Raw genomic sequence first — 110,781 nt, forward strand, 5'->3', positions numbered from 1 at the left:
AGCGAGCTTGCTCGCGATGCGGTGGGTCTGCGGGCATTGATGTTGGACGTATCGCCGTCATCGCGAGCAGGCTCGCTCCCACAGGGTTTTTGTGCCTGGCACAGAGCTTCGGTGCACCGCAGTTCCAGGGTGGGAGCGAGCTTGCTCGCGATGCGGTGGGTCTGCGGGCATTGATGTTGGACGTATCGCCGTCATCACGAGCAAGCTCGCTCCCACAAGGAGGGTTGGCGGCTATGAAAGAGGGCTCAGCGCTGGCTATGCCACGCTGCCAACAACCCCGGCAGTTCGGTCAGGCTACGGATCTCTGCGTCGGGGGCGTGATCGGCGTCCCAGGTCTTGCCCGTCGGGTTGAACCACACTGCGCGCAGGCCGGCCTGTTGGGCGCCGGCGATATCATCGCCCGGGTGATCACCGATATGAACAGCGGTTTGCGCCGTTGCACCACCGCGCTGCAAGGCTTCGTGGAACAGCCGGGCGTCCGGCTTGGCGATGCCGATGTCTTCGGCGCACAAGGCAAACTTGAAATAGTCGGCCAGCCCGAGGCGACGCACGTCGGCGTTGCCGTTGGTGACGACGCCAAGGGCGAACTGGTTGGCGAGGATTTCCAGGGTCGGCTCGACGTCGGGAAAGACCTCCAGTTGATGCCGGGCATGCAGGAATGCCTCGAATCCCTGGTCTGCCAACTCCGAGGCTCGCCACTGGTCATAACCGGCGTCTTGCAGCGCCCGGAACAGCACGCGTCGGCGCAGTGCACTGATGCGGTGCTTGAGGTTGGGTTCTTCGCTGAGCACTTGCGCGCGAATCGCCCACAGGCGCTCCACCGGGAAATCGCCCAGGTCGGGCGCGTTGTCGGTCAGCCATTGGCGTAATACGGCTTCGGCGCTGGCGATCACCGGCGCGGTGTCCCAGAGCGTGTCGTCCAGGTCGAAAGTGATGAGCTCGATGGTCATGATTCGTCGCCCTTGATGCGTTTGGCCCTTGGGTGGGCACTGTCATAGACCGTCGCCAGGTGCTGGAAATCCAGGTGGGTATAGATCTGGGTGGTCTTGATGTCCGAGTGGCCGAGCAGTTCCTGGACGGCGCGCAGGTCTTGGGAAGACTCCAGTAGATGGCTCGCGAAGGAATGCCTGAGCATGTGCGGGTGCAGGTTTTGCCCCAGCTCACGTTCGCCGGCGGCCTTGACCCGCAGTTGAATGGTCCGCGGGCCAAGGCGTCGGCCCTGCTGGCTGATGAACACCGCATCATCGACCGGATTGGCCAGCGCTCGCAGCGGCAACCACAACTCCAGGGCTTCGCGTGCCTTGCGGCCGATGGGTAGCAGCCGGGTCTTGCTGCCCTTGCCGAGCACCTGGACCATGCCATCGGCCAAGTCCAGTTGATCCAGGTTCAGCCCCGTCAGCTCGGAAAGCCGCAAGCCGGAAGAGTAGAAGAGCTCGAGGATCGCCTGGTCCCGTCGCGCCATGAAGTCATCCTCGACGGCGCCGTCGAGCAATTGCAGGGCGCGGTCGGTGTCGAGGGTCTTTGGCAGGCGGCGTTCGCCTTTGGGCGGTGCCAGGCCAGTGGCCGGGTCGTGATCGCACAGGCCTTCGCGGTTCAGGTATTGGTACAGGCCTCGCACCGCCGACAACAGTCGCGCCAGGCTGCGGGAGGATTGTCCCTGTTGATGCAGCCGTGCGACGAGGCTGCGCAGGCGCTGGATGTCGAGGCTCGACCAGGTGTCGATGTTCTGCTTCTGGCACCAGCCGCGCACCTTTTCGAGATCACGGCGGTAGGCCGACAAGGTGTGAGGCGACACCTGGCGCTCACTGCGCAGGTGTTCGCAGTAGGCGTCCAGCTGCCGTTCCATCATCAGCGTACCGAGCGCAGCGAACCGGCGACCCGTGGCAATACCCGACCGGTGACTTCGGCGATGTAGCTCAGGAACAACGTGCCCACCGAACTTTTGTAATGCTGTGGATCGCGGCTGGCGATGGCCAGCACACCGTGGACGCCCTGGTGGGCGATGGCGACAACAGCGGTGGAACCGATCTGCTTGCGCTGTTCTTCACCAAACAGGAAGTCCAGCTCATGCTCGCGCAGGCTGCCGCTGACGCTTTTGTTTTCCGTGAGCAGGCCGCCGATGGCCGTTTGCGCGTCGGCGTGGGTGACCCAGCGGCCCACCGGCATGGCGTTGTCGCCAAACAGGATCAGGCTGACGAAGGGCACCTGGAAATCCTGGCGCAGGCTGTCCTCGACGCTCATCACCACGTCTTCCAAGGTGCTCGCGTCCATCAGGGCAAGAATCAGCCGACGGGTCTTGTCGAAGAGCCGGTCGTTGTCTCGGGCGACATCCATCAGGTGGGAGAGGCGGTGGCGCATCTCGATGTTGCGCTCACGCAGGATCTTCATCTGGTGCTCGACCAACGACACGGTATCGCCGCGCCGGTGAGGGATCCGCATCGTGGCAAGCAGGTCTTCATGCTCGACGAAGAAGTCCGGATGCGCCTCCAGATACGCGGTCACCGCCGCTGCGTCCGGAAGGCTCGGGGTTTCGTCGGGCTGCGGGGCTGGAACCTTTGGCTTGTCGGTCATGGGTTTGGCTCACTCAAAGACGAACTTGTCCTTCGTATACGCGTACGGCCGGGCCGGTCATCATCACCGGTTCGCCAGGGCCTGCCCACTCGATGGACAGGCGCCCGCCGGGCAGGTCGATCAGCAAGGGCGAATCCATCCACCCCTGGCTGATCGCAGCGACGGCCGCGGCGCAGGCGCCGGTACCGCAGGCCTGGGTTTCCCCGGCGCCGCGTTCCCAGACGCGCAGTTGGGCGCGATGGCGGTCGATGACTTGCAGGAAGCCAACGTTCACCCGTGCCGGAAAGCGCGGATGGTTTTCGATCTTCGGTCCCAGCACGTGTACCGGTGCACTGTTGATGTCGTCCACGCGCAGCACCGCGTGGGGATTGCCCATGGACACCGCCGCCAGTTCCACCGCAGTCCCGTCGACCTCAACGGTATAGCTCAGGGCCTGGCTCGGAGCCTGGAACGGGATGTCCGCCGGCACCAGGCGCGGAGCGCCCATGTTGACGCCGATCTGGCCGTCGCTGCGTACATCCAGTTCGATGATGCCGCTCTTGGTCTCGACGCGAATCTGCCGCTTGGCGGTGAGGCGCTTGTCCAGTACGAACCGGGCAAAGCAGCGCGCACCATTGCCGCACTGTTCCACTTCCGAACCGTCGGCGTTGAAGATCCGGTAGCGGAAGTCCACGTCCGGGTTGTTGGGCGCCTCGACGATCAGCAACTGGTCGAAACCGATACCGGTGTGCCGATCGCCCCATTGCTTGGCGTGCTTGGGCAGGATATGCGCGTGCTGGCTGACCAGGTCGAGGACCATGAAATCATTGCCCAGGCCGTGCATCTTGGTAAAACGCAGCAGCATGGTATTACTCCGGCAGCAGGCTTTCGCCGGCAAACAGCTCGGCTACCGTCTCGCGGCGGCGTACTTCGAATGCCTGATCACCGTCCACCAGCACCTCGGCGCAGCGGCCGCGGGTGTTGTAGTTGGAACTCATGACAAACCCGTAGGCGCCCGCCGAATGCACGGCCAGCAGATCGCCTTCTTCCAGCGCCAGCTCACGACCTTTTGCCAGGAAATCACCGGTCTCACAGATCGGCCCGACGATGTCGTAGCTGCGAGCTTCGCTGTCACGTGGGCGCACGGCGGTGACGTCCATCCAGGCTTGGTACAGCGCCGGGCGGATCAGGTCGTTCATGGCCGCATCGACGATCGCGAAGTCCTTGTGCTCGGTGTGCTTGAGGTACTCGACCTGGGTCAGCAGCACGCCGGCGTTGGCGACGATGTAGCGGCCCGGCTCGAACATCAGCGCCAGATCGCGGCCGTCGAGGCGTTCGCGCACGGTCTTGATGTAGTCGGCCACCAACGGCGGCTCTTCATCGCGATAGCGCACGCCGACACCGCCACCCAGGTCGATGTGACGCAGGTAGATGCCGCAGTCGCCGAGGCGATCGACCAGTGCCAGCAGGCGGTCGAGGGCATCGATGAACGGTTCGAGGGTGGTCAGTTGCGAGCCGATGTGGCAGTCGACGCCCAGCACTTCCAGGTTTGGCAGTTGGGCGGCGCGCACGTATACGTCCTCGGCGTCGGCAATGGCGATGCCGAACTTGTTTTCCTTCAGGCCGGTGGAAATGTACGGGTGGGTGCCGGCGTCGACATCCGGGTTCACGCGCAGGGAAACCGGCGCGCGAACGCCCAGTTCGGCGGCGACGACTTGCAAGCGTTCCAGCTCATCGGTGGACTCGATGTTGAAGCAGTGCACACCGACTTCCAGGGCACGACGCATGTCTTCGCGGGTCTTGCCGACGCCGGAAAAAACAATCTTGTCAGCGCTGCCTCCAGCGGCCAGCACACGCTCCAGCTCGCCACCGGACACGATGTCGAAGCCAGCGCCCAGGCGCGCCAGGACGTTGAGCACGCCCAGGTTCGAGTTGGCTTTTACAGCGAAGCACACCAGGTGCGGCATGCCTTCGAGGGCATCGGCGAAGGTCCGGTACTGGGCTTCGATGTGGGCACGGGAATAGACGTAGGTCGGCGTGCCGAAACGTTCGGCGATCGCAGACAGGGCAACCCCTTCCGCGAACAGCTCCCCGCCACGGTAGTTAAAAGCGTCCATGGCGTTCCCTTAGTAAGTGGAGTGGGTGTCGTGCGCGTGGGATTTGGATTGCGACGACTTGGCCTGCTCTTCAGGGGACTTGCTGTCATCAGGCAGGTACAGCGGACCTTTTTGACCACAGGCTGTCACAAGGCAGGCAACCGCGACGAGCGCAGCAAGGGAAGAGATCAGGCGCTTCATGGCGAAATCCTTGAAAATGCGTTAATTGCGCCGGAGTATACCGGCCACCCGACAGCTTGCCTATGCAACGGGGCGCCCGTCTGGCGGGCCTTGGGCTCCAAGGTAGTCACGACGGCGAACAATATTCAGCGCCAGCGGGCCCTTGGTCGTTATCCTTTGCATTCAGTCAGGCGCGTCCGTATCTTGCGGCGCTTGAGCCCGATAGACATTTTTGAGGTTGCCGCAATGAGTTTGTCCGAAGCCCGTTTCCACGATCTGGTCGATGCGACCCAGCAAACGCTGGAGGATATCTTCGAAGAAAGCGAACTGGACATCGACCTGGAAATGTCCGCCGGCGTGCTGACCGTCAAGTTCGAAAACGGTACCCAGCTGATTTTCAGTCGCCAGGAACCGTTGCGACAGTTGTGGCTGGCGGCGGTGTCCGGCGGCTTCCACTTCGACTACGACGAGGAAAGCGAGCGCTGGATGTGCGACAAGAGCGAAGAGCAACTGGGCGAGATGCTTGAACGCATCGTCAAGCAGCAGGCCGGTGTCGAATTCGATTTCGAAGGGCTGTGATTCCTTGAGCCAGACCGTCCCGGCGCGGCCGCCCAAGCCGCTCTACAGCAATGTCAGCCCGGCCGTGCCGTCGCCATGCACCAGTGTGTGCAAGCTCGATGAGCGCAAGGTCTGCCTGGGGTGTTTCCGGCACGTGGAGGACATCCGCGAATGGCGCTCGGCTGACGATGAGCGTCGGCGGGTTATTTGCGCCGAGGCGGCCAGGCGCAGATGCGCGAAGTAGGCACTCACCGGATGGTCCGGCGCCTTGTGGCGAGGGAGCTTGCTCCCGCTCGGCTGCGCAGCAGTCGCAGTTTTTTGGGGTCGCTTCGCCCGAGGCGTCGGACCGTCCCAGCGGGAGCAAGGGTTCTGTGTTGCCCATGGGCAAGGCGAACCGTCCTCGGGTTGTATATTTTTTGAGCTGTGTTAGTGTCCGACAACGCCTCAACTCGTCGAGGCGCGTGAAAACCCCGTCTTTATGTGGCGGGGTTTTGCTTTTTTCGTGCAGAAGAAAGGAGTCTGCCTGGACCATGACCGCACCTTCCATCACCCTGACTCGCCTGGACGTACAGCGTCTGGAACGCTTGATCGACAGCCTGGATGAAACGCTGCCAGGCGTGGTCGCTTTGCAAACCGAACTGGATCGCGCCGAAACCCTGGTGGGTCACGATGAAGTGCCTGCCGATGTCGTGACCATGAATTCGCGGGTGCACTGCCGCGAAGAAAGCAGCGGCAAGGATTATCACCTGACGTTGGTGTATCCACAGGACGCCAATGCGGATGAGGGCAGGATTTCGATCCTCGCGCCGGTGGGCAGCGCCTTGCTGGGCTTGAAGGTCGGGCAGCACATCGACTGGCCGGCCCCGGGCGGCAAGACCCTGAAACTGACCTTGCTGGAAGTCGAGTCGCAGCCGGTCAATGGCGGCGACTGCGCGTTCTGAACCCGTCTCAGACCTGGTTCAGCGCCTCGTTCAGCGCGCGTTCCAGGTCCGCCTTGTAGCGCAGGAACAAATTGCTTGAGCAAGCGCTGTCACCCACCAGGCCCGAGAGATCCAGGTCGGTGATGTAGCAGCGATAGCGCTCGGCCTCGCGGCGCTGGCCGACAATCTCCCTGGCGACCACGCGGAACAATTGGTCGCCGTGTTCCAGCTCCGAAAATTCCCGTTGATCGCAATAAAGCGTGACGTGCACCTGGCCGTGCGCGGCTTTGCCGATGATCGCCTGTACGTCATAGAACGACTTGTTGACCGGCGTTTGCGGAGACTGCCGTGATTCGACCCGCCGGGCCCGTCCGCTGCCAGAAGGCAAGAGTTGGTAATAGAGAATTTCAAGGGGTAGGGGCTGGGCCCCGTCCATCGGCAACAAGGCATCGCGGCGGTAAAGCACCGATTGCAGGAATCGCTGCAGCGGCACCAGCAGGCTTTGTTCATCGTGGAACGGCACGCGCTGCTGCCACAGCGCATTGAACTCATCGAGCACGTACAGCTCGGCTTCTTCTTCATAGACCCGGTAGAAAACCTGGATGCACTCGGGCTGGCCCATGGGCAGGATCAGCGCCACGTCGTGATCTTCCAGCGCCATCGAATCCAAGTGCAGCGGGCTGTAGGCCGTCAGTTCTTCGCCCAGATAATCCATCAGCGCCGACAGGCTGCCCAGCGCCACGTGGTTGACCTGGCCCGGCACTAATTCCAGCACGTGGTAGTGCTGTTGGACCTGAAGCAGGTAACGGTAGTTGAGTTTGCTTAGCAGCAGGGTCTGGGCCGTCTCGATGACTTCCTCGACCCGTCGCGCAATGAATTGCGCGCGGTTGTGACAGAAACAGCGGACCTGCAAACGAGGCTGGTGCCGTGTGGCCGGCAGATCGTTGAGGTAATCGCGCAAGCAATCGAGCAAGGCATGCTCGCCGTCGAAGCGGGTGACCAGCACTTCGTTCCAGCTATTGAGCGTGACCTGGTCGAGGGTCAGCACCAGGTTCTCCCGCACCCCGGCATAGCTCAGGGAATCGGTGCGCTCGGTGGTCATCAGGATGTTCAGGTCGCGGTGATGCTTGAGCGGGTCGACGCCGACGTTCACCAGGATCAGCACTTCGCTGGGGACGCTGGCATGCAGCAATTGTTCTTCGTCGACTGTGGCCAGGGGTAGGGCGATGGCCTGTTGCAGGCTGCCCAGCAGGTTGAACAGTTCAAACTCGCTCAGGTCGCTTTCGCCGGGGTGCAGCGCCAGGCGCGTGCTGCTGTCGATCACGCCGTTGCGATGGCACCAGGTGAGCAATTCGAGCAATTCACGGCTGCGCTTGATGGGGGCGAAGTTTTCCCATTCCAGAGCGTTCAGGCTGCCGTTGTACAAGCCCCACTGGTTCTGCCCCGGTTCTTTCTTGTTCGGTGACTGGACCAGTGTCAGGGTGTCTTCCGCCAGGTCCGGGGCGATTCCGGGGTTGATGAATTCGACTTTATCAGCCTTGCGCTCGAAGGCCGCGTACAGGCGTCGGCCGAGGACATTCAGGTCGCGCTTGTTGATCAGGCTGACGGTTTTTTCGGTGCGAGCGAACTGGGTCAGGAAGCGATAGCTGTAGGTCAGCTCGCCGACCAGCGCGCGCCGCTCATTGCTGACCTGGCGCACCTTCCATTGGCTGCGGCTGTCCAGCAGGGCGAGTTGACGTTGATCCCAGCCCCACTCACGGGCCAGGCGCTCCAGCAGGTTGCGCTGCCAGCCGCTGCTGCGAACCGAGCCGGTGAGCTTACGGTTGACCTTCAGGTACAGCGCGCGCCGGATCAACTCAAGGCGCTCGGGTTCGCCACGGACGTTGAGGTATTCCTCGATCCGGCGATAAACCACCATGTACGGGTCCAGTTCGTCCAGGTCCAGGCGGTTGGCAAATACGGCCTGCTTGAAGCGCAGGCTCAGGCAGCGCACCGTTGGGTGTTCGCTGGCGTAGACCTCGGTGAGCAGCAGCTTGAGCACGGACTTGTAGGGCGACTCGATGCCCTTGAACAACTGCCAGAGCCCGGCGCCGATGAACTCTCCCGGCGGGATGTAGGCCAGGTGTCCCAAGTCCAGGGTTTCATCGGCACGAATGAAACGCTTGGATATCAGCGTATGAGTGTACTGCTCATAGTTTTCTTCTTCGTAGACCGGCACCAGCCACCAGATCGGCGTACGCCCGGCCAGCCAGATCGCGGTGCGGTAGAACTCGTCCAACAACAAATAATGTTGTGTGGTGCCGCAGTCATCGGAACTGAGCTGATTGTCCCGTTCGCCCCGGACGAATCGCGCCGGGTCGATGAGGAAAAAGTGCGCTTCAGCGCCCTGGGTCGCAGCCCAGATTTCCAGCAACTGGCATTTCTTGCGCAGCTCGGCCAGTTCATCGTCGCTCAGGTCCGGCCCGTGGCACACCCACACGTCCATATCGCTCTGGTCGGCCTGGGCCAGGGTGCCGAGGCTGCCCATCAGGAACAGGCCAAGGATCGGCCGTGGTGGGTTGCTGCCATGGCGCGGCTTGTAGGAAAACGACCGGGTCAACCGCTGGGCTTCGGCAAGGACGTTGGCGTCGGGTTCGTAATTCGACAACCCGGCGGGCGTGCTCCCCGAGACGTAGCCGGGCAACAGCGGATGGTTGACGTGAAAAAACAGTGGAAGCAGCGTCAAAACGCCTTGCTGGCGGGTCGACAGACCTTCCAGGGCACGCTCCATGCGTACGGCGTTGAGCTTGAGAAAACGCGCGCGCAACTGGCTCAGGACCTTGCGGTCGATTCCCTCGTCCAGATCGGGGCGTATTTCGTGATTGCGGGTCATGTCAGCTCAAACCGGCTCGCGGCGTCGAACGTGGGAACAACACAGGTGATGGCAGGTTAGCGCCCGTCTCCTGGAATTCTTGAGCTGGAAAGTGACGTTGACCTCAGAATTCGACGTGTACGCCTGCGGAAATCCCGATGCAGAGGGATCTCCGTGGGCGAGGAGGAGAATCAGGCAGCTTCTTGGACGCTGAGTATCGTCAGGACGGTCTGCACATTCTGTGCGGCGTCACGGCCCAGGCTGGTCAAGTAACCGCCATCGGGTTGGGTGATGAGTTCTTTTTCGTACAGGCGTTGGGCAGCGGCGATGGCTTTGGGGGCAGCGGTCTGATGAATTTTCAGGCCTTCCTGGGAACTGTCCAGGTTGAAGAGTGCAAGGATTTCCAGTTCGGCAACCAGCTCAGGGGTAAGCGACATAAGGACTCCAGACTTTCTAGGAATTTGGACGACAGCGTCACTAAGGTGAGCGCACTTGGCCGAGCTGTCCAGTGTCAGTGTCATGCTTTTTCGTTTGGAGCGCTTCTCCGTGGCGAGGGAGCTTGCTCCCGCTGGACCGCGAAGCGGTCCCGAAATTTCACGACTGCTGCGCAGCCGAGCGGGAGCAAGCTCCCTCGCCACAGAAGCAACTATGCTCGTCGCTTCAGTTCTTTTGCGGCGGCAACTCGGGCAGGGCGCGCAACGCAGCTTCGTACCACTCGGTATCGAACGGGCGGTCTTCTTCCAGGATCGCGTCGATTTCCACCGCCAGCACGTGGGCCATCAAGTTGAGGATCTCCTCACGCTCATAACCCACCAGGGTCAGCTTGTTGAACGTGGCCTTGGCCGCTGGCGGGTTGTCGCTTTCGATCTGGTTCTCGATGGCCTGGATCAGCGTGTTCTCGACGAATTCTTCTTCGTCGTTGTCGATGTCTGTCGGCTCGCTCATGGCAGGCTCCTTTGGGAAAGGGCGCCAGTTTACCTGCATTCACCGGTGTGATGCGCCTGGCGCGAAACGCGCCGGCGGGCTATAACCCAAGGCTGCCAACCCCGTACGGCCTGGAGGCTATGGAATGCTTAAGCTTTATGGTTTTTGTGTCAGCAATTATTACAACATGGTCAAGCTGGCGCTGCTGGAGAAGGGCCTGCCCTTCGAAGAGGTCCCGTTTGTGGGTGCCCAGACCCCCGAAGCGCTGGCCATCAGCCCTCGCGGCAAAGTGCCGGTGCTGAAGACCGAACAAGGGTTCATCAACGAAACCAGCGTGATCCTCGAATACATCGAGCAAACCCAACCGGGAAAGGCCCTGCTGCCGGCCGACCCGTTCGAGCGCGCCCAGGTATTGGCGTTGTGCCGCGAGATCGAGCTGTACATCGAGCTACCTGGACGAGCCTGCTACGCCGAGGCTTTTTTCGGCATGTCGGTGCCGGATGCGGTCAAGGAGAAGGCCAAGGGTGAATTGCTGCTGGGGTTCGCTTCGCTCGGTCGGCACGGAAAATTCTCGCCATACGTGGCAGGTGAGACCCTGAGCGTTGCCGACTTGTACTTTTACTACAGCCTGTCGCTGGTTTTGCAGGTGGGCAAGAAGGTGTTCGATATCGACCTGCTGGCCGATATGCCGAAGGCGAAGGCCTTGATGGAGCTGATGGGGCAGAACCCGCACGTGCAGCGAATAGCGGCGGACAGGGAGGCAGAGATGCCGGCGTTCCTGGCTAGGATCTCCGCCAAGAAGTGAGCTTTCTGGTGGCTTGAAGGACGCCTTCGCGAGCAGGCTCGCTCCCACAGTAGATCTTGGCTGAACTCACGGTAGTGTGAACATGAAGATCCAGTGTAGGAGCGAGCCTGCTCGCGAAGCTTTTTAGCTTTAGCGGCTGGCGAGCAATGCCTGGCCTCGCACCACGGCTGCCTTGACCTGCGCCGGCGCCGTTCCGCCAATGTGGTCGCGGGCATTGACCGAGCCTTCCAGGGTCAGCACGGCAAACACGTCCTGCTCGATCTGGTCGCTGAACTTGCGCAGTTCGTCCAGGCTCATTTCCGCCAGGTCCTTGCCGGTGTCCACGCCGTACTTCACCGCATGGCCGACGATTTCGTGGCAATCACGGAACGGCAAGCCACGGCGCACGAGGTAGTCGGCGAGGTCGGTGGCGGTGGAGAAACCGCGCAGGGCCGCTTCGCGCATGACTGCATGCTTGGGCTTGATGGCCGGGATCATGTCGGCGAAAGCCCGCAGCGAATCGCGCAAGGTGTCGGCCGCGTCGAACAGCGGTTCCTTGTCTTCCTGGTTGTCCTTGTTGTAGGCCAGCGGCTGGCCCTTCATCAGGGTCAACAGGCCCATCAGCGCGCCGAATACCCGGCCGCTCTTGCCCCGTACCAGTTCCGGTACGTCAGGGTTTTTCTTTTGCGGCATGATCGAACTGCCGGTGCAGAAGCGGTCGGGCAGATCGATGAATTGGAATTGCGCACTGGTCCACAGCACCAGCTCTTCGGAGAAACGCGACAGGTGCATCATGGCAATGCTCGCGGCGGCACAGAATTCAATGGCGAAATCGCGGTCCGAGACGTTGTCCAGCGAGTTCCCGCCGACGGCATCGAAGCCCAGCAGTTGTGCGGTGTACTCACGGTCGATCGGGTAAGTGGTGCCGGCCAGCGCGGCGCTGCCCAGGGGCATGCGGTTGGTGCGCTTGCGGCAATCCACCAGGCGCTCGTAGTCGCGGCTGAGCATTTCGAACCAGGCGAGCATGTGATGCCCAAACGTTACAGGTTGCGCGGTTTGCAGGTGTGTGAAGCCGGGCATGATGCTTTCGGCCTCGCGCTCGGCTTGTTCCAGCAGGCCTTTCTGCAGGCGAGTGATCTCGGCCAGGATCAGGTCGATTTCATCGCGCAGCCACAAGCGGATGTCAGTGGCGACCTGGTCGTTGCGGCTGCGGCCGGTGTGCAGCTTCTTGCCGGTTACGCCGATGCGGTCGGTCAGGCGCGCCTCGATGTTCATGTGCACGTCTTCCAGATCGACACGCCAGTCGAACTGGCCGGCCTCGATTTCGCCCTGGATGGTCTTCAGGCCATCGATGATGCTGTCGCGTTCGGCATCGGTCAGCACGCCAACCTTGGCCAGCATGGTGGCGTGGGCGATCGAGCCCATGATGTCGTGGCGATACAGGCGCTGGTCGAAGTTGACGGAGGCGGTGAAGCGGGCGACGAAGGCGTCGACGGGTTCACTGAAGCGGCCGCCCCAGGACTGATTGGTCTTGTCAGTGCTCATGAATTCGCTCGTGATCGGCTGGAAAAAAGTAGCGGTTGAAGGCTGTGGCGGATGATAGCAGGGTTGCCGGGGCTGGCGCTGGCAGTGGTCGCCAGGTTTTTCGCAGCGAACGCCAACGGATCCAAAGGGTTTTTCGCACAACGATATTTTTCGATTGAGCAATATCGTCGCGGCAACCGTCTACAGTGGACGGTAAGGCTTTGCTTTTTCACCTGGACGCATCGGATGCACCAAGCAAGGGGGTGTGCATATTGGTCAAATCGATTGTTAACAAACCCTGTGGCGACGCTGTGCGACAACAGGCCTCGAGCATCGGTCGGCAAGCGCTGGTAAAGATAGGCAACCGCCTCGCGGCACTTTTTGGCCCTCGGACGAGTCTTAGCGTGGATCGCGGTGACGGATGTCACTTCCCCTGTCTACGCTATCCTTGTGCGAGACTCACGCAGGAATCCAGCGCAATATGAATGTCCTGATCGTTGACGACGAACCACTGGCCCGCGAGCGCCTGAGCCGATTGCTCGGTGAACTCGAGGGTTACAGTGTCCTGGAGCCGAGCGCCACCAATGGCGAAGAGGCATTGGCCCTTATTGACAGCCACAAGCCGGATATCGTGCTGCTCGACATTCGCATGCCTGGCCTGGACGGCTTGCAGGTCGCGGCGAAACTGTGCGAGCGCGAGTCCCCGCCCGCGGTGGTGTTTTGCACCACACGGGACGACTTCCCCCCCGAGGTGTTGCAGGCAGGCGCCGTGGGCTACTTGATCAAGCCTGTTTCCGTCGAGGCGCTGGAAGAGGCGCTGCGCAAGGCAGAGCGGCCGAACCGCACGCAACTGGCGGCGCTGACCCGTCCGGCCGCCGAAAGTGGCAGTGGTCCTCGCAGCCATATCAGTGCGCGGACGCGCAAAGGGATCGAACTGATCCCGTTGAACCAAGTGGTCTATTTCATTGCCGATCATAAATACGTGACGTTGCGCCACGAAAGCGGCGAAGTGCTGCTGGACGAGCCACTCAAGGCCCTCGAGGACGAGTTCGGCGAGCGGTTCGTGCGCATTCATCGCAACGCGCTGGTGGCGCGTGAACGCATCGAGCGGTTGCAGCGCACGCCCCATGGGCATTTCCAGTTGTATCTCAAAGGGCTTAACGGCGATGCGCTGATTGTCAGCCGGCGGCATGTCGCGGGTGTGCGCAAGATGATGCAGCAGCTTTAGCGCGACGCCTCGATGGGTTCTGTTTCCAGGATTGGCGGCCAGGGAGGCCTCGGGGTCGTGATTCAAATCAAAGCGGATTTGGCTGAGCTGTTATTATCTGCCGTATCTTTTAAGTACGGATTGATCCATGTCCCCTCGCGAGATCCGCATCGCCACCCGTAAAAGCGCCTTGGCCCTCTGGCAGGCCGAATACGTCAAAGCCCGCCTGGAAGCGGCCCATCCCGGTCTGATCGTAACGCTGGTGCCGATGGTCAGCCGTGGGGACAAGCTGCTTGATTCGCCACTGTCGAAGATCGGGGGCAAGGGCCTTTTCGTCAAGGAACTGGAAACTGCCTTGCTGGACAACGAAGCCGATATCGCCGTGCATTCGATGAAAGACGTGCCCATGGATTTCCCCCTGGGCCTGGGTCTTTTCTGTATCTGCGAGCGGGAAGACCCGCGCGATGCTTTCGTTTCCAATACCTGGCCGAGCCTTGATGCATTGCCCGCCGGGAGTGTGGTGGGTACTTCCAGCCTGCGTCGCCAGGCACAGCTGCTGACCCGTCGTCCCGATCTGCAGATCCGTTTCCTGCGCGGCAACGTCAACACTCGCCTGGCGAAGCTCGATGCCGGCGAGTACGACGCGATCATCCTCGCCGCCGCCGGTTTGATCCGCTTGGGTTTCGAAGACCGCATCACCTCGGCCATCAGTGTCGACGACAGCTTGCCGGCTGGCGGGCAGGGTGCGGTAGGGATCGAGTGCCGAAGCGCCGACGACGAAATCCATGCCTTGCTGGCGCCTTTGCACCACGAAGACACCGCCATCCGTGTGTTCGCCGAACGTGCCCTCAATAAACATCTGAATGGCGGCTGCCAGGTGCCGATTGCCTGCTACGCCGTGCTCGAGGGCGAGCAAGTCTGGTTGCGTGGCCTTGTCGGTGATCCGAACGGCGGCACGCTGCTCAGCGCTGAAGCCCGGGCGCCGCGCCACGATGCCGAGGCGTTGGGTGTACGGGTCGCCGAAGACCTGCTGAGCCAAGGCGCAGACGACATCCTCAAGAAAGTCTACGGCGAGGCAGGCCCCGCGTGACAGGTTGGCGCCTGCTGCTTACCCGTCCGGCGGACGAGTCGCGCGCGCTGGCGGCCGTTCTGGCGGATGCCCGGGTCTACAGCAGCAGCCTGCCGTTGCTGGATATCGAGCCGATTCCCCTTGCAGCGTCCGGGCAGGCAACCCTCCAGTCCCTGGATCAATATTGTGCCGTGATCGTGGTGAGCAAACCCGCTGCACGGTTGTGCGTGGAACTGTTGCGCCAATATTGGCCGCAACCCCCGGACCAACAATGGTTCAGCGTCGGGGCTGCGACCGGCCAGATTCTTGCCGACGCCGGTCTTGGCGTGTCTTATCCCGATAACGGCGACGACAGCGAGGCCTTGCTTGAGCTCGCGGCGTTGCGCCAGGCTATCGATCGACCCGACCCGCGCGTCTTGATCGTGCGCGGTGAAGGCGGGCGCGGTTTGCTGGCAGAGCGTTTGCGCGAGCAAGGTGCTAGTGTCGATTACCTGGAGCTGTACCGGCGCGGCCTGCCGCAATATGGCCAGGACGCGTTGCCGGCGAAGGTCGAAGCGGAACGCTTGAACGCCCTGGTGGTCAGCAGTGGGCAGAGCTTCGAGCATCTGCACCGGTTGGCCGGTGAAGCGTGGCCCGCCCTGGCGCAGCTACCGTTGTTCGTACCAAGCCCCAGGGTCGCCGAGATGGCGCGTGCCGCCGGGGCTCGGATAGTTGTGGATTGCCGTGGCGCCAGTGCCGCGGCTTTGCTGGCGGCGTTACGGGAACATTCCGTGCCGTTTTCTAATGCAAAGGATGGACACGTGAGCGAAACAGCCTTGCCAAAAGATCAAGATCAGCCAGCGATCGATGCCCCGCTTGACGCCAAGGCGCCGATAGCGCCGCGTCGCGGCAACGGACTGGCGATTGTCGCGCTGTTGTTGGGGGCCGCCGGCGTGGCCGTGGGTGGCTGGGGCGTGTGGCAAGTGCGCCACTTGCAAGCCAACACCCAGCAGCAATCCGCCCAGGTCCAGACGCTCAATGACCAGGCCCAGAGCCTCAAGCTCAATGAGCAACGCCTGAGTGAGCGCCTGGAGCAGTTGCCCCCGGCTGAAGAGCTGGAAGAGCGGCGCCGCCAGGTCGCGCAGTTGCAGGGCGATCAGCAGCGCTTGAACCAGCGCCTGGAAACCGTGCTCGGTGCCAGCCGCAAGGATTGGCGCCTGGCCGAAGCCGAACACTTGTTGCGCCTCGCCAGCCTGCGTCTTTCCGCCCTCCAGGACATCAGCAGCGCCCAGGCCTTGGTGCAGGGCGCGGATGAAATCCTGCGCGAGCAAAACGATCCGGGATCGTTCGCCGCACGCGAGCAACTGGCCAAGACCCTCGCCGCGCTGCGCAGCACCGAACAACCGGATCGCACCGGCCTGTTCCTCCAGTTGGGTGCCTTGCGCGACCAGGTGCTGCAGCTTTCGGAAGTGGCTCCGGAGTATAAGGATCGTGGTGAATCCCTGCTGGGCCTGACCGCCGATGGCGATGGTGCCAGCCGTTGGGCGCAGTGGTGGGATCAGATCTCCCGCTACATCCGCATCGATTTCAATGCCGATGAAAACGTTCGCCCACTCCTGGCCGGGCAAAGCCTGATGCAGGTGCGCCTGGCCCTGGGCCTGGCGCTGGAGCAGGCGCAATGGGCCGCGCTCAACGGCCAGGCGCCGGTCTATATCCAGGCGCTGACCGAAGCGCGGGATGTGCTCAAGAACAACTTCAACCAGGACAACCCGCAAAGCAGGATCATGCTCGAACGCGTCGTCGAGCTGAGCAAGCTGCCGGTGACCGTGGTCACGCCGGACCTGACCGGCACGTTGAGCGCGGTCCAGGCCTACCTCGAACGTCGCAACGTGAATGCCGAAGAATCCGTCAAGCCGATGCCCACGGCCGGCGAGCAGGAGACCACGCCATGAAGCGCCTCTACGTAATTCTGTTCGTGGTCATCGCTGTCGCCGCCGTGCTGGGCGTGGCGATTGCCGAGCATTCGGGTTACGTGCTCGTGGCGTACAAGAACTTCCGTTACGAAGCCGGTCTCTGGGTCACCCTCGCATTGCTGGCTGTGCTCTGGCTGGTATGGCGAGGCGTGAGCGCCTTGATCGGGCTGGTCACCACGTCCACCGGCGTGGTCAATCCGTGGTCGCGACGCAACCGCAGTCGTCGCGTGCAAGTCGCTATCGAACACGGCCAGTTGGACCTGGCTGAAGGTCGCTGGGCCAGCGCCCAGCGGCACCTGTATCGTGCGGCCGAAGCCGAGCGCCAGCCCTTGTTGTATTACCTCGGTGCCGCTCGCGCGGCCAATGAGCAAGGTCTTTATGAGCAAAGCGACAGTTTGCTGGAGCGCGCCCTGGAGCGTCAGCCCCAGGCGGAACTGGCCATCGCGCTGACGCACGCTCAGTTGCAGACCGACCGGGGCGACACCGACGGTGCCTTGGATACGCTGCAAGCCATGCATGAACGCCATCCGCATAATGTGCAGGTCTTGCGCCAGTTGCAGCGCTTGCACCAACAGCGCGGTGACTGGTCGGCAGTGATCCGGCTGTTGCCTGAGTTACGCAAGGACAAAGTACTGCCCCCCGCTGAACTGGCCGAGCTGGAGCGTCGTGCCTGGGGCGAAAACCTCACCCTGGCGGCACACCGCGAAGCTGATGGCAGCGTCGGCTTGCAGTCGCTCAACCGCGCCTGGCAACAACTGAGTTCCGCACAGCGCCAGGAGCCGGCATTGGTGTTGGCCTACGCCGAACAGCTCCGGCAACTGGGCGCTCAAGTGGAAGCGGAAGACGTGTTGCGCACCGCCCTCAAGCGCCAGTACGACAGCCACCTGGCGCGCCTGTATGGCCTGGTGCGCGGTGCGGATCCAACCCGTCAGCTGCAAGTCGCCGAGGGCTGGCTCAAGGACCATCCGACGGATCCAAGCCTGTTGCTGACGTTGGGGCGCCTGTGCCTGCAAAACAGTTTGTGGGGCAAGGCCCGGGATTATCTGGAAAGCAGCTTGCGGGCCCAGCGTAACCCCGAGGCCTGCGCCGAGCTTGCGCGGTTGTTGGCGCAGCTGGGGGATGCGGAGCGTAGCAACCAGCTCTTCCAGGAGGGGTTGGGGTTGTTGGACGAGCGTTTGCTTGCAGCACCCCTGCCGGTTCCGGCTCAGGCCATTTGAGCGGTCAATGAATCGTTGTAGCGCGAGCGTTTGAAACGCTTTCGGTAAAGTCCTACAGCGAACTGCGCGAAGTCTCGTTGTGTCTGTCGGGAATTCCCTACACCTTTGGTGAAGTGTCCGCACGGGCCTGCCTTGAAAGGCCCGACGGCTTTCCTCTACCGTAACAGCTTGTCTCTTCTGTTACGGAACCGCCATGTCTTTGGCCAGCTCACGCTTCTTGTTTCTCATGGCTTCCATCGCCGCAGCCCTGGCTCTGGGCATCGCCAGTTATCTGGAATACGCGGTCGGCCTGACCCCGTGCAGCTTGTGCATTTTGCAGCGGTTATGCCTGATGATCTTCCTGGTGAATTGCCTCGGGGCGTGCGTGCACGGTCCTGGCCGAAAGGGCAGCGTTGTCTATGCCACCGCAGCGGTGGTGTTTGCATCCGCAGGGTTGATGCTGGCGTGGCGTCAGGTCTTGGTGCAGAGCGCTTCGGTTGAGTATTTGCCTGACTGCGTTACCCGGTTGAAGGAAGCGGATTCGTGGTGGCGTGCCGTGAGCCATGTGCTTGAGGGTGCTATCGACTGCACAAGGGTCACCTGGACGTTATTCGATCTGAGTATGCCCGAGTGGAGCCTGCTGTTTTTTCTTGCCCTGGCCATTTCGATGAGCTATCTGCTGTTGCGCCTGGCCTGGGATGCCCTGGTCCGCCCTTTCAGCGACCAGAGGTCGCAGTTGGTCAGGGTGTTGGATTAAACACTTGTATGAACTTTATCTCCTGCGTACCTTGAAGCGGTTGTCGTGCGGGCATAATCTGGCCCGCACGTATCATTGGAATTGTGCCACTCGATCATGTTGTACCTGGCGTGTTCCTGGTCATCCAGGTGTGTTCCAGGCTGCGAGGGGCATGACTCAGAAGGGAAGAAATCACCATGCTCGAAAGTTGTCAGAATGCTCAGGAACGCTGGGGTGGGGTGCATCTGCTGATCGACCGCTGGTTGCAGGAGCGTCACGAACTGGTTCGGGCCTATGATGCTCTTGGCGGCAAGCCCGAAGCGTTGAGTGAAAGCCGCAAACCCCTGCAGGAGTTCTGTGGCGTGCTGGTGGACTATGTCTCCGCCGGCCATTTCGAGATATATGAACAACTGACGAGCGAGGCCAAGGCCTTCAACGACAAGCGTGGCCTGGAATTGGCCGACACGATTTATCCGCGCATCGACGTCATCACCGAAAAATTGCTGGCCTTCAATGATCTCTGCGACGAAGGCAAGTGCGTGGCGGAAAAATTCAAGGAGTTGGGTGGCTTGCTCCACGAGCGTTTCGAACTGGAAGACTGCCTGATCGAAGTGTTGCACAACGCCCATAAGGAAGAGGCTGCGGTCCAGGCTTGAGGACTTCGCGGTCAATAAAAAACGGTGCGCATTGCGCACCGTTTTTTTTTGCGCCTCAGGTCGTCGCGCCGAGCAATTCGATTTCAAACACCAGTGGCGTGAAAGGCGGAATCACATCCCCTGCACCTTCGGCACCGTAGGCCAGCGCCGACGGAATCACCAACCGCCATTTCGCACCCACCGGCATCTGCGGCAGCGCACTGCGCCAGCCATCGATCACGCTATCCAGGTTGAACCACTGCGCCTGATGATTGGAATCGAACACCGTGCCGTCCGGCAGCCGCCCGACGTACAACACCTGGACCTTGCCGTGGGGGCCGGCTTTGCTGCCGCTGCCGGGTTTGAGTTCGGTCAGCAGGATCCCGTCCGGCAGTTGCTGCACGCCCGGCCGGCTTTTCTCATCGTTAAGAAATTTCTGCTCGGTCTTCAAGGCCACTTGGGTCTCGGGTGATGCCGTTTGCGCGGTCAGTTGCGCCTGGTGTTCGGCCAGGATCTGCTCGATGCGTTCGTCCTTCAGGGCCAGCGGCTTACCGAGATAGGCCTGTTGCAGGCCTTCGACCAAGGCTTGTATCTGCAAGTCGGGCACGTCCTGGCGCAAGCGTTCGCCAAGGCTCGCGCCGAGGCTGTAGGCCAGGTCGTGGGCATCGTTTGCGTTGGTTTTCTCAGCGGCCTGCGCCATGGGGAATACCAAGCAAAAGAATAGAAAAAGGTGACGCGACATGTGTGCTTACTCCGGCCTCGATTCGAGGGATTATGCCAGTGCCGATATCTGTGCAAGCGCATGGTCGTGGCAATGCTGCAGAAGATTTTTTGCGACTTGCAACGCAACGCCATGTGTAGTGTCAACATGCCCTAGCGGCGGTTGCAGCAGAGGTCTAGTATGAGCCGCACTCACGTCAGTCAGGAGGTAAACCATGTCGGCCACCAAGAAGCCTGTAAACACTCCGTTGCACTTGCTCCAACAACTGTCGGGCAGCTTGCTCGAGCATCTGGAAAATGCCTGCTCCCAAGCCCTGGCTGATGCTGAAAAATTGCTCGCCAAGCTGGAAAAACAACGCGGCAAGGCGCAGGAAAAACTGCACAAGTCGCGCACCAAACTGCAAGACGCCGCAACCGCTGGCAAGGCCAAGGCACAAGCCAAGGCAAAAGACGCCGTGAAAGAACTCGAAGACCTGCTCGACTCCTTGAAAGATCGTCAGTCCGAAACCCGCGCCTACATCCTGCAGCTCAAGCGTGATGCACAGGAAAGCCTGAAACTGGCCCAAGGTGTCGGTCGTGTCCAGGAAGCCGTTGGCAAGGCACTGAGCCTTCGTGCTGCGAAGCCTGCCGCTGTATCGGCCAAGAAACCGGTGGCTAAACCTGCCGCTGCAAAAACCCCAGCCAAGGCGCCCGTCAAGCCAGCCGCCAAGGCTGTGGCAAAAGCTGCCAGCAAGCCAGCTGCCAAACCTGCCGCCAAGAAACCGGTTGCTGCCAGTGCAGTAAAACCAGCGGCGAGCAAGCCAGTCGTCAAGGCGGCTGCCAAGCCTGCTGCGAAAGCCACGTCTGCCAAACCTGCTGTCGCCAAACCCGCTGCAAAAGTCGCCGCCAAGCCAGCCGCCAAGACTGCTGCTGCCAAGCCTGCCGCGACGAAAACCGCCGCCAAACCTGCCACTAAAGCAGTTGCCAAACCTGCCGCTGCGAAGCCGGCTGTCAAGCCTGCAGCAGCCAAGCCAGCTGCGGCAAAAACCGCTGCGGCCAAACCAGCGACCAAGCCTGCAGCAAAATCGGCAGCCAAGCCAGCGGCAGCCAAAGCGCCCGCCAAGGTTGCGGCTAAACCCGCGGCCAAACCCGCTGCCGCCAAACCAGCAGCCGCGAAACCAGCAGCCGCGAAACCAGCGGCGGCCAAACCCGCGACGGCCAAGCCGACCGCTGCCAAACCTGCTGCCAAGCCCACCACCAAACCAGCGGCGACCAAGCCCGCCGTGAAAAAGCCAGCCGCTGCAAAACCAGCGACTGCTCCGGTTGCCAAGCCTGCCGCGCCAGCGCCAGCTCCTACGGCGACACCCGCGCCAACGGCCAGCACGCCGGCACCGGCTGTGAATCCGAGCGTTACCGCGACATCGGGCAGCACTCCACCGAGCGCTTCCTAAGCCTCGGACACCGCGACGCGCAGCTGATGCAGCGCGTCGCGGTGAAGCTGGCCGTCTTTCCCCGCCACGCTTTGCAACCATCGTCCCGCGCCTGCATATCGTTCCTTCGGCCAACCCTTGGCCACTGTCTCCAATTGCTCGAGTAGTTGCCGCTCGGCCTCCAGCTCCAGTCGCTTGATCTGCTCGCGCAGGCCATTGAGCCTTGCGTCCTTCAGGGCAGCCTCCTTCCATTGAATGCGCAGCGCACGCAATGGCTGTACGACGTGTTGATCCCACGGTTCGGCCAGGTTTCGAAGCTGCTCCAGCCGCTGTTCATCGAACGTCACGCCACGCTGCTCCAGCCATAGCCCGCAAAGCACCAGGCAGACATTCGTGCCGGCTGCCTGTAGCGCCAGGCACGCCGGTTCCACGCCGGGCTTGGCGTAGAGGTCGAGGGAAAAGCTCCACAGATCAGAGGACATCGTGCTACTCGCGCCAGTTGCGAGCGAAGCTGGTAGACTCCGCCGCCATTATGATTCGACTTCAGAACCTGACTTTACAGCGTGGCCCGCAACGTCTGCTAGAAGACGCCGAGCTGACCCTGCACGCCGGCCACAAAGCCGGCCTCATCGGTGCCAACGGCGCCGGCAAATCGAGCCTGTTCGCTTTGTTGCGCGGCGAGTTGCACCCGGACTCCGGCGATTGCTACCTGCCGGCCGATTGGCGCATCGCCCACATGCGCCAGGAAGTCGATACGCTCGAACGCCTGGCGGTGGATTACGTGCTCGACGGTGACGTGCGCCTGCGTCAGGTCCAGCGTGACCTTGCCGCAGCCGAAGCCGCCCATGATGGCGCCGCCCAAGCCCGCCTGCACGCCGAACTCGACAGCGCCGATGGTTACACCGCTGACGCCCGCGCCCGTAAATTGCTGGCCGGCCTGGGCTTCACCAACGAACAGATGGACCGTCAGGTCGGGGATTTCTCCGGCGGCTGGCGGATGCGCCTGAACCTGGCGCAAGCCCTGATGTGCCCTTCGGACTTGCTGTTGCTCGACGAACCGACCAACCACTTGGATCTCGACGCCATCATCTGGCTCGAAGACTGGCTCAAGGGTTATCCCGGCACGCTGCTGCTGATCTCCCACGATCGGGATTTCCTCGACGCCGTGGTCGATCACGTCGCTCATGTCGACCAGCGCAAGCTCACCTTGTATCGCGGCGGCTACAGCGCCTTCGAGCGGGCTCGGGCCGAGCGCCTGGCGCAGCAGCAACAAGCCTACGAGAAGCAGCAGGCGCAGCGCGCGCACATGGAAAGCTACATCGCTCGCTTCAAGGCCCAGGCCACCAAAGCCCGCCAGGCGCAGAGCCGGATCAAGGCGCTGGAGCGGATGGAAGAGCTGTCGGCGGCCCATGTCGATTCGCCATTCGATTTTGTCTTCCGCGAGTCGTCGAAGATTTCCAGCCCACTGATCGACTTGTCCGATGCGCGACTGGGCTATGGCGACAAAACCGTGCTGGAGAAGGTCAAGTTGCAACTGACGCCCGGCGCGCGGATCGGCCTGCTGGGGCCTAACGGTGCCGGTAAGTCGACCTTGATCAAGAATCTGTCCGGCGAGCTTGAGCCCTTGGCCGGACGCCTGACACGCGGTGAAAACACCGTGGTCGGATATTTCGCCCAGCATCAGTTGGATTCCCTCGACGCCAAGGCCAGCCCATTGCTACACCTGCAGCGGCTGGCCCCGACCGAGCGCGAGCAGACGCTGAAGGATTTCCTCGGCGGTTTTGATTTCCGCGGGGCGCGTATCGACGAGCCGGTGCTGAACTTCTCCGGTGGTGAGAAGGCCCGCCTGGCGCTGGCGTTGATCGCCTGGGGCCGGCCGAACCTGTTGTTGCTCGACGAACCGACCAACCACCTGGACCTGGAAATGCGCCTGGCCCTGACCATGGCGTTGCAAGAGTTCAGCGGTGCGGTACTGGTAGTGTCCCACGACCGACATTTGCTCAAGAGCACCACCGACAACTTCTTCCTGGTCGCGGACGGTAAAGTCGAAGAGTTCGACGGTGACCTTGAAGACTATGCGCGCTGGCTGGTGGACTATCGCCAGCGCAACGCACCGGTCAGCACCACGCCGGTCAATCCGGACAAGACCGACAAGAAAGCCCAGCGCCAAGCCGCCGCGGCGTTGCGTCAGCAGCTGGCGCCACACAAGCGCGAAGCCGACAAGCTCGAGGCCGAGCTGGGCAAGCTCCATGAAAAACTGCAAAAAATCGAAACCAGCCTGGGTGACAGTGGTCTCTACGAGGCAGCGCGCAAAGATGAGCTGCGTGATTTGCTGGCCGAGCAGGCCAAGCTGAAGGTTCGGGAAGCGGAGCTTGAGGAGGCGTGGATGCAGGCCCTGGAGTTGCTTGAAAACTTGCAAGCGGAGCTGGAGGCGCTGTCCTGATGGAAGCGTTGTCCCTGCCCATACCCGTCATGTGGATCGAGCCGATCTGGCTCGGTGTGCAAGTCCTGCTGATCCTGCTGGTGGGTTACGTGGCCCAGCGTTTCGTGGCGCGTGCGCTCACTGGCCTGGGTGAGCGCTACCCGTTGCCGCCCCAGTTGGTCATCATCCTGCGCGGTGTGCTGCGCTGGTTGATCATGGGCAGCGCCGTGCTCGTGGCATTGGAGCGCCTGGGCGTTTCGGCGACGGTACTGTGGACCGCGCTGTCGGGGTTCGTTGCCGTGGCGGCGGTGGCCTTCTTCGCCATCTGGAGCGTATTGTCGAACCTGCTGTGCGCCATCCTGATCTACACCGTCGGGCCGTTCCGCCTCGGTGACGTGGTCGAGTTGGTCGAGGCCACCGACAAGCCAGGCATCAAGGGTCGTGTGGTGGCGATCAATCTGCTCTACACCACGTTGATCGAACCCGAGGAGCTCGGGACCGGAAGCTCCATGGTGCAAGTGCCCAACACGCTGTTCTTCCAGCGTTCGGTCCGCCGCTGGCGCGGAAGCGAAGCGTTCCCGGTTGGCGGGTTCGTCGAATAGCCTTATTTGCTGGCGCATGAAGAAATCGGTGGTTATCCCCATGGCGGCGCATTAGCTTATTCGTTTCGACGGATCCGAGCTGAGGTGTGCAATGTTGCTAGAAACGTGGCTGGCGTTCTTCGCCGCTTGTTGGGTTATCAGTCTTTCACCGGGCGCCGGTGCGATTGCCTCGATGTCCAGTGGCCTGCAATACGGCTTCTGGCGTGGCTACTGGAATGCCTTGGGCCTGCAATTGGGCCTGGCGTTGCAAATCGCGATCGTCGCGGCAGGCGTCGGCGCGATCCTTACCGCTTCGGCCACCGCGTTTTACGCCATCAAATGGTTTGGCGTGGCCTATCTGGTCTACCTGGGTATCAAGCAATGGCGGGCGATCCCCGGTGATCTCAGCGACGACGCGGCCGTTCGGCCCATCGGCAAGCCGCTGGCACTGGTGTTCCGCGGTTTCCTGGTGAACATCAGCAACCCCAAGGCCCTGGTGTTCATGCTCGCCGTTCTGCCGCAATTCATCGACCCCCACGCGCCGTTGATCAAGCAATACCTGATCCTGGGCGTGACGATGATTGGCGTCGATCTGATTGTCATGGCCGGGTACACCGGGCTGGCGTCCAAGGTACTGCGCCTGTTGCGTACCCCAGAACAGCAACGGCGGATGAACCGGACCTTTGCCGGTTTGTTCATTGGCGCGGCGGGTTTGCTGGCGACGATTCGCAAGGCTGCGGTGTAGTCCCGGTGGGAAGAAGAGCTTTCGTGGCGAGGGAGCTTGCTCCCGCTCGGTTGCGTAGCGACCGCAAAATCTTGGGGCTGCTACGCAGGCCCAGCGGGAGCAAGCTCCCTCGCCACAAAAGCTGTATGCCTGCAATGAAGATCAGCGCAGGATCACCGGCGCGGTATCCCGCGGCAGGTTGTTGCGCTGCACCGGTTCGCCGGCTTGTTCACGGATCGGGCCGCCGAGCTGTTCGCTCAACTGCTGCGCCACGTCTTCCCCCAACGCCTTGGACACTTCACGTACGACCCGTGGGCGATTGAGGCTGATGTGCACGTCCCGGTGGTTCAACAGCTTGGTGTCCTGGCCTTCGCCCATCGCGGTAAAGGCCGAGGTGATTTCAAAGGTCTTGGTATTGATCAGGCTGAAATCCGCCACCAGCGTCAGGGCAAGCACCGCCGAGTAGCTGTCGGCAGTACCCAGCTCGTTGATGTCGCGGGTGAAGTCGATGTCCGACACGGTGCCGAACAGCACGTAGTCGGCGCCCTTGAAATTCCCCGCCTTGATCCGCTTGATCACGTCGTAGACGTCGCCCTTGGACGATGCGGTATACGGCGTGCCCTGCACCAACTGGAACATCCCGCTGCGCAGGATCTCGCCCTTGATATCGCCGGTGAACTTGCGCAGCTCGCCCTGCTCGATGTAGCTGCTGGTGGCCTCCATTTCGTCGTAGCTCGACGATGCGCTGGCGGCGTATCCGTTCGCCTGGAAATTGTTCTGCGCCGAGACCGTGTGGATGTATTCCTCCACACGCTCCTGATAGGCGAGGTCAGTCACCGCTACTCTTGGGGCCGCTTGCGCAGTGAATGCGCAAGCCAGGGCCATCATGCCGATCCATGTGCGCATGGCTTATCGCTCCGTGGTCTTGCGGATTTCTTTTTCGTCCATCCATTCGGCCAGGCCGCTTTCGACGTCGATCAGTTGCAGGCTGAATTTGTAGAAGACGTCCTTGTAGTCTTCGCTGCGCTTGACGATGGAGCTGATGGAACCCTCGATGCGGTATTTGGCCGCGATCATGTTGCCGGTCTTGGCCACGGTGCTCTTTTTGTATAAGCCGCTCTGGTTCTGCAACTTGAGTTGGTCGACCTGGCTGTCCATGGCGTTGTTGTCGCTGGCAAAACGCGCCGCGCCGGTCTTCATCAGCTGGGTCTTGATGCTGGTGGTGATTTCACGGGTATCGATGTACTCGCTGGTCTTGTTCTTCACGTCATAGACCTGAACCACTGGACGACCCTGCAGGACGCCGGATTGGGCGAGGGAGCGGGTCATCGATTCGGCGATCATTTGCAGGTCGGTGGAGCCGAACTCGTTGGTGACGGTTTCCACGGCCTTGGTGTCGCCATAGCTGATGTTCTTGTTGCCCAGTACCGGCGAGTTGTTGGCACAGCCGCTGACCAGCAGGACGGTGAGGGCGAGGGAGGAGATGCGTAGGAACATTGGGTGCTCTCGAAAAAACAAATGAAAGTGGATTCAGCGCCATGCAGATCAGTGACGAACGTTCCCGTGGCGAGGGAGCTTGCTCCCGCTCGGTTGCGCAGCGACCGCAAGATTTTGGGGCCGCTTCGCCCGAGGCGTCGGACCGTCCCAGCGGGAGCAAGCTCCCTCGCCACAGGAATGTGTCTGTCTCACGGGGTATTGATTTCCAAGCGGAAATCCACGGCCTTGGGCGTTGGGGCGATGGCTGGCAGGAAACTGGTCTGTTCGCCGTACATCGTCAGGCTTTTCCAGGTTTCTTCTTCAGCGATCGGAAAACCTTCCGGCCCCAGCCAGGCAAAGCGGTAGTACATCGTCTTGTTGTTGAAGCTGGTATTGCTCAACTGCACGTTGACGGTCATGTAGCCGTTTTCCCGGGCGACGCGCATGGCGCCGACCACGATGTTCTTGGTCTTGCCCATCGCCACGACTTTGCTGGCGGCGCTGCCCGGCTCCGGTGGCGGTGGGGTGGCGCAACCGGCCAGCAAGGCCAGGGCGCCGACGGCGATCAGTTTTAAACGCATGTGAACAAGACTCCGTTCTTAGGGTTGCTTGAGGGCGATGGCGGTGGGATTGGCGCTCGGGATGACCTGGGCCGCCAGGCCGCCAGCGAAAACCTGGTTGCCCACCGCCCGCAGGGTGATGACCTGGTAACGCTGATCAACCTTGACCTTCACCACCGAGCCGCCTACTGCGCTTGGCAAGGTGACCTGGTGCTCACCCTTCTTCAGGCGCAGCCGCACCACTTGGGTGTAGTCCGGCAGGGTGCGCCAGGTCCGGGTGTCGGCACCTTCGAGCACGGCCGAGGTAATGCCCACGGCCAGGCCAGCCAAGGGGTTGGTTTCGTTGATCTGTTTCTGCGCCACGCCACGGGTCACCGCCCGAACGGTTGTGCGCAGGATGATCCCTGGCATGTCATCACGCAGGGCGCGACGGGACATGGCAGTGGTGCTGTTGAGTTGGGTCAGGTCCAGTTGACGGCCGTCGACGCCGATCTGGGCGAAAGTCGCGGTGGAGGTGTCCGGCTTGATCAGCGGGAACGACAGCGGCGTGATCACCACGTTGCCACTGATGGGCAAGGGCAGCGGGATGCGGATCGAATCCCGGGAGGGTGCCAGGCCGCTCTGTACCACGATCAGGATATCGCTGTCGTCGCCCTTGGCGGCAGGCTTGTCCAGATTGAGCAGGGCCTGCTCCAGCAGCGGGGTGTTGGGGCGCAGCTCGGCGGCTTTGCGATAACCCGGCGCAGCCAGGTCTTTTTCGCCCAAGGCTTCATAGACGAAACCTGCCAGGTAGTGGCTGAACGCGCTCTGGTAGCTGTTTTTCAGGCTGACCACTTCCGGTGCGTCCAGGCTGGCGACCGGATAGCCCTTGAGATCCTTGTATTCGGTCTTGACCCCTTGCTTCTCGGCGTCTTCCTCGCGCTTGAGGTATTCCTTGTCGCGCAGGTCGGCAATCACCGCTTCACGCTCGTGGGTCTTCTTGATTTGCATCCGCGCGCCATCGAAGTCATTCACGGCCAGCAGGTTCAGGGCCATCTGCGTGGTGAGCATGACCTTCTCATAGTCATAGCCCTCGTAACGCCGGACCTTGTCGTTGACCAGGAAGCTGCCGAATTGCGCGAGGTACTTGGCGGTGTCGAGCTTGACCGCGTCTTCCCATTGTCCGACCTGTTGGTCGGCGCTGGTCCAGGCCGTCTGGCTGCCGGACAGATCACCCTTGGCCCGCAGCAGCTCACCCTTTTCGAAGAAATAGAGCAGGTCTTTGTCCTGGCTGGTGTTGTTCTTTTCCAACAGGGTCAATGCGGCGTCGACGTTGCCGGAGGCCAATTGCTGATTGGTCTGGGCCAACTCACTGTCGTAGTTGCGGAAGGCCGAACAGCCGGACAGCAAGGTGATCGCACCAAGGGCGACCGAAAAAACGGCACGGGATGCCATGAACATTTCTTCCCTGAATAGCAGCCTGGGTGTGCGGGTCGGGCTGAGGCGATCCACGGACAGGCCCGGGGGCGCCGTCGGTTCCTCGGGGCGAGGAGCGCTTATGCCGTCTGTTGATAAGAAGGCGGCGCATTATAAACAGCGCTTCGGTCGGAGTAGTGGCTTTTTAATTCCTAAATGATGTTTTTGTGATGTCACCTCCAAAGCGTGAATATCTGATGAAAAAGCAGCGCTTGAAGATATCGGCACTTGAGCGAAGCGCATTGGAAGTGAACAATGTGTTACTTCTTATTTCCAATCGAGAGTCATTCATGACTGCCCCGTTTCGTTTCCTGGCCTGGCTAACGCTGCCGTTGTTGGCGCTGTGCAGCGCCGACTTGCTGGCCGACACCGTCGAAGGCGCTCCCAAGGCGCTGCATCTTCTGGATTACATCGGGGCGGATTACCCGGCGACTGTCGAGGCGGGGAAAGTCATCGACGATCCCGAATACCGCGAGCAACTGGAGTTCACCGGAGTATTGGAAGGCTTGATCGCCGAATTGCCTGCCAAGCCGGAAAAAGCTGAGTTGGCTCAAGGCATTGATGCCTTGCGCAAGGCGATCACCGACCGCCAGGAGGGCGGCGACGTGGCTCGCATGGCGCGGCAATTGGGCGCAAGGCTCGCGGTCGCGTACGAAGTCAGCCAGGCGCCGATCATTACCCCAGACCCGACACGCGGCGCGCCGTTGTATGCGCAGAATTGCTCGGTTTGTCATGGGGACAGCGGCGCCGGTGATGGTCCGGCCGGCGTCGGCCTGGAGCCGCCACCCGCGAACCTGCGTGACGGCCAGCGTCTTGATCGGCTGAGTCTCTATGCCATCTACAACACCCTGGGCATGGGTATCGAGGGCACGGACATGCCAGCGTTCGCTGATCAACTCGATGATCGGCAACGCTGGGACCTGGCGACCTACATCGCCAGCTTCAGCGCTGACCCGGCCGCGGCCAAAAGCGACGTGACGTACAACCTCGCCGATCTCGCCCGGCAGACCCCGGCTGAAGTCCTGGCTGCCCAGGGCCCTGCCGCGGCTGCGACGTTCCGTGCCCAACGCGCCCAACCGCCACAGGTACAGCGTGGGCCGGGGCAGTTGCTGGACTACACCGCCGCCACATTGGATAAAAGCATCGCGGCGTATCGTGCTGGCGACCATGACCAAGCCTATGACTTGTCGGTAGCGGCCTATCTGGAAGGTTTTGAGCTAGTGGAGAGCTCGCTCGATAACGTCGACCCCACTGTGCGCAAGGACACCGAGAAGGCCCTGATGGCTTTCCGTCAGTCGTTGCAGGACGGCTTGCCGGTGGCGCAGGCCGAACAACGCCTGGACGCGGCCAAGGCGAAATTGAAGGAGTCCGCCGGCCTGTTGGGTGGCGATGGCTTGAGCTGGTCGCTGAGCTATATCTCCGGCTTGCTGATTCTGCTGCGCGAAGGACTGGAAGCGATTCTGGTCCTGGCGGCGATCCTGGCGTTCTTGCGCAATACCGGCCAGCAATCGGCGGTTCGCAGTGTCAACATCGGTTGGGGATTGGCTTTGCTCGCCGGCTTGGCGACGTGGGGAGTGGCCGCGTATGTGATTGATGTCAGCGGCGCGCAGCGGGAATTGCTCGAAGGCGCGACGGCGCTGTTTGCCAGCGTGATGGTGCTGTGGCTGGGTGTGTGGATGCACGACCGACGTCACGCAGCGGCCTGGCAGGATTACATCAAGAGCAGCCTGGTGGGCGGTGGCGGCCGTTTCGGTTTTGCGATCCTGGCGTTTTTCTCGGTCTACCGTGAACTGTTCGAAGTGATCCTGTTCTACGAGACCCTGTGGCTGCAGGCCGGTCCCGCCGGGCACAACGCGGTGCTGGCCGGCGGCGCGTCGGCGCTGGTGTTGCTGGTGGGGTTGGCTTGGGTGATCTTGCGCGGCTCGGCGAAACTGCCGCTGGCGCTGTTCTTCAGCATCAACGCCGCGTTGCTGTGTGCGCTGTCGGTGGTGTTTGCCGGCCATGGTGTGAAGGCATTGCAGGAAGCCGGCATCTTCGGCACGCGCCCCGTGGCATTTTTCGACTTCGATTGGCTGGGCATTCACGCCGACGCATATTCGCTGGCGGCCCAGGCGGTGGCGATCACTGCGATCGTTGTGCTGTACGGGCGCAGCTGGATGGTAGAGAAACGTCGGGTCCAGGTTTCCTGAAGCCCTTTCGCGAGCAGGCTCGCTCCCACAGGAGGTAGGCTGTCCATGTGGGAGCGAGCCTGCTCGCGAAGCTTTCAAAGAGGAACAACCCTGATGCGCGTATGGATCGATGCAGACGCCTGCCCCAAGGCGGCGAAGGAATTGGTGGTCAAGTTCGCCTTGAAGCGCCAGTTCGAAGTGGTGCTGGTGGCCGGGCAACCGCAGATCAAGCCGGGCCTGGCCCTGGTAAAGCTGATCGTGGTGCCGAGCGGTCCTGATGCGGCGGATGATTACCTGGTGGAGCATGCCGTGCCCGGTGAGTTGGTCATCTGCAGCGACGTACCACTGGCCGATCGCCTGGTGAAGAAGGGCGTCTCCGCCCTTGACCCCAGGGGCAAGGAGTTCGACGCGCAAAACATGGGCGATCGACTGGCGGTGCGCAACCTGTTCGCCGATCTGCGTGAGCAGGGACAAGTCGGCGGCGGGCCGGCGGCGTACAGCGAGCGGGACAAGCAAGGATTTGCCAATGCGCTGGATCGGATCTTGACGCGGTTGACTCGTTTGTCCTGAATCATGCAAACCCTGTGGGAGCGAGCTTGCTCGCGATTGCGGTGTATCAGCCAATACCTAGACAACTGAACCGACGCTATCGCGAGCAAGCTCGCTCCCACAGGAAAGGGGGTAGCTGGGGTCAGGCGTCGTTCTCGTGCGTCAACTCCAACACCCGGTCCACCAGCTTGTTGATGCCTGACGCCGCCTCGCTGATGTTCTGCGCCAGCATATAGGCGGGTGTACTCACCAACTTGCGGGCGGTGTCTTCGACGATGTCAGTGACCAGGCATTCTTCATGGGTACCGCCCATCTTGGTCACGGCAGCGGCTGTGTCGGCATCTGTGCCGATGGTGCAGTTCACTCCCGGGCCGTAGATTTTCGCCGCCAGGGCGGGGGAGATGCACATCAGTCCCACCGGTTTCCCGGCTTCGGCAAAGGCTTCGGTCAACGCTAAAACTTCCGGCTGGACGCTGCAGCCGGCACCCTCGATAGCGAAGTTGGATAGGTTTTTCGCCGAGCCAAAACCGCCGGGTACGATGAGCGCGTCGAAATCTTCTGCCCTGGCTTCGCGCAGGTCTTTCACGTTGCCCCGGGCGATGCGCGCCGATTCCACCAGCACGTTGCGGCTCTCGGGCATTTCTTCGCCGGTCAGGTGGTTGATGACATGCAGCTGGGCAATGTTCGGCGCAAAGCATTGAACCTGCGCGCCGCGCTGGTCGAGACGCAACAGGGTGATCACGCTTTCGTGGATCTCTGCGCCGTCATATACGCCACAGCCGGAAAGGATCACTGCAACTTTTTTGCTCATGGGCTTTTCTCCAGATTCATGGCGTTAAATGTCTACTAATTTGTCACTCGTTGCCATAGGGGGATCTGGCGGCTACACCTAATCTGCCGACTTCTCCCCGCTTTGCCTGTCCGGGTCGCGTCATGAATTTCATCCTGTATGCCGTGCCGTTTTTCTTCGTGCTGATTGCCGTCGAGTTGCTCGCCGATCACTGGCGTGGCGTGAGCCACTATCGCTTGGCGGATGCGATCAACAGCTTGAGTACCGGGGTACTGTCGACTACCACGGGGCTGCTGACCAAAGGTGTTGGACTGGTGACCTACGACTTTGCGTTGGAACACTTGGCAATTATCGAGCTGCCTGCCGATAAAGCCTGGACCTGGGTGTTCGCCTTCGTGGCATACGACTTCTGTTATTACTGGCTGCACCGCATGGGGCACGAGCGCAACATTCTCTGGGCGGCTCATTCGGTGCACCATCAGAGCGAGGACTACAACCTCTCCACCGCGCTGCGCCAGACCAGCACCGGCTTCTTGCTGAGCTGGATTTTCTATCTGCCGCTGGCGGTTCTGGGCGTGCCGCTGGTGGTGTTCATCAGCGTCGCGGCGCTGAATCTGCTTTACCAGTTTTGGGTCCACACCCAGCACATCCCCAAGCTCGGCTGGCTGGAGTGGTGTTTCGTCACGCCATCCAATCATCGTGCCCACCATGCGCAAAACCCTCTCTACATGGATCGCAACTACGGCGGGGTGTTCATTATTTGGGACCGTCTGTTTGGCACCTTTCAAGAAGAGGATGAGCGAGAACCGGTGATTTTTGGCGTGACCACGCCGTTGGCGAGCTGGAATCCGTTGTGGGCGAACCTGCAGTTTTATGTGCAATTGTGGGCCGATGCGCGGCGGGCCGGGCGCTGGCGGGACAAGCTGCGGATCTGGTTCATGCCCACCGGTTGGCGTCCGGCGGACGTCGCGGCCAGGTACCCGCTGAACAAACCGGACCTGCGCCAGTTCCGCAAATTCGAGGTGCTGCTGGGACCCCGCCAGCAAGGATATGTGGCGCTGCAATTTTGCGTCTACATTGCCTTGGGCAGCTATTTGATGAATTTTGAAGACAGCCTGCCGGTCGTTGCCCTGATGCTGGGTTGGGGCGCGGTGGCGCTCGGTCTGTTCGTGTTGGGCGGGGCCCTGGAGAATCGCCCTTGGGCGCTGAAGCTGGAATTGCTGCGGCTGGCTTCGAGCCTGTCGCTGGTCTGGCTGGCGCCGATGACTGGGCTATGGCCGGCCAGTCCGGTGGCCTGGGCAGGGCTGTTTTGTTATTGCCTGCTCAGCGGTATCGGGCTGTATTGCTGCCGCAGCCGGTTTACTCGTTGGGCGTCGTAGGTGCGCCGGACCTGGCCTGCTCCTGACGCTCGGCTTCGAGGACTTTCCTGGCCAGCCGCGCATTCTTGATGCGTCGACGCAGCCACAAGCCCAAGCCCAGCAACAACAGGGCGCCGAGTACCCACAGCTCGTATTTCTTGATGCTGCCCAGCATGCCTTCGAGCACCGCGCCGAAGTGGTACGCGGCGGCGGCCAGCGCCGTGGCCCAGATTGCCGCGCCAATGCCGTTGAGCAGCAGGTAACGGCCCGGAGGATAGCCCGACAGCCCGATGGCCACCGGCATCACTGTGCGCAGGCCGTAGACGAAACGAAAGCTCAAGACCCAGATGTCCGGATGCTTGCGGATATGTTCCAGCGCCCGATCGCCCATCAATTGCCAGCGCGGCTTGCGCGCCAACAGCTTGCGTCCGTGCTTGCGTCCCAGGAAATACCACAGCTGATCGCCCGCGTAGCTGCCGCAAAACGCCACGACCACCACCAGGTTGATGTCCATGTAACCACGGAACGCCAGGAAACCTGCGAGCACGAGGATGGTTTCGCCTTCGAAGAACGTCCCGATAAAGAGGGCAAAGTAGCCGAAGTCATGCAGAAATTGTTGGAGCATCGTCTGGGTGCTGGCGAAATGAACGCGCAGCCTAACCCTTCAGACACATTCAGGAAAGTATCGAAATGTGTCTCGACGTTAACATTTCCTACAGAAGACAATGACTGCGACTACCGGTCACGCCTACGCACAACTGTCATACGTTCGTCATAATGGCCGCTTATAACTGTCACGCTCGCCCGTCTGCGGGCTCAGGAGTCTGCCGTGAGCTTTACCCCTGCCAATCGTCTGTTTCCCGCCACCCGTCTGCGTCGCAACCGTCGCGATGAATTCTCTCGTCGGCTGGTGCGTGAAAACGTCCTGACGACCAACGACCTGATCCTGCCGGTGTTCGTGCTGGACGGGGAAAATCGTCGTGAAGCGGTGGCTTCGATGCCTGGCGTGGAACGCTTGACCATCGACCTGCTGCTCGAAGCGGCGGCCGAGTGGGTCGAGCTGGGAATTCCGGCGTTGGCGCTGTTTCCGGTCACACCCGCTGAACTCAAGTCCCTGGACGCCGCCGAAGCCTGGAATCCGGAGGGCATCGCCCAACGTGCGACCCGTGCCCTGCGCGAGCGTTTCCCTGAGCTGGGCGTCATCACCGACGTGGCGCTGGACCCGTTCACGACCCACGGCCAGGACGGCATTCTTGATGAAGATGGCTACGTGCAGAACGACATCACCGTCGATGCGCTGGTCAGGCAAGCGCTGTCCCACGCCGAGGCCGGTGCCCAGGTGGTGGCGCCGTCCGACATGATGGACGGCCGCATCCAGGCTATCCGCGAGGCCTTGGAAGTGGCCGGGCATGTCAATGTGCGCATCATGGCCTACTCGGCCAAGTACGCCAGTGCCTATTACGGCCCATTTCGCGACGCGGTCGGCTCGGCCCTGAACCTGGGCAAGGCCAACAAGGCTTCCTATCAGATGGACCCGGCCAACAGCCATGAAGCCCTGCACGAAGTGGCTGCTGACTTGTCAGAAGGGGCAGACATGGTCATGGTCAAGCCGGGGATGCCTTATCTGGACATTCTTTATCGGGTCAAGGATGAGTTCAAAGTGCCGACCTTTGTGTATCAGGTCAGCGGCGAGTACGCGATGCACATGGCCGCCATACAGAACGGCTGGTTGAACGAAGGGGTGATTCTCGAGTCCCTGACCGCTTTCAAACGCGCGGGCGCTGATGGCATCCTGACTTACTTTGCCGTGCGCGCCGCCCAATTGCTTCGAGAGCAGAAATAGCCTCCCAGGAACTTGCGATGAATACCGAAGGACTCACAGAAGTTGCCGTAAAAGACGCTCAGCCCGTGGTCGAGCAGGTCGCCGAAACGCCGCCAGAGCTGGAGCCGGCTCCACCGGCCGTGCCTGAGGCGGCCCCAGCGCCAGCGATTGCGATCCCGAACCTGGATGACAGCAGCCTGTACATCCACCGCGAGCTGTCGCAACTGCAATTCAACATCCGCGTGCTGGAGCAGGCGCTGGACGAGTCCTATCCGTTGCTGGAGCGGCTGAAATTCCTGCTGATTTTCTCCAGCAACCTGGACGAGTTCTTCGAAATTCGCGTCGCCGGCCTGAAAAAGCAGATCACCTTCGCCCGCGAGCAGGCCGGTGCCGACGGCTTGCAACCGCACCAGGCGCTGGCGCGCATCAGCGAGCTGGTCCACGGCCATGTGGATCGCCAATACGCGATTCTCAACGATATCCTGTTGCCGGAGCTGGAAAAGCACCAGGTCCGCTTTATCCGTCGCCGCTACTGGACCACCAAGCTCAAGACCTGGGTGCGCCGCTATTTCCGCGACGAGATCGCGCCGATCATCACCCCGATCGGCCTCGACCCGACGCACCCGTTCCCGCTGCTGGTGAACAAGAGCCTGAACTTCATCGTCGAACTGGAAGGCATCGACGCCTTCGGTCGCGATTCCGGCCTGGCGATCATTCCGGCGCCACGCCTGTTGCCGCGAATCATCCGCGTGCCGGAAGACGTCGGCGGTCCGGGCGACAACTATGTGTTCCTGTCGTCGATGATCCACGCCCACGCCGATGACCTGTTCCAGGGCATGAAAGTGAAGGGCTGCTACCAGTTCCGCCTGACGCGTAACGCCGACCTTTCGGTGGACACCGAGGACGTCGAAGACCTGGCCCGCGCCTTGCGCGGCGAATTGTTCTCTCGTCGTTATGGCGATGCGGTGCGCCTGGAAGTGGCCGACACCTGCCCGAAACACCTATCTGACTACCTGCTCAAGCAATTCAACCTGCACGAGACCGAGTTGTACCAGGTCAATGGCCCGGTGAACCTGACGCGTCTGTTCAGCATCACTGGCCTGGACAGCCATCCGGAACTGCAATACACGCCGTTCACCCCGCAGATCCCGAAATTGCTGCAGAACAGCGAGAACATTTTCAGCGTGGTCAGCAAGCAGGACATCTTGCTGCTGCACCCCTTCGAGTCGTTTACGCCTGTAGTCGACTTGCTGCGCCAGGCCGCCAAGGACCCCCATGTATTGGCGGTGCGCCAGACCCTTTACCGCAGCGGCGCCAACTCGGAAATCGTCGATGCGCTGGTGGACGCGGCGCGCAACGGCAAGGAAGTCACGGCGGTGATCGAGCTGCGGGCGCGCTTCGATGAGGAATCCAACCTGCAACTGGCCAGCCGCCTGCAAGCGGCCGGCGCGGTGGTGATCTACGGCGTGGTCGGCTTCAAGACCCACGCCAAGATGATGCTGATCCTGCGCCGTGAGGCCGGTGAGATCGTGCGTTACGCCCACTTGGGCACCGGCAACTATCACGCTGCCAACGCCCGTCTCTACACCGACTACAGCCTGCTCACTTCAGACGACGCCCTGTGTGAAGACGTCGGCAAGCTGTTCAGCCAGTTGATCGGCATGGGCAAGACGTTGCGCATGAAAAAGCTGCTGCATGCGCCGTTCACCCTGAAAAAGGGCATGCTCGACATGATCACCCGGGAAACGCAATTCGCCTTGGACGGCAAGCCTGCGCACATCATCGCCAAGTTCAACTCGCTGACCGATCCGAAGATCATCCGGGCGTTGTACAAGGCCAGCCAGTCAGGCGTGCGCATCGACCTGGTGGTGCGCGGCATGTGCTGCCTGCGGCCGGGCATCCCAGGGGTGTCCCACAACATCCATGTTCGCTCGATCATCGGGCGGTTTCTCGAGCACACGCGGGTGTTCTACTTCCTCAACGGCGGCGAGGAGCAGATGTTCCTGTCCAGTGCCGACTGGATGGAGCGCAACCTCGACAAGCGCGTCGAGACCTGCTTCCCGGTGGAAGGCAAGAAGCTGATCTTGCGGGTCAAGAAGGAGTTGGAGAGCTACCTCACCGACAACACCCACAGTTGGAGTTTGCAGTCGGATGGCCGCTACATCCGCAACACGCCGACCGGCAACCAGAACCCGCGCAGCGCCCAGGCGACCTTGCTGGAGCGCTTGAGCAGCCCGGTGCTGGCGGTGCGATAAACCTTCGGAGCTTCGGAGACGAGTTTGGCTTTTGTGGCGAGGGAGCTTGCTGTGGCGAGGGGATTTATCCCCGCTGGGCTGCGCAGCAGCCCTTGGAAAAATTGGACCCAATGAAGCTGACGCACCGCGGTGTCAGGCTTTGGGGCTGCTGCGCAGCCCAACGGGGATAAATCCCCTCGCCACAAGAGATCTGTGTTGTTGCTGGACTCAGTGAATGTTCAGCACAATCCCCACCCGAGTCAGCCATTCCGCTTCCTGGGCAAAGTCGGCCTGGGTCAGTTGGTTCTCTTCCAACCAACCGTCAGGGAACACCACATCCAATTGAGCGCCGTCGGCATGCAGGGCCACCTGGGGCATTTCCTGGGTGCCGCGGATGTGGTGGAACAGGATCGCAAAGCGCAGCAGCACGCACAGGCGAATCAGCTTGATGCCGTCGTCGCCGAACTCGGCGAATTTATCCTTGGGAATATTGCGTCGATGGCCGCGCACCAATAGCGCGAGCATTTGCTGGTCTTCCCGAGAGAAACCCGCCAGGTCCGAGTGCTCGATCAGGTAGGCGCCGTGCTTGTGATAGTGATAGTGAGCGATGTCCAGGCCCACCTCATGCACCTTGGCGGCCCAGCCCAGCAGTTCACGCCAGACCCCGTCGTTCAGGTCCCAATCGTCGGCTACCTGGTCGAAGGCATGCAGCGCCTTGCGCTCGACCCGTACGGCTTGTTCCTGGTCGACGTGATAACGCTCCATGAGCGAGCCCAGGGTGCGCTCGCGGACGTCTTCGTGATGATGACGACCCAGCAGGTCATACAGCACACCTTCGCGCAGGGCGCCTTCGCAGTGATCCATGCGCTGCAGTTCGAGTGCGTCGAAAATCGCCTCGAGGATCGCCAGGCCCGCCGGAAAAATCGCCCGGCGGTCAGGCTTGATGCCGTCGAAATCGATCTTGTCCGATTCACCCAGCTTGAACACCTTGCGCTTGAGCCAGGCCAGGCCTTCGGCGTTGACTTCACCGGTGCCATGGCCGCCAGCCTTGAGTGCCAGGCCAATGGCGCGGATGGTTCCCGAGGAGCCGATGGCTTCGTCCCAGGTCAGGCGATGCAGGGCGTGTTCGATGCTCATGATTTCCAGGCGCGCCGCCGTGTACGCCTGGGCATAGCGGGCCGGGGTGATCTTGCCGTCGCGGAAATAACGTTGGGTGTAGCTCACGCAGCCCATTTGCAGGCTTTCGCGCAGCAGCGGTTCGAAGCGCTGGCCGATGATGAATTCGGTACTGCCGCCACCGATGTCGGCCACCAGGCGTTTGCCGGGGGTGTCGGCCAGGGTGTGGGAAACGCCGAGGTAGATCAGGCGCGCTTCTTCACGGCCGGAGATGACTTCCACCGGATGGCCGAGGATCTCTTCGGCACGGTGGATAAACTCGCCTCGGTTGCGCGCCTCGCGCAGGGCGTTGGTGCCCACTATTCGCACGGCGCCCAAGGGCATGCCGTTGATCAGTTGGGCAAAGCGCTTCAGGCAATCGAGCCCGCGCTGCATCGATTCTTCGCTGAGTTTGCGCTCTTCATCGATGCCGGCGGCCAACTGGACCTTCTCGCCGAGTCGCTCAAGAATGCGGATTTCCCCGTTCTGGGCCTTGGCGACGACCATGTGGAAGCTGTTGGAGCCCAGGTCAATGGCGGCGATCAGGGACAGATTCTTGGCTTGGGATAGCGGCATGGTCAAAGGTCTCGGTCGATAACCTTGCCATCCTGCCACGATCGACCGCTTACGCCAACGCACCTGAACCAAACCCTTGAGCCACGGCAGTCTGGCGGGCGCTTTTGTGGCGAGGGAGCTTGCTCCCGCAGGATCCGTAGGAGCTGACGAGCGAAGCGAGGCTGCGATCTTTTCGCTGCCAATCGAGTCTGGAGTGAAAGACCAAAAGACCAAAAGACCAGAAGATCAATAGATCGCAGGCTTCGCCAGCTCCTACAGAGAGTCGAGCGGGAGCAAGCTCCCTTGCCACAAGAGCGTTCACCGACCGTCAGGCCGGCTCGACCGTCCCGATAAAATTCGCCAGTTCCGCTGTCTGCGGATCAGCGAACAACACCTTGGGATCGCCCACCTCATGCACCTTGCCCTGGTGCATGAATACCAGCTTGTCGCCGACTTCTCGGGCAAAGCGCATTTCATGGGTGACCATGATCAACGTCATGCCTTCCTTGGCCAATTGCCGCACGACGCTGAGTACTTCATTCACCAGTTCGGGATCCAGCGCCGAGGTGATTTCATCGCACAGCAGCACTTTCGGCGACATCGCCAGGGCGCGAGCGATCGCCACCCGTTGCTGCTGGCCACCGGACAAACGGTCCGGAAAGGCGTCGAATTTCTCGCCAAGGCCAACCCGCTCCAGCATCTGTCGCGCCAGGTCGGCCGCCTTGGCCTTGGGCATTTTCTGTACAACTTGCGGCGCGAGCATGACGTTCTCGCCGACGGTCAGGTGTGGAAACAGGTTGAACTGCTGGAACACCATCCCGACTTTCTGGCGCAGGCTGCGCAAATCGGCGCGGGCGGCATCGAGGTATTCGCCGTCGACTTCGATCACGCCATCGTTGATCGATTCCAGCCCGTTGAGGGTGCGCAGCAAGGTGGACTTGCCCGAGCCGCTGCGGCCGATGATCGCCACCACCTGGCCTTCCTCGACGCTCAGGTCGATGCCTTTGAGCACGTGATGATCGCCGTAGTATTTATGCAGGGCGGTAATTCTAAGCAGAGGCATGCAGTCTCCTTTCCAGGTAGCGCGCACTGAGGGACAAGGGGTAGCAGAGCAGGAAATAACCGAGGGCAACCAAGCCATACACCATGAACGGCTCGAACGTGGCGTTGGCGAGCATGCCGCCGGTCTTGGTCAGTTCGGTAAAGCCGATGATCGAAGTGACGGCCGTGCCTTTGACCACTTGCACAGAGAAGCCAACCGTCGGCGCCACGGCAATGCGCAGGGCCTGGGGCAGGATCACGTAGCGCAACTGCTCCAGCGGGTTGAGGGCCAGGCTCGCCGAGGCTTCCCATTGGCCGTTGGCAATCGAATCGACGCAGCCGCGCCAGATCTCTGCCAGATAGGCGCTGGTAAACAGGGTCAGGGCAATCGCCGCTGCCATCCAGGGTGAAATCTCCACCCCGGCCAGGGCCACGCCGAAGAACACCAGGAACAACTGCATCAACAGCGGCGTGCCTTGGAACAGCTCAATATAGGTGCGAGCGATATTGCGGGGCAGGGCGCGTTTGGAAATGCGCAGGACCATCACCAACAAGCCGATCACACCGCCGCCGATAAAAGCCACCAACGACAGCGCCAAGGTCCATTGCAGGCCGGTGAGCAGGTTGCGCACCACATCCCAGAAGGTGAAATCGCTCATTGGCTGCTCCTGGCAATGTAGCGACGCCCGACCCAGTTCAGGAACTGGCGGATCAACAGCGCCATGCATAAGTAAATGAGCGTGGTCAGTGCGTAGGTTTCGAAAGCACGGAAATTGCGCGACTGGATGAAATTGGCGGCGAAGCTCAGCTCCTCCGTGGCGATCTGCGAACAGACCGCCGAACCGAGCATCACGATGATGATCTGGCTGCTCAGCGCCGGCCAGACCTTGCCCAGTGCCGGCAGCAGCACCACGTGGCGGAACGCCTCGAAGCGGCTCATCGCCAACGCCGCGGCCGCTTCCAGTTGCCCCCGCGGGATGGCCTGGATGCCGGCGCGGATGATCTCGGTGGAATACGCACCGAGGTTGATCACCATCGCCAGCACCGCCGCCTGCCATTCGGAAATCTGCAAGCCCAGGGACGGCAGGCCGAAGAAGATGAAAAACAACTGCACCAGGAACGGCGTGTTGCGGATCAACTCCACATACACGCCAAAGATCGCCGCGAACGGACGGATATTCCAGGCCCGCACCACCGCGCCGACGATGCCCAGGCCAACCCCGAGCAACGCGCCAATGGCCGTCAACTCGAGGGTGAACAGCGCGCCGCGCAACAGCAGCTCGGTGTTTTGCACCACCGGCAGGAAATCGAACTGATAAGCCATGCTCAGCCTCTCAAGCGACGGTCAGAGATCGGCCGGCAGCGGCTGCTTGAGCCAGGTCTGCGAATTCTTTTCCAGGCTGCCATCGGTCTTGGCGGTGGCGAGGATCTGGTTGACCTTGTCCAACAACGCCGGCTCGTTCTTGTTCACGCCGACGTAGACCGGCGAGTCCTTGAGTTTCACTTTCAACGCCGGGACGCGCTTGGGGTTGCGTTCGCTGATGGCGACCATCACCACGTTGCCGCTGGCGATCAGGTCCACCTGGCCGGCCAGGTAAGCGGCAATCGTCGAATTGTTGTCTTCGAAACGCTTGATGGTGACGCCTTCGGGGGCGACCTTGGTCAGCTCGATGTCTTCGATGGCGCCACGGGTAACGCTGATAGTCTTGCCCTTGAGGTCGTCCAGGCTGTTGATGGCGGCATCAGGCGGACCGAACACGGCCAGGTAGAACGGCGCGTAGGCGCTGGAAAAGTCGATGACCTTTTCGCGCTCGGGGTTCTTGCCCAGGCTGGAAATCACCAGGTCGACCTTGCCGGTGGTGAGGAAGGGGATGCGATTGGTGCTGTTGACCGGTGTCAGTTCCAGCTTGACCTTGAGCTGGTCAGCCAGCAGTTTCGCGGTGTCGATATCCAGGCCGCGGGGCTTCATGTCCGGGCCGACCGAACCGAACGGCGGGAAATCCTGGGGTACCGCAACCTTGAGCGTGCCGCGCTTGACCACATCCTCCAGGCCATCGGCGTGGGCGGGCACCTGGCAAAGCATCAGGCTGGCAAACAGGGCAGTGAGCAGGACGCTGCAACGCTGGATCATGGTGAATCTCCGCAGTCGATGGTGTGGTTTCTGCGATCGGACAGAGCACAGGCCATGCCAAGGCAGGTTTTATAGGGCGAAAGCCACGGTTTTGCTGGTGGGGTGCGGTCTTACTGGTCTGAACAGTTGGGCCGCGTTTCGCACCTTTATCGGGCGTTGGCATTTGCCACCGAACCCTGCTGGGGCACGACTTGCCGGGCACGGCGAATAGCATTACAACTAGCCGCTCACTGGCCCGGTTTGTCTGAAAAATCATGAATTCCATCGCTCGTGCCGTTCCTGAAGTGGCATTGCAAGCCATCCGTAAACTGATCGCCGACGAGGGCTTCGGCCCGGGGGATGCGCTGCCCTCGCAGCGCGATCTGGCGGTTCAACTGGGCGTGAGCCGGGCGTCCCTGCGTGAGGCGCTTTCATCGCTGAGTGCCCTCGGGATGATCACTGTGCAGCCGGGCCGGGGCGTATTCGTGCAGTCACCCGCGCAGGAGCCGCGCAGCGAATCGGCACCGGGGTGGCCCTTCGCGGCCCAGGCCTCGCCTGTGGATATCTTTCAATTACGCTATGCCCTCGAAGGTTTCGCGGCGGGATTGGCGGCCGTGACGTTGAGCGGTGACGAACTCGATGCGTTGGACGACAACGTCGAGGCCATGCGTCGGGAACTGAAGGCCGGGGATTTCGATGCGGCGGCCCAGCTGGATTTCGAATTTCATCGACGCATCCTGCTGGCCAGCGGCAACCAGGCCATGCTGAGCATCCTCACCGCCAGCGCCGAAATCTTCCTGGAGAGCCAGAAGCTACCGTTCATCAGGGCGGAGCGGGCGATGGAGACCTGGCAGGAACACCGCAAGATCCTTCGCGCGTTGGCCCGCCGAGCCTCGGTCGCCGCGCAAAAAGCCATGCAGGAACATGTACGTAACGCTGCGCTGCGTACCGGTATTTCTTTTGTCGCGCCCGCTGCCCCATGACCTCGGCGATACCCAAAGCCATCGATCGTCATAGCGAGACTCAATCAACTGCGGCTTCCTGAACCTGGGAAGGGCAGCTATGATGGGCCACGTTTTTTTGCTGATTACCCCGGAGATTTCCATGAGCAGCGATCTGATCAAACACGTAAGTGACGCTAGCTTCGAAGCTGACGTACTCAAGGCCGAAGGCGCAGTACTGGTCGACTATTGGGCTGAGTGGTGCGGTCCTTGCAAAATGATCGCTCCGGTCCTGGACGATATTGCTACCGAATACGAAGGCAAGCTGACCATCGCCAAGCTGAACATTGACGAAAACCAGGAAACCCCGCCCAAGTATGGCGTGCGTGGTATCCCGACCCTGATGCTGTTCAAGGGCGGCAACGTCGAGGCCACCAAGGTCGGCGCGCTGTCGAAGTCGCAACTGAAGGCTTTCATCGACGCGAGTATCTAGGCGCCGAATGCCACTGGAAAAGCCCCGCAAATCGCGGGGCTTTTTCGTTACTCGGGGCTAGACGCTCACAAATCCAGGTGTTACATTCGGCCCCGCACTGGTTTCTCCATTGCCCCCTGCAAGCCGTCGCCGACGCTCTCCTTTCGAACAAGTACGCGATCCTGTCGCCTTCTCCGCGGCGCGGCCTCATTAAGCCAAAAGCTTAATTTCCCCCCTCCATAAATGATTACGTCATTCCTATATGAATCTGACTGAACTCAAGCAAAAGCCGATTACCGAACTGCTCGAATTGGCCGAACAGATGGGCATAGAAAATATGGCCCGTTCGCGCAAGCAGGACGTGATTTTCTCCCTGCTCAAGAAGCACGCGAAAAGCGGCGAGGAAATCTCCGGTGATGGCGTGCTGGAGATTCTCCAGGACGGCTTCGGCTTCCTTCGCTCCGCAGACGCTTCCTATCTCGCCGGCCCAGACGATATCTACGTCTCGCCGAGCCAGATCCGTCGCTTCAACTTGCGCACCGGTGACACCATCGTTGGCAAGATCCGCCCTCCGAAGGAAGGCGAGCGTTACTTCGCGCTGCTCAAGGTCGACACGATCAACTTCGACCGTCCGGAAAACGCGAAGAACAAGATTCTCTTCGAGAACCTGACCCCGCTGTTCCCGACCGTGCGCATGAAGATGGAAGCCGGCAACGGTTCCACCGAAGACCTCACCGGTCGTGTCATCGACCTGTGCGCACCCATCGGCAAAGGCCAACGCGGCTTGATCGTGGCACCGCCGAAAGCGGGCAAGACGATCATGCTGCAGAACATCGCGGCTAACATCGCCCGTAACAACCCTGAAGTTCACCTGATCGTGCTGCTGATCGACGAACGTCCGGAAGAAGTGACCGAGATGCAGCGCACCGTGCGCGGCGAAGTGGTCGCCTCGACGTTCGACGAGCCGCCGACCCGTCACGTGCAGGTTGCCGAAATGGTGATCGAGAAGGCCAAGCGCCTGGTCGAGCACAAGAAAGACGTGGTGATCCTGCTGGACTCCATCACTCGTCTGGCCCGTGCCTACAACACCGTGATCCCGAGCTCCGGCAAGGTGCTGACCGGTGGTGTCGATGCCCATGCCCTGGAGAAGCCAAAGCGTTTCTTCGGCGCCGCACGGAACATCGAAGAAGGCGGCTCGCTGACCATCATCGCCACCGCGCTGGTTGAAACCGGCTCGAAGATGGACGAAGTGATCTACGAAGAGTTCAAGGGTACCGGCAACATGGAACTGCCCCTGGACCGTCGCATCGCCGAGAAGCGTGTATTCCCGGCCATCAACATCAACCGTTCCGGCACCCGTCGCGAAGAGCTGCTGACTGCCGACGACGAGTTGCAGCGCATGTGGATCCTGCGCAAGCTGCTGCATCCGATGGATGAAGTCGCTGCTATCGAGTTCCTGGTCGACAAGCTGAAGACGACCAAGACCAACGATGAGTTCTTCCTGTCGATGAAGCGCAAGTAACACGAAGCTACGCATAAAAAGGGCGCCCCGCACAGGGCGCCCTTTTTTTGGGCTGAATGTATCAAAATGGACAACTTTCCCAGACCAGCAGTGTCCTTGCTGTTGACGTCTGTATTTCAAACGACAAGGAGCGTTATGCACACGTTTGGCAATCGCCGTGACATCGATGGCTTGAGGGCGCTGGCCGTTATTCCGGTGGTACTGTTTCACTTCGGCTTCAGCACGTTCAGTGGAGGCTTTGTCGGGGTCGATGTCTTCTTCGTCATCTCCGGATTCTTGATAACCGGCATCCTGTTTCGCGAGATCAGTGCGCAGCGCTTCAGCTTCGTCGATTTCTGGGCTCGACGTGCGCGCCGCATCCTCCCCGCCTTGAGCCTGGTGCTGTTGGTGACGTTGGCCTTGGGCTGGTTGTTGCTGACAGCCAAGGATTTTTCGGAGCTTGGCCGAACGGTTCGTTACCAGGCGTTGTTCATTTCGAACATCTTGTTCATGCGTGAGGACGGTTACTTCGAGCCTGCGTCGGACCTGAAACCGTTGCTTCATACCTGGTCCTTGGCCGTCGAAGAGCAGTACTACATTTTCTTTCCGTTGCTGATGGCGTTGTTGATGCGCCATGTTCGTCATTGGCGCTGGATGCTGTTTGCCGTATTGCTGATTTCCTTCGGGCTGAACGTTACGTACATCGACCGCAAGCCTGATGTCGCTTTCTTCTCGTTGCCGACGCGCGCTTGGGAGCTGTTGTGCGGTGCGATGCTTGCGGTATCGCCAACGCCGAGACACATCATGAAACCGTGGGTGTATCACTTGACGGGCGTGGCCGGGTTGGCAGCGGTGCTGGTGGCGGTGTTCACTTTTGACAGGGCCACGACGTTTCCAGGTTGGGCTGCTTTACTGCCGGTCCTCGGCGCCACTGCGCTGATCTGGTCCGGGACACAGGGTTCGAGTTGGGTCGCTCAACTGCTCGGCGCCAGGGTGTTCGTCTGGATTGGCTTGATTTCCTATTCCCTCTACCTGTGGCATTGGCCGGTCTACGTCTTTGCCAATGCTGTTTCCATCGACGGTATCGAGCATTGGGAAGCAATGGGCTGGATCCTGCTGGCGTTGAGTCTTGCCTGGTTGAGCTGGCGCTTCGTAGAGCTTCCGTTTCGTGAGAAGCGCGTGTTGCCTGGGCGCAAGCCGGTGTTGGTGGGAGGTTTGTTGGCCATGGTCGCCCTGGCGGTGACGGGGTCGGCGGTGCGGTCGGCGGATGGCTTTCCTCAGCGCCTTACCGGCAAGGCGCTGGAGTATGCCCAAGCGCGGGATTGGAAGGCTGGGCAGATGGAATGCATGCTCGTGACTTCTGACAAGAACCTGGACAAGGCCTGCCTGGTTGGCGAACGCAAAGAGGCGCCGGCGACCCAACTGTTTTGGGGCGATAGCCACGCCGCTGCGTTGTTGCCGGCGATTGAAGACAATGCCACGCGTGAGGGGCGTCCGGTTTGGCTCTACAGCATGAGCGCCTGTCCGCCAGTCGTCAGCGATGACCTGCGCCAGCGTTGCCGGGACTTCAACGAAAGGACCATGGAACAGGTTCGTCACCTGCAGATCAAGGATGTGGTGCTGGCTTCCAACTGGAGTCTGTACGTCTACGGCCGGGAGGACGGCGACAAGAAGGTATTGCTCAACGCCTCCGACAATACGACCGAAGCCGAGGCGCGTATGGCTACGGCGCTCAAGGCCCGGGTGGCGATGTTAAGGGCGGCGGGCGTACAGGTGTGGTTGTTCAAGGAAGTGCCGCTGCAGCGCAAGGGCGCTATCAGCAGATTGACGAGCCTGGCCCGGGCTGGGCGTTCAGCTGAAGGGTTGGGTCGTCCACTTGAGGAGCACTTGTCCCGTCAACGTTTCCTCAGTGCGTTGTTTGACTCAGTGAGCAGCGCCGATCCAGGTGTGCATGTCATTGACCCGACCCCGTTGATGTGCGCGGGACAGGTCTGCAGCATTGAGGTCAACGGTTACTCGCAGTACAAGGACGAGGACCATCTGTCTGATCTCGGTAGTGCCCGGCTGAGCCCGCTGTTTGCCCCGGTGTTGCTGGGGTCAACCGGCAATTGATCGCCGCCGCGCACGCACGGGCTGCTGTTTGGGCGTTAGAGCAGGTAGGATGTACGCCTATTTTCGGGGTGGCATCTCAATGAAATTCAAGGACCTTCGGGATTTCGTGCAGCAGCTTGAACAGCGCGGCGAGTTAAAACGCATTCAGGTTCCTGTCTCTCCAGTGCTGGAGATGACGGAAATCTGCGACCGCACGCTTCGGGCCAAAGGCCCGGCGTTGCTGTTTGAAAACCCGACAGGTTATGACATTCCGGTGCTGGGCAATCTGTTTGGCACGCCGGAGCGCGTGGCCTTGGGCATGGGCGCGGAAGCCGTCAGCGAGCTGCGCGAGATCGGCAAGCTGCTGGCATTCCTCAAGGAACCCGAGCCGCCGAAGGGCCTGAAGGATGCTTGGTCCAAGCTGCCGATTTTTCGCAAGATCATTTCCATGGCGCCGAAGGTCGTCAAGGACGCGATCTGCCAGGAAGTGGTGATCGAGGGCGACGATGTCGACCTGGCCATGCTGCCCGTGCAGACCTGCTGGCCAGGCGACGTAGGGCCGCTGATCACTTGGGGGCTGACGGTCACCAAAGGTCCGAACAAGGACCGCCAGAACCTGGGCATCTATCGCCAGCAGGTGATCGGCCGCAACAAAGTCATCATGCGCTGGCTGAGTCATCGGGGCGGTGCGCTGGATTACCGTGAGTGGTGTGAAAAACACCCTGGCCAGCCATTCCCGGTCTCAGTCGCCTTGGGCGCGGATCCCGCCACGATCCTCGGCGCGGTCACGCCGGTGCCTGATAGCCTTTCCGAATATGCGTTTGCCGGCCTGCTGCGCGGCAACCGTACCGAGCTGGTGAAGTGCCGTGGCAATGATCTGCAAGTGCCGGCCACCGCCGAGATCATTCTTGAAGGTGTGATCCACCCCGGCGAAATGGCCGATGAAGGTCCCTATGGCGACCACACCGGTTATTACAACGAGGTGGACAGCTTCCCGGTGTTCACCGTCGAGCGCATCACCCATCGCATCAAGCCGATCTACCACAGCACCTACACCGGTCGTCCGCCTGATGAGCCGGCGATTCTCGGTGTGGCGCTGAACGAAGTGTTCGTGCCGATCCTGCAAAAGCAGTTTCCGGAAATCACCGATTTCTATCTGCCGCCTGAAGGCTGTTCCTATCGCATGGCCGTGGTGACGATGAAGAAGTCGTATCCGGGGCACGCCAAGCGAGTCATGTTGGGCGTCTGGTCGTTTTTACGACAATTCATGTACACCAAGTTCGTTATTGTCACTGACGACGATATCAACGCGCGGGACTGGAATGACGTGATCTGGGCCATCACCACGCGCATGGACCCCAAGCGCGACACGGTGATGATCGAGAACACGCCGATCGACTACCTCGACTTCGCCTCGCCGGTGTCTGGCCTGGGGTCGAAAATGGGGCTCGATGCCACGCATAAATGGCCCGGTGAAACCACCCGTGAGTGGGGCCGGGTTATCGTCAAGGATGAAGCCGTTACCCAACGGATCGATGCCATCTGGAATCAGTTAGGAATAGATTGATGCGTGTAACCTTGCAGCCTTCCGGTGCGGTGCTGGAGATAGAACCGGCCGAGCGGATACTCGATGGCGCACGACGCCTGGGCTACGAATGCCCGCAGAGCTGCCGCAACGGCAACTGCCACGTTTGTGGCGCGTTGCTGGTGGAGGGCCGTGTGGAGCAGGCCGGTGAAGTACGTGACCACGGTGAGGTCTTTACCTGCATCGCCGAACCCTTGGAGGACTGCGTGCTGCTGTGGGATGGCGTACTGTCGCCGGGTGAGCTGCCGGTGCGCCATCTCGCGTGCCAGGTGATCGAGTGCGCCGACGTGGGTGGCGATGTCTGGCGGGTGCGCTTGCGTGCGCCGGCGGGTAAACCTCCGCGCTATCACGCCGGGCAATATCTGATGATTGAGCGGGAGAACGGTGAGAAGTCAGCGTTCTCCCTGGCCTCGGCGCCGCACTCGGGGCGCGACCTGCAATTGCATGTGCTGGTGCGCGAAAAGAGTGCGCAAACGCTTTTGGAGCAACTTCAGCGCAACCCCAATGTGCGCATCGAGATGCCATTTGGCGACACCCATTTGTCCGAACTCCCGGATGGCCCGCTGGTGCTGATCGCCGCTGGAACCGGCATGGCGCAGATGCACAGCCTGATCGAGCACTGCCGCGCCCAAGGATTCAAGCACCCGGTGCATCTGTATTGGGGCGTGCGGCGGCCGGAAGATTTCTATGAAATCGAACACTGGGACGAGTGGAAGAAGTTGCCGAACCTGTATCTGCACAAGGTCGTCAGCGACTTGTGTGGTTGGGAAGGGCGCTGCGGCATGCTCCACGAGGCGGTGTGCGAGGACATCAGCGATCTTTCCGGCGTCTACGTCTACGCCAGCGGCTCGCCGGCCATGATCTACGCGACACTCGATGCGCTGGTGGAAGCCGGCATGGACGCCCATCAGATGCGTGCCGATGTGTTCGCGTATGCGCCGCGAGCTTGAACCAACCTGGTCTTGAGCTGTGCTGTTGTGGCGAGGGAGCTTGCTCCCGCTCGGTTGCGCAGCGACCGCCTCTTTTGGGACTGCTTCGCAGTCCAGCGGGAGCAAGCTCCCTCGCCACAGAAGCCCATTTCCACCCGATATAACTTCCTATATTGCGTTCGGGTATTTAGGCGGTGGGCCAGATACCGATAACGTATATAGGTCTGGAGTGGCATTTAACTTGCCTTGATCCTCACAAACGTCAACGTCATGACGCTCTATTTGCCCGCGAGGAGCCAACCGCTAACGGCCATGACCGCTATCGAATCCGCCATAACCTGCGCCCTGTATCCGCCCCGGCTTGAGTTGGGTGCGCAGCTGACCCGCGAACAGTTGCTCGCCTCGATGCAATCGACCATGAGCCTTCACCAGGGCGGCCCGGTCTGGCTGTTCGCCTACGGATCATTGATCTGGCGCCCGGAATGCACGGCGGTGGAACGGGTGCGTGGCCGGGTCCATGGTTATCATCGCGGCTTGTATCTATGGTCCCACGAGCACCGGGGTACCCCGGAGTTGCCAGGGTTGGTGTTTGGGCTCGATCGCGGCGGTTCATGCAGTGGTTTCGCCTACCGCTTGCCGGAAGAGGATCTCGAGGATTCGCTGTTCGCGCTGTGGCAGCGCGAGATGCCGGTCCCTTCTTATCGTCCGCACTGGCTGACCTGCCGTCTCGAGGATGGCAATCGGGTACAAGCCTTGGGCTTCGTGTTGGAGCGACACCTGCCCAGCTATGCCGGCAACCTGCCGGACCATGTGCTGAGCCAGGTATTCGAAAGCGCTTGCGGGCGTTATGGCACGACTCGCGATTATGTCGAGCAGACCATCAACGCCCTGCGCAGCCACGCCATGCCCGATCGGAATCTGGAGGCGCGGCTCAAGCGCTGTAAATCAATGTGGGATCAGACGACCGCTTCGCGGCTCTGACTGGCGATCTGCTTGTGCGACAGTGTTGGCGCGAGGAACGCCATCGCCAGCACGCAGGCGCCCACCAGCAGTACGAAGCCCCCATCCCAGCCGAAATGGTCCACGGTGTAGCCCATGGCGGCGCTGGCCGCGACCGAACCACCCAGGTACCCGAACAGACCGGTGAAGCCCGCGGCGGTGCCGGCGGCTTTTTTCGGCGCCAGTTCCAACGCCTGCAGGCCCACCAGCATCACTGGGCCATAGATCAGGAAGCCGATCGCGAACAGCGAGATCATATCGATTAGCGGGTTGCCCGGCGGGTTCAGCCAGTAAACGATCGTCGCGACGGTCACCAATGCCATGAACACCATGCCCGTCAGGCCACGGTTGCCCCGGAAGATCTTGTCCGACATCCAGCCACACAGCAGCGTGCCGGGAATGCCTGCCCACTCGTAAAGGAAATATGCCCAGGACGTCTTGTCGAAGTCGAAGTGCTTGACTTCTTTAAGGTAGGTCGGCGCCCAGTCCAGGATGCCGTAGCGCAACAAGTAGACGAAGACGTTGGCCAGTGCGATGAACCAGAGCATTTTGTTGCGCAGCACGTAGGTGACGAAAATATCCCTGGCGCTGAATTCTTCTTCATGGCTGGCGTTGTAGCCTTCCGGATAATCGTTCTTGTACTTCTCGATGGGCGGCAAGCCCGTCGATTGCGGTGTATCGCGCATCACTATGAAGGCGAAGACAGCGACCAGCAACGCCACCGCTGCCGGTACATAGAACTTGCTGTGCCAGTCGTTGAACCAGCCCATGCCGAGTATTGCCAGCGGGCCTATGAGTCCCCCGCCAACGTTATGCGCGGTGTTCCAGACTGAAACCACGCCGCCGCGTTCCTTCTGTGACCACCAATGCACCATGGTGCGCCCGCTCGGCGGCCAGCCCATGCCTTGCGCCCAACCATTAATGAACAACAGGATGAACATCATGGTCACGCTGGAGGTTGCCCATGGTGCGAAACCGAAAACGAACATCACCCCGGCGGATACGATCAGTCCAAAGGGCAAGAAGTAACGAGGGTTGGAGCGGTCGGATACGATGCCCATCAAGAACTTGGAAAGGCCGTAGGCAATCGCGATCGCTGACATCGCCACGCCCAACTGGCCTTTCGTATAGCCTTGGGCGATCAGATCCGGAAACGCCAGGGCGAAATTCTTGCGCAGCAGGTAATAACCGGCATAGCCGAAGAAAATCCCGGCGAAGATCTGCCAGCGCAGGCGTCGGTAGGTGCTGTCTATTTTTTCTTCAGGCAGGACTGCCTTGTGTGCGGCCGGTCGAAAGAAAGCAAACATTCAAGAGCTCCAGGTTCTTATTGTGATGGTGGATGCGAATGTTACAGTTTCGTTACCGAAAATAGCATCGCTCGTTGTCGCATAAATAGTGGAGATTTCGATTGGCGATGTTCTTAAGTGAACATGTCGCGTGCGCATAAGCTGACGGCGCTGTAGGAATCGTCGCGGTGGGCGTTTTCCCGGCAGCTTTCATGACAAGAATCTGGGAAACGTCCTTCAATCGAATGGGAAGCGTCGCCATTCAATCCACGAGACACCACCCTTACCCTTTACGTTTGTCGGTTCAGGCATTCAAACAAGGGGTTGGGTATGAGGTGGTGCGCTGTGATGTTGTGGCTGTGTCTGGCTGGTGTGAGTTGGGCGGGGGAAAGGGTGCTGGTGCCGGAGAACAATCCCAGGCCGGAGTATCCGACCGCTCTGAACCGGGCTGGGGTCATGGGCGCGGTCAAGGCCAGTTTCACGGTACACACCGATGGTCGTGTGGATGAGATAACGATCCTGCACAGCGACCATCCGGAGTTCACCGAAGCCGTTCGAGGGGCGCTGGCTGAATGGCGTTTCCAGCCGTGGACAGCGGATGACGAACATTCCACCAAAGTACGGATCGTGGCGCCGTTCGAATTTCGCCTGGATGACACGCCGATCGATGCCAATAAATGGATCAAGACCTGGCGTTGCTCGGACATCAACGCCTATGCCAGCGACCGATTGCAGGTGCGGGATCTGCTCCCGTTCCATTACACGCGCAGCTACCTGTCCAATGTCTTCTTCGTCAGACAGCTACCGGAAGCCGAGCGCCTGGCGCTGATCGCCCGGTTCAACCGGCTGCTGCCCTCGATCGTACAGCGCTGCGGAACGTTTCCCGCAACGCGGTATATGAGGATGTTGCCGGAGGAGATTCGGGTGTTGCTTTAGCCATAAAAGTAGGGGCATCGCCGTTGGCGATGCCCCTACTTTTTTATTCTGACTTGAAACCGGGTTTTCCGTTTTCTGCTCGCCAGATTTTAATTTCATTCAGGATGCCTTCCGGACTGTCTTCTCGACCTTGTTTCGGGTAGAAAATAAGTGCGGATTTTTCTGGGTGCTCAGTAACTTTCTCAAAATGTTTTGCAAGTTTGCTGGTGTATTCGCCGAGCTCATCTCCGGTAAGCTCGTTATTATCTTCGAAGAATTCTCTAAGAAAGGATAGGAACTCTGCTTCGGTATAGTCCTCTATTTTTTCTTTGAAGATCATGGCTTTGTTCCTTTTTTGTGAAGCTCAATGTGTTCTTTAGGGGTCATGATGCTTAAATTGTCCAAATCGTAAACTGCACCACCGTCGGAAATCAACTGTATATGATGAATTTCAAATTTGTTCCTTTCGCCTACGTGGCCGTCTGGAGCTGTGAATGGGGCAGCGCCATTACGCATCAGTTTCAGGTTGGATCTACTAAACTGTGCTGATAGTTGTTCATCATTGGCTACCCGGCTCCAAAATTTTTCTCGGAAGGCATCAAAGTCTCTGAAGTCATGCCCCCGAAGTAGATTTGCTATCTCGCGAGGAATGGGGGCACCAACGCCCTGCTCGGTACTTCCTAGCCAATTTCCCCTAATCTCCTGACCTGTTCCAGTCGCTATCCCCGGCTCGTATCGCGGCCCGGTGCGACTCGCCATGATATAGACTGGATTGATCCCTGACTCCACGGGAAATACCAGCACATAATCGTCAATGTCAGCGTCATCGCAGGTTGGATGCTCGTCTACTCTCCCCTCTATCTGGGTAATTCTGGCCCCGGGAAGGATCCTGATTTCCGGCTGTGCCGCAGGTAACTCGGTTGATCCAAGAAAGTTATCCCCTGGCGGGTTGTTCGGTGTCCAAGTCAGCGTCCTTGGAAGAATCCCTTCGGTCGTGAAAGTGAAAAGATTGGTGTGTTGATCAAGCGCTATATATCTGATCCGAACCTCGCTGGATAAACTTCCACCAGTCGGTGAAAGATAAAACTGGGTATGCTCTCCGCGAACCGATGACACGACGCGAAGCGGTAAACGGCCAGTTTCAGTGTTTGGGGTTAGTTTAAAATGTTCATCCAATTGGAACAGCGGGATGCTAATCACCACTGGATTACGCTGAAGCTCGCTATTGCCTATTGTCGGAGAATAAGACACTGCCACGCCAAATGCCGCCAATGGTCCTCCCGCCAAGGCGGCTCTCGCTTTTTTCAACAGATTAATGGTGCTTTGGAAAGAAAAAGAGGCGCCTTCGTATCCGGCGATCAGGCCGCCGGGAGTAGTGATTAGCGGTCGCGCCGAGGCCATCGCACCATTGACGGTCGATAGCGGAATATTTTCGATGTGGTATTTCGACTGGTAGATCGCATCGATACCTGCTTGTGCCTTGCTCAGCGAGGTCTCGCGAGAGCCATTTTTCATGGGGCCGGAAAGGTCTCCTGCCGCAAGCTCTGCCCTGGATGCGTCTCGATGCGCGGCGGCCAGTTCCAGATGTTTACGCCGCATCCAGGCCAATTGTTGATCAATGTCTTCAGATTGGGCGTGGTTGAACTGACGGAGCAGTTCGTTAAAGTGGCCTGCTAGTGTCGACGCGAGTTTCTGTTTTCGTTCTTGTTCGGCTCGTTGCGCCGTAGCTTGCGCTTGCTTTCGTGCTTGTTCTTTCTGCTCGGCTGCAACACGGAGCTGCTCTTTTAAGCGTTCGGCTGATTCCGCTCGCTCGATTAGTCCGATAAAAGTGTTCGTTGTCCTTGTGAGATATCGAACGGATTCTGAGTGAAGAAGAGATACATGGTAGTCCTGCCATCGCTTTCCTAGGTTTGTTTTTGCCTGTAAAGCCACTAGATTGTTAAGTGCTTCGAATTCAGGTTTGCTCAATGGCGGCTTGATGTTTGGATTGGCCCTCGTGTAAGCGCCGATAGCTGCTCGCTCGGCCGTGATGATTTTAGTTATGGTTGTCTTGTGGTTTATTAACAATTTGGAAAGGGCTAGGCCAGCTGTTGGGTCTAGCATCGATAAGGCTTTTTTTAGCAGGAAGCCAGGGAGAAGTTGGAGACGAATGTTTTTTTCTTTGTTGATAAGGCTGAGTTTTTCATCAATGGAAGATATTGAATTATTTTTTTCAGGCTGAGTTGTGGCGGCAAGCCGTGCAGCTTTCTTAGATGACTGCTCCAGTTTTTCAGCAAGAACATCTTTTTGCAGGGATAGCCGCTTCAACTCCAATGCCGACCGGTACGCATGATTTATGGCTGCGTAAGCAATCATGATATTAGGTGGAGAGGTTTGTAGGCTGTCCATTATTCTTCTGAAGGGCAGCTCTTTCATAAGAAAAAATGGGTTCTGACCATAAAGCGAGTATGCATCTTTGGTATGCGCCTGGTATTCGGACTCTTTGGATTGAATGGCCTTTATCGTTGTTTCTTGTTCGATCTCCGCTTTTTCAAAGGACGAAAGGATGAGTGTGCCTGCCGCCGTATTATTTGCTTTCTCAAGTTCCTTGAGGGTTGATTCGGTAAGTTTACTAAAGACGCCGGAATACTCGGCGTCGATGTCTTCGCTGTTATACCTTTGCTCCCTCATGAAATCGTCCCATATGAAAGGAATGGACGCGTTGTGTCTTTTTGAGCTTCTAGTGATCCCTCTAGGCGGCCCCTCGTTCAACCCCCACGCTATAAATCCTCCTGTATTGAAATCCGGTAATCTTTGAGCTGTTATTGGAAAGGGAGGTATTTCGTACGAGCCTGGGCCTAGTTTTATATGAGGTCCTAAGTATGTATGTGCGTTATCCATATGACTTATCCATGTCGATTGGTTTGCTAACAGAGTTAGCCCGCTATTGCAGATGTTTCATGGGCAAGCTAGGGTTGCGTATTTTTTTCGTGGGAGTGCGGTAAATATCTACCGCCAAATCGGCTTGAATTTGTGCTTGGCAGGAATCACGGCGGGGTCATCAGAAAGGAAAAGGCCAGAACCATCAATCAATGGTTCTGGCCTTTTTTGACCGGTACGGTTTCAACGAACTTGCACAACTACCTTGCCCACAGCCTTGCGCTGCCCCAGGTCGTTGATCGCTTGCGCTGCGTTGTCCAGCGGATAAACCTGCGACACCAAAGGCTTGAGTTTGCCTTCGGCGAACCAGCCGAACAGTTGCTGGAAGTTGGCGGCGTTATCCTGGGGTTGGCGCTGGGCGAAGGAACCCCAGAATACGCCAACCACCGAGGCGCCCTTGAGCAGGGCCAGGTTTACCGGTAGCTCGGGGATTCGTCCGCTGGCGAATCCGACCACCAGCAGCCGGCCATTCCAGGCGATGGCGCGGACCGCCTGGTCGAACAGGTCGCCGCCCACCGGGTCGTAGATCACGTCGGCGCCCTGGCCGTCGGTGAGGCGCTTGATTTCGTCCTTGAGGCTGGTTTCGGTGTAGTTGATCAGCTCGTCAGCGCCGGCGGCCTTGGCCACGGCAAGTTTTTCCGCACTGCTGGCGGCGGCAATCACGCGCGCGCCCATGGCCTTGCCGATCTCCACCGCCGCCAGACCGACGCCGCCGGAAGCGCCAAGCACCAATAAGGTTTCACCGGGCTGGAGGTTGGCCCGCTGCTTGAGGGCGTGCATCGACGTGCCATAGGTCATGCTGAAAGCGGCAGCCGTGTTGAAATCCATGGACGAAGGAATCGGCAATACGTTGTAGCCCGCAACCGCCACCTGTTCGGCGAAGCTGCCCCAGCCAGTCAGTGCCATGACGCGGTCACCTGTTTTCAGGTGGCTGACCTTTTCGCCTACTTCGCGAACCACGCCCGCCGCTTCGCCACCCGGGGAAAACGGGAAGGGCGGCTTGAACTGGTATTTGCCCTCGATGATCAGCGTGTCAGGAAAATTCACCCCGGCGGCGTGCACGTCCAGCAGCACTTCGTTCTTTTTCACGACGGGGCTGGCGACGTCTTCCAGCACCAGCGATTCGGCGGGACCGAATTCTTTGCACAGCACGGCTTTCATCAGGGCTATTCCTTTGGGAGTGATGGCCGATAAGTGTAGGTGTGAGAGTCAATGGGTCAACGAGCATGTCCCGCCCTGATAGCCGGCCATAAGCTTGTGCTTGGACGGCGGGTCGGTATGCTGGGCCGCAAACCGGATGAGGAGTCGAATGTGAAAGCGTGGATCATGTTGATGCTGGCCCTGTCGTTGCCTGTGGCAGTGATGGCCGAAGAGGGCAAGGAAGCCAAAGAGGGCGAGGCACCTAAAGTCAGCTACATCACCCTGAGCCCTCCATTCGTGGGGAATTATGGGCTGGACGGTACAGCCAAGCTGAAGGTGTACAAGGCCGACGTCGCCCTGCGTGTAACCGGTGACGCCGCTGCTGCGGCGGTGAAGGCTAACGAGCCGTTGATTCGCAACCAGTTGGTGGCGCTGTTTGCCCAGCAGACGACCGAGACCATGAACAACCTTGAAGCCAAGGAAAAGCTGCGTCAGGAAGCGTTGAAGCAGACTCAGCAAGTCATGAATGACGAGACCGGCAAGCCGATGGTTGAGGATCTGTTGTTCAACAACCTGATCATTCAATAAGCATTGTGGTGTCCGCGCGGCCCCATCGCGAGCAAGCTCGCTCCCACAGGATTGTGTGCACGGCGCAAGTCCCCTGTGGGAGCGAGCTTGCTCGCGATAGCGGCCTGTCAGGCCGCAAATCATTCAAGGCTTCAACGCAATAACCGCCGCCCACTGCTCCGCCGTCACCGGCATGACCGACAGCCGCGAGCCTTTCTGCACCAGCCGCATTTCAGCCAGGGCGGTCTGTTGCTTGAGGTAGTCGAGCTTGAGTACGCGGGGGAACGTCTCGACATGGGCGACATCGATGGCCGTCCAAGGATTTTTTTCCTGGCTGGCCTTGGCGTCGAAGTAGTGGCTACCAGGCTCCAGGGCCGTGGGATCGGGATAGGCCGCCTTGATGATTTTTCCGATGCCCGCGATGCCGGGCTCGGGACAACTGGAATGGTAGAAAAAGAACGTATCGCCCACCGCCATGGCCCGCAGGAAGTTACGCGCCTGGTAGTTGCGAACGCCGTCCCAGCGCGCTTGGCCGAGCTTTTCCAAGCCCTGGATGGACAATTCGTCGGGCTCGGATTTCATCAGCCAATGGGCCATGATTTCTACTCCTGGGGGCTGTGGAGAAAAATAGTTCAGCGATTTTATGACAAACCGACAGTCGGTTGACGCCAGAGTTTGCGTGTGGGTCCGGGTTGCCGCAAAATGCCGGCCTTCCAAGCTTGACGCTGCTGCACGGCCAATAAGAAAACCGCTGCTGTCATCGTGTGTGATATGCCTTGAGGGGGGCAATCGATGAAACGCAAACCGGATTTGTTGTGGATACTGGTCATTCTGTTTGGCCTGGGTGTCGTGACCACGGGTTACGCCCAGAGCCTTTGGGCCAACAAGACCGATGCGCCGGTGGAAATCACCCAGCCCGCACAATCGCTCAAGCGCTGAGCCCGCTTTCCAGGCGCCGCTGATCACCGCGGCGTCTATCCCGCGATATACCATCGCCTGTCGCTGACCGTTCCTTGCAGCGGCACGTCCCAGCTTGCCTGTGCCAATCGTTCGACTTTCTGGCATTCGTGGGCCAGCCCCAACAGCGTCGGCTTGCGCCACTGTCTACGTCGTGCCAGGTACGCCAGGCTGCGGTCATAAAAGCCGCCGCCCATGCCCAGCCGGCCTCCGGCGTCGTCAAATCCCACCAACGGCAACAACACCAGGTCCAGCGTCCAGACCTTGCGCTGCCGGGCGATGTTCTTGCGTGGCTCGGGGATACGAAAACGGTTGGGCTGCATCTTTTCGCCGGCGTGAATGCGCTGGAACACCATCTTGGTCTGCGGCCAGGGGCTCAGTACCGGCAGGTAAGTCGACTTTCCTCGACGTTGGGCGGCGCGCAGCAGCAGGCGCGGGTCGATCTCTCCGTCGTTGGGCAGGTACAGCGCAATGTGCTTCGCACGGCGAAACAGTGGATGCTGGGCCAGTTGTCTGTAGAGCCCGCGGGCGGCTTCCCGCTGCTGGGCCGGCGTCAGGGCGCGACGGGCCTGGCGCAGCAGGCGACGAAGTTGCGGGCGAGGCAGCAACGCAGGTTCGGTCATATCGAGGCTTCACGAGGTGGTGTAATCGCCACAGCGTAACCGCAAACGATCGGACCAGAAATGCCAAACGCCAGAAACGACAATGCCAGTCATGATGACTGGCATTGTGTCGAGAATCAGGCTCCCCGGATGAACCGCTGTCGGCTTAGCCCTTGAACCCGAAAGTTCAAGGTGGAAGTTGCAGGAGGCGTTAAGGCTTTCCGTCAAGCGGACATGCACACCGGCCCCAACGTGCAACCCCCGTGGTTGTGCGTATCGGCTCAGGGACATCACCAACTGGCAAGCACCCCAGGGAGTGACGCAAGTATACCCCAGGCAGCCTCGCGAATCAGCCCTTGCTGACGTCCGGATCGGTAGCGAGCACCAGATCCACCCGATCCAGCAGGTCGCGCACCTGTTCACGGGTCGAGCCGCTGACCTGCACATCAGGCGTATCCTGGCGGTGCAGCAGGTCGTGGGTGATGTTCAAGGCGGCCATCACGGCGATGCGGTCGGCGCCGATGACTTTGCCGCTGCTGCGGATCTCGCGCATCTTGCCGTCCAGGTAACGGGCGGCGCTCACCAGGTTGCTGCGCTCTTCCTGGGGGCAGATGATCGAATATTCTTTATCGAGGATCTGCACGGTGACGCTATTGCTTGAACTCATGAGTCTTGCTCCAGGGCCTTGAGGCGCGAAATCATCGATTCGACCTTACGCCGGGCGATTTCGTTTTTTTCAATGAGGTGCGCGCGTTCCTCGCGCCAGGTTTTTTCCTGAGCTAATAGGAGTCCGTTTTGGCTCTTAAGTTGCTCGACCCGTTCAATTAGCAGCTCGAGTCTGGCCATCAGCGCTTGCAGGTCGGTGTCTTCCATTGTGTCCACTGAGGATTGAGTCTGATGGGGAATAAGGGTCGCACAGCCTTTAATGGTCTTGGCGAGTCTGTCGATGTAGGATACAAGGCCTCCATTCTAGACATAGCGCCGTCTGGCGCCTAGCTGCCCATGCCCATTCAGAATTCCCCGTATCAAGCATTCGCCACCCTGCTGAGCACCAGCGGCCATCCTGTCTCGCCTGCCGAACTGCATGGCTTGCTGCTCGGTCGCAGCTGCGCCGGTGCCGGTTTCGACGCCGATGGCTGGCTGGCCGACGCCGCCGAGTTGCTCGAAGGCGAGCCTGCCGACAACGTGCGCAACGCGCTCATCGGCCTGCAGGAAATGGTCAAGGGCGAGCTGACCAGCGATGACATGACTGTCGTCCTGCTTCTGCCGACCGATGATGCGCCGTTGAGCGAGCGCGCCGCCGCGCTGGGCCAGTGGTGCCAAGGCTTCCTCGCCGGCTTCGGCCTGACCCGCCGCGAATATGCGCTGAGCGATGAAGCCAAGGAAGTGTTGCAAGACCTGGCGGCCATCTCGCAGGTCCAGGATGCCTTGGAAGAATCCGACGACGGCGAAAGCGACTACATGGAAGTGATGGAGTACCTGCGGGTCGCGCCACTGCTATTGTTCACCGAGACCAAGAAAACCGCAGAGCCGGCCACCAAGCCGTCCCTGCACTGATCGCTTGAAAGGGAACACCGTCTGCCCATGATTCATATCCCGAAATCGGAATACAGCCGTCGCCGCAAGGCCCTGATGGCGCAGATGGAACCCAACAGCATCGCAATCCTGCCCGCCGCCGCCGTTGCGATCCGCAACCGCGACGTCGAGCATGTCTATCGCCAGGACAGCGACTTCCAGTACCTCAGCGGCTTCCCCGAGCCGCAGGCGGTCATCGTGCTGATGCCCGGCCGGGCCCATGGCGAGTACATCCTCTTCTGCCGCGAGCGCAATCCCGAGCGTGAGCTTTGGGACGGCCTGCGCGCCGGCCAGGAAGGAGCGATCCGTGAGTATGGCGCTGACGACGCATTTCCCATCACCGACATCGACGACATCCTGCCGGGCCTGATCGAAGGCCGCGACCGGGTCTACTCGGCCATGGGCAGCAACCCCGAATTCGACCGGCACCTGATGGAGTGGATCAATGTGATCCGCTCCAAGGCCAACCTTGGCGCCCAGCCGCCGAACGAATTCGTTGCGCTGGATCATCTGCTTCACGACATGCGCCTGTATAAATCGGCGGCGGAAGTGAAGGTGATGCGCGAAGCGGCCCGGATCTCGACCCAGGCGCATATCCGGGCGATGCAGGCGGCCCGGCCCGGGCTGTATGAGTTCAGCCTGGAAGCCGAGCTCGATTACGAATTCCGCAAGGGCGGCGCAAAAATGCCGGCCTACGGTTCCATCGTCGCGGCGGGGCGCAACAGCTGCATCCTGCACTACCAGCAGAACGACGCGCTGCTCAAGGACGGCGACCTGGTGTTGATCGATGCCGGTTGTGAAATCGATTGCTACGCCAGCGACATCACCCGTACCTGGCCGGTCAGCGGCAAGTTTTCGCCCGAGCAGAAGGCGATCTACGAAGTGGTGCTGGCCGCCCAGGAAGCGGCGTTCGCTGAAATCGCGCCGGATAAACACTGGAACCAGGCCCATGAAGCGACGGTCCGGGTCATTACCGAAGGGTTGGTGCGCCTGGGCTTGCTTGAGGGCGACGTGGATGAGTTGATTGCCAGCGAGGCCTACCGGGCGTTCTATATGCATCGCGCCGGCCATTGGCTGGGCATGGATGTGCATGACGTGGGCGAATACCGCGTCGGTGGCGAATGGCGGGTATTGGAAGCAGGCATGACGTTGACGGTGGAGCCGGGCATCTATATTTCGCCGGACAACCGCAGCGTAGCGAAAAAATGGCGCGGCATTGGCGTGCGCATCGAGGATGACGTGGTAGTGACCAAGACCGGTTGTGAAGTCCTGACCCGTGGCTTGCCCAGGACGGTCGCCGACATCGAGGCCCTGATGGCCGCTGCACGGACCCAGGCGGCATGAGCCGGGTCAATGTGGCAATCGTCGGCGGCGGCCTGGTCGGCGCGAGCCTCGCGCTGGCGTTGCAGGCCGGTGCCAAGGCGCGGGGCTGGAAAATCATGCTGATCGAGCCCTTTGCGCCTGGCGACACCTGGCAGCCGAGCTATGACGCGCGGTCCTCGGCGCTTTCATTCGGCGCCCGGCAGATCTATCAACGGTTGGGCCTGTGGCAGGAGATTTCCCGCCGCGCCGAGCCGATCAAGCAGATTCACGTGTCTGATCGCGGGCGGTTTTCCACGGCGCGGCTGTCTGCCATGGAAGAGGGCGTGCCGGCTCTCGGCTATGTGGTGGAAAACGCCTGGCTCGGCCAGTGCCTGTGGCAGGGCTTGGATCCGGAGGTCGTCAGTTGGCGCTGTCCGGCGCAAGTCACCCGGATGGAGCCGCAAGTGGCTGGCTATCGCCTGACCCTTGACGACGAAACCGTCATCGAATGTGATCTGGCAGTGCTCGCGGACGGTGGTCGTTCCGGCCTGCGGGAGCAGTTGGGTATCGGTGTACGCAACCGACCTTATGACCAGAGTGCGTTGATCGCCAATATCACGCCGGGCGAAGCCCATAACGGCATGGCGTTCGAACGGTTTACCGATGACGGTCCGATGGCCCTGTTGCCGCTCCCGGAGAATCGCTGTGCGTTGGTCTGGACCCGGCAGGGGATGGATGCGCAACGTCTGGCGGCATTGGACGAGCGCAGCTTCCTCAGTGAACTGCAGGAAGTGTTTGGCTATCGGTTGGGCGCGCTCAAGCAGGTCGGCGCGCGGCATCTTTACCCCTTGGCGCTGGTGGAGGCTGAAGAGCAGGTCCGTCCGCACCTGGTGATCCTGGGCAATGCCGCCCATAGCCTGCATCCGATCGCCGGACAGGGGTTCAACCTGTCCCTGCGCGATGCGCAAGCCCTGGCCGATGCCTTGCTGGAAAGCGACAGCACGCCTGGCGATTTCGCCGTGCTGCAGGCCTATCGTGAGCGCCAGCGGATGGACCAGGCCCTGACCGTGGGATTCTCGGACCAGGTGACACGCTTGTTCGCCAGCGATCTGCCGTTGGTGTCCGTGGGTCGCAATCTGGGCCTGTTGGGCCTTGATCTGTTGCCGCCGGCCAAACGCTGGTTCGCTCGCCAGGCCATGGGCCTGGGAACCCGTCCCGATGCGTGAGCCGGGGTATTTTTTTCACGGGCGGCTCATGTCGCCAGCTACACAGGCTTAAAGCATGGAATTGCGTGCAGATCTGCTGATTGTCGGCGCCGGTATGGTCGGCAGCGCCCTGGCGCTGGCGTTGCAGGGCAGTGGCCTGCAAGTGCTGTTGCTCGACGGCAGCCCGATGAGCGTCAAGCCCTTTGATCCACAGGCGGCGTTCGAGCCGAGGGTCAGCGCCTTGTCGGCGGCCAGCCAGCGGATTCTCGAACGCCTTGGCGTCTGGGACGGCATCACCGGACGGCGCGCCAGCCTGTATACCGACATGCACGTCTGGGATGGCAGCGGCACCGGGCAGATTCATTTTTCTGCCGCCAGCCTGCATGCCGAAGTGCTGGGGCATATCGTCGAAAACCGTGTCGTACAGGATGCCTTGCTGGACCGGCTGCATGACTGCGACCTGGGTTTGCTGGCCAATGCGCGTCTGGAGCAGATGCGCCGCTCCGGTGATGACTGGCTGCTGACCCTCGCTGACGGTCGAACCTTGCGGGCACCGCTGGTGATTGCCGCCGACGGCGCGAATTCTGCCGTGCGCCGCCTGACCGGTGTCGCCACGCGTGAATGGGATTATCTGCACCACGCCATCGTGACCAGCGTGCGCACCGCCAAGCCGCATCGATTGACGGCCTGGCAACGTTTTACCGACAACGGTCCGCTGGCGTTCCTGCCGCTTGCGCGCGACGGCCAACAGGATTGGTGTTCGATTGTCTGGTCCACGACCCCTGGCGAGGCACAGCGCTTGATGGCGCTCGATGACGTTGCGTTCCGTGACGAACTGGAACGCGCCTTCGAAGGTCAGCTCGGCACGGTGCTCGCTGCCGACCCGCGCCTGTGCGTGCCGCTGCGCCAACGCCACGTCAAGCGCTACGTGGCCGAAGGACTGGCACTGATTGGCGACGCGGCCCATACGATCCATCCGTTGGCAGGCCAGGGGGTAAACCTGGGCTTCCTCGACGCCGCCGTGCTGGCCGAAGTGCTGTTGCAGGCGGCAGGCCGCGGCGAGCGGTTGGCGGACGTGAAAGTCTTGAGTCGCTACGAGCGCAGGCGCATGCCTCACAACCTGGCATTGATGGCGGCGATGGAGGGCTTCGAGCGGTTGTTCCAGGCAGATCCGCTGCCGGCGCGCTGGTTGCGCAATACCGGATTGAAACTGGTAGACAGCATGCCTGAGGCCAAGGCTTTGTTCGTGCGCGAGGCGCTGGGGCTGATCGGGGATTTGCCGGAGTTGGCCAAGGCTTGAGAGGTGGGTTGGGGCTTATGGCGCTATCGCGAGCAGGCTCGCTCCCACATTGACCTGCTGAACCTGTGGGAGCGAGCTTGCCCGCGATGAGGCCGGGACAGTCACCTTGATAGCCCACCTGTGCAACATTTGGAAATGTGTCCGGCAACTGTTCGATTGAGCTGCCAAATGTGAGTCCTTATCATTTGCGCTCGTTCACCAACCAGAGACCACTCCCATGTCGGCAACCAAACGCCTGCTGTCCGCCCTCGCCTTGGCCTTGATCGGCGCTACCGCCGCCCAAGCCGCCGATGAGGTGGTGGTCTATTCCTCGCGCATCGATGAGTTGATCAAACCGGTTTTCGACGCGTACACCAAAAAGACCGGCGTGGCGGTGAAGTTCATCACCGACAAGGAAGCGCCGCTGATGCAGCGGATCAAGGCCGAAGGCGAAAACGCCACCGCCGACCTGCTGCTCACCGTGGATGCCGGCAACCTGTGGCAAGCCGAGCAGATGGGCATTCTCCAGCCCTTCACCTCGCCGGTCATCGACGCCAACATCCCGCCTCAATACCGCGCTTCGTCCCATGCCTGGACTGGGCTGAGCCTGCGGGCGCGGACCATTGCCTATTCCACTGACCGGGTTAAACCGGGCGAGTTGACCACTTATGAGGCCCTGGCGGGCAAGGAATGGGAAGGCCGCTTGTGCCTGCGGACGTCGAAGAAGGTTTACAACCAGTCCCTGACCGCGACCCTGATCGAAACCCACGGGGCGGAAAAAACCGAGGAAATCCTCAAGGGCTGGGTGAGGAATCTGTCCACCGACGTGTTCTCCGATGACACCGCGTTGCTGGAGGCGATCAACGCGGGTCAATGCGACGTCGGCATCGTCAATACCTATTACTACGGTCGCCTGCACCAGCAGAAACCCGATTTGAAAGTGAAGCTGTTCTGGCCGAACCAGGCCGATCGCGGCGTACACATCAACCTGTCGGGCATTGGCTTGACCAAGCACGCTCCGCATGCAGACGCCGCGAAGAAGCTCGTGGAATGGATGACCACGCCAGAAGCACAAAGCATATTCGCCGACATCAACCAGGAATTCCCGGCGAACCCGAAAGTGGCCCCCTCCAAGGAAGTCGCCGCCTGGGGCACGTTCAAAGCCGACACCTTGCCGGTGGAAGTGGCAGGTAAGCGCCAGGCCGAAGCCATCCGGATGATGGACCGCGCTGGTTGGAATTGAGACCAGTCCCTGTTCAGTCCATTGAAAACATGTGGCGAGGGAGCTTGCTCCCGCTGGAGGGCGAAGCCCTCCCAGAGTATCTGCGGGCCATGGCCCGGAACTTTGGGGCTACTTCGTAGCCCAGCGGGAGCAAGCTCCCTCGCCACGTTACTGTTTGTCTAACGAGAACCTTCCTTGGCCCACCCCGCCCAACGCCGCTGGTATCCCCTGGTCTTCGCCGTCGCTGCGTTGGTCCTGCTGCCCTTGAGCGTGCTGCTGCTGTCTTGGCAGAGCGTAGATCGGCAGATCTGGTCCCATCTGTGGGAAACCCAGATGCCGCGCCTGCTAGGCAATACCTTGACGCTGATCCTTGGTGTGGGCGTCGGCGTAACGCTGTTGGGCGTCAGCCTGGCCTGGCTCACCAGTCTTTGCGAGTTTCCTGGCCGGCGCTGGCTCGACTGGGCGTTGATGCTGCCGTTCGCGATTCCTGCTTATGTCCTGGCATTTGTCTTTGTCGGCCTGCTGGATTTTGCCGGCCCCGTGCAGACGCTGATGCGAGAATGGTTCGGCAGCGGCCTGCGCCTGCCCCGGGTACGCTCCACTGGCGGCGTGATCCTGGTCCTGGTCCTGGTGTTCTACCCCTATGTCTATCTGCTCGCCCGAAGTGCTTTCCTGGCCCAGGGCAAAGGACTGATGGAAGCGGCCCGGGCGCTGGGACAGTCGCCATGGCAAGCGTTCTGGCGCGTGGCGTTGCCGATGGCGCGGCCGGCAATCGGCGCGGGCGTGGCGCTGGCCTTGATGGAAACCCTGGCGGACTTCGGCGCGGTGTCGGTGTTCAATTTCGATACGTTTACCACGGCGATCTACAAGACCTGGTACGGCTTTTTCAGCCTTTCCAGTGCGGCCCAACTTGCCAGTCTCTTGCTGTTGGCGGTAATGGTGGTGCTCTACGGTGAACGCCGCGCCCGGGGTGCCCATCGGGCCAGTAACGAGCGACCTCGGGTCAAGGCACTCTACCCGCTGAAAGGGCTCAAGGCGATGGCAGCCAGTGCCTGGTGCTTCCTGGTGTTTGCCTGTGCTTTTGTCATTCCGGTGCTGCAACTGGTGGTGTGGTTCTGGCAACGTGGTCGTTTCGACCTGGACGAGCGTTATGCCGGGCTGATCGTCCACACCCTCTACCTGGGCGGCTTGGCCGCGTTGATTACCGTATGCGTCGCCTTGTTGCTGGCCTTCGCCCGGCGACTATCGCCGACTCGTCCCATCAGGGCCGGTGTCGCCCTGGCGAACCTGGGCTATGCCTTGCCGGGCTCGGTGTTGGCGGTCTCGATCATGCTCGCGTTCAGCTATCTGGACCGTGAACTGGTCATTCCGCTGTCGAGCCTGCTGGGCGGTGCGGGCAAACCGTTGCTGCTGGGCAGTCTTTCGGCGCTGTTGTTGGCGTATCTGGTGCGTTTCCTGGCTGTGGCCTACGGTCCATTGGAAAGCAGCCTGGCCCGAATTCGTCCGTCTTTGCCCGAGGCCGCCCGAAGCCTCGGAGTCAGTGGGCCACGATTGTTTTTCAAGGTGTACCTGCCTTTGCTGTTGCCCGGCACCCTGAGCGCGGCGCTGCTGGTGTTCGTCGATGTGCTCAAGGAAATGCCCGCGACCTTGCTGATGCGCCCGTTTGGTTGGGACACCCTGGCGGTGCGGATCTTTGAAATGACCAGTGAAGGGGAGTGGGCCAGGGCAGCATTGCCGGCGTTGACGCTGGTGCTGGTGGGGTTGTTACCGGTCATCGGATTGATACGACGTTCGGCCCATCGAAACACCTAGCAGGCGATCTCAATTATTGAGCGTCCTCCTAGGTGCCAGTCCTACATCATGCGGATACAATGCGCGGCATTCGGTGCGGTCCGTCTGTCGGACCGGGTAGCTGGGAGCGTCAGAAAACTCTGATTTTCAGATGCTCGTGCTGTGCAGTGCCCGTCCGCACCTTCGCCAAGCCCGGAAGGAGAAACCCATGGGACAGCGTACGCCTCTGTATGACCTTCATCTCGCCCTCGGCGCGAAGATGGTCGATTTTGGCGGTTGGGATATGCCTTTGCACTACGGCTCGCAAGTCGAAGAACACCATCAGGTGCGTCGCGATTGCGGAGTGTTTGATGTATCCCACATGACCGTGATCGACGTTGCCGGTCCCCAAGCCAAAGCCTGGTTGCAGCGCTTGCTGGCCAACGATGTCGATCGCTTGCAGGACGCAGGCCGTGCGCTGTACAGCGCCATGCTCAATGAGCATGGCGGCATTGTCGATGACATGATTATCTACCGGGTCGAGGACGGCTATCGGTTGGTGTTCAACGCTTCGACCCGCGATCAGGACCTGGCCTGGATGCAGGCGCAGCTCGGCGATTACGACGTGCAACTGCATGAGCGTCCCGAACTGGCGATGCTGGCGATCCAGGGTCCTCACGCCCGACACAAGATCGCTGAACTGGTTACGCAATCTCGCGGCCAGTTGCTCCAGCAACTCAAGCCGTTCGAAGGCCGCGCCGACGGTGACTGGTTCATCGCCCGTACCGGCTATACCGGAGAAGACGGTCTGGAGATTGTCCTTCCAGCCCATGAAGCCCCAAGTTTTTTCAACGATCTGGTGGGCGCCGGTATCTCACCCATTGGCCTCGGCGCCCGCGACACCCTGCGCCTGGAGGCTGGCATGAACCTTTATGGTCAGGACATCCACCAGGACGTTTCGCCCTTGGCTTCGAACATGGCCTGGAGCATCGCCTGGGAGCCGGCCAGTCGCCAATTCATCGGCCGCGAAGCGCTGGAAGCCGAATTCGCTGCGGGCGTGCAACACAAACTGGTGGGCTTGGTGCTTGAAGAGCGCGGAGTCCTGCGCGCCCATCAAGTAGTTCGAATCGCAGATGTTGGCGAAGGGGAGATCACCAGTGGTAGTTTTTCTCCTACGCTTAGCAAGTCAATTGCCTTGGCTCGTGTCCCAATGGCCACCGCCGACCGTGCCGAGGTGGAAATTCGTGGCAAGTGGTACCCGGTACGGGTGGTCAAGCCGACCTTCGTCCGCCATGGCAAAACCCTGATTTAACCCTTTTACGGCGGGCCGCCGGCCGCTGACACTTCTCTTGAGGACACAGAATATGAGTGATATCCCTGCCGAACTGCGTTTTGCCGAAAGCCATGAGTGGGCGCGCCTGGAAGCCGACGGTACGGTCACCGTTGGCATCAGCGATCATGCGCAGGAAGCCTTGGGCGATGTGGTGTTTGTCGAGCTGACTGAGGTCGGTAAGGTTTTTGCGGCGGCCGATCAAGCCGGTGTGGTGGAGTCGGTCAAGGCCGCTTCCGATATCTACTCCCCGGTTTCGGGTGAAGTGATTGCCGTCAACGAAGAGTTGGGCGGTTCGCCAGAGCTGTTGAACTCCGATCCGTACGGAGCTTGGATCTTCAAGCTCAAGCCAAGCGACAAGGCCGAGTTGGACAAGCTGCTGGATGCCGCAGGCTACAAGGCTGCTATCGGCGAATAACCGTTGATACCTGTGGGAGCGAGCCTGCTCGCGAATGGGCTGGATCAGTACCAATGAGGTTGGCTGACACACCGCTTTCGCGAGCAGGCTCGCTCCCACAAAGGCCTGCAGAGTCCCGAGAGATTTTCCAGGCAAAAAAATGCCGCTCAGTCGAGCGGCATTTTTTATTGGCCGGGAATCAATCCTGGGCGACGGCGTTCTTCGCCAGGATCGCGTTGGCCAGGTCCATGTCGGTGGCCTGCAGGCCTGGGTTGTCGGCACGGACTTTCTGCATCGCGGCTTCCAGGTAAGGGCCACGAATGCTGCCGTCACTGGCGACGAAGCTGCCGGCGTCGTCCTGGGCGGCGACGATCAGCTTGTTATCCTTGAAGGTCAGGTAGGTGGATCCGGTGGTCGCACCGGACGAGATGACGTTACGCCAAAACGTGTCGGCCATTGCCGAGCCCACGGGAAGAGAAAGCAAGGCTAGGGTCGCGACAGCAAGTTTGAGACGCATGATAGGTGACTCCACTGGGTTAACTATGACGTTGGATTGTCGAGGGCTCGATTCAGTTCCATGACGCATCACTCCGCCCGTTCAACCGTTAGCACCGTCCCTTCCTGCGCCACTACCCTGACCCGGGCGCCAACAGGCAGATCGGGTCCCTTCGCCAGCCACACGCCATCGGCCACCTTGATCTTGCCCCGCCCATCGACGATTGCCTCGTGGACCTGAAAGACCTTACCGATCAGTTCCTGTCCGCGTAGGTTCAGGAGTGGCTGATCGCTCTGGCGCACCGCGCTGCGCTGGCGTCGCCACCAATACAGGGCTGTCGCGATGGCGAACAGGCCGAACAGCAGGAACTGCATTTCCCACGCCATCTGCGGCAGGATGAAGGTCAGCACGCCGACCGCAGCGGCGGCCATGCCGATCCAGAGCAGATATCCGCCCGCGCCGAACACTTCCAGGATCAGCAGGATGACGCCCAGCGCCAGCCAGTCCCAATACGATATCTGTTGCAGGAAACCCCACATACGCGCCTCAGGCTTTCTTGCTGTCGAAGGTGGCCTTGACGATTTCGCCGATGCCGCCGACGGCGCCAATGACCTGGCTGGCTTCCAGCGGCATCAGGATCACCTTGCTGTTGTTGGCCGAGGCAAGTTTGCCGAGGGCATCAATGTATTTTTGCGCAACGAAGTAGTTCACGGCCTGGACGTTGCCGTCGGCGATTGCCTGGGACACCACCTGCGTAGCCAGGGCTTCGGCTTGCGCCTGGCGTTCGCGGGCTTCCGACTCCAGGAACGCGGCCTGCCGACTGCCTTCGGCCTCGAGGATCTGCGCCTGTTTCTTGCCTTCGGCGGTGAGAATTGCCGACGCTCGCAGGCCCTCGGCCTCCAGAATCTGGGCACGCTTGATCCGTTCGGCTTTCATCTGCCCGGACATGGCGGCCATCAGGTCGGCCGGTGGGCTGATGTCCTTGATCTCGATCCGGGTGATCTTGATGCCCCACGGCGCCGTGGCCTCATCCACGGTGCGCAGCAGTTTTTCGTTGATGCCGTCGCGTTGGCTGAGCATGGCGTCCAGTTCCATGGACCCCAGCACCGTGCGGATGTTGGTCTGCAACAGATTGCGGATGGCGTGTTCGAGGTTGTTGACCTCATAGGCGGCCTGGGCCGTGTTGACGACCTGGAAGAAGCACACGGCGTCGATCTGTACCGTGGCGTTGTCGGCGGTAATTACTTCCTGGGGAGGAATATCCAGCACGCTTTCCATGACGTTGATCTTGCGCCCGATGCGATCCATCACCGGAATGATGATGTTCAGGCCGGGCTTGAGCGTATTGGTGTAACGGCCAAAGCGCTCGACGGTCCACTGGTAGCCCTGGGGTACGACCTTGAACCCCATGAACAGGATGGCGACCACGAGGCCGATGAACAGTAAAAGTACGCTACCGATCTGCATGACGGTTCCCTGTGCGAATTGAAATGGACCTGCGAACCCTGAGTGTAGGGCACGCGGCCATTATCTTCGCTACGGTCCGTTCCGGTTTGTTTGTGGGATTTTTCTGCCTTTTGAGCCGGATGGTGCCTACTTCTGCTCGCTCTGCGGGGTTACCCGCAACACTTCCTCGACCGTGGTCAGGCCCGCCGCAACTTTTTGCGCGCCCGAGAGCCGCAGGCTGCGCATGCCTTCCTTGAACGCCTGGCGGCGTACGGCCAGAAGATCGGTGTCGGGGTGGATCAAGCCTTTGACGCTGTCGGTCAGTTGCATGATCTCGTAGACCCCGGCACGCCCGCGATAGCCGGTGTCACGGCACTCCGAGCAACCGACCGCCTGTTGGGCATTGGTGGGCAACGGTGCTTGCCACGGACGCGTCAGGGTTTGCCAGTCGTCTTCGTCCAGGGTCAACGGCGCCTTGCAGTGTGGGCACAACGTACGCACCAGGCGCTGGGCCATGACCCCGAGTACCGTGGCCTTGATCAGGTAATGCGGCACGCCGAGCTCCAGTAGGCGGCTAATGGCACTCGGCGCATCGTTGGTGTGCAGGGTCGAGAGCACAAGGTGTCCGGTAAGCGCCGCCTGAATCGCCATTTCGGCGGTTTCCAGGTCGCGGATCTCGCCGATCATGATGATGTCCGGGTCTTGTCGCATCAGCGCGCGGACGCCCGCGGCAAAGGACAGCTCGATATTGTGCTGGACCTGCATCTGGTTGAAGGACGACTCGACCATTTCAATCGGGTCTTCGATGGTGCAGAGGTTCACTTCCGGTGTCGCCAGCTTCTTGAGCGTGGTGTAGAGGGTCGTGGTCTTGCCTGATCCAGTGGGGCCCGTTACCAGGATGATGCCGTTGGGCTGGCGCGTCATGTCCTGCCAGCGACGCAGGTCGTCGGCGGAAAAACCGAGCTGGTCGAAATCCTTGAGCAGCACTTCCGGATCGAAGATCCGCATGACCATTTTTTCACCGAATGCCGTGGGCAAGGTCGACAGTCGCAGTTCCACTTCGCCGCCGTCCGGGGTCTTGGTCTTGACGCGTCCGTCCTGGGGCTTGCGCTTTTCCGCGACGTTCATCCGGCCCAGGCTCTTGAGGCGACTGATGATCGCCATCGTCACCTGCGGCGGGAACTGGTAGACGGTGTGCAGCACGCCGTCGATGCGAAAGCGCACGGTGCCCTGCTCGCGGCGTGGTTCGATGTGGATATCACTGGCGCGCTGCTGGAAGGCGTACTGGAACAGCCAGTCGACGATATTGACGATATGGGCGTCGTTGGCGTCAGGCTCCTGGTCGCTGGCACCGAGATTGAGCAGTTGTTCGAAGTTGCTCAGGTTGCTCGGTTGCTGTTCGACCGTGGTGGCACCGCTGACCGACTTGGCCAGGCGGTAGAATTCCACGCTGAGGCGCTGGATATCCACCGGGTTGGCGACCACCCGCTTGACCGGCAGCTTGAGCACGTGGGTCAGGTCCGCTTCCCAACTGCTGACGTAAGGCTGGGCGCTGGCAACGGTGACGGCGTCGCGATCAACCGCCACGGCGAGGATCTTGTGGCGCTGCGCAAAGGCATAGGACATCAACGGCGTAACGGCGGCCACATTGATCTTCAGCGGGTCGATGCGCATGTAGGGCTGGTCGGCCTGCTCGGCTAGCCACAGCGTCAGGTTCTCAAGGTCCAGGCGCTTGCCCGGGCGGCTGAGGTCGTCCAGGTGCTGGTTGGCAATGAATTCAAGCGGGTGCAACTGGCTGTTGGCGGTGTGGCGTCGACGGGCGTTGAGCGCGGTTTCGGCCGAGTCCTGGCTGATGATGCCTTGGGCAACGAGTTGGCGCAGCAGATCGTTAAGGTCCAGCCAGCGGTCCTGAGTGGCGTGTTTGGTGGACATGAGCGTTCGAGTTCCTATTGGACAATTGCAGCAAAGCCGCGATACAGACACCTCGATGTCTTGGCCTGGTCTGCAAAAGAATAGTCGCGACGTTATGTACCGTTGGGCCACTACCCGACCAATGAGTTTCGAATTCTTGCCGCAGCGGTCTCAACTCACTGCCTGAACCGATCCAGCCCGAGCAATTTCAACGTCTTGCACATCCACCGAACTCAGGCTGATCAAGTTACGCAATTTTTCCGCGATCACCTGGGCACGGTGCCAGCTCAGCCCGTCCATGAGTATCTCCATGGACAGTTGATCATGGTGGCGCTCCATATGGATTTTCTCGGGTGTCAGGCCCTGCAACGCAAACAGATTGAGCACCCGGCACGGCAGGTCCGGTTCGGCTTCGCCCAACAATAGATATTCGACGCGACGATGAGGATTGGCGGCGTGCCAGACGTCGGCGCGCGATGGAGGCGTGGCGGTGGATTCGAATGAGGGCATGGGACATCTCCTGATATGCGGAGAAATGTTTACATGCGCTCCGAGGTATTTCTTATCTAAGATGTGTCTTATTGCCGTTCTGGCGAATAAGATTTATCAATGATTGGCTGATTATGGGTTTATTTATGCATAGCGAACTGGACGGCTACGACCGCAGGATACTCGCGCTGCTGCAAGAGGATGCTTCGCTGTCCAGTGCGCAGATTGCCGAACAGGTAGGTTTATCCCAATCGCCGTGCTGGCGACGGATCCAGCGGATGAAAGAGGAGGGCATCATTCGCGGGCAGGTGACGCTGTTGGATCGCAAGAAAATCGGCCTGAACACGCAGATATTCGCCGAAGTGAAACTCAATGCCCACGGCCGCTCGAATTTCACCGAATTCACCGAGGCGATCCGCGGCTTTCCCGAAGTGCTGGAATGTTACGTGTTGATGGGGTCGGTGGATTTCCTGCTGCGTATCGTCACGGCGGACATCGAGGCGTATGAGCGGTTCTTCTTCGAGAAGCTGTCGATGGTGCCGGGGATCCAGGAGGTGAACTCGATCGTGGCGCTTTCGGAAATCAAGTCCACGACGAGTTTGCCGGTGGTGCGCTGAGCTTGTTTTTGCGATGTTTGGGCTGGCCTCATCGCGAGCAAGCTCGCTCCCACAGTTGATCTTCAGCGGCCACAAGATCTGTGTGCAACGCTGGACCCCTGTGGGAGCGAGCTTGCTCGCGAAAGCGGTGTTCCAGACGCCAAAGGTATATCGATTACAGGCGCAACAAAGTCTTCCACGCCCGATTCTGATACACCGCGATCGCCTGTTGCTTGCGCGCATCCAGTAGCTCGTCGGTGATCGGCTCGTTGGCCAGTTGCGCCAGCTTGTTCAATTCACCGTAGAGGCGGTCCATTTCCGGAATATCGAGGACGTGGCGGGCATGGTGCAGCCAGGCCTGGATCCGTTCGATGCGCGGCAGTTGCTCGGCCAGGTCTTCAGGCTGTTGCTGATAGCGTTGCAATTGCAGCGACGAAGCTTCTTCGCTCAACAGGCGCGGCAACCAACTGCCCAGTTGCGCCGCGCCCTGGCGGTTGCCGCGGGTGTTGCGCTCGGCGGCCCAACTGCGGGCCAGCAGCCAGCGTGAAGCTTCGAGGGAGAACAGACCCCAGCGCGGGTCCTGCAGCTCTTCGAGGAATTGCTCCGGGGCTGCCTTTCGCACGTCTTCGTCTTCGATGCCGGCCTGGACCAATGGGCGCCAGTCTTCCAGCAGTGCGTCCAGGGCAACGCGCAGGTCATGAGTCGATTGACGCGGCGCGGCCTGGCCGAGGCTGCTGAGCAGGGCACGCAGTTCGGCGAGGTTTTCCACCCAGTCTTGCAGCAGGCGCCAATGGCCATTGAAACGGTATTGCTCGGCCAGGCGCTGGCTGCTGCCCAACAGGTGCCAGCTCAAGGCGGCGAACGCGTCGTCCAGCGGTGTTTCGACGGTCAGTTGCGGGGCCGGCAGGCTCAGGGCGTAGCTGTTCGCGTCATGCAGGCGGTAGCCCCGTTCGGCCTTGCTGATATCGCAAGGCATCAAGGGCAGGGTCGCGGCCAGCTCGGCGGCCAGTTCCAATAGCGCGGCGGGTTCGCCTTCGCGCAGCTCCAGTTCCAGCTCGCAGATTTCTTCCTTCTGCTTGCCCACCACGACGTGGCCCAGGTCCAGCGCGGCCTCGATGACCACTTTGCTTTTGCCACGGCCCCAGGCGATCTCGGCGCGTTCGCGAACGAAGTCGGTGGTGAAGATCGCCTTGAGGGTTTTCTTGTCCAGTTCGGCCAGGGCCTCGGGCCAGCATTCGCCGTCGAGTTTCTTCAGGTCCAGCTTGGCCTTGGACAGATGCCAGTCGTACTCGTTGCGCTCGGACAGGCCGGCGACGCTCTGGCCACGGGTCTTGAGCGTCTGGATCACTTCTTCGCCGTCGCGGCGCAGGCGCAGGGCGACCTTGGCTCGGGCCAAGTCACGCTCCGGCGTGTCGAAATACTGGTTCATCAGTTCGTGGCGTTCCCAGCCACTCTTGTTGCGTTTTTTCAGCAGCGGATGCTCACGCAAGGCTGCCAGGGTCTCGCGGCTGACGCGGAGTTTGATTTCGGTTTCTTTCTGCATGGCCGGAAAATCCAGGGATCGGGTGCGCAGCCGGGAAGAGGTGTGGCTGCCAAGGTCGTGCAGTGTACAGGACTCATCCGTCCTACGCGTCGCGACGGTTTCATCCTGACTCTCGATGGTTCTATGATGGACGTCAATTTGTACGCCCCGGAGCCAGCGATGCCTTTGCCGTCCATGAAAGATCAGTTCGCTGCCCTGATCGCCGCGCCTTCGGTCAGTTGTACCCAGCCAAAGCTGGACCAATCCAACGGTGCGGTGATCGAGCTGCTGGCGGGCTGGCTTACCGAGCTCGGGTTCTCCTGCGACATCCAGCAAGTGAGCCCGGGCAAATTCAATTTGCTCGCCAGTTTTGGCACAGGCCCCGGCGGGCTGGTGCTGGCCGGTCACAGCGATACGGTGCCGTTCGATGGCGCGTTGTGGCAGACCGATCCGCTGAAACTCACCGAAGTCGACGGTCGCTGGGTAGGGCTCGGCAGTTGTGACATGAAGGGCTTTTTCGCCTTGGCCATCGAAGCGGTCAAGCCGCTGCTGGACCAACCGTTCAAGCAGCCGCTGTTGATCCTCGCCACCTGTGATGAAGAAAGCTCCATGTCTGGCGCACGCGCCTTGGCCGACGCCGGACGGCCGTTGGGGCGTGCCGCGGTGATTGGCGAGCCTACCGGCTTGCGGCCGATCCGCCTGCATAAAGGTGTGATGATGGAGCGCATCGACATCCTCGGGCGCAGTGGCCATTCCTCCGATCCGAGCCTCGGACACAGCGCCCTCGAAGCCATGCATGACGCCATGGGCGAGCTGCGCGGCTTGCGCCTGCAATGGCAGCGTGAATTCCGTAACCCACAGTTCACCGTGCCGCAACCGACGCTGAATTTCGGCTGCATCCATGGCGGCGACAACCCCAACCGGATCTGCGGCCAGTGTTCCATGGAATTCGACTTGCGGCCCTTGCCCGGCATGGACCCGCAAGTGCTGCGAGCGGCGATCCAGCAGAAGCTCGACCCGATTGCCGAACGACACCAAGTGAAGATCGACTACGCGCCGCTGTTCCCGGAAGTGCCGCCGTTCGAGCAGGCCGAAGACGCCGAGCTGGTACGCGTGGCCGAGCGACTGACGGGTTATCGCGCCGAAGCAGTGGCGTTCGGCACCGAAGCGCCTTATCTTCAGCGCCTTGGCTGCGAAACCCTGGTGCTGGGCCCTGGCGACATCGCCTGTGCCCACCAGCCGGGCGAATACCTTGAAATGTCACGTTTGCAGCCTACCGTGCAATTGCTCCGTCAGTTGATTGGGCACTACTGCCTGACGCCGGCCACGGCCGGTTAAATTGCCCCCTTGCGGGCCCGTATTCATTACATGAGGAGAGCGCGCGTGTCGCCAAGCCTGTTCCGACGATAACCACCAGCCCGCTGTGCGTTCTGTTTCGTCCTTTTTCGGCTGTTATTTATTACAGGTCAGGTTCATGCCCGAATACGTCAATTGGCTTCGCCACGCTTCGCCTTATATCAATGCCCACCGTGATTGCACCTTCGTCGTCATGCTGCCCGGAGATGGGGTTGAACACCCCAACTTCGGCAACATCGTTCATGACTTGGTGTTGTTGCACAGCCTCGGCGTGCGCCTGGTGCTGGTCCATGGTTCGCGCCCGCAAATTGAGACCCGCCTCGCGGCACGGGGCCTGACGCCCCACTACCACCACGGCATGCGCATCACTGATGCCGCGACCCTGGAGTGCGTGATCGACGCGGTCGGCCAACTGCGCATCGCCATCGAGGCGCGCTTGTCCATGGACATGGCGTCGTCGCCCATGCAGGGCTCGCGGCTGCGGGTCGCCAGCGGCAACCTGGTCACGGCACGGCCGATCGGCGTTCTCGAAGGCGTGGACTATCACCACACCGGCGAAGTGCGTCGGGTCGATCGCAAGGGCATCAACCGCCTGCTGGACGAGCGCTCCATCGTGCTGTTGTCGCCGCTGGGCTATTCGCCCACGGGGGAGATCTTCAACCTGGCCTGCGAGGATGTCGCCACCCGGGCGGCCATCGACCTGGCGGCCGACAAACTGCTGCTTTTCGGCGCCGAACAAGGCCTGATTGACGAACATGGGCGCCTGGTTCGTGAATTGCGACCGCAACAGGTGCCGGCCCACATGCAGCGACTGGGCAGCGATTACCAAGCCGAATTGCTCGACGCCGCAGCCCAGGCGTGTCGTGGCGGTGTTGCACGCAGCCACATCGTCAGCTATGCCGAGAACGGCGCGCTGCTGGCCGAACTGTTCACTCGTGATGGCAGCGGCACGCTGGTGGCCCAGGAACAATTCGAGGTGGTGCGCGAAGCGGCCATCGAGGACGTTGGCGGCTTGCTGGACCTCATCAGCCCGCTGGAGGAGCAGGGCATCTTGGTGCGTCGTTCCCGTGAGGTGCTGGAGCGTGAAATCGAGCAGTTCAGCGTGGTCGAGCGCGAGGGGATGATCATTGCCTGTGCGGCGCTGTACCAGATTGCCGATTCGGACGCGGGTGAGCTGGCCTGCCTGGCGGTCAATCCGGAGTACCGCCATGGCGGGCGCGGTGATGAACTGCTGGAGCGAATCGAAACCCGGGCGCGTGCCCAGGGGCTCAAGACACTGTTCGTACTGACGACCCGGACCGCCCACTGGTTCCGTGAAAGGGGCTTTGAACCCAGCAGCGTTGAACGCCTGCCGGCGGCGCGGGCTTCGCTGTACAACTACCAGCGCAATTCGAAGATCTTCGAAAAAACGCTGTAGACGGCTCCCGAAATCCGCCATCGCCGCGACTTTCTTGATTTCAGACAATGAGCAGCTAGTCTGGAACGCGTCAAGATCGCGGCATGCGCGACTTGATGAGCAGGATCGAAGGCGCAGGAGGCGCAGAAATATATCTCGTCGCCAGGAATTCGCGGGGCTGCGTAAAAGCCCGACGAATTACCGTTCAGTTATCCCCTACGTCGCCGATAAGGCTTGTCACGGCTTGATGACGCTGTGATGGCACCTATATGTCAGAACGCGCTGAAAACTGTTGAAACAATTCTTTTTGGATTTATAAAGAATCCTTTATTCTGCGGGCCGATGTCGCGGGGTTAGACCATGGTCGTAGTCCGAAAGGGTTACGGTTGACTTGCCAGTCACGGTCTGGCGCTAATCGCGCATCCGCGGATTCCGGGCGTTCGATCCGGAGCCAAAGATAGACAAGAATTAGAAAACGAGAGGAGCGATGCATGAAGAAGTCCACCTTGGCCCTGGCAGTGGCCGTTGGGGTATTGGCGCAGCAGGCAGGCGCCGCCGGTTTTATCGAAGACAGCAAGGCGTCTGTCAGTTCTCGTACGTTGTATTTCAACAACGACAACCATGAAACGGGCAAAGAGGACCTGCGCGAAACGGGTACCGGCCTCAAGTTCGACTACAAGTCTGGCTTCACGCAAGGTGTCGTTGGTTTCGGTATCGACGCCCAGGCGCTGGTTGGTATTCGCCTCGATGGCGGGAAAGGCCGTAACGCTGGCTCCTACATGCCAGCCGATACCGATGGTTCCGCTGTACATGACTGGAGCCGTTTGTCCGGCAACGTAAAGGCGCTTTTCTCCAAGACCGAAGCTCACCTCGGTGGTGCCCTGGCGCCTAACCTGCCGATTCTGGTAGCCAACGACAGCCGTCTGCTGCCGCAAACCTTTGAAGGTGGCACCATCACCTCCAAGGAAATCGACAACGTCACGTTCAACGCCGGTCAGTTGGAACATGCCACAGGCCGTGCTTCGAGCAACAGCACCGGCCTGGCAGTGGCCGGCGGTAACCAGGACAGCAACCAGTTCCGTTATGCCGGTGCTGACTGGAAGGTCACCAAGGACCTGACGCTGCAGTACTACTACGCCAACCTGCAGGATTACTACAAGCAGCACTTCCTGGGCGCGGTACACGTTTTCCCGATCAGCGAAGGTCAATCCTTCAAGACCGACCTGCGCTACTTCGACAGCAGCTCCGATGGCCGTAACGGCGACGCGGGCTATCGTTTCAGCAACAACAATGGTTATGAGAAGAACCCGGGCGAGGTCGATAACAAGACCTGGAGCGCGATGTTCACGTACACCCTCGGTGGCAGTGCTTTCTTGCTGGGTCACCAACAAGTCGGCGATGACGGCGGTTTCGTCTACCTGAACCAGGGCGACGTGGTTAATGGCAACGGTCGTCCTGAAGGTGCCGGTGGTGCAAGCTTCTACCTGTTCACCGACAGCATGATCAACGGGTTTGTCCGTGCCGGTGAAAACACCACCTTCGGTCAATACTCCTATGACTTCGCGTCCTTGGGCGTGCCAGGCTTGAAAGCTTCGGTTGCCTACCTGCGCGGTGACGACGTCAAGTCCCGCACCGCAGGTGGAAGCGATTACTCCGAGTGGGAACGCGACATGCGAGTGGATTACGTGATCCAGCAGGGCGCGTTGAAAGGCTTCGGTACGACCCTGCGTCAAGGTACCTACCGTAGCAGCGGCGTGGGCGACAGCCAGGATCAAACCCGCCTGATCTTCAACTACACTTACAACTTCATGTAAGACGTAGCGCAGTAAAAAAAGCCCCGCCCGGCATCGCGCCGGGCGGGGCTTTTGCGTTTTTGGCTCAACGAGCGGGATACTGCTTTACCCCTTGGACCCCATCGCGTCCTTACGCAGAATGAAGCTGCTGAACGCCAGAAATTCGTCCAGATGCCCGGTAATGATCGCTACCAATATCGGCAATTGCAGGGCTTGGTAGTCATGCACGGCGATGTTCCTGAAACCCACCATGTTCTTCAGGTTTTTCACCAGCCCTTCCTCGATCCAGCCGCCTTTAAAAAGTAACTCGAACGTATCGCGAGCACTTTGTGGAACACCCAATCGCTCACGGCGAATCAAGTGTTGTCCCATATCCAGCGCCGCTTCGCAGGCACGCTGAATGTTCAGGACGGCCGAATCCTGGCGAGTGAAATCCGTAGCAAAGGTAGCGGGGTCCTTCTCGTATTCTTCTCGCACCCTGGCGACGCAACGCTCGATACTCGCTGCTTTGTTGATCAGTACGTCATCGGCCATACACGCTGCCTTCTTCCTGGATGTCGTTGAGCAATCCTGCGCGAGCTTCATCTAGAGCGGTCTTTTCGCTGAGGACGAAACATTCGAACAACCCTGCCTGTACATCTTTGGCCCAGAGTCTTCGGCCTCGGGTCACGATCTGGTACTGCATGACGGTGGTGGTCGCCCGTAGATCAATCAGATCTACCGGAGTGCCCGCAATGTCCGCCAATTCACCTGAAAGCTGCCATAACGAAACAGGATCGCCCTCGCCGGGCAAAAGCACAGCCAAATCGACATCGCTGTCGGGCCCGGCGGTCCCCTGCGCATGGCTGCCGAACAGGTACACCGCCAGCAGATCAGGCAGATGGTTTTGCAAATGAATCAGCAAGGCTTGAGTGTTCATGCCGCCTATCCTAGCCGCTCATCCCAAAATCGCATCAAGAATCTCCGTATCGTAGACACAAAACAAAAAAAGCCCCGCCCGGCATCACGCCGGGCGGGGCTTTTGCGTTTCGGGTCCGGCCCACCCCTGTAGCCTTCCCCGAACCTTCTCCTCTTTTCAGCAACTCGAGGCCTTCTCGAAACCTCGGTAATGATCTTGGGCCGCTATGCGTCAAGGCACCAGTGAACAGTTTTTTATATTTCCTAATGATCTAGATAAATGGGTATTCATTCTTTTTCAAGCAACGAAAAGCGGTGCACAGTTTGGGCTCATAAAAACCAACCAGGAGCCGCATCATGAGCCTCAGACTTGGCGATATCGCCCCCGATTTCGAACAGGATTCCAGCGCCGGCAAGATTCGCTTCCACGAATGGCTCGGCGACAGCTGGGGTGTGCTGTTCTCCCATCCGGCGGATTTCACCCCGGTGTGCACCACCGAGCTGGGCCTCACCGCCAAGCTCAAGGACGAATTCGCCAAGCGCGGCGTCAAGGCAATCGCCCTGTCGGTGGACCCGGTTGACTCGCACCACAAGTGGATCGAAGACATCAACGAAACCCAGAACGCCGTGGTCAATTTCCCGATCCTGGCCGATGCCGACCGCAAGGTGTCCGACCTGTACGACCTGATCCATCCCAACGCCAGCGACACCTTGACCGTGCGCTCATTGTTCGTGATCGACCCGAACAAGAAGATTCGCCTGACCATCACCTACCCGGCCAGCACCGGGCGCAACTTCAATGAAATCCTGCGGGTGATCGATTCCCTGCAACTGACCGACAACTACAAAGTCGCCACGCCCGCCAACTGGCAGGACGGTGATGAGGTGGTGATCGTGCCGTCGCTCAAGGATGAAGAAGAGCTCAAGCAGCGTTTCCCCAAGGGTTACCGCGCGGTGAAGCCGTACCTGCGCCTCACACCGCAGCCCAACCGCTAACGCAATACCGAACCTGTGGGAGCGAGCTTGCTCGCGATAGCGGTGTGTCAATCGGCATTGATGCTGGCAGGTCCGACGCCATCGCGAGCAAGCTCGCTCCCACAAGGTTGATCTTTTCTGTGTACCAAAGGGTTTTGGCCGTTTCGACGGCCTTTTTTATTGCGCAGAGTAAAGCAGGACGTATATCTCTGTATCGAATAACTAAATGAATAAATATGATTTAAAGATATATGTGCGCGCTGTTATGGTTTGCTCCATACAGCGAGATCGCCCACCGCGAATCGCACGTGACTTTAAGGAATGGTTGGCATGTTGGTTGTCTCGCTCGGCGGCAGTCCCAGCCAGCGCTCCCGTTCTGGGGTGCTGCTGGAGCGCTCGCAACGTTGGTTGCAGCAGCAAGGTGTAGAAGTGGTGAGCTATCAGGTGCGTGATTTCCCCGCCGAGGATCTACTCCATGCCCGCTTCGACAGTCCCAAGGTGGTGGACCTGCTGGCCCAGATCGAAAACGCCGACGGTTTGCTGATCGCCACGCCGGTCTACAAGGCGTCTTTTTCCGGTGCGTTGAAGACCGTGCTCGATCTGCTGCCGGAACGGGCCCTGGCCCACAAGGTGGTGTTGCCCATGGCAACCGGCGGCAGCATCGCCCACATGCTCGCGGTGGATTACGCCCTGAAGCCGGTGCTATCGGCGCTCAAGGCCCAAGAGATGCTCCATGGGATTTTCGCCGAAGACAGCCAGATCGCTTATGGCGAGGGCAGCGCCCAAGCGCAATTGACGCCGGCCTTGCAGCAGCGCCTGGACGAAGCGCTTGAACAGTTTCACAGCGCTATGGCCCGTCGGCCGAGGCCGTTGGACCCGCATGTATTGAATGAACGTTTGTTGAGTGCTCGCTGGAGCATTTGACCCCCGAACACCACTGATTCAACTCACCTTACTCAGCCGTCAACGGCCAAGCAGGTGCAGCCAAAACCCCACAGCAAAAAGGAGAGGCGCCATGCGCACTGTCATTTTGCGTCGCGGGCTGGTCGCTCTGTTTGCTGCGGCTGTGTCCTTCGGCGCCATCACCCAGGCTCAAGCCGAGACCTTGCGGATCGGTTACCAGAAATACGGCACCCTGGTGCTGCTCAAGGCCAAGGGTTCCTTGGAAAAACGCCTCGCCGCCCAAGGCGTGGACGTGCAATGGACGGAATTTCCCGGCGGCCCGCAGCTGCTTGAAGGCTTGAACGTCGGCTCCATCGATTTTGGCGTGACCGGCGAAACCCCACCGGTGTTTGCCCAGGCCGCAGGCGCCGACCTGCTCTATGTCGCCTACGAACCCCCGGCGCCCACCAGCGAAGCGATTCTCGTGCCGAAAGGCTCGGCCATTCAGTCGGTACAAGACCTCAAGGGCAAGAAAGTCGCGCTGAACAAAGGCTCCAACGTTCACTATCTGCTGGTGCGCGCACTGGAAGACGCCGGCCTCAAATATTCAGACATCCAAACGGTTTTCCTGCCACCGGCCGATGCCCGCGCGGCGTTCGAGCGGGGCAGCGTGGACGCCTGGGTGATCTGGGACCCGTACCAGGCAGCCGCCGAACAACAATTGCAGGCGCGCACCTTGCGTGACGGCAAAGGCATCGTCGACAACCACCAGTTCTACCTCGCGACCAAACCCTACGCGCAGAAAAATCCCCAGGTGATCACGGCCCTGGTGGAGGAAGTGCGGGCGGTGGGGGAGTGGTCCAAGGCCAATCCCGAGGACGTGACCCAGCAGGTCTCGCCGCTGCTCGGGCTGCCGGCGGATATCACCCTGACGTCGGTGAAGCGCCAAGGCTACGGCGCGTTGTTCCTCACGCCGGAAGTCGTCGCGGCCCAGCAGAAAATCGCCGACAGCTTCTACCAGCTCAAATTGATACCCAAGCCCTTGAGCATCAAGGACGTGATCTGGACGCCGCCGGCGACCGTTGCGAACGCGCAGTAATTCGATCCCTTAGGAGACCACTCCATGAGCCTCAACATTTTCTGGTTCCTGCCCACCCACGGCGACGGCCATTACCTTGGCACCGCTGAAGGCGCACGCGCCGTCGATCATGGTTACTTGCAACAAATCGCCCAAGCGGCAGATCGGCTGGGTTTTGGCGGCGTTTTGATTCCCACCGGGCGTTCCTGCGAAGACTCCTGGCTGGTGGCCGCTTCGCTGATTCCGGTGACCCAACGCCTGAAGTTTCTGGTTGCCCTGCGCCCCGGGATCATTTCCCCGACGGTGGCGGCGCGTCAGGCCGCGACGCTGGATCGTCTGTCCGGCGGGCGCGCGCTGTTCAATCTGGTGACCGGCGGTGACCCGGACGAACTGGCTGGCGATGGACTGTTCCTCGACCACGAACAGCGCTACCAAGCCTCGGTGGAGTTCACCCGCATCTGGCGACGGGTGTTGGAAGGTGAGACCGTCGATTACGACGGCGAGCACATCAGCGTGAAGGGCGCCAAGCTGCTCTATCCGCCAATCCAGCAACCGCGCCCGCCGCTGTATTTCGGCGGTTCGTCGGAAGCCGCCCAGGACCTGGCCGCCGAGCAGGTGGAAATGGTGCTGACCTGGGGCGAGCCGCCCGCGGCCGTCGCGCAGAAAATCGAACAGGTGCGAGCCAAGGCCGCGAAGCTCGGTCGTACCGTGCGCTTCGGCATTCGCCTGCATGTGATCGTGCGGGAAACCAACGCCGAAGCCTGGCAAGCGGCCGACCGCTTGATCTCCCATCTGGACGACGAAACCATCGCCCGTGCCCAGGCGTCCCTGGCGCGCTTCGACTCGGTGGGCCAGCAACGCATGGCCGCGTTGCACGGCGGTCGCCGCGACAAGTTGGAAGTCAGCCCCAACCTGTGGGCCGGGGTCGGCCTGGTGCGTGGCGGTGCCGGGACTGCGCTGGTGGGCGACGGCCCGACCGTGGCCGCGCGGGTCAAGGAATACGCCGAGCTGGGCATCGATACGTTCATCTTCTCGGGTTATCCACACCTGGAAGAGTCCTATCGGGTGGCGGAGTTGCTGTTCCCGCACCTGGATGTGGAACGCCCGGAACTGCCGAAAAGCCAGGGCTACGTGAGTCCGTTCGGTGAGATGGTCGCCAACGACATCCTGCCCAAAGCCGCGTCCCAGAGCTGAGGCGGCCATGAAGAAAGTTATCCACAACCTGGCGCCGTGGGCGGTGCCGCTGCTGTTGCTAGCGGTGTGGCAATTGTCGGTATCGGCCGGTTGGTTATCCACACGGATCCTGCCGGCACCGGTAGCGGTGATCGAGGCCGGGGTCAGCCTGGTGCGCAGCGGCGAGATCTGGACGCACTTGGCAATCAGCGGTTGGCGTGCGGCGGTGGGCTTCCTGATCGGCGGCGGCATCGGCCTGGCGCTGGGCTTCATCACCGGGTTGTCGAAATGGGGCGAGCGGCTGTTGGACAGCTCGGTGCAGATGGTGCGGAACGTGCCGCACCTGGCATTGATTCCCCTGGTGATCCTGTGGTTCGGCATCGACGAGTCGGCGAAGATTTTCCTGGTGGCGCTGGGCACGCTGTTTCCCATCTACCTCAATACTTACCACGGCATTCGCAACGTCGATCCGGCGCTGGTGGAAATGTCCCGCAGTTACGGCCTGTCCGGCTTCAGCCTGTTTCGCCAGGTGATCCTGCCGGGCGCCTTGCCTTCGATCCTGGTGGGGGTGCGTTTTGCCCTGGGCTTCATGTGGTTGACGCTGATCGTGGCGGAAACCATCTCGGCCAGTTCCGGCATCGGTTATCTGGCGATGAACGCTCGTGAGTTCCTGCAGACCGACGTGGTGGTGCTGGCGATTCTTCTGTACGCCGTGCTCGGCAAGCTGGCCGACCTCGCCGCCCGTGGCCTGGAACGGGTCTGGCTGCGCTGGCACCCGGCCTACCAGGTGAACAAGGGAGGTGCCGTATGACCGCCCAACAACCTCCGCGCTTGCTGCGGGGCATCCCGCTGGCAGTGCGCAATCTGCAAAAGACATTCGGCTCGCGGCAGGTATTGCGTGACATCGACCTGCATATCCCGGCCGGGCAGTTCGTCGCGGTAGTGGGGCGAAGCGGCTGCGGTAAAAGCACCTTGCTGCGCTTGCTGGCTGGTCTCGATCAACCCTCCGGCGGCCAGTTGTTGGCAGGCTCGGCGTCGCTGAGTGCTGCGCGTGAAGACACGCGGCTGATGTTCCAGGAAGCGCGACTGTTGCCGTGGAAAAAGGTCATCGACAACGTCGGCCTTGGCCTCAAGGGCGAATGGCGGCCGCAAGCCTTGCAAGCGCTCGACGCCGTCGGCCTGGCCGATCGCGCCCATGAATGGCCGGCGGCGTTGTCCGGCGGCCAGAAACAGCGAGTGGCCCTGGCCCGGGCGCTGATCCACCAGCCGCGCCTGCTGCTGCTCGACGAACCCTTGGGAGCGCTGGACGCCCTGACCCGGATCGAGATGCAGCAACTGATCGAGCGCCTGTGGCAGCAACACGGCTTCACCGTGCTGCTGGTCACTCACGATGTCAGCGAAGCGGTCGCGATTGCCGACCGGGTCATCCTGATCGAAGACGGCCAGGTCGGCCTCGACCTGGCCATCGACCTGCCACGCCCTCGCGCTCGCGGCTCGCATCGCTTGGCGAGCCTGGAAACCGAAGTCCTCAACCGCGTGCTGTCCTTGCCCGGCCAACCGCCGGAACCCGAGCCCGTTTCACCCTTGCCCACGCAGTTGCGTTGGGCTCAATAACTTCATCCAGACAGGAATCAATACCATGACTATCAAAGCCATCAACGTACGCAACCAGTTCAAAGGCACCATCAAGGAAATCGTCGAAGGCGACGTGCTGTCGGAAATCGACGTGCAGACCGCCTCGGGCATCGTCACCTCGGTCATCACCACCCGCTCGGTGAAAGAGCTGGAACTGGCGATCGGCAGCGAAGTGATTGCCTTCGTCAAATCAACGGAGGTGTCGATCGCCAAGTTGTGAGCGGTGTTTCACCCGCAGCCCCGGATGGCGTGAGCCCTTCGGGGCTTTTTTTGTGCTTCTAGGAGGTTTTAAAGGGATTTTAAATGCGCTTTATTTGTTATAAAGCGCTTTATAAGGATTCTTATCTCCATGTCATCGTATGCCTTCGATTTTTAAGGAGTGCTATAGTGCCTCTAATCTGGTTTAAACAGCCTTAGAGCGCCTCTTATGAACGATTTTTTCCCTATCGATTGCGCCGATAACCTTCAGGCGATTGGCTCGTTGGTCAAAAGCAGGCGCTTGGGAAATCGGCAGCGACAAAAAGATCTCGCCGCATCATTGGCTATTTCCGAGCGAACGGTGCGCAAAATCGAAGCGGGTGATCCTTCCGTGGAGTTGCGGTCGTTCATGCTGGTTTTATGGCAGTTAGGATTGACCCAGGAAGTCTTCCAGAGTCGCCAACACATTGAGACGTTATCGGTTACTTCGGCTCCGACACCGCGCAACGCCCGCGTGCGACTGACGAATGCCAAGGGGGACTTCTGATGGCCCGCGCCTAGTCCCCGAACAACGATCGCGCAGGTAACTTGATGGCCGGAGCGACCCGGCATCCATCCGAGGGCATCGGGCAGGAAACGTTGCCAACCCTGAAAGGTCTGGCGGCTTTTATCGACGCTACCGAAGCCATCTTCGATAACCAGCTGGATGAGGAGGCCATCAGGACTCTGCAATTGCGCAAGCAACGTTCCTCGCTGGGCGGTGCCAGGCCCAAGCGCACGTTGCAGGATGAGGGCGTATTGGTACTTGCCAAGCCGCGTGACCGTTATGACACCTGCGATGTTCCTGCGTTGGAACATGCCTGCATGACGTTCGCCGCGCTCAAAGGACTTCGCGTTGCGAAGACAGCGCTTTATGCCGGTACCCCGTCAACGCTGCTGGTGAAGCGATTCGACCGGTTTTCGATGGCCGAGGCCGGTCGCCGGATACCGATGCTGAGCGCGTTGACGCTGCTGGATGCCGATTGGCGCTCCAATGATCGAAGCACCTGGGTCTACGCCGGACTCGCCAACGAAATGAAACGCCGTGGCGCTCCGGACGAGGACCTGCAAGAGCTGTTCAAGCGCATGTGCTTCAACGCTTTGGTGGGGAACGACGATGACCATCCGAAAAACCACGCCATCCTCTGGCTCAAGGGCCGCTGGCGACTGGCACCGATGTATGACGTGGTGCCCGGGCTGGACGGGTCATCGCCGCCTTATCTCTCGATGGCGGTCGGTCGCCACGGGCGAATCATCACGCGAGAAAACCTGCTCAGTCACAGTGTGCATTTCGCCCTGACGCCTGCGCAGGCGGCCCAAGCCCTCGACGAGGTGACCAATTGGGAAGCTGAACTCAACGAGCATTACACACGCCTTTTGGACGGCGTCGAGTTGGAGTTGGCCGTTGCCGCTATCGGTGCCCACCGCATGAAAAGCTGAGCGGCGCGTCAGGCGGCGTCACGCTTGGGTAGATACGGTGGCAGATACAACCCCAGGTACGCGTCGAACACCCGCATGCCTTCTTCTGCCATGCGCGGGGTAATCTCGCCGTGCTGTTGGACCGAGCGGGCGTAGACGCGGTCGCCCAGTTCCATGGCCAAGGCAAACACATCGACGTCGGTGGGCAGCGCCGGCAGTTGGAAATGACGGGCGAAGACGGTGTGCATCAGCTCGCTCAGCTCCAAGTCATGCTGGCGGTCGGCCTGGGTGACTTCGGTCAGGCCGTGCTGGGCCAGGATCAGTTGGCGAGCGGCGGCGTCCTCGCTGTAGATCACCAGCATGCGCTGCTCCACCAGCCGCGACAGGTCGTGCCAGTGGTTCAGCGCGCCATGGTCGATCGGTGCTTGCAGGCAGGCGCGAAAGGCCGCGTGGACGTCGGCGGTCAAGGCTTCGAGCAGGGTCGGGACGCTGGCGAAGAAGTGGTAGACGGAAGAGGGCGGTATCTCGGCGCGTTCGGCGACGCTATAGATCGACAGGCTGGCCACGCCTTCGGCGGCAAGCAGCGTACGGGCGGCATCAAGAATGGTGTCGATCCGGGCCTGGCTGCGTGCGCGGGGTTTGCGAGGGGTGGCGATGCGCGTCATGGACGTCTCCTGCGGGGCTGGCGGGCATTGTACGCAGAGCGGGCGGATGGTCCATACCCGGACTTTTGAGCAGAGCAACTCCTGTGGCGAGGTAGCTTGCTCCCGCTGGGGTGCGAAGCAGCCCTGAAATCAGCCGCCGCCGTGGTTCAGGTTGACCGCTTCAGCATTTTTGGGGCTGCTGTGCAGCCCAGCGAGAGCAAGCTCCCTCGCCACGGGGGCTAAGCGCATAAAAAAACGCCGGAGGCGCTGAAGCCTGCGGCGTTTTTGTTCTATAGCAACCGCTTAAACGGTATGCAGGTACCAGTTGTACTCAAGGTCGGAGATGGAGTGTTCGAACTCTTCCAGCTCACTTTCCTTGCAGGCCACGAAGATATCGATGTATTTCGGATCGATGTACTTGGCCATGACTTCGCTGTCGTCCAGCTCGCGCAGGGCATCGCGCAGGTTGTTCGGCAGGCTTTGCTCGTTCTGCTCGTAGCTGTTGCCTTCGACCGGCGCGCCGGGCTCGATCTTGTTGATCAGGCCGTGATGCACGCCCGCCAGTACGGCTGCCATCAGCAGGTACGGGTTGGCGTCGGCACCGGCGACTCGGTGTTCCAGGCGCACGGCATCGGCAGAACCGGTCGGCACGCGCAAGGCAACGGTGCGGTTGTCCAAGCCCCAGGTCGGCGAGTTCGGCACGTAGAACTGTGCACCGAAACGACGGTAGGAGTTGACGTTCGGGCAGAGGAAAGCCATCTGCGCGGGCAGGGTCTCGAGCACACCGCCGATCGCGTGACGCAGTGCGGCGTTCTGCTCGGGATCCTCGCTGGCAAAGATATTCTTGCCGTCTTTGTCCAGGATCGAGATGTGGACGTGCAGGCCATTGCCCGCCTGGCCCGGATACGGCTTGGCCATGAACGTGGTGTCCATTTCATGGTCGTAGGCGATGTTTTTGATCAGTCGCTTGAGCAGTACCGCGTAGTCGCAAGCCTTGATCGGGTCGGCGACGTGGTGCAGGTTCACTTCGAACTGCGCCGGGGCACTTTCCTTGACGATGGCGTCGGCGGGAATGCCTTGCTCCTTCGCACCTTCCAGAATGTCCTGGAGGCAGTCGACGTATTCGTCGAGGTCATCGATCAGGTAGACCTGTGTCGAATGCGGGCGTTTGCCGGAGATCGGCGAGCGGGGCGGTTGCGGTCGGCCGTTCACGTTCTCCTGGTCGATCAGGTAGAACTCCAACTCGAACGCCGCGCAGATGGTCAGGCCTAGTTCATCGAACTTGGTCACGACCTGGCGCAGGACTTCACGCGGATCGGCAAAGAAGGGTTCGCCTTCCAGTTCGTGCATGGTCATCAGCAGTTGCGCAGTCGGGCGCTTCTGCCAGGGTTCGTTGCTCAGAGTGCCGGGGATGGGATAGCAGATGCGGTCGGCATCGCCGATGTCCAGGCCCAGGCCGGTGCTTTCCACCGTCGAGCCGTTGATATCCAGGGCAAATAGAGAGGCCGGCAGGTTGATGCCTTTCTCGTAAACCTTGTGGAGGCTGGTGCGTTCGATGCGCTTGCCGCGCACCACACCATTCATATCCGCAATCAGAAGGTCAACGTACAGAACCTCAGGATGTTCCTTAAGGAACGCGTTCGCTTCGTTAAGCTGAACGGCACGCGGGGGTACCGACATGATGCAACACCTTTGTTGTTAAAAATATCAATCATTGATCTCTTCGAAAGCCAGTCAACCCGAACGGCATGCCGAAGTCAAGCAGGGCCTTTTTTGCCCTAAAAAAGCACCTGTGGGGCTTTTTTGAGGCAATTTGGGGCGTTTTTTTCCCTTTGAGGGGCTTGGCGCCCGCAGGCTTGAGCGGGCCGTGTTGTATTTTTTACGGGGGTGTTGTGTAAAAAAATGAACAAGGCTAAGCTCGATTCAAACCCATAACAGCAATAATACCGGGGTGCTTCATGTCTCGCCTGCCGTTAATCGGCGTCACCACCTGCTCCAAGCAGATCGGTTTGCATGCGTATCACACCACTGGCGACAAATACGCCCGGGCTGTCGCAACAGCCGCCAAGGGCCTGCCAGTGTTGATCCCCTCACTGGCGGATCTGTTCGCACCGTCCGATATTCTGGACGCCCTGGACGGTATTCTCTTTACCGGCTCTCCTTCCAATGTAGAACCTTTTCACTACCAAGGCCCGGCCAGTTCGCCAGGCACTGCTCATGATCCTGCACGGGACGCCACCACCCTTCCGCTGATCCGCGCCGCTGTCGAGGCGGGCGTTCCGGTGCTGGGCGTTTGCCGGGGGTTCCAGGAGATGAACGTAGCCTTTGGCGGCAGCCTGCATCAGAAAGTTCACGAAGTCGGAACCTTTATCGATCATCGTGAAGACGACACCCAACCGGTGGAGATTCAATACGGCCCGGCCCACGTCGTGCTTATCCAGCCTGGCGGCGTCCTTGCGGGCCTGGGCCTGCCGCCGCAGATCGACGTCAACTCGATTCACAGCCAGGGCATCGAACGCCTGGCACCGGGGCTGCGGGCCGAAGCATTGGCGCCGGATGGCCTGGTCGAGGCCGTCTCGGTTGTACAAGGCAAGGCTTTTGCTTTAGGTGTGCAATGGCACCCGGAATGGGCGGTAGGCTCTAATCCGTACTATCTTGCGATTTTCCAGGCATTTGGCGATGCCTGCCGAGCAAGGGCAACACAACGCGACGCCGATGCGTCAAACAACGCCTGACTTCTAATAGCAGCCAGGAAACTCACGCCTAGAGGCATTTATGAGTAACAACCTCGACCAGCTCACCGATTGGTTGAAAGACCACAAGATCACAGAAGTCGAATGCATGATTGGCGACCTGACCGGCATCACCCGGGGCAAGATCTCGCCGACCAACAAGTTCATCGCCGAAAAAGGCATGCGCCTGCCCGAGAGCGTCCTGCTCCAGACCGTCACGGGAGACTATGTCGAAGACGACATCTATTACGAACTGCTCGACCCTGCCGACATCGACATGATGTGCCGCCCGGACGAAAACGCAGTCTTCCTGGTGCCGTGGGCCATCGAGCCCACCGCCCAGGTGATCCATGACTCCTACGACAAGCAGGGCAACCCCATCGAGCTGTCGCCGCGCAACGTATTGAAGAAGGTGCTCAAGCTCTACGCCGACAAGGGCTGGCAGCCGATTGTCGCGCCGGAAATGGAGTTCTACCTGACCAAGCGCAGCGACGACCCGGACTTTCCGCTGCAACCGCCGATTGGCCGCTCCGGCCGCCCGGAAACCGGCCGCCAGTCTTTCTCGATCGAAGCGGCCAACGAATTCGACCCGCTGTTCGAAGACGTCTATGACTGGTGTGAATTGCAGGAGTTGGACCTTGACACGCTGATCCACGAGGACGGCACCGCGCAGATGGAAATCAACTTCCGTCACGGCGACGCGCTATCCCTGGCCGACCAGATCCTGGTGTTCAAGCGCACCATGCGCGAGGCGGCGCTCAAGCACGACGTGGCCGCCACGTTCATGGCCAAGCCCATGACCGGCGAGCCGGGCAGCGCGATGCACCTGCACCAGAGCATCATCGACAAGGAAACCGGCAAGAACGTCTTCTCCAATGAAGACGGAACCATGAGCGATCTGTTCCTGCACCACATCGGTGGCCTGCAGAAATTCATCCCCGAGCTGCTGCCGCTGTTCGCGCCCAACGTCAACTCGTTCCGCCGCTTCCTGCCCGATACCTCGGCGCCCGTGAACGTGGAGTGGGGCGAGGAGAACCGCACCGTCGGCCTGCGCGTGCCCGATGCCGGGCCGCAGAACCGCCGTGTGGAAAACCGCTTGCCGGGCGCCGACGCCAACCCGTACCTGGCGATTGCCGCCAGCCTGTTGTGCGGCTACATCGGCATGGTCGAAGGCATCAACCCGAGCGCGCCCGTGGTGGGCCGAGGGTATGAGCGCCGTAACCTGCGCCTGCCGCTGACCATCGAAGATGCCCTGGAGCGCATGGAAAACAGCACCACCATCGAGAAGTACCTGGGCAAGAAATTCATCACGGGCTACGTCGCGGTCAAACGGGCCGAGCATGAAAACTTCAAGCGCGTCATCAGTTCGTGGGAGCGGGAATTCCTGCTCTTTGCCGTCTGATCCGCCGGGCGGGGCTGCCACAGGCCCCGCCCCCAATGGAATAAAAGGAGAATTCGCATGACCCGCAACAACCCGCAAACCCGTGAATGGCAGGCCCTGAGCAACGACCATCACCTCGCGCCCTTCAGCGATTTCAAACAGCTCAAAGAGAAAGGCCCGCGCATCATCACCCACGCCAAGGGCGTGTACCTCTGGGACAGTGAAGGCAACAAGATCCTCGACGGCATGGCTGGCCTCTGGTGTGTGGCCGTCGGCTACGGTCGCGATGAACTGGCGGACGCCGCCAGCCAACAGATGCGTGAGCTGCCGTACTACAACCTGTTCTTCCAGACCGCCCACCCGCCGGTACTGGAATTGTCCAAGGCCATCGCCGATATCGCCCCGGAAGGCATGAACCATGTGTTCTTCACCGGCTCCGGCTCGGAAGGCAACGACACCATGTTGCGCATGGTCCGCCACTACTGGGCGATCAAGGGCCAGCCGAACAAGAAAGTCATCATCAGCCGCAAGAACGGTTATCACGGTTCGACCGTGGCCGGCGCGAGCCTGGGCGGCATGACTTATATGCACGAGCAAGGCGACCTGCCGATCCCGGGCATCGTTCACATCGCCCAGCCGTACTGGTTCGGCGAAGGTGGCGACATGAGCCCTGAAGAGTTCGGCATCTGGGCTGCCAACCAATTGGAAGAAAAAATCCTCGAAATCGGCGTCGACAATGTCGGTGCGTTCATTGCCGAGCCGATCCAGGGCGCGGGTGGGGTGATCGTGCCGCCGGACAGCTACTGGCCGCGCATGAAGGAAATCCTCGCCAAGTACGACATCCTGTTCGTGGCCGATGAAGTGATCTGCGGTTTCGGGCGCACCGGTGAGTGGTTCGGTACCGACTTCTACGGGTTGCAGCCGCACATGATGACTATCGCCAAGGGCCTGACCTCCGGCTATATCCCCATGGGTGGCCTGATCGTGCGCGATGACGTGGTCGCGGTGCTCAACGAAGGTGGCGATTTCAACCACGGCTTCACCTATTCCGGTCACCCGGTGGCCGCCGCGGTGGCTCTGGAAAACATCCGCATCCTGCGTGAAGAAAAGATCATCGAGCGTGTCCACGGCGAAACGGCACCCTATTTGCAGCAGCGCCTGCGGGAACTGAACGATCATCCGCTGGTGGGTGAAGTGCGCGGTGTCGGTTTGCTGGGGGCGATCGAACTGGTCCAGGACAAGGCCACGCGCAAACGCTACGAAGGCAAGGGCGTGGGCATGATCTGCCGGCAGTTCTGCTTCGATAACGGGCTGATCATGCGCGCGGTGGGTGACACCATGATCATTGCGCCGCCGCTGGTGATCAGCAAGGCCGAGATCGACGAATTGGTGACCAAGGCGCGGCAATGCCTGGACCTGACGCTCAGTGCGTTGCAGGGCTAAGTGCTAGGCTCTGAGCGAGGTGCCTGTGGGGGCCTCGCCCAGTGTGAATAAAAGGCTGGGCTTGTGTTGAAAGCCTGGCCTGTAACTTGCCAGACTACCGGCCGTTCAAGTTGCCCGCGAGCTGGTTACTGAACAGTGGCTAAGAAGAATAACTGGAGCATTTTTTCATGAAGGCATTAGGTATGAAGATAGCTGGCAAGACCCTCCTCGCCATGTCCCTGGCGGGCCTGATGGCGGGCGCCGTCCAGGCGGACGACAAAGTGCTGCACGTCTATAACTGGTCCGACTACATCGCGCCGGACACGGTTGCCAAGTTCGAGAAAGAGACGGGGATCAAGGTCGTCTACGACGTGTTTGACAGCAACGAGACGCTGGAAGCCAAGTTGCTGGCCGGCAAGTCCGGCTACGACGTCGTGGTGCCGTCGAACAACTTCCTCGCCAAGCAGATCAAGGCCGGCGTCTATCAGGAGCTGGACAAGTCCAAGCTGCCTAACTGGAAGAACCTAGACACCGACCTGCTCAAGGCCGTCGGAGACGCCAGCGACCAGGGCAACAAGCACGCCTTCCCTTACATGTGGGGCACCATCGGCATCGGTTACAACCCCGAGAAGGTCAAGGCCGCGTTGGGCGTCGACAAGATCGATTCCTGGGACACCCTGCTCAAGCCTGAGAACATCGCCAAGCTCAAGAGCTGCGGCGTGAGCTTCCTCGATTCGCCAACCGAAATGATCCCGGTGGCCCTGCATTACCTCGGTTATCCAACCGACAGCCAGGACAAGAAACAACTGGCCGAAGCCGAAGCACTGTTCCTCAAGCTGCGCCCATCGATCGGTTACTTCCACTCTTCCAAATACATCTCGGACCTGGCCAACGGCAACATCTGCGTGGCCGTGGGCTACTCGGGTGATATCGAGCAATCGAAGAGCCGCGCTGCCGAAGCTGGCGGCAAAGTGAAAGTGGCCTACACCATTCCGAAGGAAGGTGCCGGTTCGTTCTACGACATGGTCGCCATTCCCAAGGATGCCGAGAACGTCGAAGCCGCTTACAAGTGGATGAACTTCATCATGCAGCCGGAAATCATGGCTGAGATCACCGACAACGTGCGTTTCCCGAACGGCAACAAGGCCGCCACCCCGCTGGTGGACAAGGAAATCTCCGGTGACCCAAGCATTTATCCATCGGACGAAGTGAAAGCCAAGTTGTACGCCATCAGCGACCTGCCGCCTGCGACCCAGCGGCTGCTGACCCGCAGTTGGACCAAGATCAAGTCCGGTAAATAAGCCGGCTTGAAGCCGTCTCCCGTTGTTGCGGTCATCGCGACGGCGACAACGGGAGCAATTAAATAACTAAAAGTTTTGCTGGATCGGTTTATCGAGGGTAAGTTGCGCGCCGGTTTTGTTGCAGGGCAGTTCATTTGCCCGGTGACGGGGGCAACTTGGGCCCAACTATTTAAGAGGACCTCCACGTGCCTGTCTTTTCTTTGTTGCGCAACGCCTTGCTGGTCGGTGCCGGCCTGACACTCGCTGTCAGTGTCCAGGCGGCCTCCACCGTGCATATTTATAACTGGTCGGACTACATCGGCGAATCCACGCTGGCGGACTTCGAGAAAGCCACCGGGATCAAGCCGGTCTATGACGTGTTCGATTCCAACGAAACCCTGGAAGGCAAGTTGCTGGCCGGTCGCACCGGTTACGACGTGGTCGTGCCGTCCAACCACTTCCTGGGCAAGCAGATCAAGGCCGGGGCGTTCCAGAAGCTCGACAAGTCCCAGCTGACCAACTATGCCAACCTTGATCCCCTGTTGCTCAAGCGCCTGGAAAAGAATGACCCGGGAAACCAATACGCCGTGCCTTACCTGTGGGGCACCAACGGCATCGGCTACAACGTCGAGAAGATCAAGGCCGTCCTGGGCGTCGACAAGATTGATTCGTGGGCCATGCTGTTCGAGCCGGAAAACATCAAGAAGCTGTCCAGCTGCGGCGTTTCGTTCCTCGATTCGGGCGACGAGATGATCCCGGCGATGCTCAATTACCTGGGCCTGGACCCCAACAGCCAGAACCCTGAAGACTACAAGAAGGCCGAGGCCCAGCTCCTCAAGATCCGGCCTTACGTGACCTACTTCAATTCCTCCAAGTACATCTCCGACCTGGCCAACGGCAACATCTGCGTGGCCGCCGGGTTCTCCGGCGACATCTTCCAGGCCCGCTCCCGTGCCAGCGAAGCCGGCAAGGGCATCGAAATCGCCTACGTGATCCCCAAGGAAGGCGGCAACCTCTGGTTCGACATGCTGGCGATCCCGCGCGACGCCACCAACGTCAAGGAGGCCCATGCATTCATCAACTACGTGCTCAAGCCTGAGGTTATCGCCCAGGTCAGCGACGTGGTTGGTTATGCCAACCCGAACCCCAAGGCTGGCGAACTGATGGACCAGAAAGTACGCACTGACGAAGCGGTTTATCCACCGCAAGCGGTCGTCGACAAGCTCTACGTCAACTCCGAGTTGCCGCCCAAGATCCAACGACTCATGACCCGCAGCTGGACCAAGGTCAAGTCGGGTAAATAGCGTTCAACGCTCTAACTTTCAGAAGGTTCGCCCGTCTTGGGCGAGCTGCAAATTTTGTGGGAGTTTCGTAAATGGCAGTTGCCTCCGGCGCCTATAAGAAAGCCCTCGAGGGCGACCAGACACCCAAGCAGGTGCTGGTCAAAATCGACCGGGTCACGAAGAAGTTCGACGAGACGATTGCCGTGGACGACGTGTCCCTGGAAATCAAGAAAGGCGAGATATTCGCCTTGCTCGGCGGTTCGGGATCGGGCAAGTCCACCTTGCTGCGCATGCTGGCAGGTTTCGAGCGGCCCACGGAGGGGCGGATTTTCCTCGATGGCGTGGACATCACCGACATGCCGCCCTATGAGCGGCCAATCAACATGATGTTCCAGTCCTACGCCTTGTTCCCGCACATGACGGTGGCGCAGAACATCGCCTTCGGCCTGCAACAGGACAAGATCCCGAAAGCCGAGATCGATGCTCGCGTGGCCGAGATGCTCAAGCTGGTGCAGATGAGCCAGTACGCCAAGCGCAAGCCGCACCAGCTCTCCGGCGGCCAGCGCCAGCGCGTGGCCCTGGCCCGTTCCCTGGCGAAGCGGCCGAAGCTGCTACTGCTCGATGAGCCGATGGGCGCCCTGGACAAGAAGCTGCGCTCGCAGATGCAACTTGAGCTGGTGGAAATCATCGAGCGGGTCGGTGTGACCTGCGTGATGGTGACCCACGACCAGGAAGAGGCCATGACCATGGCCGAGCGCATCGCGATCATGCACCTGGGCTGGATCGCCCAGATCGGCAGCCCGATCGACATCTACGAAACCCCGACCAGCCGCCTGGTCTGCGAGTTCATCGGCAACGTCAACATCTTCGAGACCGAAGTGGTGGACGACGCCGAAGGCCACGCGGTGCTGACCTGCAAGGACCTGGACCGCAGCATCTACGTTGGCCACGGCATCAGCACCTCGGTGCAGGACAAGTCGGTGACCTACGCTATTCGCCCGGAAAAACTGCTGGTCACCTCCGAGCAGCCGACCTGCGAGCACAACTGGTCCAGTGGCAAGGTCCATGACATCGCCTACCTGGGTGGCCATTCGGTGTTCTACGTCGAGTTGCCAAGCGGCAAGCTGGTGCAGTCGTTCGTCGCCAACGCCGAACGCCGCGGCCAGCGTCCGACCTGGGGCGACCAGGTGTTCGTCTGGTGGGAAGACGACAGCGGCGTGGTGCTTCGCTCATGAACATGCGCAAATTCAAACGCCGACTCGCCCGAATAACGCCCGGTGGCCGTCAAATGGTCATCGGGGTGCCCTTCATCTGGTTATTCCTGTTCTTCATGCTGCCGTTCTTCATCGTATTGAAGATCAGTTTTGCCGAAGCCGACGTGGCGATTCCGCCGTACACCGAGATCTACAGCTACGTCGATCAGAAATTGCAGGTGCTGCTCAATCTCGCCAACTACGTGATGTTGAGCGAGGACGAGCTGTACATAGCCGCTTACCTCGGCTCGCTGAAGATGGCTCTGATCAGCACCGTCTTGTGCCTGCTGATCGGCTATCCGATGGCCTACGGTATCGCCAACGCCCGCAAAGAGATGCAGACGGTGCTGGTGCTGCTGATCATGATGCCGACCTGGACCGCCATCCTGATCCGCGTCTATGCGTGGATGGGCATCCTCAGCAACAACGGCTTGCTCAACGGTTTCCTGATGAGCATGGGCTGGATCAGCGAGCCGCTGCAAATCCTCAATACCAACCTGGCGGTCTACATCGGCGTGGTTTATTCCTACCTGCCGTTCATGATCCTGCCGCTGTACGCCAACTTGGTGAAGCATGACGCCAGCCTGCTGGAAGCCGCGTCGGACCTGGGCTCGAGCACTTTCAACAGCTTCTGGAAAATCACCGTGCCGCTGTCCAAGAACGGCATCATCGCCGGCTGCATGCTGGTGTTCATCCCCGTGGTGGGCGAGTTCGTGATCCCTGAACTGCTGGGTGGCCCGGAAACCCTGATGATCGGCAAAGTGCTGTGGCAGGAATTCTTCAACAACCGTGACTGGCCGGTGGCATCCGCCCTGGCGGTGGTGATGCTGGCGATCCTGATCGTTCCAATCATCCTGTTCAACCGCAGTCAGGCCAAAGAAATGGAGGGCAAGGAATGAAGCGCTTCAGTTTTTCAAGCCTGATGCTGGTGCTGGGTCTGCTGTTCATCTACGCACCGATGGTGATCCTGGTGATCTTCTCGTTCAACGCCTCGAAACTGGTGACGGTGTGGGGCGGCTGGTCGGTCAAGTGGTACGTCGGCCTGCTGGACAACAGCCAACTGATGGGCTCGGTGATGCGCTCGCTGGAAATCGCCTGCTACACCGCGATTGCCGCGGTAGCCCTGGGCACGCTGGCGGCCTTCGTGCTGACCCGCATCACTCACTTCAAGGGCCGCACGCTGTTCGGTGGCCTGGTCACCGCGCCATTGGTGATGCCTGAAGTGATCACCGGCCTGTCGTTGCTGCTGCTGTTCGTGGCCATGGCGCAGATGATCGGTTGGCCCCAGGAACGTGGCATCGTCACGATCTGGATCGCCCACACGACGTTCTGCGCGGCCTATGTGGCGGTGGTGGTGTCGGCGCGCTTGCGTGAGCTGGACCTGTCCATCGAAGAGGCGGCCATGGACCTCGGTGCGCGGCCGTGGAAGGTGTTCTTCCTGATCACCATCCCGATGATCGCGCCTTCGTTGGCGGCGGGCGGCATGATGTCGTTCGCGCTGTCCCTCGACGACCTGGTGCTGGCGAGCTTCGTTTCCGGCCCTGGCTCGACCACGTTGCCGATGGAAGTCTTCTCGGCGGTGCGCCTGGGGGTCAAGCCGGAAATCAACGCGGTGGCGAGCCTGATCCTGCTGGCGGTGTCCCTGGTGACCTTCCTGGTCTGGTACTTCAGCCGCCGCGCCGAAGAAAATCGCAAGCGGGCGATCCAGCAAGCCATCGAGGAAAGCGCCGCCGACTCCTGGAAACAACCGGAAGTCCGCCGGGCGGAGACCGCTTCGGCCTGAGATCGGCACAGAGCCAGGAGTGTGGGAGCGAGCTTGCTCGCGATAGCGGTGTGGCAGTCGATGCAGGTGTTGACGGTCAGGCCGCTTTCGCGAGCAAGCTCGCTCCCACAGGGTTCTGTGTGGTGTCCGTGAACTTGTGGCCTGGCTCGGATCCTGTGTGGGAGCGAGCTTGCTCGCGATAGCGGTGTGGCAGTCGATGCAGCTTTTGACGGTCAGGCCGCCTTCGCGAGCAGGCTCGCTCCCACAGGTTTTTATGGCGTTCATAGGTCGCTGGTCAGGCGTAGACCCCATGTGGGAGCGAGCCTGCTCGCGAAGGCGGTGTTCAGGCTGGCTATGAATTCCAAGGCGAGTTGCGGATCACTTCGACGAAATTCATCGGCTTGAACTCCGGCTCCTGATCCTTCAGCACATCGGTCTTCACATTGCCAAACGTGGTCTGCGGACGGTGCCGCAAGCCGTCGGCGAAGGCGCAGATGATGCATTCCTTGAAGCCTTCCCCACGGGGATGTGCATGCACCACGGCCTCGCGCTGTGCGGCGGGGAACGCGGCGTAATCCATGCCCAGCACGTCCATTTCCACACCTGCCGTCACCAGGGCGACGTTGGGGCGCAGGTGCTTTGGCACGCCGGGCGTGGTGTGCAGCGCAATCGACAGCCACACTTGCTCAATGTCGTCGTCGCTCAATCCGTAGGGTTTCAGAAATGCCGCGGCCGCATTCGCGCCGTCCACCTCGAAACGCTCATCGTCGCTGCGATAACCTTCCACCAGCCCGATATCGTGGAACATTGCGCCGACATACAGCAGCTCCGGATCGTAAGCCAATTGCTGGCGCTGGCCGCTCAACGCGCCGAACAGGAACACCCGGCGGGAATGGTGGTACAGCAGGTCCGATTCAATGTCGCGAATATATTCGGTGGTGGCCCGGGCGAGGGCGCTGTCGGGGATCCGGATGCCGGCGATGCTGTTCATGCTGCTCTCCTCTTCGCGGTGCGCCATGGCGGCGCTGAGGGTTTCAGTCTGTTCGCCGGGGTATGGCGCAGCAATCGCGCCATGGCTGCGATTACGGCCAATGAACTCGGGTTTCATGCCATCTGGCTTCTGCGCGCCGGATTGGCTAGGGTTCGGTGGTCAACCCGGACAGGTCAGCCAGAATCATGGAAATATCCGTCGCCATCGTGGTGTTCACGGGCGCCCAGTCCTTGGACGTCAGCGGCCCCATGGATGTGTTCTGCGAAGCCAATCGCTTCCTCGCCGCCCAGGATCACTATCGGCTGCAAGTGATCGGCGTCGAGCGCGGTGCCACGTCATGCTCCAACGGAATGTCCCTCAATCCCCACTACCATTTCAGCGAAGCGACAGAGGCGTACGACTTGTTGCTGGTCGCAGGCGGGCCGCAGTTGCCATTCATGGATTTTGGCCCGGCGTTCAATGCCTGGCTGCGCGAGGCCAGTGCCCGGGCGCGGCGCTTCGGTTCGATCTGCAACGGCGCGTTCATGCTGGCCCGGGCGGGATTGCTCGGGGGGCGCACCGTCACCACCCACTGGGGCGATGCATCGGCGCTGGCGCAGATGTGCCCCTCGACCCGGGTCGAAGCCGATCGGCTGTACGTGCAGGACGGCGAGCTCTATACCTCGGCGGGCGTTACGGCAGGAATCGACCTGTCGCTGTTCCTGCTGGCGCAGGACCACGGGCCGGACGTGGCACTGAATGTCGCCAAGCGGCTGGTGGTGTTCACCCAGCGCTCAGGCGGTCAATCGCAGTTCAGTCCGTTCCTCGCGCCACATGCCGAGCCGACCTCCACCGTGGCCCAAGTCCAGGCGTACGTGCTGGCGAATCTCAACGGTCACTTGGGCATCGCCGACCTCGCCAAGGCGGCGAACATGAGCCCACGCAATTTTTCCCGGGTGTTCAGCCGAGAGGCGAAGGTCACGCCGGCGGAGTTCGTCGAGCAGGCCCGGGTGGACGCGGCGCGTGTGATGCTGGAAAGCACTCGGGCACCGCTCAAGACCGTGGCGTACCAATGCGGCTTTCGCGATGCCCAACACATGCGCAGCGTATTCAATCGGCGGTTGGGCGTGACGCCGCAACAGTTCAGGTTGAATTTCACCGCGATGCTTTGAGCTCATTTTTTCAGGGCGTCATGGGCCTCCAGCGCCCGCAGGGAATAGATATAAGCCGCGCCGGCATTCAGCGAAACCGCTGTCGCCAGGGTGGCGGCGATTTCTTCGCGGGTCGCGCCGGCCTTGATCGCGGCGTCGGTGTGCACGCCGATGCAGCCGTCACAACGGGTGGTGATCGCCACGGCGATGGAGATCAGTTCGCGGGTCTTGGCGTCGAGCACGTCGTTTTCGGCGGCGGCTTCATCCAGGGCCATGTAGGCCTTGACCATTTTCGGATTGCTTTTGCCCAGGGCACCAAAGGCGCTCTTGATGGTAGGCAGCAGCTCGGACCAGTTATTGAACATTGCATGGACTCCTTTGAGATAAACCGGGTTTGGCTCTTGTAGTCTTGACCATCAATGGCGATCGAGCCTGCAGGTGGTCGAAAAGATTTACTCCGCCCTGGCGGGTAGCAACTTCAACGTTCCGCGAGTGTTGGCCGTGACCTCTTCTTCGGCCAGGTGCGCCTGGTGGTACAGCCCCTCGATGTAGGCTTCGGCCTGGTCCTCGTAGTGCTTGTCGAATGGCACGCCGCTCTGGCCCACGGGGTTGATGGTGACGCTGTGGGTCGGGTCGGCGAAGTCGATGATGCGCCGGGTGGAGGGGCCATAAGTCACCGGCCAGGGCGCCGGACCGATCCTCGCCGAGAGGTTGTTCGGCACTTCATGGGTGCCGGGGGCGGCGAATGGGCCGACGTTGAAAATCCGGTCCAGCGGTTTCTGCTGGCCCAGCGGATGGCCGTGGGTCAGCGTGTGAGCCTGGCCCCACTGCCATTGGCTGGCGTCCTCGCCCAAGGTGGCCTTCAGGTGCAGCAGGGTCCGGTGCCAGGCCTTGATGACCATGTCGGCACGGGTTTCGGTGCCCAGCGTCGAACGGTCGTCCCACCAGGGCGAATCCTTGGCGGCGGCCAGGCGGGGGAGCGCGGCGTCAATCACGCGGGTCGACAATACGGTGTCGAAAAAACCGTCCCCCAGTTCATCGCGCAGGGCGACATCGGCCAAGTCGAACAGGAACTGGTTGAACAGCGTGGCGCTGACGGAATCCAGCGGGTAGTCGCCGTTCCATTCAGCCAGTTGCTCCACCCACTTGCGCTCCTGCGGGTCGCTGACCGCTTCGCGCAAAATCGGCAACAACGGCGCAAGCAGGCGCGGACCGTAGCCAGTGGCGGTGCCCAATTGCAGCTTCTGAGTGGTCTGGATGTCCCATTTGGCCTGCTTCTCACTCAACTGCCGGTCGAGTTGCTGGCCGCGGTCGGCGAGGTTGTAGTAGCCCGGAATTTCGATCCCGCTGGCCGCCACCGGCTGGAAATTCGCCGAGAGGATATAGCCCCGGGCCGGGTTCTCTTCCTGAGGATTGCTGCTGAACGGGTAGAAACCGTCTTTATCCGCTTCGGTGCTGCTGCCGTCGAGAATGAAGCCGGGCTTCACGCCAACCGGCCGCTTGGGCAATTGGGCCGCGGCCCACCAGCCGATATCGCCCTTGGCATTGGCCCAGACCACATTCAGGCCGGGCGCGTGGATCTTGGCCGACGCACCGCGAGCCTTGGCCAAGGTGTCGGCACGGTTGAGCTGGTAGAACGCCTCGAGGATCGGGTTGCGGCTTTCCAGGAACCCCCACCACATGGCGATCGGCGTCTTGCCGGCGTTGGCGCCGAGGGCATCGTTGACGATCGGCCCATGGGGCGACCGGCGCAGCACCAGTGTCACGGGTGCTTGGCCCTTCACGGCGATCTGCTGTTCGCTGCGGGTCATGTCCACCCATCGGTCGTGGTACCAGACCTGTTCGGGGTTGTCCGGGTTGACCTTCTCGGCGACCAGGTCCAAGTCATCGTTCTGGAACATGGTGATGCTCCAGCCGAAATCCTTGTTCATGCCCAGCGTGGCAAACGGCAGCAGGGCCTGGTACTGGCCGTAGAGTTCGAACCCCGGCGCGGACAGGTGCGCCTCGTACCACACCGCCGGCGCGGAAAAGCGGATATGCGGATCGCCGGCCAGCAACGGCTTGCCACTCTGGGTGCGACTGCCGGAGACCGCCCAGGCGTTGCTGCCTTCGAACTGCGGCAGGCCATTGTCGGCCAAGGCCTGCTCGCTCAGGCGCGCCAGGGCGTTGAGGTCTTTCCAGTCGCTGGCGGTCAGGGTCGGACCGCTAGCCGGGCCCTGTTGCAGCACGCCTTGGGGCTGCCAGTCGAGGTCGAAAATATTCAGGTAATCGGCCCCGAGCCGGTCACGAACATAGGTCAGCAGGGGTTCGGTGCGAAAGGCCGCGGCAAAGCTGTAGGCCATGTAGCCGACAACGCTGGCGGTGTCTTCGGCGGTGAAGGGACGCTTGGGAATGCCCAGCACATCGAACTCCAGCGGCCGGGTATGGGTTTGCTGATAGGTGTTGATGCCGTCCAGGTACGCCTGCGTCGCGACCCAGGCCGGTGACTGTCGATCCTGCTCGGCGACGTAGCTGGCGGCGCGCTCGCGGATGCGCAGGCTGCGCATCAGCTTGTCGGTGTCGAGCAGCTTCGGCCCGAGGATTTCCGCCAGCTCGCCCCGGGCGAGGCGGCGCATGATTTCCATCTGGAACAGCCGGTCCTGGGCATGGACATAACCCAGGGCGCGGTACAGGTCGGTTTCGTTCTCGGCGCGGATGTGCGGCACGCCGCGTTCGTCATAGCGCACCGTCACCGAGCCCTGCAGCCCCTGCAACTGCACCGTGCCCTGGCGGGTCGGCTGCTTGCTGTAGAGGTAGCCGCCCGCGACGATGACGGCAGTGACGATCAGCGACAGGAAGGCGACGAGGGTGCGTTTCATGGTTGATCCTTATTCGAATGACAGCGGTCCCATGATCTTGCTGCTGATTCCCTGTTTAACATGCAATCGCGTGCCGGTGCATCGTTCCTCGGTGGGATATCTGCGGCCTTACTGTTTGCTTGACGTGTCCTGGGCCCACGGACAATAACAACCCACCGCCATGGTGTGGGTCGCGTCGACTTGCCGGCCGACACTCAACGCTTCGAGAATCGGTTCGATAAAGCTGTTGCTCGAGTTGCACGTCAGGCCCTCGCTGTAAGGACCGACATACGCCAGCTTGCCAGCGCGATCCCAGATCGCCACGGCGGGGCTGGCGGGAATCTGCCCCGAGCCCGGCAACGCTGCCAGGGGCTTGAGGTGGGTCAGATTGGTGGGCAGGTGCCCTTGGCTGCCTGTTTTCTGAACCGCATAGAACTCGACCCCTTGGGCTGCGTATTTGTCGACCAGCTCGGAAAGGTGTTGCTGGTTGCCGACGTTGCACGGGCAGGCAGGATCCCAGAAGTGCACCAGGCGGATCGCGCCGGGGCCGGCCAGGTCGGGAGGCAGGCGCAGAGGATCGCCGGAAAACACCGCGGTATGTTGGCTGAACGCCCTGAGGAAGCGCCCCTGGAACCAGTCGTAGGCGAACCACAGCACGGCGGCGCACCCGAGGGCGATGAGGCTGGCAAGCAAGGTCGTGCGGTGGGACGAGCGCATGGAGTCGATCCTCTGAAGCGGCGTAGCTTGCCATGCCTGGCGCGACAGATGAATATCGCAGGCTTATAAAGCCTGTTTCGCGCGATGCGCTTTTGCCTGGACTCTTGATGCCTGCCTCTTTCGACCCCGATCACCTGCGCGCCAGCCTGCAACCCCTGGCGCAATGGCAACCCCTTTCTGCGCAAGCGCAGGCCTATCAGCGCTTCTATGGGCTGGATTTCCCGGCACGTACCTTGCGCCGAGGCTTGGGACGGTTCGAGCGCGCCGGGTTCGAGCTGGTGGGCCAGGTGTGGTGGCCGGAAAAGGCCGTGGCGACGTTGTTCCTTTTCCACGGTTATTACGACCATATGGGACTGTATCGGCACCTCATCGAATGGGCGCTCGAACAGCAATTCGTGGTTATCAGCTGCGACTTGCCGGGCCACGGCCTGTCAGGCGGAGAGCGCGCCAGCATCGGCGATTTCGCCGACTACCAGGCGACGCTGCAAGGCCTGCTGGCCGAAGCCGCAACGCTGGATTTGCCGCAACCCTGGCACCTGTGCGGACAAAGCACCGGCGGGGCGATCGTGGTCGACCATGTGCTCAACCAGGGCGCGCAAAGTCCGGCCCAAGGCCAGGTCATCCTGTTGTCGCCCCTGGTGCGACCTCGTGCCTGGGGCTGGTCACGCCTCAGTTATTACCTGCTCAAGCCGTTCGTGACTGGCATCGCCCGACGCTTCAGCGAGAACTCCACCGATCCGGATTTCCTGCCATTCCTGCAGGCCGACCCGCTGCAACCGCTGCGCCTGCCCACCGCGTGGGTCGGCGCGCTGGCGCAATGGATCAAGCGTATCGAGGCGGCGCCGAGCAGCCCGCGCCAGCCGCTGATCGTGCAGGGGCAGGCGGACATGACGGTGGATTGGCGGCATAATCTGGAGGTGTTACGCGGTAAGTTCGATCGACCACAGGTGTTGATGCTGCCTGAAGGACGGCATCACCTGGCGAACGAGGCGCTGGTGATTCGGCAGGAGATGTTTGGGTTCTTGACCAAGCGGATGAGCCGGGATCGGCGGTGACTGAGCTACCGTCAATCGCGAGCAAGCTCGCTCCCACAATGGACCGGTGCACTCAGCCCCTGTGGGAGCGAGCTTGCTCGCGATAGCGATTTTGAATCCCTACTGCGCCAGACTCTGCCCCACCGCCAACCCCGCCCGAATCGCCGCCAAGGCTGCCTGGTAATACGCCTGCCCCTCGGCCGACTCGGCAAAAGTGGCAAATTCTTCCAGCTCGGTGTCGCTCAGGTCGCGGTAGACGTACAGCAGTGTGTTGTTCAGGTCCGCGCCGATCTGGTCCATCAGGCGTTGGCGTTGGCCGTTCAGCATGCCTTGGGCCTGGCCACCGCCCAGCAGGCCGGGAATCATCGAGCTCAAGCTGTCGGCGGCCACGCCGGCAATCGCCAGGCTGACTTCGGCGCCGGCTTCTCGGGCAGGCAGGGCCTGGGCCAGGTGACCGATGATCAACAGGCGATTGTCGCTGGCTTGCATCTTCGGCAGGCCCTTGGCGTTCTTCGCCAATTGATCGCGGCGGGTGGCAAGCAGCTCGGCCGCAACGACTTTACGGCCCAGCGGCGTCTGGAAAAAGCTCAGGGCCGGGTTCGGGTCGGCCAGCTTCTTGCGCAGTTGGGCCTCGGCCCGTTGATCCATGGCCTGGGGTGCGAAACGCTGGTTGCTGTTGTTCACCAGGGCCTGGAACACCGCCGGCGGCAGGCTGCTCTGGTAACGCTGCTGCGCGGCGCTCAAGGCATCATTGAAATGCGCCCGTTGTTCCGGCCAGCCGGCGACCTTGTACAACTGGTCGTAGCTGTCTGCCCAGGCGGGCAAAACGCAGAACATCAACAGTGAGAAAAGCAAACGGCGCATAGGGACTCCTGTCAGCAGCGGACTATTCTCCGTGGGGTACGGGAACTTGTCGAGAATTCGTATCAAGTTCGTACGGCGGTGCTATCTGGCGGGCTGATCTGCTGCGCGGCGCTGTCGGTTTTGCAGGCACAGGAATACTATGCGCGCCATGCAAATACCTTCTGATCATCCGTTGCTGTTACGTATCGTCGACGACCTGGCCGAGCGCGGCTGGTCGCAGCAGAACATCTTCCTGCCGGATGCGCTGACGCGTGCCCTGGCGGCTGAATGCCGCCAGCGCGCCGTTGAAGGCGAACTGGCCCCGGCCGCCGTCGGGCGCGGGCCTTTTTCCGAGATTCGAGAGGGTATTCGGGGTAATCGCATCCAGTGGATCGAGCCTGGCCAGGTCGACGCCTGCGATCGTTACCTGGCGCTGATGGACAGCCTGCGCGAGGCCTTGAACCGGGGGCTGTTCCTGGGCCTGGAGGATTTCGAAAGCCACTTTGCCCTGTATCCGCCGGGTGCTTTCTATCTCAAGCACGTCGACCGATTCCGCGATGATGACCGGCGCATGGTCTCGGCGGTGCTCTATCTCAACGACGCCTGGTTGCCGGAACACGGTGGTCAATTGCGCATGTACCTGGATGACGGCGTGGAACATGACGTGGTGCCCACGGGTGGCTGCCTGGTGGTGTTTCTCTCCGGGGACATCCCCCATGAAGTCCTGCCGGCCACCCGTGATCGCCTGTCGTTGACCGGTTGGTTCCGGCGTCGCGGCAACGAGTTGTTCTGAACATGGAAAAGATCCTCGTCAGCCGCTGCTTGCTCGGCCACCGCGTACGCTACGACGGTGGCGCCAGTGGCCCGTTCGATCAGCTCCTGCAATGGCTCGATGAGGGTCGGATCGTGCCCCTGTGCCCGGAAGTCGCCGGCGGTTTGCCCACGCCTCGGGCGGCAGCGGAAATCCCCGGCGGGCAGGGTGCGCAGGTGCTCGATGGCGACGCGGCGGTGATCACCACCGACGGCGAGGACGTAACCGTGCAGTTTCTGTCAGGCGCGCATCAGGCACTGGATCTGGTGCGCGAACACGGCATCCGGATCGCCGTGCTCAAGGCCAATAGCCCGTCTTGCGGCAACCTGCTGACCTACGACGGCACGTTCAGTGGTGTGAAAGTCAGTGGCGAAGGCGTGACGGCGGCGTTGCTCAAGCGGCATGGCGTACGGGTGTTCAATGAACTTGAATTGGCGGAAGCGGCTTCGACGCTAAAAGCGTTGGCCGCAGAATAGCCGCCATTGAGTAGCTTTTTGTGGCGAGGGAGCTTGCTCCCGCTGGGCTGCGCAGCAGCCCCGAGACCAGGCACCGCGGTGGGTCAGGCTAGATCATGGGGCCACTGCGTGACCCAGCGGGAGCAAGCTCCCTCGCCACGGGGATGGTGTGTCTAGAGCTGCTCGGCCAACTGCTCGATCTGTTCCTGGCGTTCGGCCTGGCTCAAGCGTGGGCTGGTATTGAGCGACGACCATTGCGGATACGCTCGGGCCTTGCCCAACGCCTCGGGCAGCTTGCCTTCGCGCCAGGTCTTGTCCTGGGGCGGGGCGATGCGGATGCTGTCCATCGCCGCATGGCCGCGCTGATCGATCGCTTGCAGCAATTGCCGTTGGCGCAAGGCCAGCAGGCGCAGCACGCTGTCGTCCACGGTCAGCTCCCGCTGGCCCTTGAGCTTGCCCATCAACCGGTTGCCATAGCTGCGTGCGGTTTGCAGCGCACCGCCGGCAATCGCTCCGGCCAGGGCGGCCGCGCCAAGGGTCAGCCCGCCCACCAGCAGATCGACGCCGGCACCGGCCGCCGCGCCAGCCGCGATCCCGCCGCCAACGCGTACACCGAGTTGCTTGAGGGTATCGGGATTGAACAGGTCATCGCCCCAGCGGCCATCCAGCAGCGGCAAGTCGCCGGTCGCGGCGTCCTCGGGGCGGAATGCGTAAAGTTTGAGCAGCGCTTCAACGCAGCGCTGTTCGCGTTGGCGAACGGCGTTACGCAATTCGCTGATGGCTTGGCGTTCCTGTTCGGCATCATTGACCACGCTGCGTCGGCAGGCGGCGCAGTCGATCAGCAGTTCGGCGATCAGGCGCTTTGCACTCTGCTGGCGCGCCTGGCGCTGGGCCTGTTGATCGGTGATCAGCCGCTCCAGTTGTTCGCGCGCGCTTTCGAGCAACAGCGCCAGGCTTTCATACAGGCGCCGTTCGCCATCTTCGGGCGGGGCGACGCTGTCAAAGCGCACCAGCGCATGCAAACCCAATCGCGCCAAGGCTTCGCGCCAATCCGGCTCGCGATGCTGGGCGCTAGTGACAAAGTTGAGCACCGGCAGCAACGGCTTGCCGCAACTGGCGAGGACCTCCAATTCGTCACGGTACTTGGCCAGCACGGGCTCGCGGGCATCGATGACATACAGTCCGGCGTCGCTGGCGAGCAACTGCCGCAGCACCTTGGCTTCCTGCTCGAAACGTTGCCGAGCCTCGCTGCCCTCCAGAAAGCGCGCCAGGCGTGCCGGGCCATCCAGGCGCTCGCCGGGACGTTCCAGGCGTTCGAGGTAATCGAGCAGGGCGATGGCGTCTTCCAGGCCTGGCGTGTCGTACAGTTCCAGCAGCGCCTGGCCGTCCACCGACAAGCGAGCGCCTTCGACATGACGGGTGGTGCTCGGGCGATGGGAGACCTCGCCGAAGCCGACGTCGCGGGTCAAGGTCCGCAGCAAGGAGGTCTTGCCGACGTTGGTGTGGCCGACCACCGCGAGCTTCAGAGGCTTGAAGGATTCAGTCATGGCCGGTCTCCAGCCAGTTCATCGGGGCGCTATCGGCGAACGGCACTTGCAGTTGCTGCAGCG

General features: G+C 60.8%; 110 protein-coding genes, 1 other RNA gene and 2 pseudogenes (1 of these 113 only partly in view). 64 read left to right on the forward strand and 49 right to left on the reverse strand.

What is annotated here, in order from left to right; genetic code table 11:
- Positions 1-245: 245 nt before the first annotated feature.
- Genes FHK92_RS10840 through lptM form a run of 6 tightly spaced genes read right to left on the reverse strand, consistent with a single transcriptional unit; the run spans position 246 to position 4,847 of the window.
- Entirely contained in the window at positions 246-950 is a 705-nt protein-coding gene (locus FHK92_RS10840) for an HAD family hydrolase (protein WP_181288051.1), read from the reverse strand.
- Complete coding sequence (gene xerC, locus FHK92_RS10845; protein WP_181288277.1) at positions 947-1,846, reverse strand: tyrosine recombinase XerC; 900 nt, start codon at positions 1,844-1,846, stop codon at positions 947-949. Before xerC ends, FHK92_RS10840 begins: the two co-directional genes overlap by 4 nt.
- A gap of 2 nt (positions 1,847-1,848) precedes the next feature.
- Positions 1,849-2,571: a DUF484 family protein gene (locus FHK92_RS10850; RefSeq protein WP_181288052.1), complete on the reverse strand. Its 723-nt coding sequence runs from the start codon at positions 2,569-2,571 to the stop codon at positions 1,849-1,851.
- Between the two features lie 13 nt (positions 2,572-2,584).
- Entirely contained in the window at positions 2,585-3,415 is an 831-nt protein-coding gene (gene dapF, locus FHK92_RS10855; protein WP_181288053.1) for a diaminopimelate epimerase, read from the reverse strand.
- Positions 3,416-3,419: 4 nt separating this feature from the next.
- Entirely contained in the window at positions 3,420-4,667 is a 1,248-nt protein-coding gene (gene lysA / locus FHK92_RS10860) for a diaminopimelate decarboxylase (RefSeq protein ID WP_181288054.1), read from the reverse strand.
- Between the two features lie 9 nt (positions 4,668-4,676).
- A complete protein-coding gene (gene lptM / locus FHK92_RS10865) occupies positions 4,677-4,847 on the reverse strand; it encodes an LPS translocon maturation chaperone LptM (RefSeq protein WP_181288055.1) in 171 nt (56 codons plus the stop codon).
- 225 nt (positions 4,848-5,072) lie between these two features.
- Here lptM and cyaY point away from each other — a divergent pair, with 225 nt between their 5' ends.
- The 3 genes from cyaY (at position 5,073) to rnk (ending at position 6,325) form a co-directional block, all read left to right on the forward strand.
- Positions 5,073-5,405, forward strand: a complete 333-nt coding sequence (gene cyaY, locus FHK92_RS10870) for an iron donor protein CyaY (RefSeq protein WP_181288056.1) — start codon at positions 5,073-5,075, stop codon at positions 5,403-5,405.
- Positions 5,406-5,409: 4 nt separating this feature from the next.
- Positions 5,410-5,628: a DUF1289 domain-containing protein gene (locus FHK92_RS10875; protein ID WP_181288057.1), complete on the forward strand. Its 219-nt coding sequence runs from the start codon at positions 5,410-5,412 to the stop codon at positions 5,626-5,628.
- 286 nt (positions 5,629-5,914) lie between these two features.
- On the forward strand, positions 5,915-6,325 hold the full coding sequence (gene rnk / locus FHK92_RS10880; protein ID WP_030138171.1) for a nucleoside diphosphate kinase regulator: 411 nt from the start codon (positions 5,915-5,917) through the stop codon (positions 6,323-6,325).
- A 7-nt stretch (positions 6,326-6,332) separates the two neighbouring features.
- Here rnk and FHK92_RS10885 read toward each other — a convergent pair whose 3' ends face one another.
- From FHK92_RS10885 to FHK92_RS10895, 3 genes are all read right to left on the reverse strand, one after another.
- A complete protein-coding gene (locus FHK92_RS10885) occupies positions 6,333-9,176 on the reverse strand; it encodes a class I adenylate cyclase (RefSeq protein WP_181288058.1) in 2,844 nt (947 codons plus the stop codon).
- A gap of 170 nt (positions 9,177-9,346) precedes the next feature.
- Complete coding sequence (locus FHK92_RS10890) at positions 9,347-9,592, reverse strand: TIGR02647 family protein (RefSeq protein ID WP_041022651.1); 246 nt, start codon at positions 9,590-9,592, stop codon at positions 9,347-9,349.
- 223 nt (positions 9,593-9,815) lie between these two features.
- Positions 9,816-10,100 (reverse strand): hypothetical protein, encoded by a 285-nt coding sequence (locus tag FHK92_RS10895; RefSeq protein WP_181288059.1) that lies wholly within the window; start codon positions 10,098-10,100, stop codon positions 9,816-9,818.
- 124 nt (positions 10,101-10,224) lie between these two features.
- Here FHK92_RS10895 and FHK92_RS10900 point away from each other — a divergent pair, with 124 nt between their 5' ends.
- Positions 10,225-10,884, forward strand: a complete 660-nt coding sequence (locus tag FHK92_RS10900) for a glutathione S-transferase family protein (protein ID WP_181288060.1) — start codon at positions 10,225-10,227, stop codon at positions 10,882-10,884.
- A gap of 129 nt (positions 10,885-11,013) precedes the next feature.
- Here the strand turns inward: FHK92_RS10900 and argH are convergent, their stop codons facing one another.
- Complete coding sequence (gene argH, locus FHK92_RS10905) at positions 11,014-12,408, reverse strand: argininosuccinate lyase (RefSeq protein WP_181288061.1); 1,395 nt, start codon at positions 12,406-12,408, stop codon at positions 11,014-11,016.
- Between the two features lie 314 nt (positions 12,409-12,722).
- Here argH and FHK92_RS27755 point away from each other — a divergent pair.
- The 8 genes and pseudogenes from FHK92_RS27755 to rsd all read left to right on the forward strand — a co-directional run.
- A pseudogene (locus FHK92_RS27755) lies at positions 12,723-12,872 on the forward strand (sensor histidine kinase); the annotation flags it as partial.
- The gene (locus FHK92_RS10910) at positions 12,869-13,615 is read left to right on the forward strand and encodes a LytR/AlgR family response regulator transcription factor (RefSeq protein WP_030138167.1); all 747 of its coding nucleotides are present in this window, start codon (positions 12,869-12,871) and stop codon (positions 13,613-13,615) included. The pseudogene FHK92_RS27755 and the gene FHK92_RS10910, both read left to right, overlap by 4 nt.
- A 127-nt stretch (positions 13,616-13,742) precedes the next feature.
- Entirely contained in the window at positions 13,743-14,684 is a 942-nt protein-coding gene (gene hemC, locus FHK92_RS10915) for a hydroxymethylbilane synthase (RefSeq protein ID WP_181288062.1), read from the forward strand.
- Positions 14,681-15,427, forward strand: a pseudogene (locus FHK92_RS27760) (uroporphyrinogen-III synthase); the annotation flags it as partial. The gene hemC and the pseudogene FHK92_RS27760, both read left to right, overlap by 4 nt.
- Before the next feature lie 36 nt (positions 15,428-15,463).
- On the forward strand, positions 15,464-16,594 hold the full coding sequence (locus FHK92_RS27765; protein ID WP_309109603.1) for a uroporphyrinogen-III C-methyltransferase: 1,131 nt from the start codon (positions 15,464-15,466) through the stop codon (positions 16,592-16,594).
- Entirely contained in the window at positions 16,591-17,832 is a 1,242-nt protein-coding gene (locus FHK92_RS10925) for a heme biosynthesis protein HemY (protein ID WP_181288064.1), read from the forward strand. Before FHK92_RS27765 ends, FHK92_RS10925 begins: the two co-directional genes overlap by 4 nt.
- A gap of 193 nt (positions 17,833-18,025) precedes the next feature.
- The gene (locus FHK92_RS10930) at positions 18,026-18,568 is read left to right on the forward strand and encodes a disulfide bond formation protein B (RefSeq protein WP_181288065.1); all 543 of its coding nucleotides are present in this window, start codon (positions 18,026-18,028) and stop codon (positions 18,566-18,568) included.
- Positions 18,569-18,744: 176 nt separating this feature from the next.
- A complete protein-coding gene (rsd, locus tag FHK92_RS10935) occupies positions 18,745-19,203 on the forward strand; it encodes a sigma D regulator (RefSeq protein ID WP_181288066.1) in 459 nt (152 codons plus the stop codon).
- A 55-nt stretch (positions 19,204-19,258) separates the two neighbouring features.
- Here the strand turns inward: rsd and FHK92_RS10940 are convergent, their stop codons facing one another.
- Positions 19,259-19,924, reverse strand: a complete 666-nt coding sequence (locus FHK92_RS10940; protein WP_181288067.1) for an FKBP-type peptidyl-prolyl cis-trans isomerase — start codon at positions 19,922-19,924, stop codon at positions 19,259-19,261.
- Positions 19,925-20,117: 193 nt separating this feature from the next.
- On the opposite strand from FHK92_RS10940, the gene FHK92_RS10945 reads away from it, so the two are divergent.
- On the forward strand, positions 20,118-21,332 hold the full coding sequence (locus tag FHK92_RS10945; protein ID WP_181288068.1) for an AlgP family protein: 1,215 nt from the start codon (positions 20,118-20,120) through the stop codon (positions 21,330-21,332).
- Here the strand turns inward: FHK92_RS10945 and FHK92_RS10950 are convergent.
- On the reverse strand, positions 21,329-21,793 hold the full coding sequence (locus FHK92_RS10950) for a TIGR02444 family protein (RefSeq protein ID WP_181288069.1): 465 nt from the start codon (positions 21,791-21,793) through the stop codon (positions 21,329-21,331). The genes FHK92_RS10945 and FHK92_RS10950 overlap by 4 nt on opposite strands.
- A 50-nt stretch (positions 21,794-21,843) precedes the next feature.
- Here FHK92_RS10950 and FHK92_RS10955 point away from each other — a divergent pair, with 50 nt between their 5' ends.
- The 3 genes from FHK92_RS10955 (at position 21,844) to FHK92_RS10965 (ending at position 25,059) form a co-directional block, all read left to right on the forward strand.
- Complete coding sequence (locus FHK92_RS10955) at positions 21,844-23,754, forward strand: ATP-binding cassette domain-containing protein (protein WP_181288070.1); 1,911 nt, start codon at positions 21,844-21,846, stop codon at positions 23,752-23,754.
- The gene (locus tag FHK92_RS10960) at positions 23,754-24,335 is read left to right on the forward strand and encodes a mechanosensitive ion channel family protein (RefSeq protein ID WP_030138158.1); all 582 of its coding nucleotides are present in this window, start codon (positions 23,754-23,756) and stop codon (positions 24,333-24,335) included. Before FHK92_RS10955 ends, FHK92_RS10960 begins: the two co-directional genes overlap by 1 nt.
- 91 nt (positions 24,336-24,426) lie before the next feature.
- Complete coding sequence (locus FHK92_RS10965) at positions 24,427-25,059, forward strand: LysE family transporter (protein ID WP_181288071.1); 633 nt, start codon at positions 24,427-24,429, stop codon at positions 25,057-25,059.
- A gap of 141 nt (positions 25,060-25,200) precedes the next feature.
- Here the strand turns inward: FHK92_RS10965 and FHK92_RS10970 are convergent, their stop codons facing one another.
- The 4 genes from FHK92_RS10970 to FHK92_RS10985 all read right to left on the reverse strand — a co-directional run bounded on the left by FHK92_RS10970 (position 25,201) and on the right by FHK92_RS10985 (position 28,508).
- The gene (locus tag FHK92_RS10970; RefSeq protein ID WP_181288072.1) at positions 25,201-25,944 is read right to left on the reverse strand and encodes a penicillin-binding protein activator LpoB; all 744 of its coding nucleotides are present in this window, start codon (positions 25,942-25,944) and stop codon (positions 25,201-25,203) included.
- 3 nt (positions 25,945-25,947) lie between these two features.
- Positions 25,948-26,535, reverse strand: coding sequence for a penicillin-binding protein activator LpoB (gene lpoB / locus FHK92_RS10975; protein ID WP_181288073.1), 588 nt, complete (start codon positions 26,533-26,535; stop codon positions 25,948-25,950).
- Positions 26,536-26,723: 188 nt separating this feature from the next.
- Positions 26,724-27,095: a YcfL family protein gene (locus FHK92_RS10980; RefSeq protein ID WP_181288074.1), complete on the reverse strand. Its 372-nt coding sequence runs from the start codon at positions 27,093-27,095 to the stop codon at positions 26,724-26,726.
- Between the two features lie 18 nt (positions 27,096-27,113).
- Positions 27,114-28,508, reverse strand: coding sequence for a COG3014 family protein (locus tag FHK92_RS10985; RefSeq protein ID WP_181288075.1), 1,395 nt, complete (start codon positions 28,506-28,508; stop codon positions 27,114-27,116).
- 311 nt (positions 28,509-28,819) lie between these two features.
- Between FHK92_RS10985 and FHK92_RS10990 the strand changes: the two genes are divergently transcribed.
- Positions 28,820-30,718 (forward strand): FTR1 family protein, encoded by a 1,899-nt coding sequence (locus FHK92_RS10990; protein WP_181288076.1) that lies wholly within the window; start codon positions 28,820-28,822, stop codon positions 30,716-30,718.
- A 93-nt stretch (positions 30,719-30,811) separates the two neighbouring features.
- Positions 30,812-31,267, forward strand: a complete 456-nt coding sequence (locus FHK92_RS10995) for a YaiI/YqxD family protein (protein ID WP_181288077.1) — start codon at positions 30,812-30,814, stop codon at positions 31,265-31,267.
- Between the two features lie 121 nt (positions 31,268-31,388).
- On the opposite strand, the gene elbB is transcribed toward FHK92_RS10995, so the two are convergent.
- Entirely contained in the window at positions 31,389-32,057 is a 669-nt protein-coding gene (elbB, locus tag FHK92_RS11000; RefSeq protein WP_181288078.1) for an isoprenoid biosynthesis glyoxalase ElbB, read from the reverse strand.
- Between the two features lie 122 nt (positions 32,058-32,179).
- Here elbB and FHK92_RS11005 point away from each other — a divergent pair, with 122 nt between their 5' ends.
- Entirely contained in the window at positions 32,180-33,415 is a 1,236-nt protein-coding gene (locus tag FHK92_RS11005) for a sterol desaturase family protein (protein WP_181288079.1), read from the forward strand.
- On the opposite strand, the gene FHK92_RS11010 is transcribed toward FHK92_RS11005, so the two are convergent.
- On the reverse strand, positions 33,396-34,019 hold the full coding sequence (locus FHK92_RS11010; protein ID WP_181288080.1) for a DedA family protein: 624 nt from the start codon (positions 34,017-34,019) through the stop codon (positions 33,396-33,398). The genes FHK92_RS11005 and FHK92_RS11010 overlap by 20 nt on opposite strands.
- A 204-nt stretch (positions 34,020-34,223) precedes the next feature.
- Here FHK92_RS11010 and hemB point away from each other — a divergent pair, with 204 nt between their 5' ends.
- Together hemB and ppk1 are read left to right on the forward strand one after the other, a co-directional pair.
- On the forward strand, positions 34,224-35,237 hold the full coding sequence (hemB, locus tag FHK92_RS11015; protein WP_181288081.1) for a porphobilinogen synthase: 1,014 nt from the start codon (positions 34,224-34,226) through the stop codon (positions 35,235-35,237).
- A 17-nt stretch (positions 35,238-35,254) separates the two neighbouring features.
- Positions 35,255-37,471: a polyphosphate kinase 1 gene (gene ppk1 / locus FHK92_RS11020; protein WP_181288082.1), complete on the forward strand. Its 2,217-nt coding sequence runs from the start codon at positions 35,255-35,257 to the stop codon at positions 37,469-37,471.
- A gap of 207 nt (positions 37,472-37,678) precedes the next feature.
- Here the strand turns inward: ppk1 and ppx are convergent, their stop codons facing one another.
- The 5 genes from ppx to FHK92_RS11045 all read right to left on the reverse strand — a co-directional run bounded on the left by ppx (position 37,679) and on the right by FHK92_RS11045 (position 42,332).
- On the reverse strand, positions 37,679-39,181 hold the full coding sequence (gene ppx, locus FHK92_RS11025) for an exopolyphosphatase (RefSeq protein ID WP_181288083.1): 1,503 nt from the start codon (positions 39,179-39,181) through the stop codon (positions 37,679-37,681).
- A gap of 307 nt (positions 39,182-39,488) precedes the next feature.
- Positions 39,489-40,223: an amino acid ABC transporter ATP-binding protein gene (locus FHK92_RS11030; protein WP_181288084.1), complete on the reverse strand. Its 735-nt coding sequence runs from the start codon at positions 40,221-40,223 to the stop codon at positions 39,489-39,491.
- Positions 40,210-40,860, reverse strand: a complete 651-nt coding sequence (locus FHK92_RS11035) for an amino acid ABC transporter permease (RefSeq protein ID WP_181288085.1) — start codon at positions 40,858-40,860, stop codon at positions 40,210-40,212. The genes FHK92_RS11030 and FHK92_RS11035 overlap by 14 nt, the downstream gene beginning before the upstream one ends.
- A complete protein-coding gene (locus FHK92_RS11040; protein ID WP_181288088.1) occupies positions 40,857-41,525 on the reverse strand; it encodes an amino acid ABC transporter permease in 669 nt (222 codons plus the stop codon). Before FHK92_RS11040 ends, FHK92_RS11035 begins: the two co-directional genes overlap by 4 nt.
- A 21-nt stretch (positions 41,526-41,546) precedes the next feature.
- On the reverse strand, positions 41,547-42,332 hold the full coding sequence (locus tag FHK92_RS11045) for a transporter substrate-binding domain-containing protein (protein WP_181288089.1): 786 nt from the start codon (positions 42,330-42,332) through the stop codon (positions 41,547-41,549).
- A gap of 254 nt (positions 42,333-42,586) precedes the next feature.
- On the opposite strand from FHK92_RS11045, the gene FHK92_RS11050 reads away from it, so the two are divergent.
- The 7 genes from FHK92_RS11050 to FHK92_RS11080 all read left to right on the forward strand — a co-directional run bounded on the left by FHK92_RS11050 (position 42,587) and on the right by FHK92_RS11080 (position 50,811).
- The gene (locus FHK92_RS11050; protein WP_181288090.1) at positions 42,587-43,294 is read left to right on the forward strand and encodes a FadR/GntR family transcriptional regulator; all 708 of its coding nucleotides are present in this window, start codon (positions 42,587-42,589) and stop codon (positions 43,292-43,294) included.
- Positions 43,295-43,415: 121 nt separating this feature from the next.
- Entirely contained in the window at positions 43,416-43,745 is a 330-nt protein-coding gene (gene trxA, locus FHK92_RS11055; protein ID WP_181288091.1) for a thioredoxin TrxA, read from the forward strand.
- 241 nt (positions 43,746-43,986) lie between these two features.
- Positions 43,987-45,246: a transcription termination factor Rho gene (gene rho, locus FHK92_RS11060; protein ID WP_003206716.1), complete on the forward strand. Its 1,260-nt coding sequence runs from the start codon at positions 43,987-43,989 to the stop codon at positions 45,244-45,246.
- Positions 45,247-45,381: 135 nt separating this feature from the next.
- Entirely contained in the window at positions 45,382-47,337 is a 1,956-nt protein-coding gene (locus FHK92_RS11065) for an acyltransferase family protein (RefSeq protein WP_181288093.1), read from the forward strand.
- A 79-nt stretch (positions 47,338-47,416) separates the two neighbouring features.
- On the forward strand, positions 47,417-48,883 hold the full coding sequence (gene ubiD, locus FHK92_RS11070) for a 4-hydroxy-3-polyprenylbenzoate decarboxylase (RefSeq protein WP_181288095.1): 1,467 nt from the start codon (positions 47,417-47,419) through the stop codon (positions 48,881-48,883).
- The gene (locus FHK92_RS11075) at positions 48,883-49,851 is read left to right on the forward strand and encodes a CDP-6-deoxy-delta-3,4-glucoseen reductase (protein ID WP_181288096.1); all 969 of its coding nucleotides are present in this window, start codon (positions 48,883-48,885) and stop codon (positions 49,849-49,851) included. The genes ubiD and FHK92_RS11075 overlap by 1 nt, the downstream gene beginning before the upstream one ends.
- A 291-nt stretch (positions 49,852-50,142) precedes the next feature.
- On the forward strand, positions 50,143-50,811 hold the full coding sequence (locus FHK92_RS11080; RefSeq protein ID WP_181288098.1) for a gamma-glutamylcyclotransferase: 669 nt from the start codon (positions 50,143-50,145) through the stop codon (positions 50,809-50,811).
- Here FHK92_RS11080 and glpT read toward each other — a convergent pair.
- The gene (gene glpT, locus FHK92_RS11085; protein ID WP_181288100.1) at positions 50,787-52,136 is read right to left on the reverse strand and encodes a glycerol-3-phosphate transporter; all 1,350 of its coding nucleotides are present in this window, start codon (positions 52,134-52,136) and stop codon (positions 50,787-50,789) included. The two genes, FHK92_RS11080 and glpT, sit on opposite strands and share 25 nt — an antisense overlap.
- A gap of 327 nt (positions 52,137-52,463) precedes the next feature.
- On the opposite strand from glpT, the gene FHK92_RS11090 reads away from it, so the two are divergent.
- A complete protein-coding gene (locus FHK92_RS11090) occupies positions 52,464-53,051 on the forward strand; it encodes an energy transducer TonB (protein ID WP_258232644.1) in 588 nt (195 codons plus the stop codon).
- 43 nt (positions 53,052-53,094) lie between these two features.
- Here FHK92_RS11090 and FHK92_RS11095 read toward each other — a convergent pair whose 3' ends face one another.
- The 3 genes from FHK92_RS11095 to FHK92_RS11105 form a co-directional block, all read right to left on the reverse strand.
- Positions 53,095-53,370: a bacteriocin immunity protein gene (locus FHK92_RS11095; protein ID WP_181288102.1), complete on the reverse strand. Its 276-nt coding sequence runs from the start codon at positions 53,368-53,370 to the stop codon at positions 53,095-53,097.
- Positions 53,367-55,700 (reverse strand): S-type pyocin domain-containing protein, encoded by a 2,334-nt coding sequence (locus tag FHK92_RS11100; protein WP_181288104.1) that lies wholly within the window; start codon positions 55,698-55,700, stop codon positions 53,367-53,369. The genes FHK92_RS11095 and FHK92_RS11100 overlap by 4 nt, the downstream gene beginning before the upstream one ends.
- Positions 55,701-56,132: 432 nt before the next feature.
- A complete protein-coding gene (locus tag FHK92_RS11105; RefSeq protein ID WP_181288106.1) occupies positions 56,133-57,110 on the reverse strand; it encodes an NADPH:quinone oxidoreductase family protein in 978 nt (325 codons plus the stop codon).
- A gap of 150 nt (positions 57,111-57,260) precedes the next feature.
- Here FHK92_RS11105 and FHK92_RS11110 point away from each other — a divergent pair, with 150 nt between their 5' ends.
- Complete coding sequence (locus FHK92_RS11110; protein WP_181288107.1) at positions 57,261-57,677, forward strand: flagellar basal body-associated protein FliL; 417 nt, start codon at positions 57,261-57,263, stop codon at positions 57,675-57,677.
- 123 nt (positions 57,678-57,800) lie between these two features.
- Here FHK92_RS11110 and FHK92_RS11115 read toward each other — a convergent pair whose 3' ends face one another.
- Positions 57,801-58,253, reverse strand: coding sequence for an EVE domain-containing protein (locus FHK92_RS11115; protein WP_181288111.1), 453 nt, complete (start codon positions 58,251-58,253; stop codon positions 57,801-57,803).
- Positions 58,254-58,448: 195 nt separating this feature from the next.
- Here FHK92_RS11115 and FHK92_RS11120 point away from each other — a divergent pair, with 195 nt between their 5' ends.
- A complete protein-coding gene (locus FHK92_RS11120; RefSeq protein ID WP_085987032.1) occupies positions 58,449-58,595 on the forward strand; it encodes a hypothetical protein in 147 nt (48 codons plus the stop codon).
- 35 nt (positions 58,596-58,630) lie between these two features.
- Here FHK92_RS11120 and FHK92_RS11125 read toward each other — a convergent pair whose 3' ends face one another.
- The 4 genes from FHK92_RS11125 to FHK92_RS11140 all read right to left on the reverse strand — a co-directional run bounded on the left by FHK92_RS11125 (position 58,631) and on the right by FHK92_RS11140 (position 60,088).
- Positions 58,631-59,236 carry a 5-formyltetrahydrofolate cyclo-ligase gene (locus FHK92_RS11125; RefSeq protein WP_181288113.1) on the reverse strand — a complete coding sequence of 202 codons (606 nt, stop codon included), beginning with the start codon at positions 59,234-59,236 and terminating at the stop codon, positions 58,631-58,633.
- A gap of 118 nt (positions 59,237-59,354) precedes the next feature.
- Positions 59,355-59,534, reverse strand: a non-coding RNA gene (ssrS, locus tag FHK92_RS11130) — 6S RNA.
- A gap of 30 nt (positions 59,535-59,564) precedes the next feature.
- Entirely contained in the window at positions 59,565-59,882 is a 318-nt protein-coding gene (locus tag FHK92_RS11135; RefSeq protein WP_039590276.1) for a cell division protein ZapA, read from the reverse strand.
- On the reverse strand, positions 59,879-60,088 hold the full coding sequence (locus tag FHK92_RS11140; RefSeq protein ID WP_030138125.1) for a TIGR02449 family protein: 210 nt from the start codon (positions 60,086-60,088) through the stop codon (positions 59,879-59,881). The genes FHK92_RS11135 and FHK92_RS11140 overlap by 4 nt, the downstream gene beginning before the upstream one ends.
- Before the next feature lie 129 nt (positions 60,089-60,217).
- Between FHK92_RS11140 and FHK92_RS11145 the strand changes: the two genes are divergently transcribed.
- From FHK92_RS11145 to gcvH, 8 genes are all read left to right on the forward strand, one after another.
- Positions 60,218-60,772: a YecA/YgfB family protein gene (locus FHK92_RS11145; RefSeq protein ID WP_181288114.1), complete on the forward strand. Its 555-nt coding sequence runs from the start codon at positions 60,218-60,220 to the stop codon at positions 60,770-60,772.
- Between the two features lie 27 nt (positions 60,773-60,799).
- Positions 60,800-62,134, forward strand: a complete 1,335-nt coding sequence (pepP, locus tag FHK92_RS11150) for a Xaa-Pro aminopeptidase (RefSeq protein ID WP_181288116.1) — start codon at positions 60,800-60,802, stop codon at positions 62,132-62,134.
- Positions 62,131-63,318 carry a 2-octaprenyl-6-methoxyphenyl hydroxylase gene (gene ubiH, locus FHK92_RS11155; protein ID WP_181288118.1) on the forward strand — a complete coding sequence of 396 codons (1,188 nt, stop codon included), beginning with the start codon at positions 62,131-62,133 and terminating at the stop codon, positions 63,316-63,318. Before pepP ends, ubiH begins: the two co-directional genes overlap by 4 nt.
- 61 nt (positions 63,319-63,379) lie before the next feature.
- Complete coding sequence (locus FHK92_RS11160) at positions 63,380-64,597, forward strand: 2-octaprenyl-3-methyl-6-methoxy-1,4-benzoquinol hydroxylase (protein WP_181288278.1); 1,218 nt, start codon at positions 63,380-63,382, stop codon at positions 64,595-64,597.
- Between the two features lie 217 nt (positions 64,598-64,814).
- Positions 64,815-65,819 (forward strand): extracellular solute-binding protein, encoded by a 1,005-nt coding sequence (locus tag FHK92_RS11165; protein ID WP_181288119.1) that lies wholly within the window; start codon positions 64,815-64,817, stop codon positions 65,817-65,819.
- Between the two features lie 174 nt (positions 65,820-65,993).
- Positions 65,994-67,610: an ABC transporter permease gene (locus FHK92_RS11170; protein WP_181288120.1), complete on the forward strand. Its 1,617-nt coding sequence runs from the start codon at positions 65,994-65,996 to the stop codon at positions 67,608-67,610.
- Between the two features lie 187 nt (positions 67,611-67,797).
- Positions 67,798-68,880 carry a glycine cleavage system aminomethyltransferase GcvT gene (gene gcvT, locus FHK92_RS11175; RefSeq protein ID WP_181288122.1) on the forward strand — a complete coding sequence of 361 codons (1,083 nt, stop codon included), beginning with the start codon at positions 67,798-67,800 and terminating at the stop codon, positions 68,878-68,880.
- 52 nt (positions 68,881-68,932) lie between these two features.
- Positions 68,933-69,316, forward strand: coding sequence for a glycine cleavage system protein GcvH (gene gcvH / locus FHK92_RS11180; RefSeq protein WP_181288123.1), 384 nt, complete (start codon positions 68,933-68,935; stop codon positions 69,314-69,316).
- 178 nt (positions 69,317-69,494) lie between these two features.
- On the opposite strand, the gene FHK92_RS11185 is transcribed toward gcvH, so the two are convergent.
- From FHK92_RS11185 to FHK92_RS11205, 5 genes are all read right to left on the reverse strand, one after another.
- Complete coding sequence (locus FHK92_RS11185) at positions 69,495-69,812, reverse strand: DUF2388 domain-containing protein (RefSeq protein ID WP_181288124.1); 318 nt, start codon at positions 69,810-69,812, stop codon at positions 69,495-69,497.
- A 68-nt stretch (positions 69,813-69,880) separates the two neighbouring features.
- Positions 69,881-70,330: an NfeD family protein gene (locus FHK92_RS11190; RefSeq protein ID WP_181288125.1), complete on the reverse strand. Its 450-nt coding sequence runs from the start codon at positions 70,328-70,330 to the stop codon at positions 69,881-69,883.
- Between the two features lie 7 nt (positions 70,331-70,337).
- Entirely contained in the window at positions 70,338-71,258 is a 921-nt protein-coding gene (locus FHK92_RS11195) for an SPFH domain-containing protein (protein ID WP_003206668.1), read from the reverse strand.
- 126 nt (positions 71,259-71,384) lie between these two features.
- Entirely contained in the window at positions 71,385-73,169 is a 1,785-nt protein-coding gene (locus FHK92_RS11200; protein WP_181288126.1) for a GspE/PulE family protein, read from the reverse strand.
- Between the two features lie 150 nt (positions 73,170-73,319).
- On the reverse strand, positions 73,320-73,658 hold the full coding sequence (locus tag FHK92_RS11205; protein WP_181288127.1) for a hypothetical protein: 339 nt from the start codon (positions 73,656-73,658) through the stop codon (positions 73,320-73,322).
- Between the two features lie 125 nt (positions 73,659-73,783).
- Here FHK92_RS11205 and FHK92_RS11210 point away from each other — a divergent pair, with 125 nt between their 5' ends.
- Positions 73,784-74,254 (forward strand): Lrp/AsnC family transcriptional regulator, encoded by a 471-nt coding sequence (locus FHK92_RS11210; RefSeq protein WP_181288128.1) that lies wholly within the window; start codon positions 73,784-73,786, stop codon positions 74,252-74,254.
- A 154-nt stretch (positions 74,255-74,408) separates the two neighbouring features.
- Here the strand turns inward: FHK92_RS11210 and FHK92_RS11215 are convergent, their stop codons facing one another.
- Complete coding sequence (locus tag FHK92_RS11215) at positions 74,409-75,776, reverse strand: CYTH domain-containing protein (RefSeq protein ID WP_181288129.1); 1,368 nt, start codon at positions 75,774-75,776, stop codon at positions 74,409-74,411.
- Positions 75,777-75,935: 159 nt separating this feature from the next.
- Between FHK92_RS11215 and argE the strand changes: the two genes are divergently transcribed.
- From argE to FHK92_RS11230, 3 genes are all read left to right on the forward strand, one after another.
- Positions 75,936-77,093: an acetylornithine deacetylase gene (gene argE, locus FHK92_RS11220; RefSeq protein ID WP_181288130.1), complete on the forward strand. Its 1,158-nt coding sequence runs from the start codon at positions 75,936-75,938 to the stop codon at positions 77,091-77,093.
- Positions 77,094-77,229: 136 nt separating this feature from the next.
- Positions 77,230-78,528, forward strand: coding sequence for an amino-acid N-acetyltransferase (argA, locus tag FHK92_RS11225; RefSeq protein ID WP_181288131.1), 1,299 nt, complete (start codon positions 77,230-77,232; stop codon positions 78,526-78,528).
- 470 nt (positions 78,529-78,998) lie between these two features.
- Positions 78,999-80,321, forward strand: coding sequence for an OprD family porin (locus FHK92_RS11230; protein ID WP_181288132.1), 1,323 nt, complete (start codon positions 78,999-79,001; stop codon positions 80,319-80,321).
- A gap of 84 nt (positions 80,322-80,405) precedes the next feature.
- Here FHK92_RS11230 and hepT read toward each other — a convergent pair whose 3' ends face one another.
- Both hepT and mntA read right to left on the reverse strand, forming a co-directional pair.
- Positions 80,406-80,834, reverse strand: a complete 429-nt coding sequence (hepT, locus tag FHK92_RS11235) for a type VII toxin-antitoxin system HepT family RNase toxin (RefSeq protein WP_181288133.1) — start codon at positions 80,832-80,834, stop codon at positions 80,406-80,408.
- On the reverse strand, positions 80,824-81,219 hold the full coding sequence (mntA, locus tag FHK92_RS11240; RefSeq protein ID WP_181288134.1) for a type VII toxin-antitoxin system MntA family adenylyltransferase antitoxin: 396 nt from the start codon (positions 81,217-81,219) through the stop codon (positions 80,824-80,826). The genes hepT and mntA overlap by 11 nt, the downstream gene beginning before the upstream one ends.
- 335 nt (positions 81,220-81,554) lie before the next feature.
- On the opposite strand from mntA, the gene FHK92_RS11245 reads away from it, so the two are divergent.
- From FHK92_RS11245 to FHK92_RS11285, 9 genes are all read left to right on the forward strand, one after another.
- Positions 81,555-82,193, forward strand: coding sequence for a peroxiredoxin (locus FHK92_RS11245; RefSeq protein ID WP_003206652.1), 639 nt, complete (start codon positions 81,555-81,557; stop codon positions 82,191-82,193).
- Positions 82,194-82,502: 309 nt separating this feature from the next.
- Positions 82,503-83,096 (forward strand): NADPH-dependent FMN reductase, encoded by a 594-nt coding sequence (gene ssuE, locus FHK92_RS11250; RefSeq protein ID WP_181288135.1) that lies wholly within the window; start codon positions 82,503-82,505, stop codon positions 83,094-83,096.
- A 91-nt stretch (positions 83,097-83,187) separates the two neighbouring features.
- On the forward strand, positions 83,188-84,153 hold the full coding sequence (locus tag FHK92_RS11255) for a sulfonate ABC transporter substrate-binding protein (RefSeq protein ID WP_181288136.1): 966 nt from the start codon (positions 83,188-83,190) through the stop codon (positions 84,151-84,153).
- Positions 84,154-84,177: 24 nt separating this feature from the next.
- A complete protein-coding gene (gene ssuD / locus FHK92_RS11260; RefSeq protein WP_181288137.1) occupies positions 84,178-85,326 on the forward strand; it encodes an FMNH2-dependent alkanesulfonate monooxygenase in 1,149 nt (382 codons plus the stop codon).
- Positions 85,327-85,333: 7 nt separating this feature from the next.
- A complete protein-coding gene (gene ssuC / locus FHK92_RS11265) occupies positions 85,334-86,116 on the forward strand; it encodes an aliphatic sulfonate ABC transporter permease SsuC (RefSeq protein WP_181288138.1) in 783 nt (260 codons plus the stop codon).
- On the forward strand, positions 86,113-86,919 hold the full coding sequence (gene ssuB / locus FHK92_RS11270) for an aliphatic sulfonates ABC transporter ATP-binding protein (protein WP_181288139.1): 807 nt from the start codon (positions 86,113-86,115) through the stop codon (positions 86,917-86,919). The genes ssuC and ssuB overlap by 4 nt, the downstream gene beginning before the upstream one ends.
- 25 nt (positions 86,920-86,944) lie before the next feature.
- Positions 86,945-87,160 (forward strand): TOBE domain-containing protein, encoded by a 216-nt coding sequence (locus FHK92_RS11275; protein WP_003177394.1) that lies wholly within the window; start codon positions 86,945-86,947, stop codon positions 87,158-87,160.
- Positions 87,161-87,367: 207 nt separating this feature from the next.
- Positions 87,368-87,685, forward strand: coding sequence for an XRE family transcriptional regulator (locus FHK92_RS11280; RefSeq protein WP_181288140.1), 318 nt, complete (start codon positions 87,368-87,370; stop codon positions 87,683-87,685).
- Between the two features lie 44 nt (positions 87,686-87,729).
- Positions 87,730-88,617, forward strand: coding sequence for a HipA domain-containing protein (locus tag FHK92_RS11285; RefSeq protein WP_181288141.1), 888 nt, complete (start codon positions 87,730-87,732; stop codon positions 88,615-88,617).
- An 8-nt stretch (positions 88,618-88,625) separates the two neighbouring features.
- On the opposite strand, the gene FHK92_RS11290 is transcribed toward FHK92_RS11285, so the two are convergent.
- On the reverse strand, positions 88,626-89,261 hold the full coding sequence (locus FHK92_RS11290; RefSeq protein WP_181288142.1) for a TetR/AcrR family transcriptional regulator: 636 nt from the start codon (positions 89,259-89,261) through the stop codon (positions 88,626-88,628).
- A gap of 282 nt (positions 89,262-89,543) precedes the next feature.
- The gene (locus FHK92_RS11295) at positions 89,544-90,920 is read right to left on the reverse strand and encodes a glutamine synthetase family protein (protein ID WP_181288143.1); all 1,377 of its coding nucleotides are present in this window, start codon (positions 90,918-90,920) and stop codon (positions 89,544-89,546) included.
- 278 nt (positions 90,921-91,198) lie between these two features.
- Here FHK92_RS11295 and FHK92_RS11300 point away from each other — a divergent pair, with 278 nt between their 5' ends.
- The 8 genes from FHK92_RS11300 to FHK92_RS11335 all read left to right on the forward strand — a co-directional run bounded on the left by FHK92_RS11300 (position 91,199) and on the right by FHK92_RS11335 (position 100,374).
- Positions 91,199-91,975: a gamma-glutamyl-gamma-aminobutyrate hydrolase family protein gene (locus FHK92_RS11300; protein WP_181288144.1), complete on the forward strand. Its 777-nt coding sequence runs from the start codon at positions 91,199-91,201 to the stop codon at positions 91,973-91,975.
- 40 nt (positions 91,976-92,015) lie between these two features.
- Positions 92,016-93,374, forward strand: coding sequence for a glutamine synthetase family protein (locus FHK92_RS11305; protein WP_030138097.1), 1,359 nt, complete (start codon positions 92,016-92,018; stop codon positions 93,372-93,374).
- Between the two features lie 57 nt (positions 93,375-93,431).
- Positions 93,432-94,796 (forward strand): aspartate aminotransferase family protein, encoded by a 1,365-nt coding sequence (locus tag FHK92_RS11310; RefSeq protein ID WP_181288145.1) that lies wholly within the window; start codon positions 93,432-93,434, stop codon positions 94,794-94,796.
- Positions 94,797-94,978: 182 nt separating this feature from the next.
- On the forward strand, positions 94,979-96,076 hold the full coding sequence (locus FHK92_RS11315) for a polyamine ABC transporter substrate-binding protein (RefSeq protein ID WP_181288279.1): 1,098 nt from the start codon (positions 94,979-94,981) through the stop codon (positions 96,074-96,076).
- Positions 96,077-96,261: 185 nt separating this feature from the next.
- Positions 96,262-97,359, forward strand: a complete 1,098-nt coding sequence (locus tag FHK92_RS11320; protein WP_181288146.1) for a polyamine ABC transporter substrate-binding protein — start codon at positions 96,262-96,264, stop codon at positions 97,357-97,359.
- A gap of 71 nt (positions 97,360-97,430) precedes the next feature.
- On the forward strand, positions 97,431-98,573 hold the full coding sequence (locus FHK92_RS11325) for an ABC transporter ATP-binding protein (RefSeq protein WP_030138093.1): 1,143 nt from the start codon (positions 97,431-97,433) through the stop codon (positions 98,571-98,573).
- Entirely contained in the window at positions 98,570-99,490 is a 921-nt protein-coding gene (locus FHK92_RS11330) for an ABC transporter permease subunit (RefSeq protein WP_181288147.1), read from the forward strand. Before FHK92_RS11325 ends, FHK92_RS11330 begins: the two co-directional genes overlap by 4 nt.
- Positions 99,487-100,374: an ABC transporter permease subunit gene (locus FHK92_RS11335; RefSeq protein ID WP_181288148.1), complete on the forward strand. Its 888-nt coding sequence runs from the start codon at positions 99,487-99,489 to the stop codon at positions 100,372-100,374. Before FHK92_RS11330 ends, FHK92_RS11335 begins: the two co-directional genes overlap by 4 nt.
- Positions 100,375-100,705: 331 nt before the next feature.
- Here the strand turns inward: FHK92_RS11335 and FHK92_RS11340 are convergent, their stop codons facing one another.
- A complete protein-coding gene (locus FHK92_RS11340) occupies positions 100,706-101,344 on the reverse strand; it encodes an HD domain-containing protein (protein ID WP_181288280.1) in 639 nt (212 codons plus the stop codon).
- A 185-nt stretch (positions 101,345-101,529) separates the two neighbouring features.
- On the opposite strand from FHK92_RS11340, the gene FHK92_RS11345 reads away from it, so the two are divergent.
- Positions 101,530-102,495 (forward strand): GlxA family transcriptional regulator, encoded by a 966-nt coding sequence (locus tag FHK92_RS11345; RefSeq protein ID WP_181288149.1) that lies wholly within the window; start codon positions 101,530-101,532, stop codon positions 102,493-102,495.
- A 2-nt stretch (positions 102,496-102,497) separates the two neighbouring features.
- Here the strand turns inward: FHK92_RS11345 and FHK92_RS11350 are convergent, their stop codons facing one another.
- The 3 genes from FHK92_RS11350 to FHK92_RS11360 form a co-directional block, all read right to left on the reverse strand.
- Positions 102,498-102,839 (reverse strand): carboxymuconolactone decarboxylase family protein, encoded by a 342-nt coding sequence (locus tag FHK92_RS11350; protein WP_003206631.1) that lies wholly within the window; start codon positions 102,837-102,839, stop codon positions 102,498-102,500.
- Positions 102,840-102,926: 87 nt separating this feature from the next.
- Positions 102,927-105,332, reverse strand: a complete 2,406-nt coding sequence (locus tag FHK92_RS11355; protein WP_181288150.1) for a penicillin acylase family protein — start codon at positions 105,330-105,332, stop codon at positions 102,927-102,929.
- 108 nt (positions 105,333-105,440) lie between these two features.
- The gene (locus tag FHK92_RS11360; protein WP_181288151.1) at positions 105,441-106,028 is read right to left on the reverse strand and encodes a DUF6436 domain-containing protein; all 588 of its coding nucleotides are present in this window, start codon (positions 106,026-106,028) and stop codon (positions 105,441-105,443) included.
- A gap of 107 nt (positions 106,029-106,135) precedes the next feature.
- Between FHK92_RS11360 and FHK92_RS11365 the strand changes: the two genes are divergently transcribed.
- Entirely contained in the window at positions 106,136-107,083 is a 948-nt protein-coding gene (locus FHK92_RS11365) for an alpha/beta hydrolase (protein WP_181288152.1), read from the forward strand.
- Positions 107,084-107,182: 99 nt separating this feature from the next.
- Here the strand turns inward: FHK92_RS11365 and FHK92_RS11370 are convergent, their stop codons facing one another.
- Positions 107,183-107,926, reverse strand: a complete 744-nt coding sequence (locus FHK92_RS11370; RefSeq protein ID WP_181288153.1) for a DUF2059 domain-containing protein — start codon at positions 107,924-107,926, stop codon at positions 107,183-107,185.
- Positions 107,927-108,065: 139 nt separating this feature from the next.
- Between FHK92_RS11370 and FHK92_RS11375 the strand changes: the two genes are divergently transcribed.
- Together FHK92_RS11375 and FHK92_RS11380 are read left to right on the forward strand one after the other, a co-directional pair.
- Positions 108,066-108,698: a 2OG-Fe(II) oxygenase gene (locus tag FHK92_RS11375; RefSeq protein WP_181288154.1), complete on the forward strand. Its 633-nt coding sequence runs from the start codon at positions 108,066-108,068 to the stop codon at positions 108,696-108,698.
- A gap of 2 nt (positions 108,699-108,700) precedes the next feature.
- Positions 108,701-109,192, forward strand: coding sequence for a DUF523 domain-containing protein (locus tag FHK92_RS11380; RefSeq protein ID WP_181288155.1), 492 nt, complete (start codon positions 108,701-108,703; stop codon positions 109,190-109,192).
- Positions 109,193-109,344: 152 nt separating this feature from the next.
- On the opposite strand, the gene FHK92_RS11385 is transcribed toward FHK92_RS11380, so the two are convergent.
- Positions 109,345-110,718, reverse strand: coding sequence for a GTPase/DUF3482 domain-containing protein (locus tag FHK92_RS11385; RefSeq protein ID WP_181288156.1), 1,374 nt, complete (start codon positions 110,716-110,718; stop codon positions 109,345-109,347).
- Positions 110,711-110,781, reverse strand: partial view of a DUF2868 domain-containing protein gene (locus FHK92_RS11390; RefSeq protein WP_181288157.1) — the final stretch only. It continues 1,297 nt past the right edge of the window; only the last 71 of its 1,368 coding nucleotides appear in the window; its start codon lies off the right edge, out of view; it ends in the stop codon at positions 110,711-110,713. Before FHK92_RS11390 ends, FHK92_RS11385 begins: the two co-directional genes overlap by 8 nt.

It is taken from the genome of Pseudomonas brassicacearum subsp. neoaurantiaca, assembly GCF_013608025.1.
Classification (GTDB): Bacteria; Pseudomonadota; Gammaproteobacteria; order Pseudomonadales; family Pseudomonadaceae; genus Aquipseudomonas.

Excerpts from the sequence above, each read along its gene's own strand:
- FHK92_RS10840 (WP_181288051.1), bottom strand. The coding sequence starts at position 950 with ATGACCATCGAGCTCATCACTTTCGACCTGGACGACACGCTCTGGGAC.
- xerC (WP_181288277.1), bottom strand. The coding sequence starts at position 1,846 with ATGGAACGGCAGCTGGACGCCTACTGCGAACACCTGCGCAGTGAGCGC.
- FHK92_RS10850 (WP_181288052.1), bottom strand. The coding sequence starts at position 2,571 with ATGACCGACAAGCCAAAGGTTCCAGCCCCGCAGCCCGACGAAACCCCG.
- dapF (WP_181288053.1), bottom strand. The coding sequence starts at position 3,415 with ATGCTGCTGCGTTTTACCAAGATGCACGGCCTGGGCAATGATTTCATG.
- lysA (WP_181288054.1), bottom strand. The coding sequence starts at position 4,667 with ATGGACGCTTTTAACTACCGTGGCGGGGAGCTGTTCGCGGAAGGGGTT.
- lptM (WP_181288055.1), bottom strand. The coding sequence starts at position 4,847 with ATGAAGCGCCTGATCTCTTCCCTTGCTGCGCTCGTCGCGGTTGCCTGC.
- cyaY (WP_181288056.1), top strand. The coding sequence starts at position 5,073 with ATGAGTTTGTCCGAAGCCCGTTTCCACGATCTGGTCGATGCGACCCAG.
- rnk (WP_030138171.1), top strand. The coding sequence starts at position 5,915 with ATGACCGCACCTTCCATCACCCTGACTCGCCTGGACGTACAGCGTCTG.
- FHK92_RS10885 (WP_181288058.1), bottom strand. The coding sequence starts at position 9,176 with ATGACCCGCAATCACGAAATACGCCCCGATCTGGACGAGGGAATCGAC.
- FHK92_RS10890 (WP_041022651.1), bottom strand. The coding sequence starts at position 9,592 with ATGTCGCTTACCCCTGAGCTGGTTGCCGAACTGGAAATCCTTGCACTC.
- FHK92_RS10895 (WP_181288059.1), bottom strand. The coding sequence starts at position 10,100 with ATGAGCGAGCCGACAGACATCGACAACGACGAAGAAGAATTCGTCGAG.
- FHK92_RS10900 (WP_181288060.1), top strand. The coding sequence starts at position 10,225 with ATGCTTAAGCTTTATGGTTTTTGTGTCAGCAATTATTACAACATGGTC.
- argH (WP_181288061.1), bottom strand. The coding sequence starts at position 12,408 with ATGAGCACTGACAAGACCAATCAGTCCTGGGGCGGCCGCTTCAGTGAA.
- FHK92_RS10910 (WP_030138167.1), top strand. The coding sequence starts at position 12,869 with ATGAATGTCCTGATCGTTGACGACGAACCACTGGCCCGCGAGCGCCTG.
- hemC (WP_181288062.1), top strand. The coding sequence starts at position 13,743 with ATGTCCCCTCGCGAGATCCGCATCGCCACCCGTAAAAGCGCCTTGGCC.
- FHK92_RS10925 (WP_181288064.1), top strand. The coding sequence starts at position 16,591 with ATGAAGCGCCTCTACGTAATTCTGTTCGTGGTCATCGCTGTCGCCGCC.
- FHK92_RS10930 (WP_181288065.1), top strand. The coding sequence starts at position 18,026 with ATGTCTTTGGCCAGCTCACGCTTCTTGTTTCTCATGGCTTCCATCGCC.
- rsd (WP_181288066.1), top strand. The coding sequence starts at position 18,745 with ATGCTCGAAAGTTGTCAGAATGCTCAGGAACGCTGGGGTGGGGTGCAT.
- FHK92_RS10940 (WP_181288067.1), bottom strand. The coding sequence starts at position 19,924 with ATGTCGCGTCACCTTTTTCTATTCTTTTGCTTGGTATTCCCCATGGCG.
- FHK92_RS10945 (WP_181288068.1), top strand. The coding sequence starts at position 20,118 with ATGTCGGCCACCAAGAAGCCTGTAAACACTCCGTTGCACTTGCTCCAA.
- FHK92_RS10950 (WP_181288069.1), bottom strand. The coding sequence starts at position 21,793 with ATGTCCTCTGATCTGTGGAGCTTTTCCCTCGACCTCTACGCCAAGCCC.
- FHK92_RS10955 (WP_181288070.1), top strand. The coding sequence starts at position 21,844 with ATGATTCGACTTCAGAACCTGACTTTACAGCGTGGCCCGCAACGTCTG.
- FHK92_RS10960 (WP_030138158.1), top strand. The coding sequence starts at position 23,754 with ATGGAAGCGTTGTCCCTGCCCATACCCGTCATGTGGATCGAGCCGATC.
- FHK92_RS10965 (WP_181288071.1), top strand. The coding sequence starts at position 24,427 with ATGTTGCTAGAAACGTGGCTGGCGTTCTTCGCCGCTTGTTGGGTTATC.
- FHK92_RS10970 (WP_181288072.1), bottom strand. The coding sequence starts at position 25,944 with ATGCGCACATGGATCGGCATGATGGCCCTGGCTTGCGCATTCACTGCG.
- lpoB (WP_181288073.1), bottom strand. The coding sequence starts at position 26,535 with ATGTTCCTACGCATCTCCTCCCTCGCCCTCACCGTCCTGCTGGTCAGC.
- FHK92_RS10980 (WP_181288074.1), bottom strand. The coding sequence starts at position 27,095 with ATGCGTTTAAAACTGATCGCCGTCGGCGCCCTGGCCTTGCTGGCCGGT.
- FHK92_RS10985 (WP_181288075.1), bottom strand. The coding sequence starts at position 28,508 with ATGGCATCCCGTGCCGTTTTTTCGGTCGCCCTTGGTGCGATCACCTTG.
- FHK92_RS10990 (WP_181288076.1), top strand. The coding sequence starts at position 28,820 with ATGACTGCCCCGTTTCGTTTCCTGGCCTGGCTAACGCTGCCGTTGTTG.
- FHK92_RS10995 (WP_181288077.1), top strand. The coding sequence starts at position 30,812 with ATGCGCGTATGGATCGATGCAGACGCCTGCCCCAAGGCGGCGAAGGAA.
- elbB (WP_181288078.1), bottom strand. The coding sequence starts at position 32,057 with ATGAGCAAAAAAGTTGCAGTGATCCTTTCCGGCTGTGGCGTATATGAC.
- FHK92_RS11005 (WP_181288079.1), top strand. The coding sequence starts at position 32,180 with ATGAATTTCATCCTGTATGCCGTGCCGTTTTTCTTCGTGCTGATTGCC.
- FHK92_RS11010 (WP_181288080.1), bottom strand. The coding sequence starts at position 34,019 with ATGCTCCAACAATTTCTGCATGACTTCGGCTACTTTGCCCTCTTTATC.
- ppk1 (WP_181288082.1), top strand. The coding sequence starts at position 35,255 with ATGAATACCGAAGGACTCACAGAAGTTGCCGTAAAAGACGCTCAGCCC.
- ppx (WP_181288083.1), bottom strand. The coding sequence starts at position 39,181 with ATGCCGCTATCCCAAGCCAAGAATCTGTCCCTGATCGCCGCCATTGAC.
- FHK92_RS11030 (WP_181288084.1), bottom strand. The coding sequence starts at position 40,223 with ATGCCTCTGCTTAGAATTACCGCCCTGCATAAATACTACGGCGATCAT.
- FHK92_RS11035 (WP_181288085.1), bottom strand. The coding sequence starts at position 40,860 with ATGAGCGATTTCACCTTCTGGGATGTGGTGCGCAACCTGCTCACCGGC.
- FHK92_RS11040 (WP_181288088.1), bottom strand. The coding sequence starts at position 41,525 with ATGGCTTATCAGTTCGATTTCCTGCCGGTGGTGCAAAACACCGAGCTG.
- FHK92_RS11045 (WP_181288089.1), bottom strand. The coding sequence starts at position 42,332 with ATGATCCAGCGTTGCAGCGTCCTGCTCACTGCCCTGTTTGCCAGCCTG.
- FHK92_RS11050 (WP_181288090.1), top strand. The coding sequence starts at position 42,587 with ATGAATTCCATCGCTCGTGCCGTTCCTGAAGTGGCATTGCAAGCCATC.
- trxA (WP_181288091.1), top strand. The coding sequence starts at position 43,416 with ATGAGCAGCGATCTGATCAAACACGTAAGTGACGCTAGCTTCGAAGCT.
- rho (WP_003206716.1), top strand. The coding sequence starts at position 43,987 with ATGAATCTGACTGAACTCAAGCAAAAGCCGATTACCGAACTGCTCGAA.
- FHK92_RS11065 (WP_181288093.1), top strand. The coding sequence starts at position 45,382 with ATGCACACGTTTGGCAATCGCCGTGACATCGATGGCTTGAGGGCGCTG.
- ubiD (WP_181288095.1), top strand. The coding sequence starts at position 47,417 with ATGAAATTCAAGGACCTTCGGGATTTCGTGCAGCAGCTTGAACAGCGC.
- FHK92_RS11075 (WP_181288096.1), top strand. The coding sequence starts at position 48,883 with ATGCGTGTAACCTTGCAGCCTTCCGGTGCGGTGCTGGAGATAGAACCG.
- FHK92_RS11080 (WP_181288098.1), top strand. The coding sequence starts at position 50,143 with ATGACCGCTATCGAATCCGCCATAACCTGCGCCCTGTATCCGCCCCGG.
- glpT (WP_181288100.1), bottom strand. The coding sequence starts at position 52,136 with ATGTTTGCTTTCTTTCGACCGGCCGCACACAAGGCAGTCCTGCCTGAA.
- FHK92_RS11090 (WP_258232644.1), top strand. The coding sequence starts at position 52,464 with ATGTTGTGGCTGTGTCTGGCTGGTGTGAGTTGGGCGGGGGAAAGGGTG.
- FHK92_RS11095 (WP_181288102.1), bottom strand. The coding sequence starts at position 53,370 with ATGATCTTCAAAGAAAAAATAGAGGACTATACCGAAGCAGAGTTCCTA.
- FHK92_RS11100 (WP_181288104.1), bottom strand. The coding sequence starts at position 55,700 with ATGAGGGAGCAAAGGTATAACAGCGAAGACATCGACGCCGAGTATTCC.
- FHK92_RS11105 (WP_181288106.1), bottom strand. The coding sequence starts at position 57,110 with ATGAAAGCCGTGCTGTGCAAAGAATTCGGTCCCGCCGAATCGCTGGTG.
- FHK92_RS11115 (WP_181288111.1), bottom strand. The coding sequence starts at position 58,253 with ATGGCCCATTGGCTGATGAAATCCGAGCCCGACGAATTGTCCATCCAG.
- FHK92_RS11120 (WP_085987032.1), top strand. The coding sequence starts at position 58,449 with ATGAAACGCAAACCGGATTTGTTGTGGATACTGGTCATTCTGTTTGGC.
- FHK92_RS11125 (WP_181288113.1), bottom strand. The coding sequence starts at position 59,236 with ATGACCGAACCTGCGTTGCTGCCTCGCCCGCAACTTCGTCGCCTGCTG.
- FHK92_RS11135 (WP_039590276.1), bottom strand. The coding sequence starts at position 59,882 with ATGAGTTCAAGCAATAGCGTCACCGTGCAGATCCTCGATAAAGAATAT.
- FHK92_RS11140 (WP_030138125.1), bottom strand. The coding sequence starts at position 60,088 with ATGGAAGACACCGACCTGCAAGCGCTGATGGCCAGACTCGAGCTGCTA.
- FHK92_RS11145 (WP_181288114.1), top strand. The coding sequence starts at position 60,218 with ATGCCCATTCAGAATTCCCCGTATCAAGCATTCGCCACCCTGCTGAGC.
- pepP (WP_181288116.1), top strand. The coding sequence starts at position 60,800 with ATGATTCATATCCCGAAATCGGAATACAGCCGTCGCCGCAAGGCCCTG.
- ubiH (WP_181288118.1), top strand. The coding sequence starts at position 62,131 with ATGAGCCGGGTCAATGTGGCAATCGTCGGCGGCGGCCTGGTCGGCGCG.
- FHK92_RS11165 (WP_181288119.1), top strand. The coding sequence starts at position 64,815 with ATGTCGGCAACCAAACGCCTGCTGTCCGCCCTCGCCTTGGCCTTGATC.
- gcvT (WP_181288122.1), top strand. The coding sequence starts at position 67,798 with ATGGGACAGCGTACGCCTCTGTATGACCTTCATCTCGCCCTCGGCGCG.
- gcvH (WP_181288123.1), top strand. The coding sequence starts at position 68,933 with ATGAGTGATATCCCTGCCGAACTGCGTTTTGCCGAAAGCCATGAGTGG.
- FHK92_RS11185 (WP_181288124.1), bottom strand. The coding sequence starts at position 69,812 with ATGCGTCTCAAACTTGCTGTCGCGACCCTAGCCTTGCTTTCTCTTCCC.
- FHK92_RS11190 (WP_181288125.1), bottom strand. The coding sequence starts at position 70,330 with ATGTGGGGTTTCCTGCAACAGATATCGTATTGGGACTGGCTGGCGCTG.
- FHK92_RS11195 (WP_003206668.1), bottom strand. The coding sequence starts at position 71,258 with ATGCAGATCGGTAGCGTACTTTTACTGTTCATCGGCCTCGTGGTCGCC.
- FHK92_RS11200 (WP_181288126.1), bottom strand. The coding sequence starts at position 73,169 with ATGTCCACCAAACACGCCACTCAGGACCGCTGGCTGGACCTTAACGAT.
- FHK92_RS11205 (WP_181288127.1), bottom strand. The coding sequence starts at position 73,658 with ATGCCCTCATTCGAATCCACCGCCACGCCTCCATCGCGCGCCGACGTC.
- FHK92_RS11210 (WP_181288128.1), top strand. The coding sequence starts at position 73,784 with ATGCATAGCGAACTGGACGGCTACGACCGCAGGATACTCGCGCTGCTG.
- FHK92_RS11215 (WP_181288129.1), bottom strand. The coding sequence starts at position 75,776 with ATGCAGAAAGAAACCGAAATCAAACTCCGCGTCAGCCGCGAGACCCTG.
- argE (WP_181288130.1), top strand. The coding sequence starts at position 75,936 with ATGCCTTTGCCGTCCATGAAAGATCAGTTCGCTGCCCTGATCGCCGCG.
- argA (WP_181288131.1), top strand. The coding sequence starts at position 77,230 with ATGCCCGAATACGTCAATTGGCTTCGCCACGCTTCGCCTTATATCAAT.
- FHK92_RS11230 (WP_181288132.1), top strand. The coding sequence starts at position 78,999 with ATGAAGAAGTCCACCTTGGCCCTGGCAGTGGCCGTTGGGGTATTGGCG.
- hepT (WP_181288133.1), bottom strand. The coding sequence starts at position 80,834 with ATGGCCGATGACGTACTGATCAACAAAGCAGCGAGTATCGAGCGTTGC.
- mntA (WP_181288134.1), bottom strand. The coding sequence starts at position 81,219 with ATGAACACTCAAGCCTTGCTGATTCATTTGCAAAACCATCTGCCTGAT.
- FHK92_RS11245 (WP_003206652.1), top strand. The coding sequence starts at position 81,555 with ATGAGCCTCAGACTTGGCGATATCGCCCCCGATTTCGAACAGGATTCC.
- ssuE (WP_181288135.1), top strand. The coding sequence starts at position 82,503 with ATGTTGGTTGTCTCGCTCGGCGGCAGTCCCAGCCAGCGCTCCCGTTCT.
- FHK92_RS11255 (WP_181288136.1), top strand. The coding sequence starts at position 83,188 with ATGCGCACTGTCATTTTGCGTCGCGGGCTGGTCGCTCTGTTTGCTGCG.
- ssuD (WP_181288137.1), top strand. The coding sequence starts at position 84,178 with ATGAGCCTCAACATTTTCTGGTTCCTGCCCACCCACGGCGACGGCCAT.
- ssuC (WP_181288138.1), top strand. The coding sequence starts at position 85,334 with ATGAAGAAAGTTATCCACAACCTGGCGCCGTGGGCGGTGCCGCTGCTG.
- ssuB (WP_181288139.1), top strand. The coding sequence starts at position 86,113 with ATGACCGCCCAACAACCTCCGCGCTTGCTGCGGGGCATCCCGCTGGCA.
- FHK92_RS11275 (WP_003177394.1), top strand. The coding sequence starts at position 86,945 with ATGACTATCAAAGCCATCAACGTACGCAACCAGTTCAAAGGCACCATC.
- FHK92_RS11280 (WP_181288140.1), top strand. The coding sequence starts at position 87,368 with ATGAACGATTTTTTCCCTATCGATTGCGCCGATAACCTTCAGGCGATT.
- FHK92_RS11285 (WP_181288141.1), top strand. The coding sequence starts at position 87,730 with ATGGCCGGAGCGACCCGGCATCCATCCGAGGGCATCGGGCAGGAAACG.
- FHK92_RS11290 (WP_181288142.1), bottom strand. The coding sequence starts at position 89,261 with ATGACGCGCATCGCCACCCCTCGCAAACCCCGCGCACGCAGCCAGGCC.
- FHK92_RS11295 (WP_181288143.1), bottom strand. The coding sequence starts at position 90,920 with ATGTCGGTACCCCCGCGTGCCGTTCAGCTTAACGAAGCGAACGCGTTC.
- FHK92_RS11300 (WP_181288144.1), top strand. The coding sequence starts at position 91,199 with ATGTCTCGCCTGCCGTTAATCGGCGTCACCACCTGCTCCAAGCAGATC.
- FHK92_RS11305 (WP_030138097.1), top strand. The coding sequence starts at position 92,016 with ATGAGTAACAACCTCGACCAGCTCACCGATTGGTTGAAAGACCACAAG.
- FHK92_RS11310 (WP_181288145.1), top strand. The coding sequence starts at position 93,432 with ATGACCCGCAACAACCCGCAAACCCGTGAATGGCAGGCCCTGAGCAAC.
- FHK92_RS11315 (WP_181288279.1), top strand. The coding sequence starts at position 94,979 with ATGAAGATAGCTGGCAAGACCCTCCTCGCCATGTCCCTGGCGGGCCTG.
- FHK92_RS11325 (WP_030138093.1), top strand. The coding sequence starts at position 97,431 with ATGGCAGTTGCCTCCGGCGCCTATAAGAAAGCCCTCGAGGGCGACCAG.
- FHK92_RS11330 (WP_181288147.1), top strand. The coding sequence starts at position 98,570 with ATGAACATGCGCAAATTCAAACGCCGACTCGCCCGAATAACGCCCGGT.
- FHK92_RS11335 (WP_181288148.1), top strand. The coding sequence starts at position 99,487 with ATGAAGCGCTTCAGTTTTTCAAGCCTGATGCTGGTGCTGGGTCTGCTG.
- FHK92_RS11340 (WP_181288280.1), bottom strand. The coding sequence starts at position 101,344 with ATGAACAGCATCGCCGGCATCCGGATCCCCGACAGCGCCCTCGCCCGG.
- FHK92_RS11345 (WP_181288149.1), top strand. The coding sequence starts at position 101,530 with ATGGAAATATCCGTCGCCATCGTGGTGTTCACGGGCGCCCAGTCCTTG.
- FHK92_RS11350 (WP_003206631.1), bottom strand. The coding sequence starts at position 102,839 with ATGTTCAATAACTGGTCCGAGCTGCTGCCTACCATCAAGAGCGCCTTT.
- FHK92_RS11355 (WP_181288150.1), bottom strand. The coding sequence starts at position 105,332 with ATGAAACGCACCCTCGTCGCCTTCCTGTCGCTGATCGTCACTGCCGTC.
- FHK92_RS11360 (WP_181288151.1), bottom strand. The coding sequence starts at position 106,028 with ATGCGCTCGTCCCACCGCACGACCTTGCTTGCCAGCCTCATCGCCCTC.
- FHK92_RS11365 (WP_181288152.1), top strand. The coding sequence starts at position 106,136 with ATGCCTGCCTCTTTCGACCCCGATCACCTGCGCGCCAGCCTGCAACCC.
- FHK92_RS11370 (WP_181288153.1), bottom strand. The coding sequence starts at position 107,926 with ATGCGCCGTTTGCTTTTCTCACTGTTGATGTTCTGCGTTTTGCCCGCC.
- FHK92_RS11375 (WP_181288154.1), top strand. The coding sequence starts at position 108,066 with ATGCGCGCCATGCAAATACCTTCTGATCATCCGTTGCTGTTACGTATC.
- FHK92_RS11380 (WP_181288155.1), top strand. The coding sequence starts at position 108,701 with ATGGAAAAGATCCTCGTCAGCCGCTGCTTGCTCGGCCACCGCGTACGC.
- FHK92_RS11385 (WP_181288156.1), bottom strand. The coding sequence starts at position 110,718 with ATGACTGAATCCTTCAAGCCTCTGAAGCTCGCGGTGGTCGGCCACACC.